The organism is Bacillus sp. CIS52 (assembly GCF_053545315.1).
Window position 1 is genome coordinate 1 of record NZ_JBIUFR010000002.1, and the last position, 112,441, is coordinate 112,441.

117 protein-coding genes, 21 tRNA genes, 1 rRNA gene, 1 pseudogene, 1 riboswitch and 2 other annotated features (1 of these 143 cut by a window edge) are annotated in these 112,441 nt (G+C 46.7%); of the genes and pseudogenes, 99 read left to right on the forward strand and 41 right to left on the reverse strand.

From position 1 onward, the window contains the following. Positions 1-25 precede the first annotated feature (25 nt). The 22 genes from rrf to ACH32G_RS09885 all read left to right on the forward strand — a co-directional run bounded on the left by rrf (position 26) and on the right by ACH32G_RS09885 (position 2,068). Positions 26-141 (forward strand): 5S ribosomal RNA (gene rrf, locus ACH32G_RS09780). Between the two features lie 23 nt (positions 142-164). Next, positions 165-240: transfer RNA gene (locus tag ACH32G_RS09785), tRNA-Val, on the forward strand. A gap of 29 nt (positions 241-269) precedes the next feature. Next, positions 270-345: transfer RNA gene (locus tag ACH32G_RS09790), tRNA-Thr, on the forward strand. A gap of 37 nt (positions 346-382) precedes the next feature. Then, positions 383-458 (forward strand) — tRNA-Lys (locus tag ACH32G_RS09795). 12 nt (positions 459-470) lie between these two features. Then, positions 471-554 (forward strand) — tRNA-Leu (locus tag ACH32G_RS09800). Positions 555-563: 9 nt separating this feature from the next. Continuing rightward, positions 564-638: transfer RNA gene (locus ACH32G_RS09805), tRNA-Gly, on the forward strand. Positions 639-657: 19 nt separating this feature from the next. Next, positions 658-743: transfer RNA gene (locus tag ACH32G_RS09810), tRNA-Leu, on the forward strand. 9 nt (positions 744-752) lie between these two features. Beyond that, a tRNA-Arg gene (locus ACH32G_RS09815) sits at positions 753-829 on the forward strand. Between the two features lie 18 nt (positions 830-847). Then, positions 848-924 (forward strand) — tRNA-Pro (locus tag ACH32G_RS09820). A 4-nt stretch (positions 925-928) separates the two neighbouring features. After that, a tRNA-Ala gene (locus ACH32G_RS09825) sits at positions 929-1,001 on the forward strand. Positions 1,002-1,021: 20 nt separating this feature from the next. Next, a tRNA-Met gene (locus ACH32G_RS09830) sits at positions 1,022-1,098 on the forward strand. Between the two features lie 2 nt (positions 1,099-1,100). Then, positions 1,101-1,177, forward strand: a tRNA-Ile gene (locus tag ACH32G_RS09835). Positions 1,178-1,184: 7 nt separating this feature from the next. Next, a tRNA-Ser gene (locus tag ACH32G_RS09840) sits at positions 1,185-1,277 on the forward strand. A 19-nt stretch (positions 1,278-1,296) separates the two neighbouring features. Next, positions 1,297-1,373: transfer RNA gene (locus ACH32G_RS09845), tRNA-Met, on the forward strand. A 7-nt stretch (positions 1,374-1,380) separates the two neighbouring features. Continuing rightward, positions 1,381-1,457 (forward strand) — tRNA-Asp (locus ACH32G_RS09850). 12 nt (positions 1,458-1,469) lie between these two features. Beyond that, positions 1,470-1,545: transfer RNA gene (locus ACH32G_RS09855), tRNA-Phe, on the forward strand. 21 nt (positions 1,546-1,566) lie between these two features. Continuing rightward, positions 1,567-1,642, forward strand: a tRNA-His gene (locus ACH32G_RS09860). A 7-nt stretch (positions 1,643-1,649) separates the two neighbouring features. Next, positions 1,650-1,723 (forward strand) — tRNA-Gly (locus tag ACH32G_RS09865). A 15-nt stretch (positions 1,724-1,738) separates the two neighbouring features. Continuing rightward, positions 1,739-1,815 (forward strand) — tRNA-Ile (locus tag ACH32G_RS09870). 9 nt (positions 1,816-1,824) lie between these two features. Continuing rightward, positions 1,825-1,899, forward strand: a tRNA-Asn gene (locus ACH32G_RS09875). Positions 1,900-1,902: 3 nt separating this feature from the next. Continuing rightward, a tRNA-Ser gene (locus tag ACH32G_RS09880) sits at positions 1,903-1,993 on the forward strand. Positions 1,994-1,996: 3 nt separating this feature from the next. Continuing rightward, a tRNA-Glu gene (locus ACH32G_RS09885) sits at positions 1,997-2,068 on the forward strand. 35 nt (positions 2,069-2,103) lie between these two features. Here ACH32G_RS09885 and ACH32G_RS09890 read toward each other — a convergent pair. Together ACH32G_RS09890 and ACH32G_RS09895 are read right to left on the reverse strand one after the other, a co-directional pair. Beyond that, a complete protein-coding gene (locus ACH32G_RS09890; RefSeq protein ID WP_448814295.1) occupies positions 2,104-2,574 on the reverse strand; it encodes a TspO/MBR family protein in 471 nt (156 codons plus the stop codon). Between the two features lie 133 nt (positions 2,575-2,707). After that, positions 2,708-3,427 (reverse strand): TraR/DksA C4-type zinc finger protein, encoded by a 720-nt coding sequence (locus ACH32G_RS09895; RefSeq protein WP_016938461.1) that lies wholly within the window; start codon positions 3,425-3,427, stop codon positions 2,708-2,710. Between the two features lie 284 nt (positions 3,428-3,711). Between ACH32G_RS09895 and ACH32G_RS09900 the strand changes: the two genes are divergently transcribed. The 6 genes from ACH32G_RS09900 (at position 3,712) to menC (ending at position 11,212) form a co-directional block, all read left to right on the forward strand. Further along, on the forward strand, positions 3,712-5,127 hold the full coding sequence (locus ACH32G_RS09900; protein WP_448814296.1) for an isochorismate synthase: 1,416 nt from the start codon (positions 3,712-3,714) through the stop codon (positions 5,125-5,127). Continuing rightward, positions 5,124-6,860 (forward strand): 2-succinyl-5-enolpyruvyl-6-hydroxy-3-cyclohexene-1-carboxylic-acid synthase, encoded by a 1,737-nt coding sequence (menD, locus tag ACH32G_RS09905; protein ID WP_415273473.1) that lies wholly within the window; start codon positions 5,124-5,126, stop codon positions 6,858-6,860. Before ACH32G_RS09900 ends, menD begins: the two co-directional genes overlap by 4 nt. After that, on the forward strand, positions 6,848-7,672 hold the full coding sequence (gene menH, locus ACH32G_RS09910) for a 2-succinyl-6-hydroxy-2,4-cyclohexadiene-1-carboxylate synthase (protein ID WP_016938464.1): 825 nt from the start codon (positions 6,848-6,850) through the stop codon (positions 7,670-7,672). Before menD ends, menH begins: the two co-directional genes overlap by 13 nt. 58 nt (positions 7,673-7,730) lie before the next feature. Then, positions 7,731-8,549 (forward strand): 1,4-dihydroxy-2-naphthoyl-CoA synthase, encoded by an 819-nt coding sequence (gene menB / locus ACH32G_RS09915; RefSeq protein WP_016938465.1) that lies wholly within the window; start codon positions 7,731-7,733, stop codon positions 8,547-8,549. An 87-nt stretch (positions 8,550-8,636) separates the two neighbouring features. After that, the gene (locus ACH32G_RS09920; RefSeq protein ID WP_448814297.1) at positions 8,637-10,100 is read left to right on the forward strand and encodes an o-succinylbenzoate--CoA ligase; all 1,464 of its coding nucleotides are present in this window, start codon (positions 8,637-8,639) and stop codon (positions 10,098-10,100) included. Then, positions 10,097-11,212, forward strand: a complete 1,116-nt coding sequence (menC, locus tag ACH32G_RS09925; protein WP_269774592.1) for an o-succinylbenzoate synthase — start codon at positions 10,097-10,099, stop codon at positions 11,210-11,212. The genes ACH32G_RS09920 and menC overlap by 4 nt, the downstream gene beginning before the upstream one ends. A 270-nt stretch (positions 11,213-11,482) precedes the next feature. Here the strand turns inward: menC and ACH32G_RS09930 are convergent, their stop codons facing one another. From ACH32G_RS09930 to ACH32G_RS09940, 3 genes are read right to left on the reverse strand one after another with little or no spacing between them, the layout of a single operon-like run. Further along, positions 11,483-11,644, reverse strand: a complete 162-nt coding sequence (locus ACH32G_RS09930; protein ID WP_415273471.1) for a DUF1540 domain-containing protein — start codon at positions 11,642-11,644, stop codon at positions 11,483-11,485. Between the two features lie 58 nt (positions 11,645-11,702). Continuing rightward, positions 11,703-12,743, reverse strand: coding sequence for a cytochrome d ubiquinol oxidase subunit II (locus ACH32G_RS09935; RefSeq protein WP_016938470.1), 1,041 nt, complete (start codon positions 12,741-12,743; stop codon positions 11,703-11,705). Between the two features lie 21 nt (positions 12,744-12,764). Beyond that, positions 12,765-14,096 carry a cytochrome ubiquinol oxidase subunit I gene (locus ACH32G_RS09940; protein WP_029575342.1) on the reverse strand — a complete coding sequence of 444 codons (1,332 nt, stop codon included), beginning with the start codon at positions 14,094-14,096 and terminating at the stop codon, positions 12,765-12,767. A 195-nt stretch (positions 14,097-14,291) separates the two neighbouring features. Between ACH32G_RS09940 and ACH32G_RS09945 the strand changes: the two genes are divergently transcribed. Together ACH32G_RS09945 and ACH32G_RS09950 are read left to right on the forward strand one after the other, a co-directional pair. Then, on the forward strand, positions 14,292-14,540 hold the full coding sequence (locus ACH32G_RS09945; RefSeq protein WP_448814298.1) for a type B 50S ribosomal protein L31: 249 nt from the start codon (positions 14,292-14,294) through the stop codon (positions 14,538-14,540). A gap of 126 nt (positions 14,541-14,666) precedes the next feature. Next, the gene (locus tag ACH32G_RS09950) at positions 14,667-15,236 is read left to right on the forward strand and encodes a beta-class carbonic anhydrase (RefSeq protein ID WP_016938473.1); all 570 of its coding nucleotides are present in this window, start codon (positions 14,667-14,669) and stop codon (positions 15,234-15,236) included. Here the strand turns inward: ACH32G_RS09950 and yidD are convergent. Continuing rightward, positions 15,233-15,460, reverse strand: coding sequence for a membrane protein insertion efficiency factor YidD (yidD, locus tag ACH32G_RS09955; RefSeq protein WP_016938474.1), 228 nt, complete (start codon positions 15,458-15,460; stop codon positions 15,233-15,235). The genes ACH32G_RS09950 and yidD overlap by 4 nt on opposite strands. 124 nt (positions 15,461-15,584) lie before the next feature. Here yidD and ACH32G_RS09960 point away from each other — a divergent pair, with 124 nt between their 5' ends. After that, on the forward strand, positions 15,585-16,058 hold the full coding sequence (locus ACH32G_RS09960) for an S-ribosylhomocysteine lyase (RefSeq protein WP_003152237.1): 474 nt from the start codon (positions 15,585-15,587) through the stop codon (positions 16,056-16,058). 114 nt (positions 16,059-16,172) lie between these two features. Next, a complete protein-coding gene (locus tag ACH32G_RS09965) occupies positions 16,173-16,616 on the forward strand; it encodes a FixH family protein (protein WP_016938475.1) in 444 nt (147 codons plus the stop codon). On the opposite strand, the gene ytzI is transcribed toward ACH32G_RS09965, so the two are convergent. Further along, a complete protein-coding gene (gene ytzI / locus ACH32G_RS09970) occupies positions 16,613-16,762 on the reverse strand; it encodes a YtzI protein (RefSeq protein ID WP_016938476.1) in 150 nt (49 codons plus the stop codon). The two genes, ACH32G_RS09965 and ytzI, sit on opposite strands and share 4 nt — an antisense overlap. Positions 16,763-16,886: 124 nt before the next feature. On the opposite strand from ytzI, the gene ACH32G_RS09975 reads away from it, so the two are divergent. The 3 genes from ACH32G_RS09975 to ytkD all read left to right on the forward strand — a co-directional run bounded on the left by ACH32G_RS09975 (position 16,887) and on the right by ytkD (position 18,488). Then, entirely contained in the window at positions 16,887-17,324 is a 438-nt protein-coding gene (locus ACH32G_RS09975; protein WP_003152242.1) for a Dps family protein, read from the forward strand. Between the two features lie 147 nt (positions 17,325-17,471). Further along, positions 17,472-17,876 carry a phage holin family protein gene (locus ACH32G_RS09980; protein ID WP_448814299.1) on the forward strand — a complete coding sequence of 135 codons (405 nt, stop codon included), beginning with the start codon at positions 17,472-17,474 and terminating at the stop codon, positions 17,874-17,876. Positions 17,877-18,008: 132 nt separating this feature from the next. Beyond that, positions 18,009-18,488: an RNA deprotection pyrophosphohydrolase gene (ytkD, locus tag ACH32G_RS09985; RefSeq protein WP_016938479.1), complete on the forward strand. Its 480-nt coding sequence runs from the start codon at positions 18,009-18,011 to the stop codon at positions 18,486-18,488. Between the two features lie 34 nt (positions 18,489-18,522). Here ytkD and ACH32G_RS09990 read toward each other — a convergent pair whose 3' ends face one another. From ACH32G_RS09990 to ACH32G_RS10000, 3 genes are read right to left on the reverse strand one after another with little or no spacing between them, the layout of a single operon-like run. Next, complete coding sequence (locus tag ACH32G_RS09990; protein ID WP_448814300.1) at positions 18,523-19,335, reverse strand: ABC transporter permease; 813 nt, start codon at positions 19,333-19,335, stop codon at positions 18,523-18,525. Further along, a complete protein-coding gene (locus ACH32G_RS09995; RefSeq protein ID WP_045926403.1) occupies positions 19,310-20,092 on the reverse strand; it encodes an ABC transporter ATP-binding protein in 783 nt (260 codons plus the stop codon). Before ACH32G_RS09995 ends, ACH32G_RS09990 begins: the two co-directional genes overlap by 26 nt. Before the next feature lie 11 nt (positions 20,093-20,103). Further along, the gene (locus tag ACH32G_RS10000) at positions 20,104-21,108 is read right to left on the reverse strand and encodes an ABC transporter substrate-binding protein (protein ID WP_414831518.1); all 1,005 of its coding nucleotides are present in this window, start codon (positions 21,106-21,108) and stop codon (positions 20,104-20,106) included. Positions 21,109-21,247: 139 nt separating this feature from the next. Between ACH32G_RS10000 and ACH32G_RS10005 the strand changes: the two genes are divergently transcribed. Together ACH32G_RS10005 and ACH32G_RS10010 are read left to right on the forward strand one after the other, a co-directional pair. Next, positions 21,248-22,021, forward strand: coding sequence for an alpha/beta hydrolase family protein (locus tag ACH32G_RS10005; protein WP_448814301.1), 774 nt, complete (start codon positions 21,248-21,250; stop codon positions 22,019-22,021). 57 nt (positions 22,022-22,078) lie between these two features. Then, positions 22,079-22,321, forward strand: coding sequence for a DUF2584 domain-containing protein (locus ACH32G_RS10010; RefSeq protein WP_013353269.1), 243 nt, complete (start codon positions 22,079-22,081; stop codon positions 22,319-22,321). A gap of 42 nt (positions 22,322-22,363) precedes the next feature. Here ACH32G_RS10010 and pckA read toward each other — a convergent pair whose 3' ends face one another. Continuing rightward, complete coding sequence (gene pckA / locus ACH32G_RS10015; RefSeq protein ID WP_016938484.1) at positions 22,364-23,947, reverse strand: phosphoenolpyruvate carboxykinase (ATP); 1,584 nt, start codon at positions 23,945-23,947, stop codon at positions 22,364-22,366. Positions 23,948-24,144: 197 nt separating this feature from the next. Next, positions 24,145-24,283: riboswitch (SAM riboswitch) on the forward strand. Between the two features lie 169 nt (positions 24,284-24,452). On the opposite strand from pckA, the gene metK reads away from it, so the two are divergent. The 3 genes from metK (at position 24,453) to alaP (ending at position 29,301) form a co-directional block, all read left to right on the forward strand. After that, positions 24,453-25,655 (forward strand): methionine adenosyltransferase, encoded by a 1,203-nt coding sequence (gene metK / locus ACH32G_RS10020; protein ID WP_016938485.1) that lies wholly within the window; start codon positions 24,453-24,455, stop codon positions 25,653-25,655. A gap of 143 nt (positions 25,656-25,798) precedes the next feature. Continuing rightward, a complete protein-coding gene (gene asnB, locus ACH32G_RS10025) occupies positions 25,799-27,697 on the forward strand; it encodes an asparagine synthase (glutamine-hydrolyzing) (protein WP_016938486.1) in 1,899 nt (632 codons plus the stop codon). Positions 27,698-27,897: 200 nt separating this feature from the next. Beyond that, entirely contained in the window at positions 27,898-29,301 is a 1,404-nt protein-coding gene (gene alaP, locus ACH32G_RS10030) for an alanine permease AlaP (RefSeq protein ID WP_448814302.1), read from the forward strand. A 175-nt stretch (positions 29,302-29,476) separates the two neighbouring features. Here the strand turns inward: alaP and ACH32G_RS10035 are convergent, their stop codons facing one another. Continuing rightward, on the reverse strand, positions 29,477-29,992 hold the full coding sequence (locus ACH32G_RS10035) for a gamma carbonic anhydrase (protein WP_101605599.1): 516 nt from the start codon (positions 29,990-29,992) through the stop codon (positions 29,477-29,479). 46 nt (positions 29,993-30,038) lie between these two features. Between ACH32G_RS10035 and ACH32G_RS10040 the strand changes: the two genes are divergently transcribed. The 3 genes from ACH32G_RS10040 (at position 30,039) to ACH32G_RS10050 (ending at position 32,824) form a co-directional block, all read left to right on the forward strand. After that, positions 30,039-30,818 carry an alpha/beta hydrolase gene (locus ACH32G_RS10040; protein ID WP_045926407.1) on the forward strand — a complete coding sequence of 260 codons (780 nt, stop codon included), beginning with the start codon at positions 30,039-30,041 and terminating at the stop codon, positions 30,816-30,818. A gap of 20 nt (positions 30,819-30,838) precedes the next feature. Beyond that, complete coding sequence (locus ACH32G_RS10045) at positions 30,839-31,918, forward strand: tetraprenyl-beta-curcumene synthase family protein (protein ID WP_029575344.1); 1,080 nt, start codon at positions 30,839-30,841, stop codon at positions 31,916-31,918. A gap of 99 nt (positions 31,919-32,017) precedes the next feature. Further along, complete coding sequence (locus tag ACH32G_RS10050; RefSeq protein WP_448814303.1) at positions 32,018-32,824, forward strand: glycerophosphodiester phosphodiesterase family protein; 807 nt, start codon at positions 32,018-32,020, stop codon at positions 32,822-32,824. A 19-nt stretch (positions 32,825-32,843) separates the two neighbouring features. Here ACH32G_RS10050 and ACH32G_RS10055 read toward each other — a convergent pair whose 3' ends face one another. The 3 genes from ACH32G_RS10055 to ACH32G_RS10065 form a co-directional block, all read right to left on the reverse strand. After that, positions 32,844-33,038, reverse strand: coding sequence for a hypothetical protein (locus tag ACH32G_RS10055; protein WP_095241463.1), 195 nt, complete (start codon positions 33,036-33,038; stop codon positions 32,844-32,846). 127 nt (positions 33,039-33,165) lie between these two features. Continuing rightward, positions 33,166-33,747, reverse strand: a complete 582-nt coding sequence (locus ACH32G_RS10060) for a tRNA (mnm(5)s(2)U34)-methyltransferase (RefSeq protein WP_326352368.1) — start codon at positions 33,745-33,747, stop codon at positions 33,166-33,168. Continuing rightward, complete coding sequence (locus tag ACH32G_RS10065) at positions 33,744-34,712, reverse strand: TIGR01212 family radical SAM protein (RefSeq protein ID WP_366969059.1); 969 nt, start codon at positions 34,710-34,712, stop codon at positions 33,744-33,746. Before ACH32G_RS10065 ends, ACH32G_RS10060 begins: the two co-directional genes overlap by 4 nt. Positions 34,713-34,948: 236 nt before the next feature. Between ACH32G_RS10065 and ACH32G_RS10070 the strand changes: the two genes are divergently transcribed. The 14 genes and pseudogenes from ACH32G_RS10070 (at position 34,949) to ACH32G_RS10135 (ending at position 48,611) form a co-directional block, all read left to right on the forward strand. Further along, positions 34,949-35,221, forward strand: a complete 273-nt coding sequence (locus tag ACH32G_RS10070) for a YtzC family protein (protein ID WP_016938496.1) — start codon at positions 34,949-34,951, stop codon at positions 35,219-35,221. Between the two features lie 350 nt (positions 35,222-35,571). After that, positions 35,572-35,964, forward strand: coding sequence for a GntR family transcriptional regulator (locus tag ACH32G_RS10075; protein ID WP_016938498.1), 393 nt, complete (start codon positions 35,572-35,574; stop codon positions 35,962-35,964). Next, the gene (locus tag ACH32G_RS10080) at positions 35,957-36,835 is read left to right on the forward strand and encodes an ABC transporter ATP-binding protein (RefSeq protein WP_342006969.1); all 879 of its coding nucleotides are present in this window, start codon (positions 35,957-35,959) and stop codon (positions 36,833-36,835) included. The genes ACH32G_RS10075 and ACH32G_RS10080 overlap by 8 nt, the downstream gene beginning before the upstream one ends. Then, on the forward strand, positions 36,829-37,815 hold the full coding sequence (locus ACH32G_RS10085; RefSeq protein WP_448814304.1) for an ABC transporter permease subunit: 987 nt from the start codon (positions 36,829-36,831) through the stop codon (positions 37,813-37,815). Before ACH32G_RS10080 ends, ACH32G_RS10085 begins: the two co-directional genes overlap by 7 nt. 15 nt (positions 37,816-37,830) lie before the next feature. Continuing rightward, positions 37,831-38,817 (forward strand): ABC transporter permease, encoded by a 987-nt coding sequence (locus ACH32G_RS10090; RefSeq protein ID WP_448814305.1) that lies wholly within the window; start codon positions 37,831-37,833, stop codon positions 38,815-38,817. 36 nt (positions 38,818-38,853) lie between these two features. Next, a complete protein-coding gene (locus ACH32G_RS10095) occupies positions 38,854-39,840 on the forward strand; it encodes an ABC transporter permease (RefSeq protein ID WP_198698050.1) in 987 nt (328 codons plus the stop codon). Positions 39,841-39,855: 15 nt separating this feature from the next. Beyond that, positions 39,856-40,551 carry an ABC transporter ATP-binding protein gene (locus ACH32G_RS10100; RefSeq protein ID WP_198698049.1) on the forward strand — a complete coding sequence of 232 codons (696 nt, stop codon included), beginning with the start codon at positions 39,856-39,858 and terminating at the stop codon, positions 40,549-40,551. Beyond that, positions 40,541-41,854: an ABC transporter permease gene (locus tag ACH32G_RS10105; protein ID WP_045926414.1), complete on the forward strand. Its 1,314-nt coding sequence runs from the start codon at positions 40,541-40,543 to the stop codon at positions 41,852-41,854. The genes ACH32G_RS10100 and ACH32G_RS10105 overlap by 11 nt, the downstream gene beginning before the upstream one ends. A gap of 65 nt (positions 41,855-41,919) precedes the next feature. Continuing rightward, entirely contained in the window at positions 41,920-42,615 is a 696-nt protein-coding gene (locus ACH32G_RS10110; protein ID WP_448814306.1) for a response regulator, read from the forward strand. Next, positions 42,608-43,612 carry a sensor histidine kinase gene (locus ACH32G_RS10115; RefSeq protein WP_047476815.1) on the forward strand — a complete coding sequence of 335 codons (1,005 nt, stop codon included), beginning with the start codon at positions 42,608-42,610 and terminating at the stop codon, positions 43,610-43,612. Before ACH32G_RS10110 ends, ACH32G_RS10115 begins: the two co-directional genes overlap by 8 nt. Positions 43,613-43,713: 101 nt before the next feature. Then, positions 43,714-44,473, forward strand: a pseudogene (locus ACH32G_RS10120) (ABC transporter ATP-binding protein); the annotation flags it as partial. Next, positions 44,466-46,406: an ABC transporter permease gene (locus tag ACH32G_RS10125; protein ID WP_448814307.1), complete on the forward strand. Its 1,941-nt coding sequence runs from the start codon at positions 44,466-44,468 to the stop codon at positions 46,404-46,406. The pseudogene ACH32G_RS10120 and the gene ACH32G_RS10125, both read left to right, overlap by 8 nt. Before the next feature lie 105 nt (positions 46,407-46,511). Next, entirely contained in the window at positions 46,512-47,231 is a 720-nt protein-coding gene (locus ACH32G_RS10130; protein WP_448814308.1) for a YwaF family protein, read from the forward strand. A 195-nt stretch (positions 47,232-47,426) separates the two neighbouring features. After that, on the forward strand, positions 47,427-48,611 hold the full coding sequence (locus ACH32G_RS10135) for an MDR family MFS transporter (RefSeq protein ID WP_448814309.1): 1,185 nt from the start codon (positions 47,427-47,429) through the stop codon (positions 48,609-48,611). Between the two features lie 39 nt (positions 48,612-48,650). On the opposite strand, the gene ACH32G_RS10140 is transcribed toward ACH32G_RS10135, so the two are convergent. Beyond that, a complete protein-coding gene (locus ACH32G_RS10140; RefSeq protein WP_448814310.1) occupies positions 48,651-49,436 on the reverse strand; it encodes a PAS domain-containing protein in 786 nt (261 codons plus the stop codon). A 389-nt stretch (positions 49,437-49,825) separates the two neighbouring features. On the opposite strand from ACH32G_RS10140, the gene ACH32G_RS10145 reads away from it, so the two are divergent. From ACH32G_RS10145 to ACH32G_RS10160, 4 genes are all read left to right on the forward strand, one after another. After that, positions 49,826-50,161, forward strand: coding sequence for a DUF4257 domain-containing protein (locus ACH32G_RS10145; protein WP_015418038.1), 336 nt, complete (start codon positions 49,826-49,828; stop codon positions 50,159-50,161). 102 nt (positions 50,162-50,263) lie between these two features. After that, positions 50,264-50,477: a binding site (T-box leader), on the forward strand. Positions 50,478-50,586: 109 nt separating this feature from the next. After that, positions 50,587-53,001 carry a leucine--tRNA ligase gene (leuS, locus tag ACH32G_RS10150; RefSeq protein ID WP_448814311.1) on the forward strand — a complete coding sequence of 805 codons (2,415 nt, stop codon included), beginning with the start codon at positions 50,587-50,589 and terminating at the stop codon, positions 52,999-53,001. A 115-nt stretch (positions 53,002-53,116) separates the two neighbouring features. Beyond that, positions 53,117-53,428 carry a rhodanese-like domain-containing protein gene (locus ACH32G_RS10155; RefSeq protein WP_016938514.1) on the forward strand — a complete coding sequence of 104 codons (312 nt, stop codon included), beginning with the start codon at positions 53,117-53,119 and terminating at the stop codon, positions 53,426-53,428. A gap of 75 nt (positions 53,429-53,503) precedes the next feature. Continuing rightward, a complete protein-coding gene (locus ACH32G_RS10160; RefSeq protein ID WP_448814312.1) occupies positions 53,504-53,992 on the forward strand; it encodes an N-acetyltransferase family protein in 489 nt (162 codons plus the stop codon). A 36-nt stretch (positions 53,993-54,028) separates the two neighbouring features. On the opposite strand, the gene melA is transcribed toward ACH32G_RS10160, so the two are convergent. Genes melA through ACH32G_RS10185 form a run of 5 tightly spaced genes read right to left on the reverse strand, consistent with a single transcriptional unit; the run spans position 54,029 to position 59,422 of the window. Continuing rightward, complete coding sequence (gene melA, locus ACH32G_RS10165) at positions 54,029-55,327, reverse strand: alpha-galactosidase MelA (RefSeq protein ID WP_448814313.1); 1,299 nt, start codon at positions 55,325-55,327, stop codon at positions 54,029-54,031. 22 nt (positions 55,328-55,349) lie between these two features. Beyond that, positions 55,350-56,171, reverse strand: a complete 822-nt coding sequence (locus tag ACH32G_RS10170) for a carbohydrate ABC transporter permease (protein ID WP_448814314.1) — start codon at positions 56,169-56,171, stop codon at positions 55,350-55,352. Beyond that, positions 56,168-57,082 (reverse strand): carbohydrate ABC transporter permease, encoded by a 915-nt coding sequence (locus tag ACH32G_RS10175; RefSeq protein WP_448814315.1) that lies wholly within the window; start codon positions 57,080-57,082, stop codon positions 56,168-56,170. Before ACH32G_RS10175 ends, ACH32G_RS10170 begins: the two co-directional genes overlap by 4 nt. Continuing rightward, entirely contained in the window at positions 57,075-58,355 is a 1,281-nt protein-coding gene (locus ACH32G_RS10180) for an ABC transporter substrate-binding protein (protein ID WP_448814316.1), read from the reverse strand. The genes ACH32G_RS10175 and ACH32G_RS10180 overlap by 8 nt, the downstream gene beginning before the upstream one ends. Positions 58,356-58,396: 41 nt before the next feature. Continuing rightward, positions 58,397-59,422 carry a LacI family DNA-binding transcriptional regulator gene (locus ACH32G_RS10185; RefSeq protein ID WP_448814317.1) on the reverse strand — a complete coding sequence of 342 codons (1,026 nt, stop codon included), beginning with the start codon at positions 59,420-59,422 and terminating at the stop codon, positions 58,397-58,399. A gap of 202 nt (positions 59,423-59,624) precedes the next feature. On the opposite strand from ACH32G_RS10185, the gene ACH32G_RS10190 reads away from it, so the two are divergent. After that, the gene (locus tag ACH32G_RS10190) at positions 59,625-59,807 is read left to right on the forward strand and encodes a sporulation protein Cse60 (protein WP_013353238.1); all 183 of its coding nucleotides are present in this window, start codon (positions 59,625-59,627) and stop codon (positions 59,805-59,807) included. A 35-nt stretch (positions 59,808-59,842) separates the two neighbouring features. Here ACH32G_RS10190 and opuD read toward each other — a convergent pair whose 3' ends face one another. Together opuD and ACH32G_RS10200 are read right to left on the reverse strand one after the other, a co-directional pair. Continuing rightward, positions 59,843-61,381, reverse strand: a complete 1,539-nt coding sequence (gene opuD, locus ACH32G_RS10195) for a glycine betaine transporter OpuD (protein WP_448814318.1) — start codon at positions 61,379-61,381, stop codon at positions 59,843-59,845. A gap of 167 nt (positions 61,382-61,548) precedes the next feature. After that, a complete protein-coding gene (locus tag ACH32G_RS10200; protein ID WP_016938522.1) occupies positions 61,549-62,814 on the reverse strand; it encodes a BaiN/RdsA family NAD(P)/FAD-dependent oxidoreductase in 1,266 nt (421 codons plus the stop codon). Between the two features lie 205 nt (positions 62,815-63,019). On the opposite strand from ACH32G_RS10200, the gene ACH32G_RS10205 reads away from it, so the two are divergent. Both ACH32G_RS10205 and ACH32G_RS10210 read left to right on the forward strand, forming a co-directional pair. Continuing rightward, positions 63,020-64,657: a putative polysaccharide biosynthesis protein gene (locus tag ACH32G_RS10205; protein ID WP_016938523.1), complete on the forward strand. Its 1,638-nt coding sequence runs from the start codon at positions 63,020-63,022 to the stop codon at positions 64,655-64,657. A 56-nt stretch (positions 64,658-64,713) separates the two neighbouring features. Continuing rightward, positions 64,714-65,433 (forward strand): pseudouridine synthase, encoded by a 720-nt coding sequence (locus tag ACH32G_RS10210; protein WP_049627202.1) that lies wholly within the window; start codon positions 64,714-64,716, stop codon positions 65,431-65,433. Positions 65,434-65,563: 130 nt separating this feature from the next. Here the strand turns inward: ACH32G_RS10210 and ACH32G_RS10215 are convergent, their stop codons facing one another. Continuing rightward, on the reverse strand, positions 65,564-65,785 hold the full coding sequence (locus tag ACH32G_RS10215; RefSeq protein WP_003152337.1) for a DeoR family transcriptional regulator: 222 nt from the start codon (positions 65,783-65,785) through the stop codon (positions 65,564-65,566). Positions 65,786-66,065: 280 nt separating this feature from the next. Between ACH32G_RS10215 and ACH32G_RS10220 the strand changes: the two genes are divergently transcribed. Together ACH32G_RS10220 and ACH32G_RS10225 are read left to right on the forward strand one after the other, a co-directional pair. Further along, entirely contained in the window at positions 66,066-66,770 is a 705-nt protein-coding gene (locus tag ACH32G_RS10220) for an ABC transporter ATP-binding protein (RefSeq protein WP_016938525.1), read from the forward strand. Further along, a complete protein-coding gene (locus ACH32G_RS10225) occupies positions 66,767-67,927 on the forward strand; it encodes an ABC transporter permease (RefSeq protein WP_448814319.1) in 1,161 nt (386 codons plus the stop codon). Before ACH32G_RS10220 ends, ACH32G_RS10225 begins: the two co-directional genes overlap by 4 nt. A 33-nt stretch (positions 67,928-67,960) precedes the next feature. On the opposite strand, the gene ACH32G_RS10230 is transcribed toward ACH32G_RS10225, so the two are convergent. Then, the gene (locus ACH32G_RS10230) at positions 67,961-69,265 is read right to left on the reverse strand and encodes an NCS2 family permease (protein ID WP_045926428.1); all 1,305 of its coding nucleotides are present in this window, start codon (positions 69,263-69,265) and stop codon (positions 67,961-67,963) included. A gap of 95 nt (positions 69,266-69,360) precedes the next feature. Here ACH32G_RS10230 and pepV point away from each other — a divergent pair, with 95 nt between their 5' ends. After that, positions 69,361-70,752, forward strand: coding sequence for a dipeptidase PepV (pepV, locus tag ACH32G_RS10235; protein WP_448814320.1), 1,392 nt, complete (start codon positions 69,361-69,363; stop codon positions 70,750-70,752). Positions 70,753-70,790: 38 nt separating this feature from the next. On the opposite strand, the gene cysK is transcribed toward pepV, so the two are convergent. Then, positions 70,791-71,762: a cysteine synthase A gene (cysK, locus tag ACH32G_RS10240; protein WP_116746223.1), complete on the reverse strand. Its 972-nt coding sequence runs from the start codon at positions 71,760-71,762 to the stop codon at positions 70,791-70,793. 88 nt (positions 71,763-71,850) lie between these two features. Here cysK and thpR point away from each other — a divergent pair, with 88 nt between their 5' ends. The 4 genes from thpR (at position 71,851) to ACH32G_RS10260 (ending at position 75,409) form a co-directional block, all read left to right on the forward strand. Further along, positions 71,851-72,402, forward strand: a complete 552-nt coding sequence (thpR, locus tag ACH32G_RS10245; protein WP_366969068.1) for an RNA 2',3'-cyclic phosphodiesterase — start codon at positions 71,851-71,853, stop codon at positions 72,400-72,402. Between the two features lie 26 nt (positions 72,403-72,428). Then, entirely contained in the window at positions 72,429-73,361 is a 933-nt protein-coding gene (locus ACH32G_RS10250; protein WP_448814321.1) for a hypothetical protein, read from the forward strand. Positions 73,362-73,413: 52 nt separating this feature from the next. Further along, complete coding sequence (locus ACH32G_RS10255; RefSeq protein ID WP_198698030.1) at positions 73,414-74,343, forward strand: YegS/Rv2252/BmrU family lipid kinase; 930 nt, start codon at positions 73,414-73,416, stop codon at positions 74,341-74,343. A 268-nt stretch (positions 74,344-74,611) separates the two neighbouring features. Continuing rightward, complete coding sequence (locus tag ACH32G_RS10260; RefSeq protein WP_060965121.1) at positions 74,612-75,409, forward strand: phosphotransferase family protein; 798 nt, start codon at positions 74,612-74,614, stop codon at positions 75,407-75,409. Here ACH32G_RS10260 and ACH32G_RS10265 read toward each other — a convergent pair whose 3' ends face one another. Continuing rightward, positions 75,410-75,688, reverse strand: coding sequence for a YtzH-like family protein (locus ACH32G_RS10265; protein ID WP_003152357.1), 279 nt, complete (start codon positions 75,686-75,688; stop codon positions 75,410-75,412). It abuts the gene before it with no gap. A 185-nt stretch (positions 75,689-75,873) separates the two neighbouring features. Here ACH32G_RS10265 and trmB point away from each other — a divergent pair, with 185 nt between their 5' ends. From trmB to ACH32G_RS10280, 3 genes are all read left to right on the forward strand, one after another. Next, entirely contained in the window at positions 75,874-76,527 is a 654-nt protein-coding gene (trmB, locus tag ACH32G_RS10270) for a tRNA (guanosine(46)-N7)-methyltransferase TrmB (protein ID WP_016938534.1), read from the forward strand. 58 nt (positions 76,528-76,585) lie between these two features. Next, entirely contained in the window at positions 76,586-77,431 is an 846-nt protein-coding gene (locus ACH32G_RS10275; protein ID WP_448814322.1) for a YtnP family quorum-quenching lactonase, read from the forward strand. A 79-nt stretch (positions 77,432-77,510) separates the two neighbouring features. Then, the gene (locus ACH32G_RS10280; protein WP_047476848.1) at positions 77,511-79,208 is read left to right on the forward strand and encodes an NAD-dependent malic enzyme; all 1,698 of its coding nucleotides are present in this window, start codon (positions 77,511-77,513) and stop codon (positions 79,206-79,208) included. A 55-nt stretch (positions 79,209-79,263) separates the two neighbouring features. On the opposite strand, the gene ACH32G_RS10285 is transcribed toward ACH32G_RS10280, so the two are convergent. After that, on the reverse strand, positions 79,264-79,581 hold the full coding sequence (locus tag ACH32G_RS10285; RefSeq protein WP_049627194.1) for a PepSY domain-containing protein: 318 nt from the start codon (positions 79,579-79,581) through the stop codon (positions 79,264-79,266). Positions 79,582-79,739: 158 nt separating this feature from the next. Here ACH32G_RS10285 and ACH32G_RS10290 point away from each other — a divergent pair, with 158 nt between their 5' ends. Next, on the forward strand, positions 79,740-80,813 hold the full coding sequence (locus tag ACH32G_RS10290) for a M42 family metallopeptidase (RefSeq protein WP_198698028.1): 1,074 nt from the start codon (positions 79,740-79,742) through the stop codon (positions 80,811-80,813). Between the two features lie 32 nt (positions 80,814-80,845). On the opposite strand, the gene ACH32G_RS10295 is transcribed toward ACH32G_RS10290, so the two are convergent. Then, entirely contained in the window at positions 80,846-81,292 is a 447-nt protein-coding gene (locus tag ACH32G_RS10295) for a YtoQ family protein (RefSeq protein WP_016938538.1), read from the reverse strand. 197 nt (positions 81,293-81,489) lie between these two features. Between ACH32G_RS10295 and ACH32G_RS10300 the strand changes: the two genes are divergently transcribed. From ACH32G_RS10300 to motS, 12 genes are all read left to right on the forward strand, one after another. Further along, positions 81,490-81,813 carry a thioredoxin family protein gene (locus ACH32G_RS10300; RefSeq protein WP_003152373.1) on the forward strand — a complete coding sequence of 108 codons (324 nt, stop codon included), beginning with the start codon at positions 81,490-81,492 and terminating at the stop codon, positions 81,811-81,813. 15 nt (positions 81,814-81,828) lie between these two features. Continuing rightward, positions 81,829-82,638: a DUF1444 domain-containing protein gene (locus ACH32G_RS10305; RefSeq protein ID WP_016938539.1), complete on the forward strand. Its 810-nt coding sequence runs from the start codon at positions 81,829-81,831 to the stop codon at positions 82,636-82,638. Positions 82,639-82,652: 14 nt separating this feature from the next. Beyond that, a complete protein-coding gene (gene ytpR, locus ACH32G_RS10310; RefSeq protein ID WP_045926435.1) occupies positions 82,653-83,258 on the forward strand; it encodes a YtpR family tRNA-binding protein in 606 nt (201 codons plus the stop codon). 167 nt (positions 83,259-83,425) lie between these two features. Then, complete coding sequence (locus ACH32G_RS10315; RefSeq protein WP_448814323.1) at positions 83,426-86,014, forward strand: DNA translocase FtsK; 2,589 nt, start codon at positions 83,426-83,428, stop codon at positions 86,012-86,014. Positions 86,015-86,253: 239 nt separating this feature from the next. Further along, a complete protein-coding gene (murC, locus tag ACH32G_RS10320; RefSeq protein WP_016938542.1) occupies positions 86,254-87,552 on the forward strand; it encodes a UDP-N-acetylmuramate--L-alanine ligase in 1,299 nt (432 codons plus the stop codon). Positions 87,553-87,709: 157 nt separating this feature from the next. After that, positions 87,710-88,132, forward strand: coding sequence for a DUF948 domain-containing protein (locus ACH32G_RS10325; protein ID WP_016938543.1), 423 nt, complete (start codon positions 87,710-87,712; stop codon positions 88,130-88,132). A gap of 32 nt (positions 88,133-88,164) precedes the next feature. Beyond that, on the forward strand, positions 88,165-88,578 hold the full coding sequence (locus tag ACH32G_RS10330) for a YtxH domain-containing protein (protein ID WP_003152380.1): 414 nt from the start codon (positions 88,165-88,167) through the stop codon (positions 88,576-88,578). Positions 88,579-88,603: 25 nt separating this feature from the next. Then, entirely contained in the window at positions 88,604-88,930 is a 327-nt protein-coding gene (gene ytxJ / locus ACH32G_RS10335; RefSeq protein ID WP_064777628.1) for a bacillithiol system redox-active protein YtxJ, read from the forward strand. A 236-nt stretch (positions 88,931-89,166) separates the two neighbouring features. After that, positions 89,167-90,243 (forward strand): bifunctional 3-deoxy-7-phosphoheptulonate synthase/chorismate mutase, encoded by a 1,077-nt coding sequence (locus ACH32G_RS10340; protein ID WP_016938546.1) that lies wholly within the window; start codon positions 89,167-89,169, stop codon positions 90,241-90,243. 278 nt (positions 90,244-90,521) lie between these two features. Next, positions 90,522-91,526, forward strand: coding sequence for a catabolite control protein A (ccpA, locus tag ACH32G_RS10345; RefSeq protein ID WP_016938547.1), 1,005 nt, complete (start codon positions 90,522-90,524; stop codon positions 91,524-91,526). Positions 91,527-91,594: 68 nt separating this feature from the next. Next, positions 91,595-92,410, forward strand: a complete 816-nt coding sequence (gene motP / locus ACH32G_RS10350; protein WP_045926811.1) for a flagellar motor protein MotP — start codon at positions 91,595-91,597, stop codon at positions 92,408-92,410. After that, positions 92,400-93,089: a flagellar motor protein MotS gene (motS, locus tag ACH32G_RS10355; RefSeq protein ID WP_415273242.1), complete on the forward strand. Its 690-nt coding sequence runs from the start codon at positions 92,400-92,402 to the stop codon at positions 93,087-93,089. Before motP ends, motS begins: the two co-directional genes overlap by 11 nt. Positions 93,090-93,100: 11 nt before the next feature. Here motS and ACH32G_RS10360 read toward each other — a convergent pair whose 3' ends face one another. From ACH32G_RS10360 to ACH32G_RS10370, 3 genes are read right to left on the reverse strand one after another with little or no spacing between them, the layout of a single operon-like run. Further along, on the reverse strand, positions 93,101-94,267 hold the full coding sequence (locus ACH32G_RS10360) for an acetoin utilization protein AcuC (protein WP_448814324.1): 1,167 nt from the start codon (positions 94,265-94,267) through the stop codon (positions 93,101-93,103). Then, positions 94,264-94,908, reverse strand: a complete 645-nt coding sequence (locus ACH32G_RS10365) for an acetoin utilization AcuB family protein (protein ID WP_049627185.1) — start codon at positions 94,906-94,908, stop codon at positions 94,264-94,266. Before ACH32G_RS10365 ends, ACH32G_RS10360 begins: the two co-directional genes overlap by 4 nt. A 24-nt stretch (positions 94,909-94,932) precedes the next feature. Further along, positions 94,933-95,565: a GNAT family N-acetyltransferase gene (locus tag ACH32G_RS10370; RefSeq protein WP_198698025.1), complete on the reverse strand. Its 633-nt coding sequence runs from the start codon at positions 95,563-95,565 to the stop codon at positions 94,933-94,935. Between the two features lie 158 nt (positions 95,566-95,723). Between ACH32G_RS10370 and acsA the strand changes: the two genes are divergently transcribed. From acsA to sr7p, 3 genes are all read left to right on the forward strand, one after another. Continuing rightward, positions 95,724-97,442, forward strand: a complete 1,719-nt coding sequence (gene acsA, locus ACH32G_RS10375; RefSeq protein ID WP_016938553.1) for an acetate--CoA ligase — start codon at positions 95,724-95,726, stop codon at positions 97,440-97,442. Positions 97,443-97,497: 55 nt separating this feature from the next. Beyond that, positions 97,498-97,730, forward strand: a binding site (T-box leader). Between the two features lie 50 nt (positions 97,731-97,780). Continuing rightward, positions 97,781-99,046 carry a tyrosine--tRNA ligase gene (gene tyrS / locus ACH32G_RS10380; protein WP_366969076.1) on the forward strand — a complete coding sequence of 422 codons (1,266 nt, stop codon included), beginning with the start codon at positions 97,781-97,783 and terminating at the stop codon, positions 99,044-99,046. Between the two features lie 119 nt (positions 99,047-99,165). Further along, entirely contained in the window at positions 99,166-99,291 is a 126-nt protein-coding gene (gene sr7p / locus ACH32G_RS10385) for a small protein SR7P (RefSeq protein WP_264819001.1), read from the forward strand. Positions 99,292-99,332: 41 nt separating this feature from the next. Here the strand turns inward: sr7p and ACH32G_RS10390 are convergent, their stop codons facing one another. The 3 genes from ACH32G_RS10390 to ACH32G_RS10400 form a co-directional block, all read right to left on the reverse strand. Then, positions 99,333-99,656 (reverse strand): AzlD domain-containing protein, encoded by a 324-nt coding sequence (locus ACH32G_RS10390; protein ID WP_448814325.1) that lies wholly within the window; start codon positions 99,654-99,656, stop codon positions 99,333-99,335. Next, positions 99,653-100,384, reverse strand: a complete 732-nt coding sequence (locus tag ACH32G_RS10395) for an AzlC family ABC transporter permease (RefSeq protein ID WP_095241488.1) — start codon at positions 100,382-100,384, stop codon at positions 99,653-99,655. Before ACH32G_RS10395 ends, ACH32G_RS10390 begins: the two co-directional genes overlap by 4 nt. A 71-nt stretch (positions 100,385-100,455) precedes the next feature. Beyond that, entirely contained in the window at positions 100,456-101,262 is an 807-nt protein-coding gene (locus tag ACH32G_RS10400; RefSeq protein WP_448814326.1) for a TrmB family transcriptional regulator, read from the reverse strand. Positions 101,263-101,481: 219 nt separating this feature from the next. Between ACH32G_RS10400 and ACH32G_RS10405 the strand changes: the two genes are divergently transcribed. The 3 genes from ACH32G_RS10405 to ACH32G_RS10415 all read left to right on the forward strand — a co-directional run bounded on the left by ACH32G_RS10405 (position 101,482) and on the right by ACH32G_RS10415 (position 103,884). After that, the gene (locus tag ACH32G_RS10405; protein ID WP_448814327.1) at positions 101,482-102,354 is read left to right on the forward strand and encodes a cation diffusion facilitator family transporter; all 873 of its coding nucleotides are present in this window, start codon (positions 101,482-101,484) and stop codon (positions 102,352-102,354) included. Between the two features lie 159 nt (positions 102,355-102,513). Continuing rightward, positions 102,514-102,960, forward strand: a complete 447-nt coding sequence (locus tag ACH32G_RS10410; RefSeq protein WP_448814328.1) for a CotG/ExsB N-terminal domain-containing protein — start codon at positions 102,514-102,516, stop codon at positions 102,958-102,960. A 168-nt stretch (positions 102,961-103,128) separates the two neighbouring features. Further along, a complete protein-coding gene (locus tag ACH32G_RS10415; protein ID WP_448814329.1) occupies positions 103,129-103,884 on the forward strand; it encodes an SGNH/GDSL hydrolase family protein in 756 nt (251 codons plus the stop codon). Positions 103,885-103,899: 15 nt separating this feature from the next. Here ACH32G_RS10415 and ACH32G_RS10420 read toward each other — a convergent pair whose 3' ends face one another. The 3 genes from ACH32G_RS10420 to ACH32G_RS10430 form a co-directional block, all read right to left on the reverse strand. After that, positions 103,900-104,028: a hypothetical protein gene (locus tag ACH32G_RS10420; RefSeq protein WP_255034232.1), complete on the reverse strand. Its 129-nt coding sequence runs from the start codon at positions 104,026-104,028 to the stop codon at positions 103,900-103,902. Positions 104,029-104,174: 146 nt separating this feature from the next. Beyond that, on the reverse strand, positions 104,175-104,684 hold the full coding sequence (locus ACH32G_RS10425) for a type 1 glutamine amidotransferase domain-containing protein (RefSeq protein ID WP_016938563.1): 510 nt from the start codon (positions 104,682-104,684) through the stop codon (positions 104,175-104,177). A 178-nt stretch (positions 104,685-104,862) separates the two neighbouring features. Next, the gene (locus tag ACH32G_RS10430) at positions 104,863-105,036 is read right to left on the reverse strand and encodes a hypothetical protein (RefSeq protein ID WP_176465401.1); all 174 of its coding nucleotides are present in this window, start codon (positions 105,034-105,036) and stop codon (positions 104,863-104,865) included. Between the two features lie 231 nt (positions 105,037-105,267). On the opposite strand from ACH32G_RS10430, the gene hmpA reads away from it, so the two are divergent. From hmpA to ACH32G_RS10450, 4 genes are all read left to right on the forward strand, one after another. Continuing rightward, positions 105,268-106,458: an NO-inducible flavohemoprotein gene (gene hmpA / locus ACH32G_RS10435; protein ID WP_448814330.1), complete on the forward strand. Its 1,191-nt coding sequence runs from the start codon at positions 105,268-105,270 to the stop codon at positions 106,456-106,458. 246 nt (positions 106,459-106,704) lie between these two features. Continuing rightward, complete coding sequence (locus ACH32G_RS10440) at positions 106,705-106,884, forward strand: hypothetical protein (RefSeq protein ID WP_415305480.1); 180 nt, start codon at positions 106,705-106,707, stop codon at positions 106,882-106,884. A 653-nt stretch (positions 106,885-107,537) separates the two neighbouring features. Continuing rightward, positions 107,538-108,095 carry an SMI1/KNR4 family protein gene (locus ACH32G_RS10445; RefSeq protein WP_016938568.1) on the forward strand — a complete coding sequence of 186 codons (558 nt, stop codon included), beginning with the start codon at positions 107,538-107,540 and terminating at the stop codon, positions 108,093-108,095. A gap of 142 nt (positions 108,096-108,237) precedes the next feature. Continuing rightward, positions 108,238-108,378 carry a hypothetical protein gene (locus ACH32G_RS10450; protein ID WP_231937489.1) on the forward strand — a complete coding sequence of 47 codons (141 nt, stop codon included), beginning with the start codon at positions 108,238-108,240 and terminating at the stop codon, positions 108,376-108,378. A 142-nt stretch (positions 108,379-108,520) separates the two neighbouring features. On the opposite strand, the gene rpsD is transcribed toward ACH32G_RS10450, so the two are convergent. After that, positions 108,521-109,123 (reverse strand): 30S ribosomal protein S4, encoded by a 603-nt coding sequence (rpsD, locus tag ACH32G_RS10455; protein WP_003152406.1) that lies wholly within the window; start codon positions 109,121-109,123, stop codon positions 108,521-108,523. A gap of 290 nt (positions 109,124-109,413) precedes the next feature. On the opposite strand from rpsD, the gene ACH32G_RS10460 reads away from it, so the two are divergent. Continuing rightward, positions 109,414-111,162, forward strand: coding sequence for a sensor domain-containing diguanylate cyclase (locus tag ACH32G_RS10460; protein WP_045926823.1), 1,749 nt, complete (start codon positions 109,414-109,416; stop codon positions 111,160-111,162). Positions 111,163-111,195: 33 nt separating this feature from the next. Here ACH32G_RS10460 and ACH32G_RS10465 read toward each other — a convergent pair whose 3' ends face one another. Then, positions 111,196-111,678 carry a GAF domain-containing protein gene (locus tag ACH32G_RS10465; protein WP_016938571.1) on the reverse strand — a complete coding sequence of 161 codons (483 nt, stop codon included), beginning with the start codon at positions 111,676-111,678 and terminating at the stop codon, positions 111,196-111,198. Positions 111,679-111,804: 126 nt separating this feature from the next. On the opposite strand from ACH32G_RS10465, the gene refZ reads away from it, so the two are divergent. Beyond that, entirely contained in the window at positions 111,805-112,428 is a 624-nt protein-coding gene (gene refZ, locus ACH32G_RS10470) for a forespore capture DNA-binding protein RefZ (protein ID WP_016938572.1), read from the forward strand. Here the strand turns inward: refZ and hisJ are convergent. Then, on the reverse strand, positions 112,418-112,441 hold the final stretch of the coding sequence (gene hisJ / locus ACH32G_RS10475) for a histidinol-phosphatase HisJ (protein ID WP_448814331.1). 789 nt of this gene lie beyond the right edge of the window; 24 of the gene's 813 nt are visible here — the last part of the coding sequence; the start codon falls outside the window, past its right edge — the gene reads right to left on this strand; its stop codon occupies positions 112,418-112,420. The two genes, refZ and hisJ, sit on opposite strands and share 11 nt — an antisense overlap.

The window sequence follows — 112,441 nt, forward strand, 5'->3', positions numbered from 1 at the left end:
AGTTTTGAGAGAACACTCTCAATGGTTTGGTGGCGATAGCGAAGAGGTCACACCCGTTCCCATGCCGAACACGGAAGTTAAGCTCTTCAGCGCCGATGGTAGTCGGGGGTTTCCCCCTGTGAGAGTAGGACGCCGCCAAGCCATTACACGTAAGTGTAATATACGGAGGATTAGCTCAGCTGGGAGAGCATCTGCCTTACAAGCAGAGGGTCGGCGGTTCGAACCCGTCATCCTCCACCATTTCTATCATACATAAGTTGGCGTATTAGGCCGGTGTAGCTCAATTGGTAGAGCAACTGACTTGTAATCAGTAGGTTGGGGGTTCAAGTCCTCTTGCCGGCACCACTTTTATATGTTATACTATATAAGTCTCTTGTAAAAAGAGCCATTAGCTCAGTTGGTAGAGCATCTGACTTTTAATCAGAGGGTCGAAGGTTCGAGTCCTTCATGGCTCACCATGTTTTTTTCTTGCGGATGTGGCGGAATTGGCAGACGCGCTAGAATCAGGCTCTAGTGTCTTTACAGACGTGGGGGTTCAAGTCCCTTCATCCGCATTGCCAAACGCGGAAGTAGTTCAGTGGTAGAACATCACCTTGCCAAGGTGGGGGTCGCGGGTTCGAATCCCGTCTTCCGCTCCAACTAAACTATACCATCCATGCCGGGGTGGTGGAATTGGCAGACACACAGGACTTAAAATCCTGCGGTAGGTGACTACCGTGCCGGTTCAAGTCCGGCCCTCGGCACTTATTGTTGCGCCCGTAGCTCAATTGGATAGAGCGTTTGACTACGGATCAAAAGGTTAGGGGTTCGACTCCTCTCGGGCGCGCCATACATACTTTTGAAAAATCGGGAAGTAGCTCAGCTTGGTAGAGCACATGGTTTGGGACCATGGGGTCGCAGGTTCGAATCCTGTCTTCCCGACCACTTTGGGGCCTTAGCTCAGCTGGGAGAGCGCCTGCTTTGCACGCAGGAGGTCAGCGGTTCGATCCCGCTAGGCTCCACTTGATTTTAATTGTTTTTTGGCGGTGTAGCTCAGCTGGCTAGAGCGTACGGTTCATACCCGTGAGGTCGGGGGTTCGATCCCCTCCGCCGCTACCATTGGACCTTTAGCTCAGTTGGTTAGAGCAGACGGCTCATAACCGTCCGGTCGTAGGTTCGAGTCCTACAAGGTCCACCACTTATACGGAGGAATACCCAAGTCTGGCTGAAGGGATCGGTCTTGAAAACCGACAGGGGTGTCAAAGCCCGCGGGGGTTCGAATCCCTCTTCCTCCGCCATATCTAATTTAATCATCATCGCGGGGTGGAGCAGTTCGGTAGCTCGTCGGGCTCATAACCCGAAGGTCGCAGGTTCAAATCCTGCCCCCGCAACCAAAAAAATGGTCCGGTAGTTCAGTTGGTTAGAATGCCTGCCTGTCACGCAGGAGGTCGCGGGTTCGAGTCCCGTCCGGACCGCCATTTATATAAAAAGGCTCGGTAGCTCAGTTGGTAGAGCAACGGACTGAAAATCCGTGTGTCGGCGGTTCGATTCCGTCCCGAGCCACCATTTTAATTTAATATTGTTTTGGCGGTTGTGGCGAAGTGGTTAACGCACCAGATTGTGGCTCTGGCACTCGTGGGTTCGATTCCCATCAATCGCCCCAAACAAATGCGGGTGTAGTTTAGTGGTAAAGCATCAGCCTTCCAAGCTGATGTCGTGGGTTCGATTCCCATCACCCGCTCCATTTTTATATTGTCGTGGGCCTGTAGCTCAGCTGGTTAGAGCGCACGCCTGATAAGCGTGAGGTCGGTGGTTCGAGTCCACTCAGGCCCACCATGATAATTTTCCACAGTAGCTCAGTGGTAGAGCTATCGGCTGTTAACCGATCGGTCGCAGGTTCGAATCCTGCCTGTGGAGCCATATGGAGAAGTACTCAAGTGGCTGAAGAGGCGCCCCTGCTAAGGGTGTAGGTCGTGTAAGCGGCGCGAGGGTTCAAATCCCTCCTTCTCCGCCATAAGGCCCGTTGGTCAAGCGGTTAAGACACCGCCCTTTCACGGCGGTAACACGGGTTCGAATCCCGTACGGGTCATTAAAAAAACCTTGCATACTATGCAAGGTTTTTTATTATGAGTTCATATTGTAAATGGTAAAAGACAGGTATGTGGCAAAAGCGCTCCATAATAAATAAGGAACCAAAAGCCAGGCTGAAGCTTTGCTGTATTTACCGGCAATCATCAATAAAATGAGTGTTGTAACGGCTACAAGCAGGCAATCGATAGATGCAGCAAGAAAATTTTTCTGTGTGAATTGAAAAAAGCTGAATCCTTGATTCACGATATAATTGATGAGAAGCATCACCCAGAAAGCTTTGGATTCTTTACATGAAAGCTTTACGTATACCAAGGCTGCTGACAGGGAGATAAGTGCAAACAAAACCGCCCATATGATGCCTATCACTGATCCGCTCGGCGTCCAGTCAGGTTTTTGAAGCGCGTCGTACCATTCCCGATCTACGGGAAAGAGAAACCCCGCTAAGGAAAACAAGGCATATGTAATGATAAATACAATGATCGCACCGATATACTTCTTTTTCATCTCTTCCCTCCATTGTTCAATGTCATTCCCGATTTTAGAAAGGTCAAACCTTGTTGAGAGCCATGCACCATTAAGTGTATGAGTTTCCATTGCAAAAATGCAACAAATGTAAAAACCCCGGCTTACCGGGGTTTTAGTCAGCATGAAGATCGCCGAAAGTCGTCATAATTCCTTCTTCATCCAGTTCCTGTTCATATTTTTCGTGGTCTCTGCTTGGATACACGGAAATGTTTTTTCCGGTAATATCTGTGGCGATAAAATTTTCATAATCCTCAACATAGCCGATGTTTTCTTCTGAGTTCATTGTCATATCGTTGTAGCTGAGAGGCGGAACCTCTAAATCTTGAGGTGTTTCTGAGTTTCCGTATTCCTCTACATCCTGATATGAGTCTTCACTATCGTAAGGCGGCCGTATTGATTCATCATCATCAAATTCAAACTGTCCGAACGGTGTTTCCTCTTCAATCGGCCTGTCTTTAGAAACGGCATCCTGAGAGGAATATTCCGCCAAGGTGGTAGCCGTCGGCAGAGCTTCCAGTCTGTCATAAGGGATTTCTTTGCCGCTGACTTCACAAATACCGTATGTGCCGTTTTCAATTTGTTTCAAGGAGTAATCAATGTCGCGAAGGTGCTCCCGTTCATGGTCGAGGAGCGCCAGATCTTTTTCACGCTCGTATAATTCAGTCGCCTGATCGCCGGGATGATTGTCATAGGAAGACAATTCGCCGGATGACTGATACGGGAATTCATCTGTTAATTGAAATTGGTCATTCTCTTTAAAACGACTTAAGATATCATGTTTGGCTTCTTCGAGCTCTTTTTTCAAGTGTGTGATCTGTTCATTTGTAAGCACATCATTCCCTCGTTTCTATGTGATGCTTATGACTGTTAGTATGAACGTTTTTGTGCAGAAAAATGGTGGATAAAAATGGTCGTTTTCCCACAGTAAAGTAAAGGATACAGTGATTGCCGAGAGTGGGGAAAGAAAATTCAAGTTTGTTTCTTTATTCATTTGCGCAAAAAGGTTTATAATAAGAAATGCAGGCATTTTGTCGTGCGCAAATCTGTGTGTTTGACACAAAGTCATCACAGGTGTATTGTATTAAAAGCATTTAACGGATTATGGAGGAATGTCTCATGGTGACAACGGTGCAGCATACGTTCCGAGAGGAAGCAGATCATGCATTACATAAAGCCAAACAAGTCAACCATGCTGTCTTATTGAGCTATTCAAGACGTATTGCGTCTTTAGACCCTCTATCATTTTTCAAAGACGGAGCAAAAAAATATAAAGGCAAACGATTTTTTTGGTCAGAACCCGGTAGTGAATTAACAATAGTCGGTCTTGGCACAGAAGCGCTGTTCCAATCGAATGAAAAAAACGAAAAACGTTATCAAGATGTTTTTGAACAATGGGAGCGCTTTAAAAAGACGGCTTATCATATTCATGAAGAAGAAGAGGCGGCGCATACCGCGGTCGGCCCTGTCTTATTCGGCGGTTTTTCATTTAATCCCGCTGAAGAAAGAGGAGACGAATGGGATGGGTTCGAAGAAGGACTGTTTTTTATTCCCTCACTCATGCTGACAAAGACGGCGGATGGTGATTATTTAACCGTCAATCAATGGGCGGCAGACGGCAATCAGGCAGAAGATGTGCTGAAACGTCTGAAATCTTTTTCTGAAGCTTTTACAGTTTCTTCAATGACATATGAGGAATATCCTGATTTAACAAAAGCGGAAGAACTAGATGTAGAAAACTGGCTTGACGCCATTAAAACAGCAACAAATGATATGAAAGCAAATCAATATGATAAAGTCGTCCTGGCAAGGGAAGTCGTTTTGTCATATGACGGGCCGATTCCGGCGGAGAGCGTTGTCCGCAAGCTTTTGACGGATCAAACGACAAGCTATGTTTTTGCGATTGAGCAGGGAAATAAATGCTTTGTCGGCGCTTCACCGGAACGGCTGATCAAAAAATCCGGCAAAGACGTCATGTCCTCTTGTCTGGCAGGTTCAATTAAGCGCGGAGAAAGTCAGGAAGAAGATGACCGTCTCGGCGAAGAATTGCTGCATGACGAAAAAAACCTGGCGGAGCATGATTTTGTGGTTCAGATGATAAACGATGCTTTTTTATCGAGCTGCAGTGATGTGAAAAAGCCTGCAGGTCCGCAATTATATAAAACAAAAAGTGTGCAGCATCTATATACACCGATCACCGGCCGTCTTAAAACGTCCGCTTCGCTGTTTGATTTAATTGAAAAGCTGCATCCCACACCGGCATTGGGCGGAGCGCCCCAGCAGAAAGCTGTTGATGTTATTGCTGAAATTGAACCGATGACACGCGGGTGGTACGCGGCGCCGATCGGCTGGATGGACGGCAGGGAAAACGGAGAATTTGTCGTGGCCATCCGATCAGGATTGATTGAAGACAAAAGGGCGCGCCTTTTTGCAGGCTGCGGCATTGTTGAAGATTCAGATCCGCAATCAGAATATGAAGAAACACAAATTAAACTAAAGCCGATGATCTCTGCTTTAGGAGGTGAAAGGCTTTGACAAACCCGATTACACATTATATCGGAAGCTTTATTGATGAATTCGCTCTTTCTGGTGTAACCGACGCGGTCGTTTGTCCCGGATCGAGGTCGACTCCGCTGGCGGTTTTGGCAGCGGCCCACCCGGATATTCAAGTCCATATACAAATTGATGAACGATCCGCAGGTTTTTTCGCACTCGGTCTTGCAAAAGCCCGCCAGCGTCCCGTCATGCTGATTTGTACGTCAGGAACGGCAGCGGCTAACTTCTATCCGGCCGTGATTGAGGCTCATTATTCAAGAGTGCCTCTCATTGTCCTGACTGCTGACCGGCCCCATGAATTAAGGGAAGTAGGGGCGCCTCAGGCGATTAACCAGCATTTTCTGTTCGGTAACTTTGTTAAGTTTTTCACAGACTCGGCTCTTCCCGAGGAAAATCCTCAAATGCTGAGTTATATCAGAACTTTGGCCGGCAGAGCCGCAAGTGAAGCGGGGAAACAGCCGATGGGACCGGTGCATGTCAATGTGCCGCTCAGGGAGCCTTTGATGCCTGATTTGTCAGCCCGGCCTTTTGAAAGAATGAGATCAGATCGGCATGTCTCTGTCACAACAGGGATTCAGTCTGCCGATCCGGCCTCACTGCGTCATATTACAGAGCGTCTTGCGAATACCGAAAAGGGGATGATCGTCTGCGGCGAAATTCACGGTGAAGCAGAAAAACAGCAGATCCTCGCGCTTGCCGAGATGCTTCAATTCCCGATTTTGGCTGATCCGCTTTCAAATCTGCGAAACGGAAAGCATGATAAGGCGCTGATCATTGATGCTTATGACTCGTTCTTAAGAGATGAGGAGATAAAAGAAGTGCTGCGTCCGGAAGCTGTGATTCGCTTCGGTCCGATGCCGGTTTCCAAACCGCTCTTTGTATGGCTCAGGGATGATCCTGCCATTGAGCAGTTTATCGTCGATGAAGACGGAGGGTGGAGAGATCCCACTCAGGCCGGCGCGCATATGATTCATTGCCATCCGTCGGTGTTTTTGGAAGCGGTCCGTTCAGTTGAAACGGGAAGACGGCTATCCGAATGGCTGGAGAAATGGCAGTTTGTCAATGAACGGTTCCGCGGCCATTTACAGCATGCGGGCATGGATAATTTGTCATTCGAAGGAAATGTATATCGTCACCTTCAGCACCTTGTTCCTGAAGACAGTTCGATTTTTGTCGGCAACAGCATGCCGATTCGCGATGTGGATACTTTCTTTGAAAAGCAAGATCGTTCCTTCCGCGTCTATGCCAACCGCGGAGCTAACGGAATTGACGGAGTTGTTTCCTCGGCTATGGGCGTATGTGAGGGAACAAAAGCTCCCGTCACGCTTGTGATTGGAGATTTATCGTTTTACCATGATTTAAACGGGCTGTTAGCGGCTAAAAAACTTGGAATTCCGCTTACGGTTATTTTAATAAACAATGATGGCGGCGGGATTTTCTCATTTTTGCCGCAGGCATCTGATAAAACTCATTTTGAAGAACTATTCGGTACGCCGACGGGCCTTGATTTCAAGCATGCCGCAGCACTGTATGGCGGGACGTATACTTGCCCTGAGACATGGGAAGCATTTAAGGATGCATATCAGCCGCAGGCGGACAAGCCCGGACTTCATATTATCGAGCTTAAAACAGATCGGACCTCAAGAGTTCAATTCCATCGCGATCTGCTGCAGGCCGCAGTGCGGGAAGTGAAAAAAGAATGGAGACTGTAACTGTCAAAATGGCTGACGGCGTGTGCTACCGGGTGAATGATACCGGTGACCGCTCGTCTGAAGCAATTGTTTGTCTGCACGGATTTACGGGCAGTAAAGAATCATGGATGTTTCTGCGCGAAATGTTTCCCGGCGAGCGAATGGTGATGATTGACTGCCTGGGTCACGGGGAGACAGACGCGCCTGTGCAAGCGGCAAGGTACAGTACGAGCCGGCAGGTTGCGGACCTTGCCGCCGTTTTTGATCAATTAAAACTTCACAAAGTGAAACTTATTGGTTATTCTATGGGGGGAAGACTTGCGTATTCCTTTGCACAGGCATTTCCGCACCGGGTGTCAGCGCTTGTTTTGGAAAGCTCCACTCCTGGTCTCAGCACGCTTCAGGAACGCAAAAAGCGGATTCAGTCAGACCGGAAGCTTGCGGACTTTATATTGAAGGAAGGCATAACATCGTTTGTCGATTATTGGGAGGGCATTCCGTTGTTTGCCACGCAGCTTTCTCTGCCGGACAGCGTAAAGGCGTCCATCCGTGCCGGCAGGCTGAAAAATAATCCGTCCGGACTTGCAGGCAGCCTGCTCGGAATGGGGACGGGCTCGCAGCCTTCCTGGTGGGATGCTTTAGACCGCATCAAGGCGCCCGTTCTGCTTATATGCGGTGAATGGGACGAAAAGTTTTGCGTGATTAATCAAAAGGTGCATAACCTGCTCCCATCAAGTAAAATAGAGGTTGTCAAACAGGCGGGGCACACGGTACATGTGGAACAGCCGCGAATTTTTGGTAAGATAGTAAGTGAGTTTTTATACGGCTTGTAAAGCATATAGAAAATAGCTTTTCGGCCGGACTCAGGCAAAAATGAAGGAGGTCATATCAATGGCTGCAGAATGGAAAACTGAACGTCAGTACGATGAAATCTTGTACGAGACGTATAACGGTATTGCAAAAATAACAATTAACCGCCCGGAGGTACATAACGCATTTACTCCTAAGACGGTATCAGAAATGATTGACGCATTTGCTTGTGCGCGTGATGACTCTAATATTGGTGTCATCGTTCTTGCGGGAGCGGGAGATAAAGCATTCTGTTCAGGCGGAGACCAAAAAGTCCGCGGTCACGGCGGATATGTCGGAGACGATCAGATCCCGCGTCTGAACGTGCTTGATCTTCAGCGTTTGATCCGCGTGATTCCTAAACCGGTTGTAGCAATGGTTTCAGGTTACGCGATCGGCGGAGGCCATGTGCTTCATATCGTCTGTGATTTAACGATTGCGGCTGATAACGCGATTTTCGGTCAGACCGGACCGAAAGTGGGAAGCTTTGATGCCGGTTACGGTTCAGGCTACCTGGCGCGTATCGTCGGACATAAGAAAGCCCGTGAAATCTGGTATCTGTGCCGTCAATACAATGCGCAGGAAGCGCTCGACATGGGTCTTGTCAATACGGTTGTCCCATTAGAGAAACTTGAAGAGGAAACCATTAAATGGTGTGAGGAAATGCTTGAGAAAAGTCCTACAGCCCTTCGTTTCCTTAAAGCGGCATTTAACGCAGATACAGACGGCCTCGCCGGAATTCAGCAATTTGCGGGAGATGCAACACTTCTTTATTACACGACAGACGAAGCGAAAGAAGGCCGCGATTCCTTTAAAGAAAAACGCAGTCCGGATTTCGGTCAGTTCCCTCGTTTTCCGTGATCAGATGACACTACGAAACAGCTTGAGCCGCTCTGGTCCAAGCTGTTTTCTTTTCAAACACAGTACTTTTACCTCGGAGATGATAACATGCTGACAGAACAGCCAAATTGGCTCATTCAAAGGGCTCAGCTGACACCTGAGAGAATCGCTCTCATATTTGAAAACAAACAGATGACATTCAGAGAATTGTATCATGCTTCTGAACAAATGGCCGCGCGGCTGTCCGAATACTGCAAGCTTAAAAAAGGAGACCGTGTTGCAATTTTGCTTTCTAACCGCCCAGAAATGATTTATGCCGTTCACGCCTGCTTCTTATTAGGAGCGGAAGCGGTGCTGTTAAATACGAAGCTCTCAAAACAAGAACGGCTGTTTCAGCTCGAAGATTCAGAGGCGAAGCTTTTATTGACGGAAGACGGTTTTTGCCGCGAAGATTATGAATCTGCAGTCGCTGTCGCAGATGTGGACGAGCTGCAAGCTGAAAAGGCGGGTGACATGGAGCCGGAAGCTTATGTAACACTTGATGATACGGCGACTCTTATGTATACGTCAGGAACAACGGGAAGGCCGAAGGGGGTGCAGCAGACTTTCGGAAACCATTATTCCAGCGCTGTATCGTCTGCGCTGAATCTGGGGGTCACGGAGCGGGACCGCTGGCTTATTGCGCTGCCGCTGTTTCATATCAGCGGTCTGTCAGCGCTGTTTAAGTCGGTCATTTACGGCATGCCTGTCGTGCTGCACCGAAAATTTTCAGTTACTGATGTGCTTGCCAGCATCCGCTCACACCGGGTCACGATCATATCAGCGGTGCAGACAATGCTTTCAGGTCTGCTTGCGGAAACCGAACAATGTCCGGAATCATTGCGGTGCATTCTGCTTGGCGGAGGGCCGGCCCCCCTGCCGCTCCTTGAAGAATGCCGAAGAAAGCAATTTCCGGTCTTCCAGTCTTACGGCTTGACAGAAACCTGCTCACAGATTGTCACGCTGTCACCTGAATTCAGCATGGAAAAGCTCGGCTCGGCCGGTAAACCGCTGTTTTCATGCGAGATCAGAATTGAAAAAGAAGGAAATCGCTGTACGCCGTTTGAACACGGTGAAATCACGGTAAAAGGCCCGAATGTGATGAAAGGGTACTATCATCGTGATGAAGCGAATCAGGCCGCTTTTCATAATGGCTGGTTTAAAACGGGCGATCTTGGCTATTTAGATGACGAAGGGTTTTTATATGTGCTGGACAGACGGTCGGATCTCATCATTTCAGGCGGAGAGAACATCTATCCGGCTGAAGTGGAAGCGGCGCTGCTTGCCCATCCGGCTGTAGCAGAAGCAGGTGTTTCAGGAGCCGAAGATCCAAAGTGGGGGAAAGTGCCGCATGCCTTTCTCGTGCTGACTTCTTCTGTCAGTGCAGAAGAGCTGGCCGCCTTTTGCCGAGAACGCCTTGCAAAATATAAAGTGCCGGCTGCTTTTTTCGCGGTTGACGAGCTCCCGCGGAACGCGTCCAATAAACTGATGAGACATCGGCTGAATGAGCTTCGTAAAGGAGAATTGTCATGATTAAGATTGAAAAAATCACCCTTTATCATGTAAGTATGAGGCTGAAAAAACCGTTTAAAACAAGTATTGAAACGCTGCAGGACCGCAAATTTTTGATCGTGGAGGCGATCGACGAAACCGGCAGAACGGGCTGGGGGGAGGTATCGGCGTTTTCTTCTCCTTGGTATACAGAAGAAACGATTCAGACATGCGCGCATATGCTGAGAGATTTTTTCATCCCAAATATCGTAGGCCGCGAGTTTTTCCATCCGTCAGAAGTGCCTGACAGTCTCGCGCGTTTCAAAGGAAACCGCATGGCAAAAGCGGGGCTCGAATCAGCCGTGTGGGATCTATATGCCAAGAAAAAGGGGATATCTCTCGCAGAAGCCTTAGGGGGCAAAAGAGATAAAGTGCCCGCCGGGGTCGTAGTGGGTCTTGCTTCGGATGATGTGATGCTTCGGGAAATTGAGCAATACGTAAAAGAAGGTTATCAACGTATAAAAATAAAAATTCAGCCCGGCCGTGACGTTGATTTGGTCAGAGCCATCCGCAGCCGTTTCCCGAACTTACCGCTGATGGCGGATGCCAACTCGGCATATGAACTGAAAGACATCAGCAGGCTGAAAGAATTGGATGAATTCCAATTAATGATGATAGAACAGCCGCTTCAGGCAGATGATATTGTCGATCACCGCCACCTGCAAAAACATTTGAGAACGGCGATATGTCTTGATGAAAGTATATGCTCATTTGATGACGCGAGGCGGGCGATTGAGCTTGGAAGCTGTAAAATCATTAACATAAAACCGGCGCGTGTAGGAGGCCTGACAGAAGCTTTAAAAATACATGATTTATGCAGAGAGCATCACATGCCGGTATGGTGCGGCGGAATGTTCGAGACCGGCATTTCGAGAGCGCAGACAGTCGCGCTTGCTTCGCTGCCGCAATTTACGATACCGGGTGACATTTCCTCATCAGACCGATACTGGGAGGAGGATATCGTTACTCCTGACATCCGTATCGAAGAGGGATTTATCTCTGTTCCGGACGATCCTGGACTGGGTGTCAGCGTGAATCAGGAAGTAATGAGAAAATACGTCACCCAAATGGACGTTTTCACAACGAACAGCTGATAAAACTTTATTTCAGCAAGTTGAGCACACTGTAAGCTGCTGTTATATTGAAACTGTTCAACATCACCCCTTCCCTGTTTGAACCGGCTGAAAAAGCCGGTTTTTTTAGCAGACGAATGTGATAATTTTTTTCAAACAGTCTCAGCTTAACATCGCAAGCGTTGCTTTCTCGATACTGATTGTACCGTCTGCCGCCGCCAATTTGCCGTTTCTGCAATGCTTTTCATCGGCGCCGAAATGAAAAAGAGCTGTATAAAAACAGCTCTTTTTTTATAAATCAAACGGTTTAAAGGTTTTGCAATCGGTTTCTTCACTTTTTTCAGCGGTTTCGCCTGTATGGCTGACAACATAAATCGCGTCGGCCGTGCATTTGTTTCCTTTGCCCCAATAAGAGCAGTTATTGACTTCACACAGTATTTTTTGATGATCCATGCTGACTCCCCCTCCATGATAAAAGGTACGCCATTAGTATGAACCGCTCTGATTTCTGTTATTCCTCTTGGCGGATATAACGTCTGTCTTTCATAAAGAGCTTCCAGAAGAAATAAAACCCGGGAAACAAGATAATGAAAGCGACGATATACGTCATAAACAGCGCCTTGAAGGTTGCCGGCTCCGTAAATCCAGACATGACCGTAATATCGGGATAAATCATATAAGGAAGGTGGGCCCGTCCGTACGCATAGCTTGCCAGGAAATATTGCAGCGCAATGGCGATCATGGCGATTCTCGGTTTGCCGATGTTCTGGCCGAAGCGTTTATTCGGCAGAAACAGGGCCGCGCCCGCAATAATAAATGTAATGACAGACAGGATGAGCCATGTCTTGTCTTTCATCATCCCCGTATACAGCCAGCCGGCTTCAGAGCGTAATGTCACCATAATGAAGATGGCAAAAAGAAGTGACAGCGGCCCTGTTATTAAAGAGCTCCGTCTGTAGATGCGGTACGCATGCTCCTCTTCCGCAACATTTGAAAAGTCAGCCAGAAGCAGCGAAGATAAAAACAAAGTGCTTAAAATGGCAAAGCCGATAAACGCATACGCATTAGGGCTTGTAAAGACATTTGCCAAATTTAAGTGATACACTCCGCCCGTCTTGTCGATAAATCCCCCGTGTGTGACCGGAAGGACCAAAATCAGCACGGCAGGAATAATGAAGCCTGAAATTCCGGAGATATATCTCATGATTTTTCTTTCCTTCGCCGTATTGGAGAAGACGAGAAAGCCGCTGCGGATCGCTAAAAGCAGCAGAATGATACTCCCCGGAATCAATAAAACGGTCCCCAGCACGAAGGTTGCCCCGGGAAAGAAGCTGAAAAGGGCGACAACGATTGCGACGATAAAGACATTGGTCACTTCCCATGTCGGGGACAAATAACGGTTGGCGATGTTTGTCGCCTTTGTTTGTTCTTTATTTAAATAAATCATCGACCAAAAGCCGGCTCCGAAGTCCATCGTTGCCATGACCGCGTAGATAAACACGAAGCCCCATACGATTGATATCGCGATGAGAGCGTCCATGGTAATGTCCATTTCAATTCAGCCCTTTCTTTGTTAAGATTCCGCCGCTTTTACATCCTCCTCAACGGGATGTTTGCGGAAATAATAAAGCAGCACATAAATGACTGCGGCCGCCAAAATGGCGTAAACCACCGTAAACAGGATGAACAGCAAGCCGATTGAACCGGTTGTGGTGACGACATCTGATGTTTTCAGCAGATGATAAATCACCCATGGCTGCCGTCCCGTACAAGCGAATATCCACCCGAATTCAATTCCGATCAGACTGAGCGGTCCTGCGGTTAAAAATAAAATTAAAAGCCAAGTCGGAAAGCTGTCTTTCTTTAAGATTTTTCTCCATACGATGCCGATGATGGAGTATAAAATGAGCAGCATTCCGATGCCGACCATTCCGTTAAACAGTGTATGAATGAATAAAGGCGGCCACTCGTCTTTCGGAAACGCGTTCAACCCTTTAACGACGGTATCAAAGCTGTTTGCAGCCAAAAAGCTTAAAGCCCACGGCACTTCTATCGCCCATTTTACTTTTTCTTCTTTTGGATCGGTAAAACCGCCGATCGCAAGCGGAGCGTGTGATCTTGTTTCGAACAGCCCTTCTGCGCCCGCAAGCTTTTCAGGCTGGTATTCGTAAAGAAGCTGAGCTGATTCGTGTCCGTTTAAAGAAGCAATAATGGAAAAGATTCCGCCGATCGTTAAAGCGAGCAGCAGCGCTTTTCGGTGAAACCGGTATATCTGCTCCTGTTTTCTCGTTCTTAGCATTTTATAAGCTGCTACTGAGGCGACGATAAATGCACCGGTCATGAAAGCCGTCAGAACGACATGGCCCGCGGTGGTGAAAAAGCTTGGATTAAAAAATGCGGCCCACGGTTCGACGTCAGTGATTTTGCCGTTTAAAATTTTAAAGCCGGCCGGCGTTCCTTCAAATGCGTGAACATTTGTGATTAAGACGGCAGATGCCGCAGCGCCGATCAAAACGAAAATAACCGCAATGATGCGCATCGCCGGAGTCAGCCGGTCAGCGGCATAGACATAAATGGACATAAACAGCGCTTCGATAAAGAAAGCATAAATTTCAATTTGAAACGGGAGTGACATCACTCTGCCGATGACCTCCATGAATCCGGGCCACAAAAGAGCAAGCTGTGTACCCGCGATCGTTCCGGTCGGTATCGCCACGCCGAGCAGAACCGCCTGCGCCTTTGTCCACCTTTTCGCCATAATGGCATAATGAGGATCTTTGGTTTTTTGATAAATCAATTCAGCCATTAAAATCATCAGAGGCAAGCCGACACCAAGCGTCGCAAAAATAATATGAAAGCCCATGGTTGTCCCGAACAGGCTTCTGGCTAACACTAAATCATCCACGTCATAAACCGCCTTTCTTATTACCGTTTTATGTAATGTGGTTATATTATTTGCTGAAGCCATTAGATTATTCTTCTGATTCCATATATGGGCAGGGTTTAGAAATCAAGGGATCAGGGCATATATGATTGACAAGCGCCTATTTAAGGTTTAGAATAAAACGTAATTATTACGATTTAAGAAAGGGAGATCAGCATGAAAAAAGATATTCATCCGGATAACCATCAAGTGATTTTTCAAGATGTGAACAGCGGCTACCGATTTTTAAGCCATTCAACGAAAACGTCAGAGGAAACGGCAGAGTGGGAGGACGGAAAAACATATCCGCTGATTAAAGTAGAAATCAGCTCAGATACACATCCGTTTTATACAGGCCGCCAAAAGTTCAACGAAAAAGGCGGGAGAGTCGAACAGTTCAACAAAAAATACAATATGGGAAAGTAAGACAAGCCCGAGGGGGTTTGTCTTATTTATTGGGCCGTCTGTTACTTTGTGATCAGGTGCGGGTAGTGACGAAATGGCCCGCCTTGTGTTATATTGTGAATAAAAAGGCAGAAAGGAAACACCAAGATGAGTCTTCTAAACGATATCATGAATTTTAATGAGCAGTTCACTAAAAACAAAGATTATGAAAAATACCAAACATCTAAATTCCCGGATAAAAAGATGGCGATTCTGTCCTGCATGGACACACGCCTTGTTGAATTGCTTCCCCATGCGATGAACATGCGAAACGGCGATGTGAAAATTATTAAAAGTGCCGGCGCGCTTGTCGCCCACCCGTTCGGAAGCATCATGCGCAGCCTTTTAGTGGCCGTATATGAATTAAACGCTGATGAAGTCTGCGTGATCGGCCATCATGATTGCGGCATGAGCAAAATCAACAGCGAGGATATGCTCGGTAAAATTATTGACCGCGGTATTCCGAAAGAGCGGATTGACATGCTGAAGCACTCAGGCGTTGATCTTGATCAATGGCTGAAAAGCTTCGATTCTGTAGAAGCGAGTGTGACAGACAGCGTAAACGTCATTAAACACCATCCGCTTTTCCCTGACAATGTGCCGGTGCACGGTCTGGTGATTGATCCTGAAACCGGTAAACTTGATCTGGTGATCGATGGCTACCAGCATATGGACTAATGCTTTTGCTTTTTTTCCGGTACGGGATCAACCCCGCCCGGATGAAACGGATGGCACTTTAAGATTCGCTTCAAGGTCAGCCATCCGCCTTTTAATGCGCCGTGAGTCCTGACGGCTTCGATTCCGTACTGAGAACATGTCGGATAGAAGCGGCATGACGGCGGCGTCAGCGGAGAGATGAACTTCTGGTATCCGCGGATTAACGCAATCATTATGGTTTTCATCAAAAAAACCACCTTTCTAATGCCAGTATAGAAAAAAAATTTCAGATTGAAAAGCTTCCGCCGCAATTCTTATCGGAAAACTGTGTTATAATGGATGCATATTCTGAAAAAAGGGAGTGCTATTATGCCTTCAGTAGAAAGCTTTGAGCTTGACCATAATGCGGTTGTGGCTCCGTATGTAAGACATTGCGGGGTGCATAAAGTCGGAACAGACGGCGTCGTGAATAAGTTTGACATCCGCTTCTGTCAGCCGAACAAACAGGCGATGAAGCCGGATACGATTCATACGCTTGAGCACTTGCTTGCGTTTACGATTCGCACACATTCTGAGAAATACGATCACTTCGACATCATAGATATTTCACCGATGGGCTGCCAGACAGGCTATTATCTTGTTGTGAGCGGCGAGCCGACAGCGGAAGAAATTGTCGACCTGCTTGACGCTACGCTGAAAGAAGCCATCGATATTACGGAGATCCCGGCAGCCAACGAAAAACAGTGCGGCCAGGCGAAACTTCATGATTTGGAAGGCGCGAAACGCCTGATGCGTTTCTGGCTGTCACAGGATAAAGAAGATTTGCTCAAAGTGTTCGGATAAAAAACAGGCCTTTTTGCTGTCATGCAAAAAGGCTTTTTTACATATTTCTAAAAAATGTCACACCTTATGTGTAAGCGTTTGCTAAAATAGAAGCAAACATGAAGGAGTGATGGAATGAAACGGGCTGTATTAGCGGGTATGTGCGGTATGGTATTTCTTTTATCTTCTTGCGGAGGCAATGCGGACAAAACCTCCGCGGATGAAGAGCCGAAAGCGCTTGAAGTCAAGCTTACCGGACCGGAAACGGCAGAGCCGCATGAAAAAGCAGAATACAAGGCGGAAGTTTTTTACGGCGGTAAGCGGGTCACGGATGCGGATGAAGTCATGTTTGAAGTATGGAAAGAAGGAAAAAAAGGCAGCGGCAAAACAAGCAAGGCCAAGGAGGAAAAAGGGGCGTATTATCTGCGGACTGAATTCGATAAAGAAGGTGTATATACCGTTCAATCCCACGTAACGGCAAAACAGCAGCACAATATGCCGACTGTAAAAGTGCGTGTCGGGGATGCTGAAGCTGCCGATGATTCCTCCGGCCGTGAGGAAAAGGCGCAACATCATTAAGGTTTGTTTTTATCCGTCAATCCGTTTGATGCGTCCTGCGGCGGATCGATCGTATGCTTTACGTTATAGGCTCTTACCGTCGACCAGATGGATAAAAGCAGCACGGCAAGCACGATAAGAAAGCCGAGACTCAGTAGAAGCAGCATGAAATCCCTCCTTTTTAACAAATGATAACATATTTTCCATATGGAAAACCAAGGGCTAAAAATTTATGTTTTAACACACGATATATAGGGTATATCAATAGTAAACCAAAGGAGGAAGATTGGGATGTCAGAAAAACTATTGGAAGCAGTTAATAAACAAGTTGCAAACTGGACGGTCATGTATGTGAAATTACATAACTATCATTGGTACGTCAAAGGGAAGGACTTTTTCACATTGCATGAGAAATTCGAAGAGCTGTATAACGAAACGGCTACATATATTGATGACCTTGCAGAGCGTCTGCTGGCATTAAACGGCAAGCCGATCGGCACCATGACGGAATCATTGAAGACTGCTTCTATAAAAGAAGCGGAAGGCAATGAGAGCGCAGAACAAATGGTACAGAACATTTATGATGATTTCACTGTCATTGCAGAAGAGCTGAAAAGCGGAATGGATCTCGCAGATGAGGTCGGGGATGAAACGACCGGCGATATGCTGCTGGCCATTCACCAGAATATCGAAAAACATAACTGGATGCTGAAAGCGTATTTAGGATAATTAACAAGGGAAGACCGGGGCTTTAGAGCGTCCGGTCTTTTATTTGGCCGCCGAAGATGTTGTCCATTTTTCTGAAAAATCCAGACCGTTCCGTTCACTTTTCATAGAATAATGTAAGGCCGTTTCTGTGAAAGGATGTTGGATCAAATGGGCAGAGACTTTGGCATCTTTTCGTTTTTTGCAGTGATTGTGTCGGCAGCGGGATTTTTCTTTGGCGGTTTTCAGTATTCGTTTCTGGTTTTGCTATCGGTCATGGCGATCGAATTTATCAGTACAAGCTTAAAAGAGTCTCTTTTGCATCAGCTGAGCCCAAAAAGGCTTTTTGCGCGGCTGGTCAAAAAAATTGTGACCCTGGCATTAGTCTCAGTTTGCCATTTTTTTGATCAGCTGCTTTATACCGAAGGCGCTATCCGTAATTTGGCTATCATGTTTTATATCTTATACGAATCGGTACAGATTGTGATCACGGCAAGCTCGCTGGGCATCCCGGTTCCGCAGGTGCTCGTCGATCTTTTGGATACCCTGAAAAATAAATTCAAGCGCAAACCGTAACATTTGCTTCAAACGAGGCTATACTAGCGGGTATGATGGTTTTCCTCTGAATTTTTGATAAAGGGCTTCCGAACAAACGCAACTGTGGTATGATGTATGGAAGATATGAAGGAACGGATTAGAGGGATAAACATGTACGAGTTTAAAGACTATTATCAGAATACTGTTCAGCTCTCCTTTGAACACCAGCCTTTTTCAGACAGCCCGAAGCACGTATGGGTCATATGCCGATATGGCGATAAATGGCTTTTGACTGAGCATGAAGACCGGGGGTTTGAATTTCCGGGCGGAAAAGTGGAGCCGATGGAATGTGCGGAGGAAGCGGCCCTGCGCGAGGTGAAAGAAGAAACCGGCGCTGCGGTAAGACACCTTCAGTACGTCGGACAGTATAAAGTTCTCGGCAGGGAAAAGATAATCATTAAGAATATATATTTTGCCGATATTGAAAGGCTTGAAAAACAGGCTGATTATTTTGAAACGAAGGGGCCAGTGCTGTTCAGCGAACTGCCGGAGAATCTCCCGAGAAATAAAAAGTTCAGTTTCATCATGAAAGATTCAGTGCTTCCGATCAGCCTGAAAAAGCTGAAAGAGGACGGCGTATTTCAATCATAAAAACGGAGACCCGGCGATACCGCACGGGTCTTTTTTATATTTTTCCTTTCGTCCATTTTCTTTCTAACCATTCGACTCCCTGATACATCAATGTCGCAAAAACAGCGATGATCAGAAGGCTTAAGAACACCAAAGTGAAATTGAAGACTTGGAAGCCGTAAATGATCATGTAGCCCAGTCCCTTTTCGGACACAAGAAATTCGCCGACAATGACCCCGACCCAGGATAAACCGACATTCACTTTAAGCGCAGAAACAATCGCGGGGGAGCACGCCGGCAAGATGACTTCTTTAAATATGATGCGCCTTTTCGCTCCGAAGGTTTTCATGACCTTAATATAATTCTCATCCACTTCCTGAAAAGCCGTAAAGACGACGATCGTCGTGATAATGACACTGATGACTGCACCCATGGCTACGATGCTTGTGAAACTCGGCCCGAGTGCGACGATAAGAATCGGCCCGAGTGCGACCTTCGGCATCGCGTTTAAAATGACGAGGTACGGGTCTAACACACGGGCGAGCCTGTTTGACCACCATAACAGAGCGGCGAGGCATGTGCCGAGAAGTGTGCCGAGCAAAAAGCCCAGAACGGTTTCTCCTAATGTAACGCCGATGTGAGCCGCAAGAGATCCGTCCGCGATCTTTTCCGACAAGAGCCGGCAAACGGCAGAGGGTGAGCTGAAGATTAACGGATCGATCCAGCCTGCCTTGCTCGAAATTTCCCACCCGGCAAAAAATACGATGAAAATGGCGGCCTGATACGCACGGATCCGGCGTTTTTCTTTTTGGTGGTTTTTCTTAAACTCCTGATGAAGCTGTTCAATCGTGCCGCTGCTGTTTTTCAAGGGAGTTCAGCTCCTTCCATATCGTTTGAAACAGCGGCTGAAAGGCCGGGTCCTGACGCGCGTCAAACGGATCTAAGGACGCGAGCTCCTTGGGCACGGTGAAGATTTGATGGATGGTGCCCGGCTGATTCGAAAATAAATAGATCGTATCGCTCATGGCGATGGCTTCACCGATATCGTGGGTGACGAGCACGGCGGTTTTTTGAAAATCTTTTAATGTTTTGAAGACAAGGTTTTCTAAAGAAAGCTTCGTTTGAAAGTCCAACGCGGAAAACGGCTCATCCAGAAGCAGCAGTCCCGGGTCCGGCGCAAGCGTTCTGGCAAGTGCCGCCCGCTGCCGCATTCCGCCTGAAAGCTCTTTCGGATATTTTTTTTCGACGCCGATTAATCCGAGTTTAGGCAGAAGGCTGAGAACTTCAGCCCTTTTTTCTTCTGTTAATGTTTTGGAAATGTGTAAACCGAGCAGGACGTTTTCCTCAATTGATTTCCAAGGAAATAAATAATCCTGCTGAAGCATATAGCCGATTTGGTGTTCTTTATGGTTCGGCACGCTTCCTTCAATCAGCACCCGGCCTTGCGCGGGGGCGATAAGGCCGGCCAGAATGGACAGGAGTGTGGTTTTTCCGCATCCGCTCGGCCCGAGAAAAGAGATGAAATCCCCTTTTTCAATATGAAAATGTATATCTTTCACGGCGGTTGTTCTTTCTTTCAGCGAGAAATAAGTATGTGTCACATGATCCACTTGTAAAAAAGACATTCATGTTCCTCCTATTGTTCTGAGGTGGCTTTTTTGGCGATTGTTGTGTTGACGAGTTTGCTGTACGGAATATGTTTCGGGAGCTCTCCGGCTTCATCCATAATTGATTGGAGCTGTTCCCATTCATCCTCTTGCAGAACAGGGTCTGAAGAGAATGATTTTTGTTTTTTATAGCGTTCTATTGATGCTTCAATAATGGCCGGGTCGGTATCTGCAAATTCCTTTTGAATCGTTTTTGCGATGTCTTTGGCCGGGTGGCTTTCCACCCATTGCTGGGCGCGGTAAATGGCGCGGGTGAATTTTTCCGCCGTTTTTTCATTGTTTTTTAAATAGCTTTCTTTTGCCATAAAAGTTGTGTAAGGCACTTGGCCTGAAGCTTCTCCGAAGGATGCGACGATATGGCCGATGCCTTCTTTTTCAAATTGGGATGCCGTCGGTTCAAACAGCTGCACATAATCACCGGTGCCGGATGCAAATGCGTTGGAAATGTTGGCGAAATCAATGTTTTGAATCAGGTTGATGTCTTTTTTCGGCTGTATGTGATGTTTTTTCAGGACGTACTCACCGGCCATTTGAGGCATGCCGCCTTTTCGCTGGCCGAGAAATGTTTTTCCTTTTAAATCGTCCCACTTGAATGATGTCTCATCCTTCCGCGCCACGAGAAAAGTGCCGTCTGTCTGCGTCAGCTGCGCGAAGTTGATGATAGGATCTTTAGCTCCTTGCGCTTCCACGTAAATAGATGTTTCAGAACCGACCAGCGCGATGTCAGAGCCGTTTGACAAAAGCGATGTCATCGTTTTGTCTCCGCCCCATGTTGTTTGAAGAGACACTTGAAGCCCTTCTTTTTTAAAGAAACCCTTCGCTTCAGCGACATACATAGGCGTATAGAAGACGGAGTGTGTGACTTCCGCCACCTTCACCTTTGTCAGACTTTCTTCCTGTCTGCAGGCCGGAAGAATGAGCAGGAATAGGGCGCATATGACAAAGATACAGCTCGTTTTGAGCCATTTGTTCACGTTGTAACCTCCTTATATTAAGCGTTAAAATAACCCTTTTTGCTTTACATATCGTATGATGGGTATAAAAAATGTGTGAGTGCCCATATTCAGGTTGGGAAAGAATAAAAAAACTGATGATGAAGGAGGCTCATTTGCTTTGCTGGTTGAAAAGAGAAGGTTTCCGTCTCCGAGCCCGCATGTCCGGCTCTTTGCGGTATGCTACGAGTCAGAAGGGCTGAAGGTAAAGGGGCTCCTTGCCGAGCCTGCGGCGCCGGGAACATACGACGGTTTTTTATATTTGCGCGGCGGCATAAAAAATGTCGGCATGGTCCGCCCGGGAAGAATCGTTCAGTTCGCTTCCCAAGGCTTTGTCGTGTTTGCACCTTATTACAGAGGCAATCAGGGCGGCGAGGGAAATGAAGATTTTGCGGGAGAGGACAGAGAGGACGCGTTTTCCGCTTTCCGCCTGCTTCGGGATCACCCGAACGTCAGGGAAGGCCGGGTTCATATTTTCGGGTTTTCCCGGGGCGGCATCATGGGGCTTTTGACTGCGATCGAGATGGGGCATCAGGCGGCTTCGCTCGTCTCTTGGGGCGGTGTGAGTGATATGGTGCTTACTTATGAAGAGCGGAAGGATATGCGGCGGATGATGAAGCGGGTGATCGGCGGCACGCCGAAAAAGGTGCCGGATGAATACAGATGGCGTTCGCCGTTTGAAAAAGCAGACCGTATTCAAGCGCCTGTGCTGCTCATCCATGGCGAGAATGACGAAAATGTTTCGATCGAACATGCCCGGATGATTGAGGACAGGCTGAAAGAGGTGGGAAAACCGGTAGAAACCTGGTATTACAGCGGTTTTACGCATTATTTTCCGCCGCAGGAAAATAGACGCATAGTCCGGCGTCTGGCGGAATGGATGAAGACAAGGTAAGATAACGGATTTATGATATGATAATAAAGAAAAAGAGAATGAAAGGGGATTTTCATTTTGGGAATGCCTGTTGAATTTAATACAATGATTGTGACAAAAGGCAATGAAAAACGGATAGAGGAAAATATTTTTTTATTGGAGAAAGAGGGCTACCGCGTTTATCCTCTTGATATTCCGATGGACGTGCGCAAAACAAAAAACGGCGAGAAATCCGGGACCGGCGAAGTCCAAAAGCTCGAATGGGCGAACGGACGGACGAGCATTACATACAGACTCACTTCGCTTCATTCGACTAACTGAAAAAACAAAAGCCGAGGGCAGCAGCGCCCTTGGCTTTTTTGATTAAACGAGAGGCCCGCCGGCTTTGGCGATCGAGTCTGCATGAGAAAACTTTTTAAAGTTTTCTTTAAACTCATTGGCTAAAAACAGCGCCTTTTCGTTGTATGCTTTTTTATCGCTCCATGTGTTTTCAGGCTGAAGAACCTCATCCGGAACGCCCGGAACGTGAACGGGGCTGTGCAGGCCGAAAATGCTGTCTGCCGTCATATCTGTCTGATCAAGCGTGCCGTCAATTGCGGCTTTTACCATCGCTCTTGTATACGAAAGTTTCATCCGCTCTCCGACTCCGTACCCTCCGCCGGTCCAGCCTGTGTTGACCAGGAAGACTTGAGCGCCGTGCTCGTCGATTTTATGCCCGAGCATTTCGGCATAGACGTGAGCCGGAAGCGGCAGGAAAGGTGAACCGAAACACGTGGAGAAAGTCGTTTGCGGAGATGTCACGCCGCGCTCGGTTCCCGCGAGTTTGCTTGTGTACCCGCTTAAGAAATGATACATTGCCTGTTCCTTCGTCAGTTTGCTGATCGGAGGGAGCACCCCGAACGCGTCCGCCGTTAAAAAGACGATCGCCTGCGGATGGCCGGCAATGCTCGGCTGCACGATATTGCCGATCATCTCAATCGGATACGCGGCTCTTGTGTTTTCCGTGTAGAAGGAATTGTCGTAATCCGCCTCACCCGTTTTTTCATCAAGCACAACATTCTCAAGAACAGAGCCGAAGCGGATCGCACGAAAAATCTGCGGTTCTTTTTCTTCGCTCAGATTGATACATTTAGCATAACATCCGCCTTCAATGTTAAACACGCCGGAGTCTGACCAGCCGTGCTCGTCATCGCCGATCAGTTTCCGGTCCTCATCGGCCGAAAGCGTCGTTTTCCCCGTGCCGGAAAGACCGAAGAACAAGGCGACATCACCTTTTTCACCGACGTTGGCTGAGCAGTGCATCGGCAGAATATCTTGCTGCGGAAGAAGGAAGTTCATAATGGAGAAAATTGATTTTTTCATTTCTCCGGCGTATTCGGTACCGCCGATTAAAATGACGCGCTTTTCGAAAGATACAATGATAAATGTTTCCGAATGCGTGCCGTCCGTCTCCGGATCCGCTTTAAAATGCGGAGCTGAGAGAATGGTAAAGGGCTGTGCTTCCGAATCCCTTTCAGCCGTCTCCGGTCTGATAAACAGCTGGCGCGCGAACAGGTTGTGCCATGCAAATTCATTTACGACTGTAATCGGCAGTCTGTATTTTTCATCTGCGCCTGCGAATCCTTCAAAAACAAACAGTTCATCTCTCTGTTTTAAGTAGCTGACGACTTTGGCGTACAGCTTTTCAAACGCCTCTTCAGAAATGGGCTGGTTCACTGCGCCCCAATCAATTTGATTTTCTGTGCTTTTTTCACGAACGATAAATTTATCTTTAGGTGATCGCCCCGTATATGCACCGGTAGTGGCGCGTACGGCGCCCGTAGATGTCAGTGTGCCTTCATTTCGGGTGATCACTTTTTCGGTAAGTTTTGGCGCCGATAAATTATGATGCACATTTGGACTTGCGAGTAATGCTTGAAGATCTGCAGTTAAATCAACTAATTTCATAAAACCCTTCCTTTGCCGGTTTATTTGTATTTCGCTGAATGTGGAATTAGTATAACACATATATAAAAATAGTCTATACTGTTTATTATTATTTGTTTGTGTTTTTCCATTGCTTCCTGAAATAAAGGCGCGTAATCGCTTTAATTCATATTGACACTTTCCGCCCTTTTACGATAAGATATTTCATTGAGCGGATACTCTTATCCCGAGCTGGCGGAGGGACAGGCCCGATGAAGCCCAGCAACCGGTTTCTCTGTAAAAAAGCAGGTGAATACACTGTGGGAAACCAAGGTGCTAACCTGATGCAAGGTTTAATATTTCCTTGAGCGATAAGAGTGAAAGGCACACAGACCAAACCCTTTCCTCGAGTGGAAAAGGTTTTTTTATTTCATAAAATATGCCAATTAACATTCTCTGATATAGTATGACATTGTATTAAGAGGGAGCGAGTTCCGTATCATATGAGAAGGTCTTTAAAAAGATCTTTTTTCAGGAGGAAAAGTGAATGAGTAAAAACCGTCGACTATTTACATCTGAATCTGTTACTGAGGGTCATCCGGATAAAATCTGTGACCAAATTTCTGACAGCATCTTAGATGAGATTTTAAAAAAAGACCCGAACGCGCGCGTAGCCTGTGAAACATCTGTAACGACAGGCCTTGTGCTGGTAAGCGGAGAGATTACAACTTCAACATACGTTGACATTCCGAAAACAGTCCGTGAAACGATTAAAGAAATCGGCTACACACGGGCAAAATACGGATTTGATGCGGAGACTTGCGCTGTTTTAACATCAATTGATGAACAGTCTGCGGATATCGCGATGGGTGTCGATCAGGCTCTTGAAGCGCGTGAAGGCACAATGAGCGATGCTGAAATCGAAGCTATCGGAGCGGGTGACCAAGGTCTGATGTTCGGTTATGCGTGTAACGAAACGAAAGAGCTTATGCCGCTTCCGATCTCTTTGGCGCATAAATTGGCCCGCCGTTTGAGCGAAGTCCGCAAAGAAGACATTCTTCCGTACCTTCGCCCTGACGGAAAAACGCAAGTTACCGTTGAATATGATGAGAACAACAAGCCGGTCCGCATCGATGCGATCGTCATCTCAACTCAGCACCATCCGGAAATTACGCTTGAGCAGATTCAGCGCAATCTGAAAGAGCATGTCATTAACCCTGTCGTGCCTGAGGAACTGATTGATGACGAAACAAAATACTTCATCAACCCTACGGGACGTTTCGTAATCGGCGGTCCTCAAGGCGATGCGGGACTTACCGGCCGTAAAATCATCGTTGACACATACGGCGGATATGCACGCCACGGCGGCGGTGCATTCTCCGGTAAAGATGCGACGAAAGTAGACCGTTCAGCGGCTTACGCTGCGAGATACGTAGCAAAAAACATCGTGGCTGCAGGACTTGCTGATTCTTGTGAAGTGCAGCTTGCATACGCAATCGGCGTGGCACAGCCTGTATCTATTTCCATCAATACATTTGATACAGGAAAAGCTTCTGAAGAGAAACTGATCGAAGTCGTACGGAATAACTTCGACCTGAGACCTGCCGGCATTATTAAAATGCTTGATTTGCGCCGTCCGATCTATAAACAGACTGCCGCTTACGGCCACTTCGGACGTCACGATGTGGATCTTCCTTGGGAGCGTACTGACAAGGCGGATGCGCTTCGCAAAGAAGCACTAGGAGAATAATTTTATAGCCGCTTATTTAAGCGGCTTTCCCTTTTTGCAGATGCTGCCATGCTTATTTTTTACATAGCGTGAAACCAATGGCGTAACAAAGCGTCTATAAAAAGGGGGTTCAATTAGAAAATTACACTTATGGAGGCTATACTATGTGTGGATTTGTCGGTGTTTTTAATAAGCATCCATTAACTCAAACCGCAGATCAAGAAGAGCTAATCAAACAAATGAACCAAATGATCGTTCACCGCGGTCCTGACAGCGATGGGTATTATCATGATGAGCACGTCGGATTCGGCTTCAGACGGCTCAGTATTATTGACGTAGAAAACGGCGGACAGCCTTTATCATATGAAGATGAGAAATATTGGATCATTTTTAACGGCGAAATCTATAACTACATTGAATTGAGAGAAGAGCTTGAAGCGAAAGGCTACACTTTCAATACAGATTCCGATACAGAGGTGCTCCTTGCGACATACCGTCATTATAAAGAAGAAGCTGCTTCAAAGCTTCGCGGAATGTTTGCGTTTTTAATCTGGAACAAAACTGACCGTGTCATGTACGGCGCGAGAGACCCGTTCGGCATTAAACCGCTGTATTACACAACCATCGGGGACAAAGTGTATTTTGCATCTGAAAGAAAAAGTTTAATGGCCGCTCAAAACGGTATTGATCTCGATAAAGCTTCTTTACAGCAATATATGTCTTTCCAATTCGTCCCTGAACCGAGCACGCTTGACGCTGAAGTGAAAAAAGTCGAGCCGGGCAGCCAGTTTACGATCCGCCCGGAAGGCGAAATCGCGTTTAAAACGTATTTCAAAGCGAACTTTAAGCCTGTTCAGTCCGATGAAGATAAATTGGTGAAAGAAGTCAGAGACGCAATCTTTGACTCTGTCAAAGTCCACATGAGAAGTGACGTTCCTGTCGGTTCGTTTCTATCCGGCGGCATCGACTCTTCTTTTATCGTCTCAGTTGCGAAAGAATTTCACCCGAACCTTAAAACATTTTCTGTCGGCTTTGAACAGCAGGGCTTCAGTGAGGTTGACGTAGCGAAGGAAACAGCTGCCGCGCTCGGGATTGAAAATATCAGCAAAGTCATTTCTCCTGAGGAGTATATGAACGAGCTTCCGAAAATCGTCTGGCACTTTGATGACCCGCTTGCAGATCCGGCGGCGATTCCTTTGTATTTTGTCGCGAAAGAAGCGAAAAAGCATGTAACGGTTGCATTATCCGGGGAAGGCGCGGACGAGCTGTTCGGCGGGTACAATATTTACCGCGAACCGCTGTCGCTTAAACCGTTTGAACGCATTCCGTCCGGTCTGAAAAAAATGCTTCTTCATGTGGCGTCCGTCATGCCGGAAGGAATGAGAGGAAAAAGCCTCTTAGTCCGCGGCTGCACACCGCTTGAGGACCGTTATATCGGGAATGCGAAGATTTTTGAAGAGCCTGTGAAAAAACAGCTGCTCAAACATTACAACCCAGAGCTTTCATACCGTGATGTTACGAAGCCGTACTTTACGGAAAGCCGTTCATACAGCGATATTAATAAAATGCAGTATGTTGACATTCACACTTGGATGCGCGGCGATATCCTGTTAAAGGCTGACAAAATGACGATGGCCAATTCATTGGAGCTGCGCGTGCCGTTCCTTGATAAAGTCGTGTTTGACGTGGCATCTAAAATTCCGGATGAACTGAAAACGAAAAACGGCACGACGAAATACCTTCTGCGTAAAGCTGCTGAAGGAGTTGTGCCTGATCATGTGCTGAACCGCAAAAAACTCGGTTTCCCTGTGCCGATCCGCCACTGGCTGAAAAATGAAATGAACGAATGGGTGCGCAACATCATTCGTGAAAGTGAAACAGACGCTTATATTGAAAAGGATTATGTCCTTCAGCTTCTGGAAGATCATTGCGCAGACAGAGCGGACAACAGCCGCAAAATCTGGACCGTGCTGATCTTCATGATCTGGCACAGCATCAATGTCGAAAAAAGACTGGTGCCGGAAGAACTGAATCATCAGCCGAAAGAAGTCATTTTCGTTTAATCCAAAAGGCTTTCGATGTTATCGAAAGCCTTTTTTCTATTGTTTTATGTAAACCGTTTATTCCGCTATGTTTTCAGTAAAGTATTACGCAATATTCAGAAAAAGGTTATAATAGGACTAATCGGGCAGATTCCGGAAAGTGCTTTCTGGCTATTTCGTCTCGGTTTGTTACTTTTCTGTCAAAATCAGGGGGGAGAGTTATGCAAAACAAAGGAAAAACGCTTCACCGCGGTTTGGAAGAGAGGCATATCTCGCTTATGTCTTTGGGCGCCGCGATAGGGGTCGGACTGTTTCTCGGGTCAGCTTCTGCCATAAAGCTTGCAGGACCGGGGATTTTAGCCGCTTACGCCTGCAGCGGGCTGGTTATGTTTTTTATTATGCGGGCATTAGGGGAAATGGCGATTCAAAAGCCTGTTGCCGGCTCATTCAGCCGCTATGCCAGAGATTATCTCGGACCGCTGGCCGGTTTTTTAACAGGGTGGAATTATTGGTTTTTATGGGTCGTGACCTGTATGGCGGAAATCACCGCGGTCGGCATTTATATGGGCTACTGGTTCCCTGACGTGCCGTCATGGATCTGGGCGCTTTGTGCACTCGTCATTATGACAGCTGTCAACTTTCTGGCGGTCAAAGCGTATGGTGAACTTGAGTTCTGGTTTGCGCTCATTAAAGTCTTGGCGATTCTGTCAATGATTGCGATCGGTCTGGTGATGATCATATTCGGTCTCGGAAACGGAGGCGTCGCGCTTGGAATCAGCAATTTATGGAGCAACGGCGGCTTTTTCCCGAATGGGATTAAAGGGGTGCTGCTGTCGCTGCAAATGGTCATGTTTGCATATCTCGGAATTGAGCTGATCGGTGTCACAGCCGGTGAGGTCAAAAATCCGGAAAAATCATTGGCGCGGGCCATTGATACTGTTTTTTGGCGCATTCTCATTTTTTACGTCGGAGCTTTATTTGTCATTATGTCAATTTATCCGTGGCAGGAAATCGGTTCAGGCGGAAGTCCGTTTGTTTTGACATTTGAAAAAATCGGAATTCCCGCAGCAGCCGGAATCATTAATTTTGTCGTTTTGACGGCGGCTCTTTCTTCCTGCAACAGCGGGATCTTCAGCACGGGGCGTATGCTGTTTAATCTCGCGGAGCAAAATGAAGCCCCGAAAGCCTACGGCACGGTCACAAAAGGCGGCGTGCCGGGAAAAGCGGTATTGGTTTCAGCGGGTGCGTTATGCATCGGCGTTCTGCTGAACTACGTGGTGCCGGCGAAAGTGTTTACGTGGGTGACAAGCATTGCGACGTTCGGAGCAATTTGGACATGGGCGATTATTTTGCTTTCCCAAATGAAATACCGTAAAAGTTTACAGCCGGAAGAACGGAAAAAACTAAAATATAAAATGCCTTTATACCCTTTTTCCTCATACATTTCACTGGCTTTTCTCGCATTTGTCGTTGTACTGATGGCTTTTGATGCAGAAACCAGAGTGGCTGTCATCATCGGCCCTGTCTGGTTCGGCATTTTATTAGCAGCCTATTACGGGAAAGGCTTCCACAAAAGAAAACACATAAACCTGGAAAACGGACAGACATTCGCTGAAAAAGCGTAAAAAAAGAGCCCGCTGAAATGGGCTCTTTTTTCATAGGATCGGGTAAAAGGGGGAAGAATAAAACAAATTCCTGAACATTTTGCTACTGTTTCCTGACAATCAGGGGAACGCAAATGGTTATTACTTAAATAATATTTTGAAAAATGGTACAGTAGTAAAACAAAGCTGATCTTTTTTATTTCTCTTGCAGTGTTTTATAGTATCGGCCTTTTTCAACATATTCCGTTCTAATTCTCTCCATGTCCCGTATGTCTTCTTCTGTCAGCCGGCGGATGACCTTTGCGGGCCGGCCGAACGCAAGACAGCCGGGAGGAATGGTTTTGCCCGGAGGAACGAGACTTCCGGCGCCGATAAACGCGCCTTCTCCGATTTCCGCCCCGTCCAGAATGACGGAGCCCATACCGATTAAAGCATTCTTTCTGATGACTGCGCTGTGCAGTGTAACCTGATGGCCGATCGTGACGTCATCTTCAATAAGAAGCGGGCGGCCGGGACTTTGATGCAGACAGCTCAAGTCTTGTATGCTGACTCTTTTTCCGATCCTTGTCGGCGCAACATCCCCGCGGATGACGGCTGAGAACCAAATGCTTGATTGTTCTCCGATCACGACGTCACCCGTAATGACGGCGTTATCCGCAATAAACGCATCAGGATGTATATCCGGCGTAAATTGTTTATAAGGGTAGATTATCATGTCTCATCCTTCTTTCTTTAAATTTATGTAAGAGGTGAACTGCATGTGGACTTGGAAAGCAGACAGGCCCGTCGGTACCATTGTCATCATCCACGGGGCAAGCGAATATCACGGGCGTTATAAATGGCTCGTTGAAATGTGGAGATCTTCCGGATATAACGTGGTGATGGGCGATTTGCCGGGTCAGGGAACATCCACCCGCGCCAGAGGGCATATTCGCTCTTTCCAAGAATACATTGATGAAGTAGATATATGGATTGATCAAGCGAGAACGCTTGAAGCACCCGTTTTCCTTTTGGGCCACAGCATGGGCGGACTGATTGCGATAGAATGGTTTAAGCAGCAGAGAAATCCCCGCATTACGGCACTCATTTTATCATCACCTTGTCTCGGGCTGCAAATAAAAGTCAATAAAGTGCTTGATTTTGCGTCTAAAGGGCTGAATGTCCTCGCTCCGTCCATCAGAGTGGACTCCGGTTTATCGCCTGATATGGCGACGAGGAATGCGGATATGATTGAAGCGGATCAAAACGATTCTTTATATGTCACGAAAGTATCTGTAAGATGGTACAGAGAGCTTATAAAAACGATTGATGCCGCTATGGCGCCGACTGATGCGTTTTTAAAGGTGCCGCTTTTGCTGATGCAGGGCGGTGATGACAAAATCGTCGATAAAATGAAAGTCCGCAAATGGTTCTCTGGTGTGGCTTCCCATAATAAGTCTTACCGGGAGTGGGAAGGGCTTTATCATGAAATTTTCAATGAACCGGAAAGAGAAGCTGTGTTTAAGGCGGCGAAAGCCTTTACAGATCAGTATATTTGAATTCGCTGGGGGTGCATATGTTGACAGTACCGGAACATCCTTTTAACCTTATGGCAAAAGTGTATCGGGAAATTTTTCCGCTCGTTCATCAGGAATTGAATATGTGGCGGGAAAAATCAGATTCCATTAAAAATACCGAGTTGCGGCAGCAAGCGGCCGCAAGTATCCGTGATAAATCGTTTCATTGTGAAGGCGGCGGCATTTTAGCACTGCTGTCGGGAGAGCAAAAAGAGAAGTGCGTGCAATTTATCATCGCGTATCAGACGATCAGTGATTATCTGGACAATCTGTGCGACCGCAGCACATCGCTTGACCCGGAGGATTTCCGCATGCTTCACCTTTCCATGCGGGACGCGCTGACGGTCGGTGCAGAGGTGCAGCCGTACTATCAGTACAGAGAGGAACAGGATGACGGCGGTTATCTTCATGAGCTGGTCAAAACATGCCAGCGGGTGCTTGGGTCAATAGAACATTACAGCCTTATTAAACCGTATCTGCTTGAGCTGTGCGATTATTATTGCGATCTTCAGGTTCATAAGCATGTCGTAGAACATGAACGCGTTCCGAGGCTTAAAGCCTGGTTTGAGCAGTATCAGTCAAAGCTTCCGGAAATGGAGTGGTTTGAGTTCTCGGCCTGCGCCGGCTCGACGTTAGGCATTTTCTGTCTCGTTGCTTATTCATTCCAGCCTGATTTTAACGAACATACCGCTGAGAAAATCCGCAGCAGTTATTTTCCGTACATACAAGGCTTGCACATTCTGCTCGATTATTTAATTGACCAGGAAGAGGATCTGCTTGAAGGCGATTTGAATTTCTGTACGTATTATCAGTCTCATGAAGAAATGATGCAGAGACTGAAGCATTTTATTGAAAAAGCGGATGAACATCTGCACGGCATTCCGCATGAAAACTTCCACCGGCTGATTAACAGGGGGCTGCTCGGCGTCTATTTATCCGATGACAAAGTCGCCAGCCAAAAAGAAATGGGCCGCCTCGCGCGAAAGCTGATCAGAGCAAGCGGAAAAACGTCATTTTTCTTTTATATCAACGGAAGAGCCTACCGCAAATTTCAGAAGATGGCTTGGACGAAAAGTTCGTAATGGGTGAACTGCGCCTTTCGTGTATATCATGAAGGTGCGGTTTTTTTATTCTTAGAATGAAATATTGTTTGCGCAGGCATAATATGATACTTTAATTTTATGAAAAAATTAAAGTATTTAGTCATCATAGGATTAATTTCCATGACGGGCGGCTGCTCCGTCATACATGCTTCCGCCGGCTATCATCCCGTATTAATAGCTCACAGGGGCTCTTCTGCGATTGAACCGGAACATACTGCTTTATCCTATGCACGTGCCATTAAAGACAAAGCAGACTATATTGAGATAGACTTAAGGGAGACAAAAGACGGCCATCTGATTGCAATTCATGATAAAACAGTCGATCGGACAACTGATGGTAAAGGATTGACAGAGGATCTGTCTTTGGCTGAGATCAAAAAACTGAATGCCGGAAAAGGAGAAAAGATTTTAACGATTGAAGAAATCATAGAGAAATTCGGACAAACTGCCAATTACTATATTGAGACAAGAGAAAGTAACGGCAGCCTGGTGATGGAAAAGAAGCTGATTGACATATTACAAAAATATAAGCTGATTTCCAGTCATAAAGCAGTCATTGAATCCTTTAGCGAGAAGAGCTTAAAGAAAGTTCGGTCTATGAATAAAAGCGTTCCTCTTGTTCGGTTATTAAAAGATAAAGAGGCTGAGAACATAAATGATAAGCAGCTGCAAGCCATCAGAACATATGCTGATACAGTCGGTCTTAATGCTAAATTAATAAATGAAGCCGCCGTCAAACGTATCCACCACAATAAGATGAAAGTTCACGTCTTTTTTGATAAGGAAGATGAGCGGGCTCTGACGCCGATTATGCTGAAACAAAAAGTAGATGGGGTATTTACAAATAATCCTGCGTATACACGTAACGTGCTGCAAAAGCAGTAAATAAAAAGAGACATGCAATTTACGCTGTCTCTTTTTTTAATGTTTTCTTTTTTGCCGCAAGGTGCATTGCAAATTTGCCGATCAGCCCGATGACGAAAAATGCGGCAAACCACCAATAATAGGTTTTTGCGAACTCAAATCCTAAATGTCTTGATAAGATGATGACGAACATGACATAGGGAACACTGGAAAATATGATGCGAAGAATATTCAAACTGCTGCTCCTCCCGGATGTTACATTTAAACATGTACTTTTTTCCATTATTCATGGTAAGGGACTTTCGAAAAAATGTAAACACCATTCACAAAAAGAATCGGCCCGCTTATGACAGGCCGATTCTTTATTTGGCGGCAGATTTCTTTTCAATCGCTATAATAAACGGCGGATCGTTTCGCTGATTGAGAAAGCCGTAGCTCAGCACGCGCGCCTTTTCCTGATCTAGGTTTTCGCAATACTTTAGAAGCGCATTCTTTTCCGTCTTGCCTTCAGGATGCCCGTGGTACACAACGAGAACGATCAGCCCGTTTTCCTTCAGCAGTTCAAGGAGCTGTTCGATGGCAGAAATGGTAGAACGGCCGTTTGTCGTAATGCTTTTATCGCCGCCGGGCAGATAGCCGAGATTAAACACCGCACAAGCCACATGCCCGTGCGCTTCCTTGGGCAGAGCGGCCTTGATTTGATCATGGCTCTTATGGTGAAGCGTGACGCGCGGGCTGAAGGCGGCACCGAGCCGCTCCTTCGTTTTGGCGAGTGCGTCCGCTTGAATATCGAAGGCATGAACATGTCCTGTCTCACCGACAAGGCCTGCCAGAAAATATGTATCATGTCCGTTGCCCATCGTCGCGTCAACCGTGATATCTCCTTCTTGAGCGGCTGACTTCAGCAATTCTTTACTGAAAGGGAGGATATGCATCAAGGTCATAGGGCAGTCTCCTCCCCGATTTTCCTGAAATGCTTTCCTTGATAGCTTCCCCGTGCTTCCAGCTCTTTTTGAATGGCGCCCAGTACTTCCCACTTGTTGACGCTCCACATCGGCCCGACCATTAATTCAATCGGCCCGTCTCCCGTAATGCGGTGAACGATCATTTCCGGGGGAATGATTTCGAGCTGATCACATACAAGCTGGACATATTCTTCCTGAGAAAGGAATTCGAGCTTTCCTTTTTCATACTGCTTCACCATCGGTGTGCCTTTTAATAAATGAAGCAGGTGAATTTTAATGCCTTGAACATCCAAATCGGCAACCGCTTTGGCCGTGTCCATCATCATGTCCCTGTTTTCGAGCGGAAGTCCGTTAATGATATGGGAACAAACGCGGATGCCGTGTTTTCTCAGCTTATTGACGCCCTCAACATAGCAGTCAAAATCATGGGCGCGGTTAATCAGAAGGGCGGTCCGCTCATGTACGGTCTGCAAACCGAGCTCAACCCACAAATATGTCCGCTCATTCAGTTCTGCTAAATATTCCACCACATCATCGGGCAGGCAGTCCGGACGGGTTGCGATAGACATGCCGACAACGCCGTCAAGCTTGAGTACGGATTCAAATTTCTCACGCAGCTCCTCTACCGGAGCATGCGTATTCGTGAACGCTTGAAAATAGGCGATATATTTGCCGTCTTTCCACTTTTCGTGCATGCGGTTTTTGATATCGTGAAATTGCGTGAGTAAGTCATCGGCCCGATTGCCGGCAAAATCGCCGGAGCCCGCAGCGCTGCAGAACGTGCAGCCGCCGTGTGCGACCGTGCCGTCCCGATTCGGACAGTCAAAACCGCCGTCAAGCGCGACTTTAAACACTTTATGTCCGAAATGCTCCCGCAGATGATAATTTAATGTATGGTACCGTTTTTCCGTATTTGAATAAGGAAAAGGGTTATTCTCGTTCAATGTTCAAAAAGCCTCCCTCACATCAGATGCATCCTAAAATTGTAGCATGAATGATGGGGGTTCACAATGTGAAAACAGATGCGGCTTTCTTTTGCTTATTATGACTGCAGACAGAATTCTCATTCCTTTAGCTGACATACGGAAAATTTGGTTCCCTTTCCTGCAACCTTCGGGTGTTATTCATTTTTCGTCCGCTCAAACTAAATTTGATTTCCATTCACTGAGGAGGGGTTTCGTTGGCAACAAGACAATCAGTAGATGAACATCTCCAAAGAAGCGAACAGGCGTATGAATTTGCGAATGAGCAATTTATAACCGCTTCAAAACAAGAGCATTATAATGATAATGAGTACAGTGAAGCGCAAATGATGCTTGAAAACGCGGTGAATGAATTAAACAAGCTGTCATTATCTGCGAATGATCAGCAGAGAGAACAGCTTTACCGAATGAGGCTGCAGCTGCAGACTTTGCAAAACAATATGATTTTGCAGCGTAATTTCGATTACTGACCGCGCTGTCTTAGATGGTGCAAAAAAACCTGCCGGAATCCCGGCGGGTTTTTTTGTATTTCTTTTCAAAAAAGAATTGACAATAAGGCGGAGTGTGTTTATTGTATTACGTGTACTACTTGATGTAATACACCGCAAACACTCAAAAAAATAAAAACGACATATAAATGCTGAGCAAAGGAAAGGAGAGCTTTCATGAAAAACAAAAGATCCGTAAAACAAGATGTGCCCCTTATTATCGCCGCTTCGGTTTTGGCCAGCAGTCTGTTTGTCATTCTTGTCGTCATCGGTTTTCAGTGGCAGAACATTTAAAGAAATCGAGCAGCTCGTAAAAGAAAGAAGGGAAGTAAATGATTCAAATCGACCCGAGAAGCTCAACTCCGATTTATGAGCAAATCATACAGCAATTGAAAGAGCTTTGTTTGAAAGGGATCATGAAGCCGGGGGATAAACTTCCTTCTGTCAGAGAATTGGCAACGATCATTATCGCCAATCCGAATACCGTCAGCAAAGCGTACAAGGAGCTTGAACGCGATGGCGTCATTGAAACGCTGAGAGGAAGAGGAACGTATATATCGGAGAATGCAAAAAAGACATTGGTTGAAGGGAAGATGACGATGATAAAAGAGCAATTGAAACAGCTCATCATCGATGCCCATTACGCGGGAGTTGAGCTGGAGAAGCTGCAGGAATGGATAAAGGAAATCAGCGCTGATGTGAAAGGAGGCACGGATCATGATTGAATTGCGCAATCTCTCAAAAACAATTGACGGTAAAGAAGTGCTCAAAGATATTTCACTCACTATCGGAAAAGGAGAAATTTTCGGGCTGCTTGGCCGAAACGGATCAGGGAAAACAACGCTGCTCCGGCTCATTCAGCAGATTCTCCTGCCGGACCAAGGGACGGTTTTATTTAATCAGGTGGAAATAAAGCGGCACCCAAAAGTAAAACAGAATATCATTTATATGCCTGTTGAAAATCCTTTTTATGACAAATATACATATAAACAGCTTGTTGCGATTGTAAGCAGAATCTATCCGAATTTTGATGTGACTTACGCCAATGAACTGATGAACAGGTACAATATTCCGGAAACGAAGAAATACCGTGAACTATCAACAGGGCTGAAAAAACAGCTCGCGCTCGTCCTTGCCTTTGCGTCACGGCCGGCACTGATTCTTTTGGATGAACCGACGGACGGCATTGACGCCGTAACGCGTCATGACGTGCTTCAGCTTATGGTGGACGAAGTGGCTGAACGGGAAACGAGCATCCTGATTACCTCACATCGTTTAGAAGATATTGAGCGAATGTGCAACCGGATCGGATTTTTGGAAGGCAACCAGCTGACGAATGTGATGGATTTGGATGATATGAAGGAAGAATACATGAAAATCCAAATGGCGTTTGAAGAGGATGTCAACTTGATGATCAGAGAACAAAACATACCGATTCTCGACCATGCCGGTGTATTTTATACAGTGCTGATTCCGAAAAACGATGAGAAGAAAAAGGAATTTCTGCAAAAGTTGCGGCCGAAAGTATGGAACGAACTTCCTGTGAATTTAGAAGAAGTCTTCATCGCGAAGTTTGGGGGGAACCGGAGATGGTAGACAGGGGATTGCTGTACAGAGAATGGATGCAGAATCGAACTGTTCTCGTGATGGTCGGCATTTTTTTAGCGGCAGTTAATCCGTTTGAAGTATTAAATACCTATCTGGTCTACCAAGGCTGTCTGGATACCCACGGAGCATATTGTAAGTTTTATGTGAATTCTTTGGATAGCGGAATGCTGAACTTGAACTGGGCGCCCGGTGTGATCTTGGCGGTTTGCTTATTCGGACTGGAGCGTACGAAAGGAACGATTGATGCACTTTTCAGTCTGCCTTATTCCCGCGCTCAGGTGTTTCACACCAAATTTTGGCTCGGAGCAGCGGTCATTGCCGGATTCCAAATCATCGGCTACGGGCTGGCCGAGCTGCTCATTCTTCTGTTAAAGCCTGAGCGCGTATATTTCTTCCATCATTACAGCGTCGGTGAGATCATTGTGAGTATTTTGGCTTTTGCATTGGTCGCTAGCGCAGGCTGCTTAACGGGCAATACGTTCGCCCAGCTGTTAACGGCGTTTACTGTGTCGATAGCGCCTTACCTGATTATTACGTTGCCGCTGTCAAATGCGGAAGTCATTTTCGGGGTCGGCATGTATGAGCTGATGCCGTCAGAAGATGCTTATCTCGAAGTATACAATCTTTTTCAATATTTGAATCCGATCATGTACATGGATACAGATTGGGTATCTGCCAGCAAGTATATATTACTCATCCCGGCAGTGATGAGCATTGTATTTTATGCCATCGGGTACTTTTGCTATGTCAGACAGCCGGTGGAACGGAACGGCCGTTTTTTCCTCTGGAGACAGCTTGACCGCCCTGTTCAGATTGTGGTCATCATGATCGGCGTTCTCGGTTTTGGTCTCGCGGGGTACTCGACGGGACAGTCAATGACAGGATATGTGGCCGGGATGATTGTCGGGGGAGCGGTCGGATTTTTAGTCAGTTATTTTGTAATTTATAAAAAAGCAAAGCATGTGTAAGAGAGGAGAACCGGAATGATACCGCGGGGATTATTGTACACAGAATGGAAGAAAAATCAGTGGCTGTTTTTGTTGAGCGGTATTTTATTAATAGCGGCAAACCCTTTTATGGTTTATAACAACTACTCAACATATCAAGGGTGTTTGAATAACCAAGTACTTCAAGATTGTGAATTTGCGTTGAGTTATACGAATGGGTCGCTTCTTTCTTTCAGCTGGGTTGTGAGTGTCGTCATTGCTGTCTGCTTATTGGGCTTGGAACGGACAAAGGGAACGATGGACGCCTTGTTAAGCATGCCTTACAGCAGAGGCCAAATCTTTCAGACTAAATTCTGGCTTGGCGCGGCAGTCATTGTTGTTTCTCAGGCGATAGGCTACGGAGCGGCGTCATTGCTCATATCTTTGCTGAAACCGAGCCATACGTACGATTTTGATCATTTTTCAATCGGAATGATTGTCATCAGTTTTATGGCTTACGCCCTGTTAATGGCAGCCGGCGCATTAACGGGACAGATATTCGCCCAGCTGTTAACTGCGTTTACAGTAACAGTTCTGCCCTTTTTACTCATCGGTCTGCCGGCCGCGAATCTGGAGGTTGTTTTCGATATTAGTGTGGGAAATCAATTCTCTTTCATCAGCAGCTATATCGAATCTCGTCTTTTTGTATTTATAACTCCTGTTGGATATGTGTTTAACGACTGGATCAGAGAAAGAGATTTAGTCTTAATAATTCCGGCAGTGATGAGCCTCGTCTTTTATCTGATCGGTTATGTCAGCTTTCTGAAACATCCGAATGAACGGAACGGCAGATTCTTTCTATGGAGAAAATTGGACCGTCCGGTGCAGATTCTGGTGATTGTGTTTGCCGTTATGGGGTTTGGATTATTCGGATATGGAGTCACAAACACGATGTTCGGCTATTTAGCCGGCATGTTCTTCGGCGCTGCGATCGGGTTTTTTATCACTTATTTTACGGTTTACAGGAAAACAAAGCATATGTAAGTTTGTATGAAAATGTGTAGTTTGGGGGAAGGCAAGGTGCCGATTAACGGTTTGCTTTATAAAGAATGGAAGCAGAGGCAGACACTGCTGCTTCTTACAGCGGGGTTCTTATCTATATTAGGCCCTTTGGCAATTATAAATGAGTATTTTCACTATAAGGATTGTTTGGGTGCGCTTCATCAATATTCAGGTTCAGTTTGTACATTCAGCATGAATTACAGCAATCAGAATTTGATTGGGCTGCACTTCATTCCTCCTGTTATGATGGGGCTTTTTCTGACAAGAGCGGGACGGGCTGAAAACATGTTTACATTGAGTCTGCCGTATTCGAGAAGCCGGATATTCCATACTAAGTTTTTGTTGGGAGCAGCCGTGTTAGCCGGCTCGCAGCTTGTTTCTTACGGATTATCTGACATATTGTTTCTTGCGCTTAAACCTGACGCTGTACATCATTTTCACTCATTCAGCGCCGGGATGCTGGTCATCAGCTTGATGATTTATGCATTAGTGACAGCTGCCGGCACGATAACAGGCAATTTAGCAGCACAGCTGATCACAGCGTTCATGGTCTCCGTTTTTCCGATCGTTGTCTTGATCATTTACCTGTTAAACGTTGAGTTCCTTTTTGGCAGCCAGGCTGTGCAGAATATTCATTTTCCTTGGAGCGGATTTCTGATCTATTTCATGCCTGCCGCTTACATCCATACACCATGGATGTATTACACGAAACATGCCTTGCTTATATCTGCGTTAATGGGATTTTGTTTCTATCTTTTCGGCTATGTGAATTTCCTGAAAATGCCGAGTGAGCGAAGCGGACATTTTATCTTGAACAAACATACAGAACGTATAATCCAAGGGCTGGTCATAGCGCTTAGCATGCTGGGAAGTGCGGGTGTATGCGGATATGCTTATAACGGTAACGGTTCATATACCGGTTACATATTCGGCATGCTGATCGGGGCGGTTATCGGGTTTTTCATCAGTTATTACTTCATCTATAAAAAAACGAAACAAATATAAAGGGGAGTGGTTTACGTGATAGAGGTGCAGCATATCGATCATTCATTTAAAATCGGCAGGAAAGGCAGAGAGAGTCAGGTACCGGTGCTGAAGGACGTCTCTTTGACGGTTGAAAAAGGGGAAATCGCCTGTATCGTCGGGCGAAGCGGTTCCGGAAAATCGACGCTTCTGAATTTAATTTCCGGCTACATAGCGCCGACGAAGGGGCGTATCGTCATTAACGGCACTGATGTGACGGGCTTCAGTGAAAAAGAGTGGGCTCAGTTCCGCCTCGGGCAATTCGGCTTTATTTTTCAAAGCTTCCAGCTCATTCCGAGTCTGACAACCTATGAAAATGTTGAAATGCCGCTTGCCCTCAAAGGGATTAAACCGTCTGAACGGAAGCAGAAAGTCGCAGACATGCTGAAACGGGTCGGACTTGAGAATCATGCGAATCATTATCCGAATGAGCTGTCGGGCGGCCAGCAGCAGCGTGTCAGTATCGCAAGAGCGCTGATTTTAAATCCGTCGATCATTTTAGCAGATGAGCCGACGGGAAGCCTTGATTCAGAAACGGAGCTTGAGGTGCTTTCATTAATTCAGCAGCTGAACCGGGAGCGCGGGATTACTTTTGTCATCATCACGCATGACGATGAAGTCGCTTCGATTGCGCATTCAAAATTCCAGCTGCATGACGGCGTATTAAAAGGGGGCGTTACTGTTGAGATTTAAGGATCAGGTTCACTTTATCAGAAGAAATATGAAGAAAAACCGCCTGCGTGTTTTCATGACTGTGCTTGCAACAACGATGGCATGTGCATTTTTGGTTGTGCTGGCCTCCGTCGGATTCGGCATTCAAAAAACGATAACAGACATAACCATGAGCCAGCAGATCGTAACGGAAATAAGAGTGCTCGGCCAAGAGAACGGAAAAGCCGTGAAGAAATCAGACTTGGAAAAATATAAGAATGTCAAGTCTGTCGTTGAAAGAACCGAAGTATATGAACCGAATAAAGCGTCATTGGATAACAGGACAAACGAAGGTTCAACGATCGTGTTAACAAATATGAAAGACGAAGTAAAAGCCAATATGGAGCTTGATCAGGGAAGAGTAGCCAAATCAGAAAATGAAATTGTGGTCGGTTATGATTTCGCGAAAAACCTATTGACGAAAAAAGAAGCTGAGGCTTACAACAAGGACTTAAAGGATCATCAAGACGATGTCTCAGATGTGAAAAAGCCAAAAGGCTACACGAAGGATCTGCTGAATAAAACCATACAGCTGAGCATTTCTAAAACGAACAATGATAGCGGAAAAACGGAAGGAACCAGAACATACGACTTTAAAATTGTCGGGATTACAAAAAAACCGTCCCAAGATTGGATGGAGGACACAAATATTTTTATCAGTGATCAATTCAAAAAGGATTTTTCGAAATTCTTAGATTTTAAAGGCGGAAATGCTGAAAAAAGCATAAAAGTCTACGCTGACAAATTTGACAATGTTGAACAGTTAACGAATGATTTGAGTGATGACGGTTATCAAGTCATGTCCGTCACAACCGAGCTGCAAGGCGTCAACACCTTTTTCCTCGTCTTTAAAATCGGTCTGATCTTTGTCGGCTTTATCGCCGTCGTCATTTCTGCCATCGGTATTTTCAATACGATGACGATGGCGGTTACGGAAAGAACGCAGGAAATCGGGATTATGAAAGCGATCGGCGCAAGCCCGTCCATCATCCGCAGAATGTTTTTGATGGAAAGCGCCTATATCGGGATATTAGGATCTGTCATTGGTATTATCATTTCTTACGGAGTGAGTTTTGCCGTTAATCTGGCTGTGCCGGTTATCTTGAAAGCGGTAGGGGGAAATACCGGAGCTGAAGATCTTCATTATACCTTCTCCTATATCCCGCTCAGCCTCGTGGTGATCGCAGTTGTCATTTGTGCGGGGGTCGCGGTGATTTCGGGTATGAATCCGGCACGGAAAGCGACAAAAACCAACGTTCTGACCGCATTAAGAAGAGAATTGTAAAGAGAAAAAACCGGCTGGACGCAACAGCCGGTTTTTCATCTATCTATCAGAAAAGGGCGGATACCATGTTTCACATTTTGTTAATAGAAGATGATAACACTTTGTTTCACGAGATGAAAGAAAGATTAACAGGCTGGTCATTTGCGGTGCACGGAATAAAGGATTTCAGCCGGGTCATTCAGGAGTTTGCAGAAATCAAGCCCGATTTGGTGATCATTGATGTACAGCTGCCGAAATTTGACGGCTTTCACTGGTGCAGAATGATACGTTCTCAATCAAACGTACCGATTCTGTTTTTGTCCTCGCGCGACCATCCGGCAGATATGGTCATGTCGATGCAGCTCGGAGCGGATGATTTTATACAGAAGCCTTTTCATTTTGATGTGTTAATCGCGAAAATCCAGGCGGTATTCCGCCGCGTGCACCAATACGGCACAGAACCGGCGTTGATGAAAAGATGGTGCGGGGCGGTCATTGACACAGAAACCGGCACAGTCAGCCATAAAAACGGTTCGGTCGAACTGACCAAAAACGAAATGCTGATTTTAAAACTGCTGGCCGAGCAGAAAAATAAAACCGTCAGCCGCGAAGAACTCATCAGAAGCCTATGGAATGATGAACGTTTCGTCAGCGATAACACGCTGACGGTGAATGTCAACCGGCTGCGGAAAAAGCTCGATCATTTAGGCATCGGGAAAATGATTGAAACCAAGGTGGGGCAGGGATACATCGCAAAGGAAGAAGACGGTCTTTATGATTAAATCATTTCTGCTCGAAAGAAAAAGCTGGATCGCGATGTTTCTTTTTCAGCAGGCCGTACTCCTTTTCGCGGCATATATTGATCCCTCCATTCCGTTTTTATCGGCGCTGTATTTTATTTATTTGTCACTTCTCGCCTTTCTCGTTTTTCTCTTGTTCCGCTATCGGAAAGAGACCGCTTTTTATAAAAGCTTAAAAGATTGGGACGCTGATTTAGATATTTCCGGTCTTAAAGCGCCCGACAGTCCGTTTGAGTCGATTATTGAAGAAAGCATTGAAGAACAAACAGAGCTATTAAGAAATAGCTCACTTCATATGCAGGCGGCGTCAGAGCATGAAAAGGACGATCTGATGTCATGGATTCACGAAGTCAAAACACCGCTGACAGCGATGCATCTCATGATCGAGCGCCTTGATGAACAGCCGCTGAAAGCCCCTTTGCATTATGAATGGCTGCGGATTCATCATCTCCTCGATCAGCAGCTTCATCAGAAACGATTGTCCTTTATCGAAAATGATTTATCGTTCCAGCGCATTCAGCTCCGCCCGCTCGTTTTCAAAGAAATTAAAAATCTGCAATCATGGTGTATACAAAAAGGAATCGGGTTTGACATTCAGCTTGAGGCACCGGACGTTCTCAGTGACGGAAAATGGCTTTCCTTCATTATCAGACAGCTGTTAAGCAATGCCGTCAAATACAGTGAAGCGGATGATATAACCGTAAAAAGCTATGAACTAAACGGCCGGGTGCATGTGGATATCAAAGACCGCGGCATCGGCATCAAGCCGAAAGATCTTCCGCGCATTTTTGAAAAGGGGTTTACCTCCACGCGGATGAGCCGTGATCACGCGTCAACGGGAATGGGTCTGTATTTGGCTCAAAAAGCTGCGGCTCCGCTTCACATCCAGATCAGCGTGCGATCAGAGCCGAAACGAGGCACGGTTTTTACCTTGGTATTTCCGAAACAGAACGACGCCGTCAGCATGTTCAGCGTGTGACAAAAGTGTCACACGCTTTTCTCTTTTGTTCGCTTAATCAAACGAAAAAAACGGCTTTTGTTTTTAAAATGAAGATAACCAATGTAAAAGGAGAATCGTAACTGATGATTTTAGAAGCAGGCAATATTCGAAAAAACTACGGAAATAAGCTGAATAAGCAGGAGGTGCTGAAAGGAATTGATCTTCAGATCCAAAAAGGGGAATTTGTCAGCATTATGGGCCCGTCAGGATCAGGGAAAACCACTCTTTTAAATGTGCTATCTTCCATTGATAAAGTGAGCGCGGGCACGATCAGACTGAATGAGACGGAGATCACATCCATGAAAGAAAAACAGCTTGCCGAATTCAGAAAACGGCACCTCGGTTTTATCTTTCAGGATTATAATTTATTGGATACGCTGACCGTGAAAGAAAACATACTCCTGCCGTTATCCATTACGAAAATGCCTAAAAAAGAGGCGGACCGGCGATTTGCCGAGACGGCAGAGGAGCTTGGCATCTATGAGTTGAGAGATAAGTATCCGAGTGAAATTTCCGGCGGACAAAAACAGCGGACGTCTGCCGCGAGAGCTGTTATTCACGAGCCGGGGATTATTTTTGCTGATGAGCCGACGGGAGCGCTTGATTCTAAAGCCGCCTCCGACTTGCTGAATAAACTCAGCCGCCTGAATCAAAAACGCCGCGCTACCATTGTGATGGTGACGCATGATCCGGTTGCCGCCAGCTATTCCGGCCGTGTGGTTTTCATTAAAGACGGCCGTGTGTATACACAGCTGAATAAAGGCGGCCAGGACAGACCGGACTTTTTTCAGGATATTATGAAAACGCAAGGTGTATTGGGCGGGATTCAGGCATGAGCATTTATCATTTGATCTTCCAGAATCTGAAAAAGAATATGAAAAACTATTACCTTTACGTTTTTGCGCTGGTGTTCAGCGCCGCCCTTTATTTCGCGTTTGTCACGATGCAATACGATCCGGCGCTTGATGAAATGAAAAGCTCCATAAAAGGAGCGGCAGCAATCCGGGCCGCCTCCATACTGCTTGTGGCGATCGTGTCGGTATTTCTTTTATACGCCAACACCATTTTTATCAAACGCCGCGGCCGGGAAATCGGCTTATTCCGATTAATCGGCATGACGAAAATGCACATTTTCCGCATACTCAGCACAGAAAACTTCATTTTGTATTTCGGATCGATATGGATCGGTATTTTTGCCGGCTTTTCTCTCTCGAAATTATGTATGATGATGCTGTTTCATACAGTCGGTGTGAAAGCCTCTGTCTCACTGTTTTTTTCAAGCAAGGCGCTCGTTCAGACGTTAATTGTGTTCGGGGCAATTTATGTGCTGATTATGATGATGAATTACCTATTTATTAAACGGCAAAGCATTTTGTCTTTATTTAAAACCGCGTCATCGTCAGAAAGCAGTATAAGACAGCTCTCTTGGGTGCAGATGACAATCGGCGTCATCGGTATCGCGGCCATTATCGCCGGCTATGCCGTGTCCGCAGATTTATTCGGAGGCAGTTTTACAACCATGAATGAACTGTTTTCGGCAATGGTGTTTATTCTCGGCTCGGTCATTATCGGAACCTATCTGTTTTATAAAGGTTCGGTCAGCTTTCTGGCGAACCTCATCCGGAAATCAAAAGGCGGGTATCTGAATGTCAGTGAAGTGCTGTCTTTGTCATCCATCATGTTCCGGATGAAGTCAAACGCCGTGCTGCTGACGATTATTACGACGCTGTCGGCGCTGGCAATCGGTTTGCTGTCTTTAAGCTATATCTCATATTACTCTGCGGAAAAATCGGCTGAGCAAAATACAGCGGCTGACTTTGCGTTTGATAACCAAAAGGAGTCAGACTCATTTACCGCCTTATTGAAGAAGAACGGAATTGAACATCAAGTGAAAACAATCAAGACCTTTCAAGCCGGTGTCAATATGAAGAACATCGTAAACGGCGATATGAAAAGCTTCAAACAGGACCCGTCCAGCTTGGCGCTGCCGATTGTCAGCGAGAAAGACGCAGAAGGAGTGTCACTCTCCGACGAAGAAGCCGTGTTGACCGGATATAATGATATGATGAGAAAATTTCTCGATCTGAAAACGTCAGGTGCCATTGATATTAAAGGCAAAACGGTTAAAATACCGCTGGCGTATAAGGGCTTGAAGGACGACTTCCTCCTGTCATATACATTTACAAGCGGAGGGCTGCCGACCGTTATCGTCACGCAGCACGTATTTGACAGGATCGAGAAAGATATCGACCCGTCCATTCAGGGAAAATCAAATCGGTTTTTCGGCATTACACTCAAACATGAAAAGGACATCCAAAAAGCTGATGACCTGTTTCAGGCGCAGTATTATTCAGACGGCGCCCTTTCACAGTTTGAAACGGCTGACACCCAAAAGAAAAATATGGGGCTGATCATGTTTATTGTCGGATTTTTAGGCTTAACCTTTCTGATCACCTCGGGCTGTATCCTTTATTTTAAACAAATGGGCGAGTGTGAGGATGAGAAGGCTGATTACACGATATTGCGGAAGCTCGGCTTCACAACGGGAGATCTGCTGAAAGGCATCCGCCGGAAGCAGGCGTATCATTTCGGCATTCCGCTCGTTCTCGGGCTGTTCCACAGCTATTTTGCCGTTCAGTCAGGGTGGTTTTTATTCGGAACGGAAGTATGGACGCCGATGATTATCGTCATGGCGCTGTATACGCTGCTATACTCCATTTTCGGCATGCTGTCGGTGCTTTATTATAAAAAGGTCATTCGGTCCGCATTGTAAAACAGGTTGAGGAGCCCCGCTGTGCGGGGCTTTTTTCTGCATGAATAGAAAAAAGCGATTTTTAAAAGAATAGACATACGTCATTTTTTCGCGCGGGGGAGCCTTATGCAGAAGTATTTTCAATTGAAATCTGAAACAGGGGCTTTTCATCTTTTTTCCAAGGAACACATTTTCACGCTGTTGATCATCGGATTGCTGGGGGCGGGCGTGATCGTATTCCGGAAAACGCTCCATCACGGCCAGCCGAATCGCGTTTTCCGATATGTGCTGTTCATTCTTCTAGCCGTGTCGCAGGTCAGCTATCATATATGGCTGCTATGGCATCATGCCTGGTCGCTGAAAACATCTCTGCCGCTGCAGCTGAGCGACCTTTCCGTCTATTTGGCGATGCTGATGGTCATGACAAAAAGCAAAAAGCTGTTCGCCTTTCTCTATTTTGCCGGTTTGGGCAGCGCCATACAAGCGATGGCCACACCTGATTTAGGGGCGTATTCTTTCCCTCATTTTCGGTACATCGTATTTTTCATCTCGCACGGCTGTGTGTTTCTAGCCTGTCTGTTTATGGCCGGTGCCCAAAAGTACAGGCCGTCGGTGCGCGCGCTCTGGGTGTCATTGCTGACCGTAAATCTGTACGGGGCGTGTGTCTTTTTGATTGACCATGTGCTGAATGCAAACTACCTCTATTTAATGAAAAAACCGAAGACCGCTTCGCTTCTGAATGTTCTCGGCCCTTGGCCGTGGTATCTTCTTTCAATGGAAGCTGCGGTGATGCTGAGCTTTTTCATTCTGTATATTCCGTTTTGGCTGCTGAGAAAAAGAGCATGAATCCCGTTTATGTTTGTGAAGCCGATCATTTGTAATTTTTTCAACATTCCGGCATTATTTTTTTCAGATTCTGATGTTGTAAAAAGGCGTCCGCGGCGATAAAATGAATCTGCTATGATAACGTGATCGATACGGAGCTGCAGCTTGCGGTTTCCGTTTTTTCATGGGTTTTTTTATAGAGAAAGGGGGATCGGTATGCCGCGCGCTTTGAAGATATTAATTATCGGAATGTTTATCAATGTGACGGGCGCATCTTTTTTGTGGCCGCTGAATACGATCTATATTCATAATCATTTAGGGAAATCGCTGACTGTCGCGGGGGTTGTTCTGATGCTGAATTCCGGAGCCAGTGTGGCGGGGAATTTATGCGGCGGATTTTTGTTTGATAAAATCGGCGGATTCAAATCCATTATGCTGGGTATTATCATCACCTTGGCAAGTCTTCTCGGACTCGTTCTGTTTCACCAATGGCCCGTTTATATTTGGCTGCTCGTCATTGTCGGGTTCGGTTCCGGCATCGTGTTTCCGGCCAGCTACGCCATGGCGGGAGCGGTCTGGAAAGAGGGCGGACGGAGAGCTTTTAATGCGATTTATGTAGCTCAGAACGCAGGTGTCGCGGTCGGTTCAGCACTCGGCGGAATGGTTGCGGCGTACTCGTTTACGTACGTGTTTTTAGCCAATGCTTTGCTGTATGTGCTGTTTTTCCTTATCGTATTTTTCGGGTTTCGAAATATTAAAACCGGAAATGCGGGCCAGGTCTCTGTACTGGACTACGAGCCTGTCAGCAGCAGAACGAAATTTACGGCGCTTCTTATACTGAGCGGCGGGTATGTTCTCGGGTGGATTGCCTATTCGCAGTGGTCCACAACCGTTGCGTCACATACTCAAAGCATCGGTATGCCGCTTTCATTATACAGTGTGCTCTGGACCGTAAACGGAATACTGATTGTCGCCGGACAGCCGCTTATAGGTGCTGTTCTGAAAAAATGGTCCGGTGCGTTAAAAACGCAGATGGTCATCGGCTTTTGTATTTTTATCGTCTCGTTGGGCGTGCTCCTTGGCGCCAAGCACTTTCCGATGTACCTTACCGCGATGGTGATTTTAACGATCGGAGAAATGCTTGTCTGGCCTGCCGTGCCTACTATTGCCAATCAGCTTGCGCCCAAGGGGAAAGAAGGGTTTTACCAAGGGTTCGTCAACAGTGCGGCGACGGGCGGCAGAATGATCGGGCCGCTCCTTGGAGGCGTGCTGGTTGATCAATACGGCATGAGCGTGCTGCTTTTGTTCCTGATGGCGCTTCTTGTCGTCAGCATCCTAGCGACGGTGCTGTATGACAAACGTCTGAAAACCGTTAATAAACAAAACGTCCAAGTGCGATGACGACATAAAAAATCCCGCTGTTTCGGCGGGATTTTTTATTTATAAGAGCGGAAGCACGTTGACGGCGTCCTTAACATTTAAATACGTCTTTAATGAAGTAAAGCTGGCATCAAGCTGATTCATTTTCATGGCAAGGGAAGGCTTGATACCGGTGATGATCAATTCTGTGCCAATTAAATTAAGCAGATGATGCAATTTGAAAATCCGGTCTGCGGTCTGTTCGTTTACCTCAGCTAAACCTGATAAGTCTATAATTAAGTAATCATCTTTAGATGCGGTTAATATGTCTGTCAAAGTTGTCACAATGGAATCAAATCGTTCTTCTGTTAAATTCCCCACTAACGGCATGGCGGAGATCCTTTTTCGAATCGGAACGATCGGCGTTGACAGCGTCGCAATTTCTCCGAGGGAATCCTCAAGAAGCTTTTCGTACTCTTTCTGCTCTGTGATGTCTTTTTGAAATCCGACAAAATAGAGCTTGTCTTCAACATAAAGAGGATCAATATTGAGTTCATTCCAAAACGGGGTGCCGTCTTTTTTTACATTTTTCAGCCGCACCGTGATCTTTTCTTTATGTTTTAGGCCTTTTCTTATTTTCGCGACTTGTTTTCGGTCGGTTTCTTTTCCTTGCAGAAATCTGCAGTTCTTACCTAATATCTCTTCGGAAGAATAGCCTGTCATATCCATAAATCCCTGATTCGTATAAATGATGGGATTGTCCTCAAGAGAGGGGTCTGTAATCACCACGCCGATGCGTGCGTGATCAAGCGCCTTTTTGATAAGCTCCAGCTGCTCCAGATTTCCGAGTACATTTGAGTCAGCCATATAAAACCCCCTTTTGGCCGTAAAGCTGCGCACTTTTTTCAGCCATTGTTTCTCCCCTTTTTAAATGAATCTACAGTAACCGTAGCATAACACATGTTCTGTTTCAAGCAGCCGCAGTTTGCAATTTGTCATTCGGGCTTGTCCTCATATACACTGAATATATAAAGGGAAGGCACATCATCGCTAAGTAAGTGACTAGGTCATTGTCACTGGGTGAAAAATGAATCTAATGCATCAAGCTTACCGATCATGTGTTCACATATAATGGAAGAAACAAGCTTTTTACTTTCCTGCTCATTCGCCGGTATGTAGATATCGAAAATCATCGTATTCGTAAGGGGGCTGGATGGCCTGAAGTCGCTTTACTAAATAAGGGCTTTAGGAAGGTGATGAAGATGCTGCATCAGGTAATTATTGCTTGTGTAATTGGAGGAATCATGGGGGTTCTCGGTCATGTGAAAAAAAGAGGCAGGCTGGAGAAACCCAGAATGACAAAGCGGTTTATCTATCTCGGTTTTTTGGAAGATGGTTTTATCGGAATGGCTGCTTCCATCTTACTTGTCTTATCCGCTGACCCCGATTCAGGAATTCAACTCGTCATCTTATCCATAATCGCAGGCTACGGCGGAGAAGCTGTTCTCAGGAGCTTTGATTTTGTCAGGGAACAAAACAGTGATTCGGCCGAAGCAAAACCACACCAGCAAAAAAATCCTCCATCAAAATAATATCCCCGCTCATGACCCGTTCTGGGTACATTCCCATTGTATACAAACCTGCTTGCACTTATGAACAGAATTCTATAAAATACAGGTAAGATTACGGTAGCGATAAGAACAGTGAAGAGGAGCAGTAAGAAGCAGATTTTGCAGTCAGAGAGTTGACGGCCGGTGCAAGTCAATCAAGTCTGTTTCCGAACTCGCCTCAGAGTTGCAGCGGCAAAACCGCTGACGCATAACTGCGTTAAAAGTATCAAGTGAGTGCGGCTTAAAACCGCGCTAACGAGGGTGGTACCGCGGGAAACAAAAATCTCTCGTCCCTTTTTGGGATGAGGGAGTTTTTTTTAGTTTTAGAATAATCTGAATATCATCTTCCTTATCCCGTCAATACTTGGACTACATACGCCGTATTCAATCAGAAGGAGGTTTTTGCGTTGAGTTTTCAGCACGAAAAAATAGAAAAGAAATGGCAGAATTACTGGTTGGAGCATAAAACGTTCGCCGTCAGCGAAGAGAGTGACAAGCCGAAGTTTTACGCGCTTGACATGTTCCCGTATCCTTCAGGAGCCGGCCTTCATGTCGGGCATCCAGAAGGCTATACGGCAACCGATATTCTTTCACGCATGAGACGCATGCAAGGGTACAACGTGCTTCATCCGATGGGATGGGACGCGTTCGGGCTTCCCGCCGAGCAATACGCGCTTGACACGGGGAATGATCCGGCTGAGTTTACGAAACACAATATCGATAATTTCCGCCGCCAGATCCAATCGCTCGGTTTTTCATATGATTGGGATCGTGAAATCAATACGACTGATCCTGACTACTACAAGTGGACGCAGTGGATCTTCACCAAGCTGTATGAAAAAGGTCTCGCTTATGTAGACGAAGTGCCGGTCAACTGGTGCCCGGCACTCGGAACGGTGCTTGCGAACGAAGAAGTCATTGACGGCAAAAGCGAGCGGGGCGGCCATCCGGTTGAACGCCGCCCGATGAGACAATGGATGCTGAAAATCACTGCTTATGCGGACAGGCTTCTTGAAGATTTAGAAGAGCTTGACTGGCCTGAAAGCATTAAAGACATGCAGCGCAACTGGATCGGACGCTCAGAAGGCGCAAACGTCCATTTCGCGATCGACGGCACTGACGACACATTCACGGTGTTTACGACAAGACCGGACACGCTGTTCGGCGCGGCTTATGCCGTGCTGGCTCCAGAGCATGAGCTTGTGGAGGCCATCACGACGGCTGAACAAAGAGAAGCGGTAGACGCTTATATTAAAGAAGTTCAGGCGAAAAGTGATCTGGAACGGACGGATCTTGCGAAAACAAAAACGGGCGTCTTCACGGGCGCATATGCGGTAAACCCGGCAAACGGGGAAAAGCTGCCGATCTGGATAGCTGATTATGTCCTCGCTTCTTACGGAACAGGGGCTGTAATGGCCGTGCCGGCGCATGATGAACGCGATTTTGAATTCGCCAAAGTGTTCAGCCTGCCTGTCAAAGAAGTCGTAAAAGGCGGAAACACGGCAGAGGAAGCGTACACGGGAGACGGAGAACATATCAATTCCGGCTTTCTGAACGGACTGAATAAAGCGGAAGCGATTGAAAAAATGATCGCCTGGCTTGAAGAAACGAAAAACGGTGAGAAAAAAGTGACATACCGTCTGCGTGATTGGCTGTTCAGCCGCCAGCGCTATTGGGGCGAGCCGATTCCGGTCATTCATTGGGAAGACGGCACTTCAACAGCCGTTCCGGCAGAAGAGCTGCCGCTGATTCTGCCGAAAACCGATGAGATCAAACCGAGCGGAACAGGTGAATCACCGCTTGCCAACATTAAAGAGTGGGTAGAGGTCACTGATCCTGAAACGGGCAGAAAAGGCAGAAGAGAAACGAACACGATGCCGCAATGGGCGGGAAGCTGCTGGTATTTCCTTCGCTTTATCGACCCGAAAAATCCGGATCAGCTCGCTTCACCTGAGAAACTGGATAAATGGCTGCCTGTCGATATTTACATCGGAGGAGCGGAGCATGCCGTGCTTCACCTTCTGTACGCGCGTTTCTGGCATAAATTCCTCTATGATATCGGTGTCGTACCGACGAAAGAACCGTTCCAAAAGCTGTATAACCAAGGAATGATTCTCGGGGAAAATAATGAAAAAATGAGTAAATCCCGCGGAAATGTCGTTAATCCGGATGAAATTGTGGCGTCTCACGGAGCAGATACGCTCCGCCTGTACGAAATGTTTATGGGGCCTCTTGACGCCTCTATCGCCTGGTCTGAATCAGGTCTTGACGGAGCGCGCCGCTTCCTTGACCGTGTATGGCGTTTGTTTATCGAGGAAAACGGCGAGCTGACGGGCAAAGTGACAGAAGGCGCGGGCGAGACTCTTGAGCGCGTCTATCATGAAACGGTTATGAAAGTGACTGAAAACTACGAAGCTCTTCGCTTTAATACGGGCATCTCTCAGCTGATGGTCTTCATTAATGAAGCCTACAAAGCGAATGAACTTCCGAGAGAATATGTCGAAGGCTTTGTGAAGCTGCTTTCTCCTGTTGCGCCGCATTTGGCGGAAGAACTGTGGGAAAAGCTCGGCCACGAAGGTTCGATTGCATACGAAGCCTGGCCTGCTTATGACGAATCAAAACTGGTGGATGATGAAGTGGAAATCGTCGTCCAGCTGAACGGAAAAGTAAAAGCGAAATTAATGGTTCCGGCTGATGCTGATAAAGCAGCATTAGAACAGCTCGCACAAGCTGACGAAAAAGTAAAAGAGCAGCTTGAAGGAAAAACGATCCGAAAAATCATTGCCGTACCGGGCAAGCTTGTCAATATCGTCGCAAACTGACCGGACGAAGCCCCTCTCCTACAGAGAGGGGATTTTTTATCAGGCCTCTATCATAGAAATCGCACCGCGGGCTTTGGTATACTTACACCATAAAGATGAATGGGAGTGTCACATATTGAAAATAAATGAAATCAGCACAGCCGCACTTGAAGAAAAATTAAAAGCGGGAGAAGAGCTGTATCTGATTGATGTCAGAGAAGATGAAGAAGTCGCCGAAGGAATGATTCCGCAGGCTGTTCATATCCGCATGGGGGACATCCCAGAAAAGATGGATGCGTTTGACAAGGACAAGGAATATGTATTTATCTGCCGTTCCGGAAAAAGAAGCATGAACGTTTGTATGTATTTACATGAGCAGGGCTTCCGTACGGTTAATGTTGAAGGCGGAATGCTGGAATGGGAAGGCGAAACAAAGCCGAAGAAATAACGTTTTGAAGTGAAAGAAGAAAAGGGATGCACGTCTTTTCTTCTTTTTTTATAGAAAAAAACGGGAGGCGATCAGGTGAAACCGGTCATACGCGCTATGAAAGCAAGTGATATCAAACAGGTCCGGCAAATCGCGGAACGAAGCTGGCATCATACGTATGAAGGGATTATCCCCAGACACATTCAGGATCAGTTTCTCGAATCCGCCTATCAGGATGAGATGATGGAACGCCGGTTTCGTCATTCACTGTTCCTTGTGGCAGAAGAAAAAGAGGGAAAACATCTCGGTTTTGCAAATGCCACCTCGGTTCAAAAAGACGGGAAAGCGGAGCTCGCCGCCATTTATATTGATCCGGATTGTCAGGGAAGCGGGATAGGCACGGCACTTCTTAAAGAATGCATCAGACAGTCCGGCGGGATAAAAGAGCTTTATGTCCATGCAGAAAAAGAGAACCGCCCCGCCCTGTCCTTTTATCAGGCTAAAGGATTTCAATGGGTATGTGAATTTGAAGAAGACTTTAAAGGACACACCTTACAGACGGTCAAACTGGTGCTGAACATATAAAGCGTCCGGCCCCCTCAAGGGCCGGATCGCGAATGATCAGTGATAAGCTGGAAGCCAGTCTTTGTGCGTTTCAAATAAGTCATCGCACAAAGATATGATGTCATTCATGGAAAGCTCGGCGCTCGTATGCGGATCAAGCATCGCCGCCTGATAGACGGCTTCCTTTTTTAAAGTGACGGCCGCTTCAATGGTTAAAAGCTGTGTGTTGATGTTCGTTCTGTTGAGCGCCGCGAGCTGTTCCGGAAGTTCGCCTGAATAGCACGGCATAATTTGATTTTTGACGGCGGCGCACGGCACTTCTACGATCGCTTTCGCCGGCAGATTCGGTATCAGCCCCGTATTCAGCACATTGCCGCCGAACATAAACGGATGCCCCGTCTCCATCGCTTCTATAATTCTCGAACCGTATTCTTTCGAGCGTTCATGCGTCAGGTTTTGATTGTTGATGATGCCGTCTCTCATCGTTTCCCAATTTTTGATTTGTTCTGTGCATCTCCTCGGATATTCATCAAGCGGAATTTGGAGTTCGTCTATCAGCTCCGGATATCGGCTTTTTATAAAATACGGGTGATATTCGGCATTATGCTCAGATGATTCCGTGACGTAGCAGCCGAACTTATCCATCAGCTCAAATCGAACCATGTCTTTATGTTTCGTCTTTTGCTTTTCACGGGCACGTCTTTTAATTTCCGGATATAGATCAATTCCGTCTTTTTTGATCTCCAAGAGCCAAGCCATGTGGTTGATGCCGGCAATGCGTTCTTCCGTACCTTCGTGATCCATGCCGAGTGAGTCAAACAGATCTTTCGTACAGACCTGCACGCTGTGGCACAGGCCGACCGTTTGCACATTTGTATGTCTGAGCATCGCGCCGGTCAGAGAAGCCATCGGATTTGTATAGTTTAACAGCCATGCATCCGGACAGACTTCCTCCATGTCTTTTGCGATATCAAATAAAACGGGGATGGTGCGGAGGGAGCGGAAAATGCCGCCTATTCCGACAGTATCGGCGATCGTCTGGCGGAGGCCGTACCGCTTCGGAATGTCAAAGTCGATGACCGTTGCGGGTTTATAGCCGCCGACCTGAATAGCATTTATCACATAGCCGGCGTGTTTAAGCGCCTGTTTTCGGTCATCGTAAGAGATGATAGAAACGCTTGTATTATATCGGTCTCTCATATTTTCAAGCATGAGCTGGGATTCTTTCAGCCGCACAGCATCAATATCGTAAAGCGCGAATTCAAATCCGTTTAAAGCTTCAGTCAGTAAACAGTCTCCCAGCACATTTTTTGCGAAAATCGTGCTTCCGGCTCCGATAAACGTAATTTTCTTCAACAGAAATTCCTCCCTTTTCTTTTCAGCCTTTAACCGCCCCGGAGGACAGCCCTGAAATAAAATATTTTTGAAGGGCCAAAAACAAAACGACCATCGGCAGCATCGCCATAATCGCGGCTGCGGCGACTAAGTGTAGATTGTTCGCATTTTCGCCGAAAAATCCCGCAATAGCCACGGTCAATGTCTGCACCTTCTGATCTTGTAAAAAGAAAATCGCAAATTGGTAATCGTTCCAGATAAACACGCAGGAAATGATGCAGACTGTTGCGGTAATCGGTTTCAACAAGGGAAACACGATCGTATAGAAAGTCCTGATCAATCCCGCGCCGTCCATCCGGGCCGCTTCCTCAAGCTCTTTCGGAATGGAAGAGCGGATAAACCCTGAATATAAGAAAACGGTCAGCGGCATATATGCAGCCGTATTAATGAGAATGGCTGCGGCATGCGTATTGATCAGCCCCGCATCAGCGACCATCTTGTATAAAGGAACCATGGAAGTCAAAGGCGGGATAATCATAATTGAAATCAAAAGGCCGAAGACGATTTTATTCAGCTTCGTATTTCTTCTTGCGAGCGGATATGCGGCAAGCGAACCCATGAAAATTAACAAAGCGGCGGAAACGGCCGTAATGATGATCGTGTTCAGAAAGGATTGCCCAAGAGAGGCCCGCTCCCATGCTTCACGAAAATTCTGAAAAGAAAAAGCGGAAGGCAGCGACCATTTTGAACTGTAGTCTCCTTTTGCTTTTAAGGACGTGGTCAGCAGAATGTAAAAGGGGACAATATGAACGCATGAGATGACGGCAGCCAACAGGGTAAAGATCTGCATTCGGGCTGTTTTCATGACATTTCCGTCTCCTTTCGCTTGAAATACACGAGAGCGGTAAAGCTGATGACGAGAATAATGACGGACATAAACACACCTTGGGCGGCGGCATACCCCGCATCCTGCCGTTTAAAATATAAATCATACATAAACGTCGACATTGATTGAGAAGAATTGCCCGGCCCGCCTGCGGTCAGCGCGAAAATGACATCAAACAGTTTCAGCCCCCCGATGATATTGATGACCATATTGATGGTGACAGCCGGCATCAACAAAGGCAGTGTAATAGTGAAAAACGGCTGAAGACCGCCCGCGCCATCCATTTTTGCCGCTTCGTAATAATCTTTCGGAATGCTTTGCAGCCCTGCTAAATACACAATCATCGCAATGCCTGCGTATTGATAGGTGTTAATCATGACGATAATCCAAGGGTTCGCCGACGGACTTGCCAGGGCATTGACAGAACCGGCTCCCAGCGCGCCAAGCACATCATTCAGCGCGCCCCCGTCATATGAGAAAATAAAATACCAAATGTATCCCATAATCAGCGGACTGATAATGACGGGCAGGTAGACGATCGTTCTTGTGATCGCCTTCATTTTTAAGCTCTGATTCAAAAGCAAAGCATATAAAAGTCCGAGCATATTCTGAAAAAAAGTGCTTCCGAGTCCGTAAAGCAAAGTGTTTTTCACAACGAGCCACGTGTCCGGGTCTGTAAAAAGCCTTTTATATTGAGTGATACCCACCCACTGATACGTCTGCGAAAAACCGTTCCAGTTTGTAAATGTGATAAAAGCGCCTTTGACAAACGGAAAAATCATAAAAATAAAAACCGTGGCAAGAGCAGGGACGTACATCCACCATAGTGACGCGGGTTTTACAGGTTTCTTATTTTGATATCCGGCGGTTTCTCTTGCAAGATCACTCATTCTTTTTCAGCTCCTCGTGATCAGACTGAAGACGGAGCCGCTTATATTCTCTGCCGAGTTTCGCCGAAATTTCACCAGGAGTTAAAATATCAGCCATCAGCTCCTGTCCGGCTGTTCCCATTACATCCCACATTCCGTTCGGCAAATAAAGGCGGTCGAAATAAGGCTGCACCTTAATATGCTGATAGCGCTTATAGTCATTTGCATAGAAAATGTCCGTTTGCACATTCACTAATCCGGCCGGGAGCGAGGTCGCTTCGGCAATTGATTTTGCGTTTTCGGGACGGGCCATAAATGCGATAAACTGTTTCGCTTCTTCAAGCTGCGGGGAATCCTTGGATGCCGCAAGCGTATAACGTTCGCCCCCGATCCATACCGGTGCGTCTCCCTTGTGGATAGCCGGGGTCGGGATGATGCCGACTTTTACCTTTGGATTGATTTGAGCGACGTCTTGGCCGAGGGTGCCGCCCTGCAGCGTAAAGGCGATTTTGTTTTGCGCCATCAGTTCGATGAGCTGGGACCGTTTTGCCGTCACGGCATCTATATTGAGCAGGTTTTCCTTTTGCATCTCTTTCAGTTTGTCAGATAAATAGGTGAAGTGTGTCCAGCGGAAGGTTCCGTTTAACAGCTGTTTTTTGTAACGGTGAGCGGGATCTGTGATGAGAAGCGGTGCGGCGAATTGATCGTAATATTGGGCAAATGAACTTTTTTCATAACCGGCAAACCAGAAGGGGGTGACTGTTCCGCCGCTTTTTTCTTTAATCTGTCTCAGTGCCTTCATCAAATCATCCATCGTTTCCGGCGGTTTAATGCCGTACTTTTCCAACAACGTACGGTTGTAGGCCAGTCCGTCCTTTGCCTGATTCAGAGGGAAGGCGTATATTCTGCCTTTGGCGTCCTTAAGCATGCTGTTTAAATTCGGATCGAGCCGCTTCGTCCAAGACATTCCGCTGAGATCGGCTGTATATTCTCCATAGCGGATTTTGGCCCAGCCGTGCGTGTCGAAAAGATCGGGCATGTCATCGGCCGCCATTCGGACCCTCATCATATTTTCGTAGTCATTGCCTGGGAAATGAACGTTTACGTGAATGTCCGGATGTTCTTTTTGGAATGCATCAGCCAATTTTCTGAATACGGTGCGTTCGCTGTCTGAGGAAATGGTGGAATAGACTGTCAAGGTTTTCTGCTTTTCTCCTGAGCTGCTCTCTTTTGCCGAGCAGCCGGTAAGTACCATACAAGTAAAAGAAAGAAACAAAACCAGTAAGCGTTTCATCTTTTCCTCCTTTAAATATGATATAAACGCTGCGGGAAACGTCACCTCCTTTCTTGTGAACCGCAGCTTTGTCTGACAATCAGTGAAGTGGGAAGCGTCACGGCCAGCGGGACGGTTCTGCCATTTAAACGGTCGAGAAGCAGTTTGACGCCCGTCCGGCCCATCTCTTCCGTGTATACTTTTACCGTTGATAACGGCGTGCTGGCGTATTCTGCTTCATCAATGCCATTGAAGCTGACAATCGCTGTATCACGCGGGACTTGAAGGCCGGCCTCCTGCAAGGCTTTTAAAGCGCCGACGGCCATTGAATCACTTGCGATAAAGAAAGCGTCAGGCAGACTCCCGCTTTTGATGGCTTCCTTCATCAGCCGGAAACCTTCGTGCATGCTGTATTCGCCTACCAGCACATGCTCCGGCTCGGCGCCGGCCATTTGTAAAAAAGCGGTCAGACGCTTATCTTCAATCGTTTGATTGCTGTTTACACCATTTATGACGGTATGCTCCCGTTCACGGCCGCCAATATAGCCAAGCCGCTGATAGCCGAGTGACAGCAGATGTTCTATCGCCTTTTGCGCTGCGGCATAAAAATCCACGCTGACGGAGTCGTAGCGAGAGGGATCGGGTGTGCCGTTGACAAATACGGCGTGCCTGAAAGCGGCGCAGATATTCGTAAGCGCCTCGTCTTGGAGGCTGCCGATTACGATCACACCGTCCAAATCGTGAAATAATTGCTCTTGGAAAGAACCGAGATGGATAGAAGAAGTGATAAAGATTTTTTGTTCAAAACATTCTTCTTCAATGCCTTTTCTGATCGCTGAGAAATAAGGATCCTGCCGTTCTTCCTCCGGTGACAGACAGCTGACAACGCCGATCAGAGGCGCTGAATCGCTGCGTCTGCGGTTCTTTCGTTTTTTTGCCGCCGGCTGATAGCCGAGCTCATCGGCGATCCGCAGGACTTTTTCTCTTGTTTCTTCAGTCACGGCCAAAGAGTCATCTCTGTTCAAAATTCTTGATACTGTCGCACTGGATACAGATGCTTGTAAGGCAATATCTTTGAGGCGGACCATTTTGCATCTCCTTTTTACTAAAAATTTACTAAATAGAAATGAACTGGTTATGATTAAAGTGATATTATCACATTTTAGTAAGCGTTTTCAATAGCGATTTTCGGTTATTTTTAGTAAAGATCAGTAAAAAAGAAAAACTTGTTTATTCTCTATCATAATTCATTTCTACCGGAATAAATTGATAGGGAAAGGAGAGGATGACGTGCTGAAGATAGCTGTGTTTGATGAGGAGCATGAGAAGGATTTGCAGACTGAAGTCAATTCATTTTTAAAGGGGATTTCTGAAGAACAGCTCGTTGATATCAAATATACGGTAGCGGCAGCTTGTGATCCGGAAGGGGAGCAGCTTTATTGTTTTTCCGCTCTCATTTTATATCGGAAATAAAGAAGCCCGGACGAATGGCCGGGCTTCACTGTGCATTATGCTTTTTTGACGCGGGGACTTCTCGGCTTTTGGTATTTCTCCGCTTGTTTGATTCCTTTTCTTTCGCTTGCTAATGATTTGTACAGAGACACGATCATCAGAAGGATTACGACTGAAAACGGAACCGCAGCGAGAATGGCTGTGTTTTGCAGTGCGGCAAGGCCGCCGGAATATAATAAAACCGCTGCTACGGCCGACTGGATAATGCCCCAGGTGACTTTCACCCGGTTTGAAGGGTCCAACGAGCCGTAAGTCGTCTGCATTCCAAGCACAAATGTCGCTGAATCGGCTGATGTAATAAAAAATACAGCGATCAGAACAAGCGTCAACACGGATGTCACCATTGTGAGCGGATAGTGGCTGAGAGCGCCGAACAGCATCGTATCCGTCGACAATCCGGCGACATTGAAGACGCCTTTCTGCTGAAGGTCCATTGCAGATACGCCGAAAATCGCAAACCATAAAAAGGCCAATATACAAGGTGTCACTAACACACCGATTAAAAATTCCCGGATGGTCCGGCCCCTTGATACACGGGCGATAAAAATGCCGACAAACGGAGACCAGGAAATCCACCAGGCCCAATAGAAAATGGTCCAGCTGTTAATCCATTCGCGTTTTTGGGGATCATTCGGTGACAAGCGGAAGCTCATCTGCACGATATTTTGGATGTACTGCCCGATAGAATCGGTAAATGAGTTCATAATCAGCACCGTCGGGCCTACAATGAGCATGAAAAGCATTAATATACCCGCGAGCACCATGTTGGTATTGCTTAAGTATTTAATTCCCTTGCCGATTCCGCTCCACGCAGAAATTAAGAAAAGCACGGTCACGACAACGATCAAGATCAGCTGAATGGAAAATGTCTTCGGAATGCAGAATAAATAATGCAGACCGCCGTTGATCTGAGTCGCGCCGAGCCCCAAGCTTGTCGCCACACCGACAACCGTTGCAAATACGGCGATACAGTCAATCGTCTTGCCGATCGGACCGTTCACTTTATCGCCTAAAATCGGTGTCAGTGTGCTGCTGATCAAACCGGGTGCATCTTTTCTGAATTGAAAATATGCGATACATAAAGCGACGACGGCGTATATGGCCCAAGCGTGCAGCCCCCAATGGAAAAACGTATACCGGAGCGCATCACGAAAAGCTTGGGGCGTTTCTGTTTCACCTGAGGGAGAGCTGATCGCGTAATGGCTGATCGGTTCCGCAGCCCCGTAAAATACCAGGCCGATTCCCATGCCTGCGCTGAATAGCATGGCAAACCATGATAATAAGCCGAATTCCGGTTTTTCCCCGGGTTTTCCGAGTTTTATTTTGCCGATCGGACTCACGATGAGAAAGAGACAGAAACCGACAAATATTGAAACGGCCAGCAGATAATACCAGCCGAAAGAATCCGTAACAAAACGTTGTGCCGTATCTGTCACTTGCTGCAGGCTGTCAGGTGAAATAACTCCCCATAAAACCGCAGCGGCTGTGATAACGATCACAATCCAAAAAACACTGGAGATATTCTTTTTCTTCAAACGTTCTCACCCTCTGACTATTTTTTCAATACGCCATTTGCTTTAGTATGATCGTACGATTGCAGGTCATTCCTTTCTTCCTATTCCCTCAATCAGGTGAAACAAAACGCAGAAAACTCTATCATATTTTTGGTGGGGACGCTCACGTTAATGTGCTTAAAACTATTTTACAGCGAGTGTGAGTAACGTCCTGCATTCAAGCCGGCGAGACGGCCCGTAACAAGGGCTGACGTGATATTATAGCCTCCGGTGTAGCCGTGAATGTCAAGGATTTCCCCGCAAAAATATAAGCCCTCCATTTTTTTAGACGCCATTTGTTTCGGTTCAATCTCTTTGACGGAAACACCGCCGCCCGTGACAAACGCTTTGTCCAAAGAAAGCGTTCCGTCTGCTGACACCGTAAATTGTTTGCAGTCTTTGACAAACGCCCTGAATTGATCCTTCGGCAGCTCCGTAAAGCTGATCTGAGGATCAAGGCCGTTCCGCTCCAGAAGGAAAAGCAGGTACCGTTCCTGCATCCATGGTCTGAGCGCGTTTTTGAGCGCTTTTTTCGGCGCGTCTTTCAGCTCCTTGTGCATCCGCTGAAATAACTCTTCCTCGGTGATGCCGGGAAACAGATCGATGCGGAGCTTGACCTCTGGCTGCTTTTTCAGTTCTTTGACGACAAACTGGCTGCAGCGGAGAATGGCCGGGCCTGACAAGCCGAAATGGGTAAACAGCATGTCCATCACATGTGTGACGACAGGTTTGCCTTTTTTATTCAGGACGCTGACGGCCGTGTTTCTAAGAGACAGCCCCTGAAGGGTTTTTTGCTTAATAAACGGCTCTGACGATGTAACCGGCACTTCTGTCGGAAAGAGTTCAGTCACGGTGTGCCCGGCCGCTTCCGCCCATGCATAGCCGTCTCCGGTGCTGCCGGTATGGGGGACTGATTTTCCGCCGACCGCGATAATGACGGCGCGTGCGTTAATGTGTTCGTCATTGTTTGTCGTAATGCCCGCTGTTCTGCCATTCTCGTACCGCACTTCTTTGATTTTTTCATTTGTGCGGATGGTGACATTCAGTTCTTTTAAACGGTTCAAAAGCGCATCGACAACGCTTTGTGCTTTGTCCGTCACCGGGAACATGCGCCCGTGGTCTTCTTCTTTCAGCTGAATGCCGAGGTTTTCAAAAAAGGCGATAATATCTTCATTATTAAATTCGGAAAATGCGCTGTATAAAAAGCGGCCGTTGCCGGGAATGTGTTTGATAATCTCTTCAACAGGGAGGCGATTGGTCACGTTGCAGCGCCCGCCGCCGGAAATCGCCAGCTTCCGTCCCAGCTTGTTTCCTTTATCAATTAATAGAACATCTGCCCCTTCTTCACCTGCGGCAATGGCAGCCATTAAACCGGACGGGCCGCCGCCGATCACAATCACGTCATAATGTTTCATATTTCATCAACAACTTTCTTTTTCGCGTATAATAGGCGGAAATGTCCGCTTCCTGCTATTATAGCGAAAGAAAGGGAATCCTTAAACGTGTTTTGTTTTTTTAGGGCTTCCCAAAAAGTTTCCCGCTGTAATTATTACCGTCTATTTGCCCAGTTGTGTTAAAATAGAAAAGTTGAATCTTCGTAGAAAATGGTGATGAGGAAACATGTCAAGCAAATTGTTAAGGGGCACGTTCGTGCTGACGCTCGGCACCTATATATCGCGGATTTTAGGGATGATTTATCTGATCCCGTTCGGAGCGATGGTCGGAGCGACGGGCGGAGCTTTGTTTCAATACGGATATAATCAATATACACTGTTTTTAAACATTGCCACGATGGGATTTCCCGCCGCGGTTTCAAAGTTTGTCTCGAAATATAATTCCAAAGGAGACTATGAGACGAGCAGGCGGATGCTGAGAGCGGGAATGTCGGTTATGCTCGTTACCGGGATGATCGCTTTTTCGATACTTTATATTTCGGCGCCGTTTTTTGCGGAAACATCTCTCGGCGGCGCAAGTAACAACGGCCTTACGATTGACCACGTCGTTTATGTCATCCGGATGGTCAGTCTGGCACTTTTGGTTGTGCCGATTATGAGTCTTGTACGCGGTTTTTTCCAAGGCCACCAGATGATGGGGCCGACAGCCGTTTCTCAGGTTGTGGAGCAGCTTGCCCGGATCATCTTCTTATTGGGCGCAACATATTTGATTTTAAGAGTGATTAACGGCGGCCTTGTCATCGCAGTCGGATATGCGACTTTCGCAGCGCTGATCGGATCATTCGGAGGGCTTGTCGTCCTTTATATTTACTGGAATAAGCGAAAAGGCGATCTTCTGGCGATGAAGCCGAACCTCGTCCCGTCAGCGAACTTAAGCTATAAAAAAATGTTTATTGAGCTTTTCAGCTATGCCGCTCCTTACGTTTTTGTCGGACTGGCGATTCCTTTGTATTCTTATATCGATACGAATACGTTTAATAAAGCGATGATTGCGGCGGGCCATAAGGACATCAGCCAGGACATGCTGGCGATTGTCACCCTCTATGTACCGAAGCTTGTCATGATTCCGGTTTCTCTGGCGACCGCTTTCGGTCTGACGCTGATCCCGACGATAACCGAATCATTTACGAGCAGGAATTATAAGCTTTTGAATCAGCAGATTAACCAGACGATGCAGATCATTCTGTTTCTGGTAATCCCCGCCGTTGTCGGAATGTCGGTGTTATCAGGGCCGGCCTATACGTTCTTCTACGGTTCTGAAAGCCTTCGTCCGGATATCGGACAGGATATTTTGTTCTGGTACGCGCCTGTTGCGATTTTGTTTTCTCTGTTTACAGTAAACGCCGCGATCCTGCAAGGGATTAATAAGCAGAAATTTGCGGTCGTGAGCCTTTTTATCGGCGTCATTATAAAAGTGGTGCTGAACGTGCCGCTGATCAAGCTGTTTCAGGGAGACGGCGCCATATTGGCAACGGCGCTCGGTTATATCGCTTCTCTTCTGTACGGTTTTATTATGATTAAGCGCCATGCGGGCTATTCGTATACGGTGCTTATGAAGCGGGTCATTTTAATTGCGGTATTATCCGTTGTAATGGGAGTCGCAGTCAAGCTGACTCAATGGCTGCTCAGTTTCTTCGTAACGTACCAAAGCGGCCAGCTGCATGCGGCGATTGTCGTCTTTGTCTGTGCCGCTGTCGGCGGTGCAGTGTACATGTTTGCCGCGTACCGGATCGGATTTTTGCAGAAAATGTTTGGAAACCGTCTGCCGCGGGTTTTAAGAAGAGGCAGGCATTCCGCCCATTGAGGAATAATGAACAGTCCGCTTATTGCGGGCTTTTCTTTTTAAAGGAGAGGATCAGGATGAGACTTGATAAGCTGCTTTCAAACAGCGGATTCGGCTCAAGAAAAGATGTGAAAAAAATCGTCAAGGCAGGGGCTGTCATGATTGACGGAGAGCCGGCGAAAGATGTGAAAACCCATGTCGATCCGGATAAACAGGACATCACGGTATACGGAGAGCCGGCAGACTACCGGGAATTTATTTATGTCATGATGAATAAGCCGCAAGGAGTGCTGTCCGCTACAGAAGACAGCCGCCAGCAAACGGTGGTTGATCTGCTGACGCCCGAAGAACAGAGATTCGAACCGTTTCCGGCGGGGCGTCTTGATAAGGATACCGAAGGATTTCTGCTTCTGACCAATGACGGGCAGCTCGCTCATCGTCTGCTTTCTCCGAAAAAGCACGTGCCTAAAACATACGAGGTCCGGTTAACCTCACCTCTGTCACCGGAAGACATCATCAATCTGGAAAAAGGCGTCGTCATTGAAGGGGGCTATAAGACGAAGCCGGCAGCCGTTGAAACCATCACTCAAAGCCCTGATGAAACGGTCATTCATTTGACGATTACAGAAGGCAAGTATCATCAGGTGAAGCTGATGGCAAAGGCTGTCGGAAATGAAGTGGCTTATTTAAAACGGCTTTCGATGGGGGCTGTTTCTCTTGATCCGGAGCTTAAGCCGGGAGAATTTCGCGAGCTGACTGAAGAAGAGCTCGCAGCGCTGAAAGATACTGAAGTGTAATCGATATCAGAAAAGCCCAAAACAGATTTGTTTTGGGCTTTTTATATAGAGGAACAAAAAACAACAAGGCAAAGACGCTGCTTTGCCTTGCAGCATGTCAGGCCGAAAAAGGCCTTATGTAATTGTTCGCTTAAGATGTAATTTTTACTTTTTTTCGTGTTGTCTCCCACTTGCCTCGGCTAGGACTATGAACAAGATCATTGTATGCTAACACATTTAAGTCTCGCTGAATGGTTCTAGGTGTAATGCCGAATTCATCAACCAGTTCCTGTGTCGTCACAAGACCTTTTTCCTGGATGAACATGTAAACTGATTTAATCCGAGTCAGCATACGATTTGTTGAAGGTTTCAAAAAACCACTCCCTATCATAAGATCGGATGGACTTGATATACCACAACTTTCGACTCTAAAACTTCGTACGAATAAGCAACAAAGGCAGACATTCTGTTTTTTCTCTTTTAACTGCCTCCATTATACACGATATGGCGGACATGAATCTAGGAATAAGCGCAGATAATTTTTACCAATTGAGCGCCGCTTGGTGCATTACTATGCCCGGCCCGCTTTTATTATTATGGAAACTGAAACTTTTTTTATACGTGTCCGTATGAAAACGGGGGAGGGAGAAAGCTTGGGAGACTTATTGAATGCAAACATCGTCTGCGCCGGTTATGCTGACAGGCCGAAGGTGATCTCAAATGTATCTCTGTCGGTCAGCGCGGGGGAAATTGCCGGGTTAATCGGGGCAAACGGGGCGGGGAAAAGTACGGTGATTAAGGCGATTCTCGGGCTGTGCAGGGATATAGAAGGCGGTATTGAATGGAATGATTCATCCTATGCTTACATACCGGAGCGTCCGAGTTTTTATGAAGAACTGACGCTTTGGGAGCATCTTGAACTCACAGGGTCATTGCGGGGGATAGAAGCCGGAGAGTGCCGTGAGCGGGCCGGGCGGCTGCTTGATGAATTTTCATTGACAGCGGTAAAACATGAATTGCCTTCCGGTTTTTCAAAAGGGATGCAGCAAAAATTGATGCTCATACAGGCGTTTTTGGCGAAGCCGGATATTTACATCATTGATGAGCCGTTTATCGGACTTGATCCGATCTCAACGAAGCTGTTTACCGACATGCTGATTGCTGAGAAGGAAAGGGGCGCGGGTATTCTAATGTGCACCCATGTTCTGGATACCGCCGAAAAAATCTGCGACCGATTTTATTTGCTGGATCAGGGCGCTCTGCTTCTTCAAGGCACGTTAGCGGAGCTGCAAGAAAAAACGGGGAGCCGTTCATTGTTAGATTGCTTTTATTCAGCGGTTCGGAGCAGTCAGCGATGACCGGGCGGGCTTTGTTTTTTCAAAGGATGTTTCATTTTTGGCGGTATCAATGGAAGGTGTTTCAGACGGTCATTGATTGGACGGTCGCGCTGTATATCGTTCTTCCTGCTGCCGCATTGGCCGTTTATCAATATGCTGAATGGCTGAACGGCAGGGGGCTTCTTGATAGAGCTGCCGGTGTATTAGGCTGGGGCTGGCTGTATGTCTTCAGTGTCCTGCTGTTATGCACCGGTTTTATTCATACCTTTTTGCTGGAAGCGGATCATGTGTTTTTGGTGCATGCAAAATATCTGATGAAAAAGCTGAAACGGTACGCGCTTTTGTATTCGATGTTCCTTTCACTTATCAAATGGGGCGTGCTTGCCGTGCTGTTATTTCCCTTATGGCGCCAGTACGGTGACTGCACCTTCTCGGCATATTCAGGCATTTTTTGCTGTCTGTCCGGCTTTCATGCTGCGATATTGGCAGTGCATCGGCAAAGAAAAATCAGACGGCAGACAGTCGGACATCAGGCGGCAGGCTGGCTGAAAGCGGTGGTTCTGTTGACGGGCGCGTGTTTCATGATCCGGTTTGCCGCCGAGTGGTACTGGCTTTGGCCGGCAGGATGTATATTATTCATCTGCTCCGTTCTTTTGACTTGGAAAGAAGCGGAGTCCTTATCAGCTTTTGAGGAAGAAGTGCTTGAGGAGAACAGGCGCAAGCTTTCATTCGCCGCCTCTGTTTTGATGCTCAGCCATGATGTGCAGCTGCCGAATGTGAAAAAGAAAGAGCGGAGCAAGCCGTTTTTATATCCCGGCTCAAAGCACATCTTTACAAAACGGTCGGCGTATACGGCGTGGAAAGAATTGTTTTTTAAAGTGCTGATCCGAAATGGCGGGTATCTCCGGCAGCTTTACCTTTTAACCGCGGCTTTTACGGCTCTTATTCTCGTTCTTCCGCTTTTGCTGAAGCCGGCAGCCCTCATTTTATTTACACTGGTCAGCCGATATGCCGCGTCGCTTCTCTTTGACCGGATTACGGACAAACCGGTTTTAAGCGGTATCAAAAGAGACAGTGATGACTATTTCCGGGCGAGAAACAGCGCATTAACCCTCATTCAAATCATCTGTTCCGGATGGTGCCTTATTGCGGCGGTTTTTTCCGCCCTTTATATGTGAAAAATCCCTTTCCGAAAAAGGAAAGGGATTTTTTTAATGTCCGTTCAAAATAAAAAGCTGAATAAAAAACAGCACCGCAAAGATGATGACTAAAGGATGGATTTCGCGCCATTTTTTCTTAGCGAGCTTCACAAGCGGGTATGAAATGAAGCCTAGCGCGATTCCGGTTGAAATACTGGATGTTAAAGGCATCGCCAAAATGACGAGAAAGGCAGGGAATGCTTCATCAAGCTCATTCCAGCGGATATTCGACACCGCTCCCATCATCAGGCTGCCGACAATAATCAGAGCCGGTGACGTAATGGCGGACACTTCTGATAAGACGCTGACAAGCGGACTGAAAAACATGGAAACGGCAAACATAACGGCAATCGTCAGCGCCGTCAGGCCCGTTCTTCCGCCGGCGGCCACCCCTGCTGAAGATTCAACGAACGCGGTCGTCGGGCTGGTGCCGAAAATGCTTCCGACCGTCGTAGCGGTCGAATCAGCCAAAAGCGCTCTTCTCGCATTCGGCAGCTGATTGTTTTTGATCAATCCTGCCTGTTCGGCGACACCGATCATGGTGCCGGTCGTGTCAAAAATCGTAACGAGAAGAAAAGAAAACACAACGGCGTACAGACCGTGGTGCACGACATCCCCGAGGGCTCCGAACGGATTTGTTATTAAAAGCCCCTCAGGCAGGTGCGGGAAGGACATGAACCCTTTTGTAAAATGAATCTGACCGGTCAAAAAGGCAATGACAGCGGTCAGCGCCATACCGATGAACAGAGCCCCGTTTACATTCAGCACCATCAGCACGATACTGATGATAAGCCCGATAAGCGTTAAAATGACGGCAGGTGAATGAAGATCACCGAGTGCGACTAAATTAGATTTATCAGCCGTGATGATACCGGATTGGCGCAAACCGATAAATGCGATAAATAAGCCGATGCCGGTCGTAATTCCGTATTTTAAATTGCCCGGAATGGCTTCTATTAGTTGTTTTCTTAAAGGCGTTAACGATAAAATGATAAAGATGACTCCCGCGATAAATACGGCGCTGAAAGCCGTCTGATACGAAATGCCGCTGCCTGCGCCGACAACATGAAAGGCGAGATACGCGTTTAAGCCCATGCCGGGGGCAATGGCAATCGGAAAATTCGCAGCGAGAGCCATCCATAAAGTTCCGACAATGGAAGCGATAATCGTGGCGGTGAACACCTGGTCAAACGGAATTCCCGCATTTGAAAGGATCACCGGGTTGACGACAATGATATACACCATTGTAAAGAAGGTGGTCAGTCCCGCGGTAATTTCTCTTTTTATTGTCGTTTGATGCTTGTCGAGATGAAACATAAGTACCTCCAATGACGAACATTTTTTCAAAACATCATCTATATTATTCGTTTTATGAACATTTTGCAAGTCTTTATCAAGAAAGGGGATTTGTGATGAACTGGGAAGTTGAAGTTATTCGAAACAAAGAAGATCTCATCCGAGACACGCAGAAATTTTTACAGATCAACAGCGTAATGGACGAATCAACAGCCGGCCCCGGCCGGCCGTTTGGGGAAGGCGTCAATGCCAGCCTGACTTCACTGCTGGAATTCGGTGAAAAAGAAGGCTTCACCGTCAAAAATCTTGACGGCTATGCGGGCCATATTGAGTGGGGGACGGGTGACGAAATTGTTGGCGTTCTGTGCCACGTCGATGTCGTTCCGCCCGGAGACGGCTGGACAAGCGATCCGTTTTCAGCCGAAATCAGGAACGGCCGGATATATGCCAGAGGCGCCATTGATGATAAAGGGCCGACAATGGCGGCGTTTTACGCGCTGAAAATCGTCAAAGACATGCAGCTGCCTTTATCCAAACGCGTGAGAATCATCATCGGAACAGATGAAGAGAGTGATTGGAGATGCGTGGACCACTATTTCAAACACGAAAAAATGCCTGACATCGGATTTGCCCCTGACGCCGATTTTCCGATCATTAACGCGGAAAAAGGAATGATAGATGCCACACTGCGTATTGCAAAAAGAACTTCTGACAAAGACGCAAAAAACGCGCTTCTGTCATTCCGTTCAGGGCTGCGCTTGAACATGGTGCCGGATGCGGCTGAAGCGGTCATTGAAGGGGCCGGCCTGGATGCCGTGCACGCATATTTCAGCAACTGGCTGGAGCGGTCAAAAACACAAGGTGAAGCGGTTTCGGAAAACGGAAAACTGACGCTTCGGGTGTTCGGAAAATCATGCCACGCGATGGAACCGAATAATGGTGTCAATGCCGGCTTAAAGCTTGCTGAATGCCTTAACGGAACGGAACTGGATGAAGCCGGAAAACACTTTGTCAAAACCGTCAGTGACTATTTTTCAAATGATACACGGGGCAAAAAGCTGAAAATTGATTGCAGGGATGACATCAGCGGAGAGCTTACATTGAATGTCGGCACCTTTACATACAGAAAGGGTGAGGGCGGAGAACTCGGCATCAACATCCGTTATCCCGTCACTTCGGACAGCCAAGTGATTCGTGATGCCTTTATGTCCGCTGCTGAATTTCGGCTTGAAGAATTTAAAGACAGCAAACCGCACCACGTATCTGCCGATCACCCGCTCGTAAAGACGCTTCAAAAGGTTTACGAAGGACAGACGGGAAAGAAAGCGGATTTGATTTCAATCGGCGGAGGAACGTATGCGAGATCCCTTGCGGCGGGCGTGGCGTTCGGACCGCTGTTTCCCGGCCGGCCTGACAGCGCGCATCAAAAGGATGAGTACATCGAAATTGATGACCTTCTCCGGTCAACCGCTTTATACGCCGAAGCCATTTATGAGCTTGCCAAGTGATCACAAAAAGGGACGCCGAAAGCGGCATCCCTTTTTTATCATTCAAATGACCATAAATCCGTTGATAAATAACGTTCTCCCGTATCGGCCGTCATACAGATGACGATCTGTTCGGAAGGGAGGCGTTTTGCGGTTTCAATGGCGGCAAAGCAGGCGGCGCCTGAAGACGGGCCGACGAGTATACCTTCTTCCCGGGCCAGGCGCCGTGTTGTCGTATACGCATCTTCATCAGATATTTTCATGATTTCATCGTAAACGTCCTGATTCAATATGCCGGGAATAAATCCGGGGCTTGTCCCAACCAGCTTATGAGCGCCGGGTTTTCCGCCGGACAGTACCGGCGATCCCGCGGGTTCGGCGACATGAACAATCATATCAGGGAAAAGCTCCTTCAGCGTTTCTCCGGTTCCGGTAATAGTTCCGCCCGTTCCCGCCGTTGCAACAAAAGCACCGAGCGGCCTGTTGAGCTGCTGAACGGCTTGATAGATTTCAATCGCGGTCGTTTTTCGGTGGGCGTCCGGATTTGCGCCGTTATCGAATTGCATCGGGATAAAACTTCCCGGAATCTGTTTGGCGAGTTCTTTCGCTTTTTTGATGCTGCCGGGCATTCTTTCAGCCCCCGGCGTTAATACCACCTCGGCGCCGTACGCTTTAAGCAGGTTGATGCGTTCTTTCGTCATCGTGTCAGGCATGACGAGGATTGCTCTGTAGCCGCGGGCCGCCGCGTTCATCGCCAGACCGATGCCTGTATTGCCGCTTGTCGGTTCGATGATGACAGAGCCGGGTTTTAAATGCCCGCTTTTTTCCGCTTCAATGATCATATTGTAAGCCGCTCTGTCTTTGACACTGCCGCTTGGGTTAAATGATTCTAATTTTAAATAGACTTGAGCTGCATGTTCTGGCTGAAGGCGATTGAGCTTTACGATCGGTGTGCCGCCGATCAGCTCCGCCGTGCTGTTTGCGATTTTCAAGACCGGCTCATTCCTTTCTGTATAAAACGTTCGGTACATAATATCCTATCATAATAAGCGGACAGGGTTCTCCTCTCCGCGTATCCGTTTTATAATAACACCATAACAAAAGAGGGGAGATCCTCATATGAAAGCTTCATTGCCGCATTATTTTATCGGCATTCCGATTCCTGCTGACATTGCTGAACCGATTTGGGAAGCAGCCAGAAAGGAGCCGGCGTTAACATTCAAAAAATGGGTGCATCCGCATGACTATCATATTACACTCATTTTTCTCGGGGCTGCGGATGAAGCCCGGCTTGCGAAACTATTGCCTTTGCTCACATATGCTGCGTCGAAAGCGCAGCCGTTTACCGTACAGTTTCAGCATCTGGATGTTTTCGGCGACCGCAGACAGCCGAGAGTGCTTCACCTAGAACCTGAACGGAATGAACGGCTCTTTGATTTGCGGGAAAAAACAAAACAGGCTGTTTTGAAAGCCGGTTTTCAAGTGGAAAAACGGCCGTATCATCCTCATATGACGATGGCGCGGAAGTGGGCGGGAGACCGGCCGTTTCCGGACGATGTGCCGTTTGAAAGCGGCAGGGTGCAAAGCGCCGTCAGCCGGTTTTCCCTGTTTCAGACCCACCTTGACCGGTCGCCAAAATACGAAGAAATCGCACAGTTTCAATTGACATAAACAAATATTCGGAGTGGGGAAATCACATGGCACAGATCATCAAAATTCACGATTGCATATCAAGATATGAGCTCAATCCATATCATTATATGAACCAGTTTATCCGGCTGAAGAAAGAACGCTGGGAGGCTCTCCTTGAAGCGTTTGACCGGAAAACGGAGGAAAAAGAAACAGAAACGGCTCAAGGCGGTGAAACCGGCCAAACGCCGGCCCGAAAAAAATTTTTCTTAAAAAAGAGAAAAGAAGAAAAAACGGCCGATATAAATGAAAAGAGGCACCAATGGTTTGATGAGCCGGAGGAAGAAGAGGCGCTGTTCGGACATCTTCCGTCTCAAAAGTCTGAGCTCGCGTCTTTTTTCAAAGAACAGCTGTATGACTTTCAATTAAAATGGGCGAGCTCCACGCTTTCTCAAAAGTCTGAGCTTTCGCAGGCGGTCAAGAGGGACAGGATATTAAAAATGCTGGCTCAAAAGCTGCCCGATTCCTATTTTGTCATGTATCATCCGGTTCTTCAAATCCAGCAGGCGTCCGTCGAGCTGAGCATCATCATCATCTCCCCGCTGGAGATTTTCTGCGCTGCTTTTATGGAAGCTGAAGAGGACAGCGTATATATCGGATCAAAACATCGTTTTTGGGAAGAGAGGGGTTCCGGCAGCACGCGCCAAGTATTAAATCCGTCTCTCAGCCTGAACCGCACGGGCTCGGTCGTTTCGCAAATCGTGAAAGAAAAGCAGGCCGACATTCCCGTCAGGAAGCTTTTGCTCAGCAGAACGTCTTATTTTGATTACCCGGAGCCGCCATTCGGGCTGGATATAGCCGATAAACGGACCGCCGCAGAGTGGCTGGAAAAGCAGCGGAAAAATACGGCGCCGATCAAGCACCATCAGCTGAAGGCGGCGAAGGCACTTTTGTCTTACGGCTTAAGCGATTCAAGCCGGAGACAGGAATGGCTTGATTAAAACGGACGTTTGGAGGCTGTCTCTTCTTCTATGAAGCAGGTGAAAACAAACGATGAGTCAATGGTTTTTTATTATTAATCCGGTCTCAGGAGGCGGGAGGGGGCGGCGTGTCTGGAAATCGGTTCAAAAAGAGCTGACCAGACGCGGTGTCAGCCACCGCTCCTTTCTGACCGGACATCCCGGACATGCGGAAGTGCTGGCGAGACAGATTTCAATGATGCAGGATCATAAGCTGAAACGGCTTTTTGTCATCGGCGGTGACGGCACGATGCATGAAGTCATTAACGGACTGAAAGGAATGGATCAGATTGAACTGACCTTTGTGCCCGCCGGTTCGTACAATGACTTTTCCAAAGGCCTCGGTGTTAAGAAGTCGGCGCTTCTCCATGAAATCAAAGGTCTGCACCGCCCGCTCACACGGAAATTTTTCGGGGGAAGCATCAACTTTTTTCATGACAAAGCACAATCTCTTTATTTTATTAACCACCTGTCTGTAGGGTTTGACGCCTCGGTTTCGAAGGCAGCCGCGGAGTTTCCGTTTTCGCGTGTTCTTCGGTTTCTGCGTCTCGGCTTTGTGATTTACCCGCTTGCGCATATACATACGGCCTCGGGATTTCAGCCGTTCCGGTTTGCATGCACGGCAGACGGCCAAAGGCATGAATTCCGCAATGTCTGGTTTGTCATTGCGGCAAATCATCCTTATTACGGAGGCGGTATGAAAGCGGCGCCTTCTGCAAATCCCCGCCAAAACGATTTTGATATTGTCATTGCGGAAAACCTGTCCTTTTTCTCGCTGTATCGTTTTTTATGGGCGATGAGCTTTGGCCGGCATATCAAAATGGACGGAGTGACGGTGATAAAGGGGAAGGAATTCATTTTTGAAACAGATGGGAAAATTCCGTTTCACGCTGACGGCGAACTGGTCGGAACGACGCCGTTTCGGCTGATGCCGGGCGGAGCGCCGTTAAAAATAAAAACATAATAAAAATAAAACCCGTCAAATCTTTCTTGGCAAAGAACGGTTTGCGGCATAAATCTTCAGAATTCACAGGTGTTCTTGCTAGTTTTGCTTGACGAAGTTTGTGCTGTAGCGCTAAAATTTATAAGACGGCTATTGATTAGCATATGAGACTCTCAATAGCTGTCTTTTTTATTCTCAAGAAATTGTTTATGACAGGCTGCTCCGCCGAAAGAGAAAGGCTGGAGGCCTATTCTAAAATATTTTAAGAAATGATGGGTTGAACATTGATATGAACTGGTTGGGACAATTACTAGGTAGCGATTGGGAGATCTTCCCCGCCGGAGGAGCTACAGGAGATGCATATTATGCGAAACATAACGGCCAACAGCTTTTTTTAAAACGTAATAGCTCGCCCTTTTTAGCCGTGTTATCCGCCGAAGGCATTGTTCCGAAGCTGGTTTGGACGAAACGGATGGAAAACGGAGACGTTATTACGGCTCAGCATTGGATGACGGGCAGAGAGCTGAAGCCGAAGGATATGAGCGGACGCCCGGTGGCTGAGCTGCTCCGCAAAATCCACACATCTAAAGCCTTGCTTGACATGCTGAAAAGATTGGGGAAAGAACCGCTCGATCCGGGCGCTCTTTTGTCGCAGCTGAAGCAGGCCGTCTTTGCTGTGCGGCAATTTTCGCCGCTTATTCAGGAAGGCCTTGCTTATTTGGAAGCTCATGTGGATCAGGTGCAATTCGGTGAAAAAGTCGTTTGCCATTGTGATGTGAATCATAATAACTGGCTTTTGTCTGAAGACGACCAGCTGTATTTAATAGATTGGGACGGCGCGATGATAGCTGATCCGGCCATGGATCTCGGCCCTTTATTGTATCATTACGTCGAAGAGCCAGCGTGGGACAGCTGGCTTGGGATGTACGGCATGAAGCTCACGGAAGGGCTTCGGCTGCGGATGGCGTGGTACATGTTATCAGAGACCATCACCTTTATCGCCTGGCACAAATCAAAAGGAAACGACAAAGCGTATCATGATGCCATGGAAGAGCTTCATGCCCTGATGAAGCGGATTGTCAAGTAGTCAGGAGTACGAATCCATCTGCTCCACCCATTGGGACAAATGGTTTTGGTGCTCCTGAATATGCGTGTCGATGGAATCGGCCGTGATGCCTGACTGGCTGTAGCGGTAGACATCCTCGAGCACGTTTTTTATATTTGAATCAAGCCCGGTGTTGGCCATCAGTGATTTGATGACGCGCTCGAGCTGTTCATACTCGGCAACCGTGCCGCAGCAATCCAATTGGTGGTCGGCCAGTATGTCCTTTAATAACCGGACCTGATGTTCGCTTGTTAAGCCCATGATTCATATACACATCCTTTCTGTGTCATACATTGTGCAAAGCGGTGAGGTTTTATGCATCACATGAGTGTTCCGGACCGGGGAGCCTCTTTTTTTATGCAGCCGGAGCCTTTAAAAGGCGCTTGCGGCTCTTTTTGTTTCATGGTATGTTGTTACTCGAAATTATAGATAGAGGTGTCAATCATATGAGAATGCGCCATAAACCTTGGGCGAATGATTTTCTGGCAGAAAACGCTGACATCGCCATCAGTGATCCGGCTCAGTATAAAGGGCGGTGGAACACGGTCTTTGGCAATGACAACCCGATCCATATTGAAGTCGGTACGGGAAAAGGGCAGTTCATTTCAGGAATGGCCAAGCAAAATCCGGATATCAACTATATCGGAATTGAGCTGTTTAAAAGCGTCATCGTCACTGCCGTCCAAAAAGTAAAGGACAGCGGGGCTCACAATGTCCGTTTGTTAAATATAGACGCGGAAACACTGAATGACGTATTTGAACGGGGAGAAATCAAGCGCGTATATTTAAACTTTTCTGACCCTTGGCCGAAAAACCGTCACGAAAAACGCCGTTTAACCTTTAAAGCGTTCTTGAAAAAATACGAAGAAGTCATGGGCGAAACGGGTGAGATTCATTTCAAAACCGATAACCGCGGGTTGTTTGAATACTCTTTGAAAAGTTTTTCCGAATACGGCCTGCTCCTGAAGGAAGTCAGTCTCGATCTGCACAACAGCGATCCAAAAGGCAATATTATGACAGAATACGAAGAAAAATTCTCCGCGCTCGGCCAGCCGATTTACCGGGCTGAAGTTGAATGGAGAACAAAAGACAGACTCTGATGCGGGAGTCTGTTTTTTTATGCCTCCATTTGCTACCATTACATCAGGAGGGATCAAGATGGAGACATTGAATATTGGGAATATTTCATTAACATGGCTGGACGGCGGTGTAACGCATATGGACGGAGGAGCGATGTTCGGCGTTGTCCCGAAGCCTTTATGGTCGAGAAAATACCCTGTAAACGACAAAAACCAGATTGAATTAAGAACAGACCCGATTCTGATCAGAAAAAACGGCCTGAATATTTTGGTTGACGCGGGGATTGGCAGAGGGAAATTCTCCGATAAGCAGAAAAGGAATTACGGTGTAACGCAGGAATCCAATCTGAAAAAATCTCTGAGTGAACTCGGGCTTTCCTGTGAAGACATTCATATTGCGGCAATGACCCATCTTCATTTTGACCATGCATGCGGCCTGACGGAATACCGCGGAGAGGAGCTTGTCTCTGTTTTCCCGAACGCCCGCATTGTCACTTCTGCGACAGAGTGGCAAGAAATGAGAAACCCTAATATCAGATCGGAAAATACATACTGGAGAGAAAATTGGGAGGCTGTACAAGATCAGGTCGAAACCTTTGAGAACGCGTATGAGCTCACAGAAGGCATTACGATGCACCACACCGGCGGCCACAGTGACGGACACAGTGTCATTGTGTTAGAAGACGGAGGGGAAACGGCTGTGCATTTTGCCGACCTGATGCCGACAAACGCCCATAAAAATCCGTTATGGGTGCTGGCATATGATGACTATCCGATGACCTCCATTCCGCAAAAGCAAAAATGGCAGGCGTTCGCGGCAGAGAAAGACGCCTGGCTGATTTTCTATCACGACACGATTTACAGAGCCGTAAAATGGGGCGAAGACGGCGAAGTGGCGGCGTCTGTCAAACGGGAGAAAAAATAAGCGGATCAAATGATTTACCTGTATGAATTTCGGGAATAAAAGCAAACCTAAGACAAATTGCTTTGAAAGGAAGAGACAGGTGAATCAATTTCAAGTGACAACAGATGGAGAAATCAAAACAACTCTGCGCGGATTAGAAGTTCTTTCTACTCCTTTTTTAAATAAAGGGGTGGCCTTTACACAAGAGGAAAGAAAGGAACTCGGACTCGAGGGATTTCTGCCGCCGAAGGTATTGACAATCGAAGAGCAGGTGAAGCGGGCTTACGAACAGTTCAGTTCGCAGCCTGACGAGCTGAGCAAAAATGTGTACTTGACTGCTCTCCATGACCGGAATGAAACATTATTTTACAGGCTGTTAAATGATCATTTAGGCGAAATGCTGCCGATCGTATATACGCCGACAGTCGGCACCGCGATCCAGCGTTACAGCCATGAGTACAGAAAACCCCGCGGTCTGTATTTGTCGATAGATGATCCTGAGGGAATGCGCGCCGCATTTCAGCAGTTCGGAAAAAATGAAAATATTGATTTAATCGTTGCGACAGATGCCGAGGGCATTCTGGGAATCGGTGATTGGGGCGTCGGCGGCATCGCCATTTCCGTCGGAAAACTTGCGGTGTATACGGCAGCGGCCGGAATTGACCCGTCACGAGTGCTTGCGGTCGTATTGGACGCGGGGACGAATCAGGAAAGCCTCTTAAATGATCCGTTTTACGTCGGAAACCAGCATTCAAGAGTGCGCGGCGAGAAATATGACCGCTTTATTGATGAGTATGTCTCGCTTGCCCGGGAAACATTCCCGAATGCGCTGCTTCATTGGGAGGATTTCGGCACGGCTAACGCCCGCGGCATATTGAAACGGTATAAAGATAAAGTCTGTACGTTTAACGATGACATTCAAGGAACGGGCGCGGTGTCGCTTGCAGCTGTTTTAGCCTGCGCGAAAGCATCAAAAGTGCCTTTAAAAGAACATAAAGTCGTCGTCTTCGGCGCGGGAACGGCCGGTATCGGAATTGCTGAGCAGCTGCGTGAAGCAATGGTGCATGCCGGATTAAGCGAAGAAGAATCATACAGCCGCTTTTGGTGTATCGACAGAAACGGACTGTTAACGGATGACATGAAAGACTTGCGTGATTTTCAGGTTCCGTACGCCCGGCCTGCCGATGAAGTGAAAGAGTACAGCCGCAGCGGTGAAGGCGGATCAATTGATCTGGCGGAGACGGTCCGTCAGGCCAAGCCGACGATTCTGATCGGCACATCTACTGTATCAGGCGCATTTACGGAAGAAATCGTCAAAGAAATGGCCTCACATGTCAAACGGCCCGCTATTTTGCCGATGTCAAATCCGACCACATTATCAGAAGCAAAACCGGAAGACTTAATTAAATGGACGGAAGGCCGCGCGCTTGTCACGACGGGCAGTCCGTTCCCGCCTGTTGAGTATAACGGCGTGACGTACCATATCGGCCAGGCGAACAACGCGCTCGTATTCCCGGGACTCGGACTCGGCACGATTGTGACAAAGGCAAGACTCATTACAGACAATATGTTTGTCGCCTGCGCGAATGCCATCGCCGGTATGGTGGATGTCGGCAAGCCTGGGGCGCCGATGCTCCCGAAAGTGGAAGATCTTAGGACGGTATCGGCAACTGTAGCGGTAGCCGTAGCGAAAGCGGCCATCCAGGACGGTGTAGCGGAAACGGAGCCCGAGGATCTGATCCAAACGGTGCAAGACGAGATGTGGCACCCTGTATACAAACGGATTCGGCCGATGTAACCGAATAAAGCCCAAAACGCTGATGGTTTTGGGCTTTATTTTTTGCTTGTCCGAATTATGAGGCGACAGAATCAATGACATCGACAATCTGGCCTGTTTTTGCATTGACCATGACTTCATATTGCTCCAGCTCGCCGAAAGCCGAACGTGTCACACCGGTTTTGTATACCTGGATGGTTTCTCCGTTTACCTGGTAAGGCTCAGGCTCTGTGTAAATCCACGATCCGTCTATCGGTCCGCGCTGTTTAAAAGCCGCTTTCACGATACGGAGCGCTTTTTCTGAAGAGATATAAGGTTTCATCGCATACTTTTTCACTGCGATGGCAGCGAATAATCCGACTCCTGCACCTAAGAGAAAATGACGTAATTTCAATATGAAGCACCTCCAATTATGTCGTAGTTTTTATTATACAGAAGATGCCAGACGGTGTTAAGTAAAGCGGCGGTTTTGCAGCCCATTCAATCTGACCGCTTGGAAAACAGTTGTTTTTCTAATAAAATAAAAGCATTACATAGAAATGAGGGGAAAATATGAATGAGGAAACGAAAACGCTTTTCCGGACGCTGACGCAGCTTCCCGGCGCACCGGGAAATGAACATCAGGTCCGCTCCTTTATGAAACGGGAACTTGCGAAATATGCGGATGACATCGTGCAGGACAGACTCGGAAGTGTTTTCGGCGTAAGGCGCGGTGCTGAAGATGCGCCCACTATTATGGTAGCAGGCCATATGGATGAAGTCGGATTTATGGTAACGCAGATTACGGATAACGGCATGCTGAGATTTCAGACGCTCGGCGGCTGGTGGAGTCAAGTGCTTCTGGCCCAGCGCGTCGAGGTTCAGACGGATAACGGACCTGTCATCGGCGTCATCTCAAGCATCCCGCCCCACATTTTAACGGATGCCCAGCGCGCAAAGCCGATGGAGATCAAAAATATGATGATTGATATCGGTGCAGATGACAGAGAGGACGCGGTCAGAATGGGGATCAGACCGGGTCAGCAGGTCGTGCCGGTATGCCCGTTCACTCCGATGGCCAACGAGAAGAAAATATTGTCCAAAGCGTGGGATAACCGCTACGGATGCGGATTAAGCATTGAATTATTAAAAGAGCTGCACGGAAAAGAGCTGCCGAACAACCTGTACGCCGGGGCCACCGTTCAGGAGGAAGTCGGCCTGAGAGGGGCGCAGACAGCGGCCAACATGATTCAGCCTGATCTCTTCTTCGCGCTTGATGCAAGCCCGGCAAATGATATGAGCGGCGATAAGGAGCTGTTCGGCCGTCTCGGTGAGGGAGTGCTGCTCCGCATACTCGACAGAACGACGGTCATGCACCGCGGGATGAGAGAGTTCGTCCTTGATATGGCGGAAACGCACAATATCCCTTATCAATATTTCGCTTCCGGCGGAGGAACGGATGCCGGGCGGGTTCACATATCAAACAGCGGGGTTCCGTCAGCCGTCATCGGCATTTGTTCAAGATACATTCATACAAATGCCGCCATCATCCATGTCGATGATTATGCCGCGGCGAAAGAAATGCTCATTAAGCTGGTCATGGCGAGTGACAAGCAGACGGTTGAAACGATCAGAGAAAATGTGTGAAAAAATAAGCAGGCCCGCATAAGGCGGCCTGCTTATTCTGTTTCAAATAAATAAGAGAGTGCTTTCATCGCTTGATTGACGGTTTCCACCGTAATATTCGCTTTGCCGGAAAGCTCTTTCAGCGGATGGTGCAGCTCTTTCGGACGGATCAGAATGAGCGGCTTGCCTTTTGCGATGGCATAAGAAGCATCCATTGCGGTATTCCACTGTTTATATTTCTCGCCAAACAGGGCGATCACAAAATCGGCTTTTTCCATCAGCACCTCTGTACGGAAATTGTTGATATCAGAGGCTCTGGCGTCCTTTAAAACAGAATCAGGCTGCTCGCCCATAATCTCTTCTCCGATATTGTCTGAGCGCTCATGGTTTTCCATCGGTCCGACAAACGTAATCGGCAGGTGCAGCGCTTTTGCTTTGTTCTTGATCTCGTTCCGCCAATCGCTGTGGATTTCACCGGCTAAATATACGACAAACTGCATCTTTTGCTCCTCCTTATTCCATATTCAGATTTTCGTACGGCTATAAGCCAAATGGTAAACGAAACTTGCTTGATAATGCAAATGAAATATGATAATGATATTGCATATAGTTGGTCTTGCTGTAAACAGTCTGGTATGATCCAATTGGACAAACATCAGCATACAAAAAAACTCAAAATCCAGATGGAGGAATGACAATGAAAAAGATTGAAAGCACGGAAGAATTGCAAAAAGCGGTACAGGACGATTGGGCGGTATTTATGTTTTCTGCAGATTGGTGCCCGGACTGCCGCTTTGTGGAGCCGTTTCTCCCTGAGCTGGAAGCGGATTTTCCTGAATTCACTTATTACTACGTAGACCGCGATCAATTTATCGATACATGTGCGGAATGGGAAATCTACGGCATTCCGAGTTTTGTGGTATTTAACGGAGGAAAAGAAGTAAACCGCTTCGTCAGCAAAGACCGCAAAACGAAAGAAGAAATCGAGCAATTTTTAACCGATTCCCTTGCTAAAGCATAAAGGAGGCCACGGGCTTTGAAGATGACGTCGAGGAAGCTGTCGGATCTATTAAAACAGCGCCTGCAGCACGAGAACCGATCCTTCTTTTTTGACAGAGAAAAAGACACCCTCCGTGTTGAGGATCAAACGACCAAAAAAGGCATCACATTAGAACTTCCGCCGATCATCGCCAAGTGGGAGACGAAAAAAGAAGAAGCGATCGACGAGATCGTCTACTATGTGTCTGAAGCGATGGAGGCGATGGGAGGAAGCGGACAGGAGATGTCCGGAAAGGAAGCCGGAATTTATCCGGTGATCCGCTCCACGTCATTTCCTGATCAAACGGGCGACGGCATTCCGCTCGTGTATGATGACCATACCGCCGAAACCAGAATCTACTACGCGCTTGATCTCGGCAAGACGTACCGCTTAATTGACAGCCGGATGCTTGAGAAAGAAAACTGGACAAAAGAACGGATCAGGGAAACGGCATCATTCAATCTCCGCTCGCTCCCTTCGGTCGTGAAGCAGGATACGGTTGCGGGCAATTATTTTTATTTTTTCAGAGCGAATGACGGCTATGACGCCAGCCGGATTCTCAATGATTCGATTCTTCATGAATACAAACAGGCCGCTGAAGGCGAATTAGCGATTTCTGTCCCGCATCAGGATGTATTAATACTTGCTGACATTCGAAATGAATCGGGTTATGATATTTTAGGGCAAATGTCCATGAGCTTCTTTGCAAGCGGCACGGTGCCGATTACGGCCCTTTCATTTCTCTATAATGAAGGCAGACTGGAACCTGTGTTTATCATGGCGAAAAGCCGGCCGAAAAAGGATTAGAAAGGATTTTTCTTATGAACGCTTTTTACAATAAAGAAGGTGTGGGAGATACGCTTCTGATCTCTCTTAAAGATGCAGCACGTGAAGAAATCGGCTATGAAAGAGAAGGCGATGTCGTCAGAATCTTTAACAAAGAAACAAAAGAAACGACGGGCTTTAATATTTTTAACGTATCTTCTTATTTACAGATTGAGGACAACGGCCCTGTCGCTTTGTCTGAGACATTCGTTCAGGACGTGAATGAAATACTGAACAGAAACGGCGTTTCAGAAACGCTGACAGTTGATCTTTCTCCGAAATTTGTTGTCGGTCTTGTTGAATCGAAAGAAAAACATCCGAATGCGGATAAACTGAATATCTGCCAAGTGAATGTGGGAGAGGAAACCCTTCAAATCGTTTGCGGCGCGCCGAACGTAGACAAAGGACAAAAAGTCGTCGTTGCTAAAGTCGGCGCGGTGATGCCGAGCGGACTTGTCATTAAAGACGCTGAATTAAGAGGCGTTCCGTCAAGCGGCATGATCTGCTCCGCGAAAGAACTCGCTTTGCCGGATGCACCGTCGGAAAAAGGCATTCTCGTTCTTGAAGACAGCCGTGAGGCCGGCGAAGCATTTCAATTCTAACTCCCATAAATAAGCGCACAGAATCGAATGATGTGAGAGAAAGCCGTTAAGCAGGCCTGCTTAACGGCTTTCTTCAGTTGGGAGCTTAATCTTTTCTGAGCGGCCCGGCAGTGGTATACTAAATATCGTCCCAGACTACTAATAAGGGAGTTAGAGAGTGATTAAACATGAGTTGGCTGAATAAATTTTTTGACTTATTTTTAGGTGAAAAAGAAGAAGAGCATGAACATGAACCGAACACACATGCCCAAATCCCGAAACAGCAGATACCGGATCAGCCAGAAGGCAAATTAACGCGCATGGAAGATCCTAAAATATATTACGAATATCCGAAAGGGAATTTCCGCTTTCCAGTCGTTCCGGATGGCTATAAGCGAACGGAACAAAGACAGCAGGAAAGGCATGAACGCCGCCGCCAGCCGTCCCGGGGATATGCCGCCGCGACGGAGCATACGGAGCGGGAGCGGAAACAGCATACATATGAAGAGCCGGAGCCGGTGAAAAAGCCCTTTAAACCGTCATCAATTCCTTCACCGGTCTACGGTTTTCAATCTCAGCACAGCATTAAAAAAGCGCCTAATCCGCAAAAGCAGCGTGAAGAGAGCGTGACATTGCTGTCAGAGGAGCAATTTGTTCCGCCAAAGTCCGGTCAGGAAACGGAAAAAGAGCCCGCATTCACAGCATCCGGCATAACAAAACAGACGGACACCCGGCCGGAACCGTCTGTGAAACAAGAAACGGAAGAATTCCAGGCCGCCAAAAAAGAGCAGCCGCACACTGAGGCTGAGAATGCAAAAGAGCAAGTGTACAGTGCATCAGAACCGCGCCAGGCTAAGGACCTGCAGCAGCCGGAAAGCACGGAACCTGAAGGCTATACAGATCAACAAGAGCTGGAACAAACCGAGCCGCAGCCTTTAAATGAGACTGAGTATGAAGCGTCCCGGCCGTCTGAACACACGGAAGAACAAGCGCCGCAGCAGGAGGAGTATCAGCAGCCTGAGACGGAAGCCGATCAAGCTTTTGAAACCGCTGGGGAACCGGTATATACATACTCAGAACCGGGGAATGAAGAGGAAGTTCAGCCGCAGTCTGAATCGCCTGAGGCTGACGCGGAACAAAAAGCAGATGAACAGCCTGAGTTCAACGAAGCCCCTCAGCATTCTGAACCGGAGCCTGAATCTGCAGTCATCGATCCGGCCGAAGCCCCGTCCCCGCCTGCCGAAGAAAAAACGAAGAATTACGAACAGCCCGTGAAAACGGCGGAGCGGCCGAAAGAACGCAGTGTTCCGTTTAACGTCATGATGCTCAAAAGCGATAAACACAAGCAGGCGAAGACGCCAGAGGGCGGAGCGGGCTATGTTTTTCCGAATCTGTCGCTTCTGGACGTACCGCCGGCGCAGAGACATGACGACCAATCATGGATTGAAGAACAGCGCGAGCTTTTAAACGTTACACTGAAAAACTTTAATGTACGCGCCCAAGTCGTTCATGTCACACAAGGCCCGTCCGTCACAAGATTTGAAGTGCATCCTGAGCCGGGAGTGAAAGTAAACAAAATTACAAACTTAGCAGATGATATAAAGCTGAGTTTATCTGCCAAAGATATTCGGATTGAGGCGCCGATCCCCGGCAAAAACACGATCGGCATTGAAGTTCCGAACCGCGTAAGCAAGGTCGTTGATTTACGGCAGATGATCAGAAGCGCCGCTTTCAGGACGAATCCGTCTCCGCTTACAGCCGCGCTCGGTGTCGATATTTCCGGCAACCCGGTCGTCATTGATTTGAAAAAAATGCCGCACGGCTTGATTGCGGGTGCGACAGGATCGGGAAAAAGCGTCTGCATCAATACCATTTTGGTCAGTCTGCTTTATAAAGCAGATCCGAGCGATGTCAAAATGCTTTTGATTGATCCGAAAATGGTCGAGCTTGCGCCTTATAACCAAATTCCGCATTTAGTCAGCCCCGTCATCACGGACGCCAAAGCCGCAACCGCGGCGTTAAAATGGGTTGTGGAAGAGATGGAACGGCGGTATGAACTGTTTGCTCATTCAGGTGTGAGAGATATCGGCCGCTTTAATGAATTAACGGCTGATCATAATACAGGCGAAAAGCTCCCGTACCTCGTAGTGGTTATTGATGAGCTTGCCGATTTAATGATGGTCGCGCCGAACGATGTGGAAGAAAGCATTGCCAGAATCGCGCAGAAAGCGAGAGCCTGCGGCATTCATCTCCTCGTCGCGACACAGCGTCCGTCTGTCGATGTCATTACCGGCATGATCAAGGCGAACATCCCGACGAGGATCGCATTCTCCGTCTCAAGTCAGGTCGATTCCAGAACGATTATCGACATGGCGGGGGCGGAAAAGCTGCTCGGAAAAGGCGACATGCTTTACTGGGAAAACGGTACCGGAAAACCGGTGCGTCTGCAGGGCAACTTTGTGTCAGACAGCGAGATCGACCGCGTCGTCTCTCATGTCAGAAAGCAGCTCCCGCCTTCTTATTTGTTTGAACAGGAAGAACTGATCAGGCAGGGAACTGCCCTCAAGGAAGAGGACGAGCTGTTTCCTGAGGCGTGCCAATTTGTCGTGGAGCAAAACAGCGCCAGCACCTCCAGCCTTCAAAGAAGGTTCAGGATCGGCTATAACCGTGCGGCGAGGCTGATTGACATGATGGAAGCTGAAGGCATGATCTCAGAAGCAAAGGGCAGCAAACCCCGCGAAGTGCTGATTACGGCTGCTGACATTACTCAAGAATAAGAATATCGTTCATTTTTCTCACAAACATGGTATGATAATGGATGGACCATCAAACAGCATCACTGTCACGCGCTGAAATATCATGCGGCAGGTTTAATCAAAAAGAAAGTTACAGATACTGACGATAACGTAAAAATAAATGGAAGCGCCGCTGTGCGGGCTTTTCGCCCGCGGCGGTCGCAAAATGAAATGAGCGTCATATACTGGGGAACAGATAGACGTTTGTTGGAGGTACGATTATGACTGTTTATCATTTTGTTGGAATAAAAGGGACAGGTATGAGCCCGCTTGCTCAAATCCTGCATGATACAGGGTATCAGGTGCAGGGATCGGATATCGAGAAGCAGATTTTTACTCAGGCTGCCCTTGAAAAAAGAAATATCCCGATCTATCCGTTCAGCCCCGATAACATCAAACCGGGCTTAACGGTAATCGCCGGAAACGCATTCCCTGATTCTCATCCGGAAATCGCAAAGGCGCTCGCTGAAGGAATTCCTGTTATCAGATATCATAAATTTTTAGCTGAATATATGAAAAAATACACAAGTGTCGCGGTTACGGGCGCACACGGCAAGACGTCCACTACGGGTCTCTTGGCACACGTGATGCAGCAGGCGAAGCCGACTTCGTTTCTTATCGGAGACGGGACGGGCAGAGGAAATGAAAGCAGCGAATACTTTGTATTTGAAGCCTGCGAGTACCGCCGTCATTTCTTAAGCTATCAGCCTGATTATGCGATCATGACGAATATTGATTTTGACCACCCTGATTATTTCGCCAACATTGACGATGTGTTTGATGCTTTCCAAAACATGGCGCTTCAAGTCAACAAAGGCATCATTGCCTGCGGTGATGACGAGTATCTGCCGAAAATTCACGCCAATGTGCCTGTCGTTTATTACGGCACGGGAGAAGAAAACGATTTTCAAGCGAGAAACATCGTAAAAAATACGGAAGGCACGACATTTGACGTATTTGTCCGCAATACGTTTTACGATACGTTCTACATCCCGGCATACGGCCATCACAATGTCCTCAATTCATTAGCGGTCATTGCGCTCTGCCACTATGAAGAGATAGACGTGAACATGATTAAGCGCGGACTTGAATCATTCGGCGGCGTCAAACGCAGATTCAATGAAAAAGTGATCGGCAGCCAGGTGCTGATAGACGACTACGCCCACCATCCGACTGAAATTAAAGTCACCATTGAAGCGGCGCGCCAAAAATATCCGGAACGTGAAATCATCGCGGTATTCCAGCCGCATACGTTTACACGGACGCAATCATTCCTTGATGAATTTGCAGAAAGCTTGAGCGCGGCCGATCGTGTGTATCTGTGCGACATTTTCGGCTCTGCCCGCGAGAACGTCGGCAAACTCACCATCACGGATCTGCAGGAAAAAATCGATAACGCAGAACTCATTGAAGAGAATGACACATCCGTGTTAAAAGCGCATAAAGACGCAGTGCTGATCTTTATGGGCGCCGGAGACATTCAAAAATATATGAGGGCCTATGAAAACGTCATAGCGTAACAAAAAAAGCAGTGGGGCTCTCACTGCTTTTTTGCGCGTGCTGCAAAGGGATTTACCGATAAACGGAGAAATAGTATACATACAGCCCCTTTCATATATGTTTATCATTTTAATAATTGGGTATATACCATTATATCCTGCAATAAGGAGGTATTAGATGATTATCATTCTTTACTTAAGTGTCGCACTCATTGCCGTAGCATTTCTCATCCTCGTCATTTATCTGTCAAAAACATTAAAGTCCGTGCAGATGACCTTAACAAACGTAGCGTCGACTTTAGACGGCCTTGAAGGGCAGATGAAGGGCATTACCGCAGAGACAACTGAGCTGTTACATAAGACAAACCGTCTCGCGGAAGACATTCAGGAAAAATCAGAGAAATTAAATACGGTTGTCCATGCTGTGCAGGAAGTGGGAACTTCCGTCCAGCAGTTTAATACATCCATAAAGCAGGCAGCCGGTTCCGTTTCAGCCTCTGTCAGAGAGAACCAGGATAAGATCAGTCAGGTTGTCACCTGGAGCCAGGCCGCTATGGAAATATGGGACAAGTGGAAGCAAAAGAAAAAAACATCGCTTTAATCATAAGAAAAATCCACTAAGGAGGAATCATAATGAGCAAAGATGGAATCAATAGTAAGGATTTTTTAATCGGAACGCTGATCGGGGGAATTATCGGCGCGACAACGGCATTGTTTCTGGCGCCTAAATCAGGCAAGGAACTGCGCGACGATCTCGGCAGCCAGGCTTCCGCATTGAAGGATAAGACGGACAGAATGACGGCCGACGCGAAAGAAAAAGGCTCTCAATATGTCAGCATCGCCAAGGATAAAACATCTAACATCACCCAGCTGGTAGCTGATCAGTCAGGCCAGATTATGAATAAAGTGAAGGATTTAAAAGACCGTTCTAAGAGCACACTAACCGAGAAAGCCGAAGAGACGAGAAGCGAAATGCAGGACACGGCCCAAAGCATCAAAGCCGAAGCGGAAGACGCCGGGGAAAAAGCCGGTCAGGCAAATCGCTGATCTTCAATAAGGAGAGATAACAGACATGACAAAGCAGCTGATATCGTCAGAAGAAGAGTTCAAAAATGCCGCTGAGAAAGAAAGCACGTTCGTGTTTTTGAAACACAGCACAACCTGCCCGATCAGCCAAGCGGCGTTTCAGGAGTTTGACGCCTTTGCATCGGAGCATTCAGAAGTGCCTTCTTATTACCTGCAGGTGCAGGACAGCCGGCCGCTTTCAAACTATATCGCCGAGACATACGGCGTGAAACATGAAAGCCCGCAAGTATTCGTCATTACAAACGGCGAAGTGAAATGGCACGCGTCTCATTCCAAAATCACAAAAAACGCAATAGAGCAGCACCTTTCATAATTTGCTGACCGCCGGATGATACCGGCGGTTTTTTTTTGAAAAAAACTATTGATCATTTCAGCCATATCATGTAGGATATCAATATACGTTACTTCAACGCATAAAAGCTTAAAAGCGTTTTGGTAATAAAGTGAAATGTGAAAAAATTTATTGTTTCATATTCCTATTTTCGCATAACTATAGTAAGATGCATGTTAACCATTAAAATAAAACATAGCATAGAAGGGATGAAAAAGATGAGCAACAAGGAATTAGAGAGCCTAAGACAGCAGGCAGACGCACTAAACTTACAAATCCTTAAATTAATCAATGAACGCGGAGCCGTTGTAAAAGAAATCGGTAAAGCCAAAGAAGCACAGGGTGTCAACCGATTTGACCCCGTCAGAGAGCGTACAATGCTTAACCGCATTATTGAAAGCAATGACGGCCCGTTTGAAAACTCAACAATCCAGCATATTTTCAAAGAAATTTTCAAAGCCGGCCTTGAGCTTCAAGAAGAGGATCACAGCAAAGCGTTGCTCGTCTCCCGGAAGAAAAAAGCAGAAGATACGATCGTTGACATTAAAGGCGAAAAAGTCGGTGACGGCGATCAGAGATTCATCGTCGGTCCTTGTGCCGTAGAAAGCTATGAGCAGGTTGCGGAAGTAGCGGCCGCTGCGAAAAAACAAGGCATTAAAATCCTGCGCGGAGGTGCGTTCAAACCCCGCACAAGCCCGTATGATTTCCAAGGTCTCGGCGTAGAAGGCCTGCAGATCCTCAAACGCGTCGCTGATGAATATGACCTCGCGGTGATCAGTGAAATCGTTACGCCTGCCCACATTGAGCAAGCGATTGATTACATTGACGTCATTCAGATCGGCGCACGTAACATGCAAAACTTTGAATTGCTGAAAGCCGCCGGTTCGGTTAAAAAGCCGGTATTGTTAAAACGCGGTCTTGCCGCAACGATTTCAGAATTCATCAATGCAGCTGAATACATCATGTCACAAGGAAACGACCAAATCATTCTTTGTGAGCGCGGAATCAGAACGTACGAAACAGCAACGAGAAACACGCTTGACATTTCTGCCGTGCCGATTTTGAAACAGGAAACTCACTTGCCGGTGTTTGTTGACGTCACACATTCAACAGGCCGCCGCGATCTCCTGCTTCCGACAGCAAAAGCGGCGCTTGCGATCGGCGCTGACGGCGTGATGGCCGAAGTTCACCCTGATCCTTCCGTTGCCCTTTCAGACTCTGCACAGCAGATGGATATACCTGAATTCGAGAAATGGCTGAACGAATTAAAGCCGATGGTGAAAGTAAAAGCATAATAAAGTGTTCCGTTCTTTAAGGGCCGCCTCGTGCGGCCCTTTTTCGTTTCTTCATTTTATTTAATTATAAAATGGAAGTGAACGTTTTCATCACTGGGAAAAACGTGTATAATTTCATGAGAAGTATTTAAATTTGATGAATAATGAAAAATAATGTACACTACTGACTTACGCTTACAACCATAAACGACAGAATGCGAAAACGCACGACATTTCTTTACATAAAGTGTTTATGCTATAGATAAGGATAAGTGTATCCAGTAAAAGGAGTGGTTTCAGTGAGCAACATTACGATATACGATGTGGCCAGAGAAGCAAATGTCAGCATGGCGACTGTTTCCCGCGTCGTAAACGGCAATCCGAATGTAAAACCGACGACCAGAAAAAAAGTATTGGAAGCCATTGACCGGCTCGGCTACCGCCCGAACGCGGTGGCAAGAGGACTGGCAAGCAAAAAAACGACAACGGTCGGCGTCATCATCCCTGATATCTCAAGCATTTTCTACTCGGAACTTGCCCGGGGAATTGAAGATATCGCGACGATGTACAAATATAATATTATTTTAAGCAACTCGGACCAAAACCTCGAGAAGGAACTGCACCTGTTAAACACGATGCTTGGCAAACAAGTGGACGGTATCGTATTTATGGGCGGCAACATTACGGACGAGCATGTCGAAGAATTTAAGCGCTCTCCTGTGCCGATCGTATTGGCGGCATCAGTGGAAGAACAGGCAGAGACGCCTTCTGTCGCCATTGATTATGAACAGGCGATTTATGATGCCGTTAAGCTTTTCATTGAGAAAGGGCATCGCGATATCGCATTTGTCTCCGGACCGATGGCAGAGCCGATCAACCGCTCGAAAAAACTGCAAGGGTACAGACGGGCGCTTGAAGAAGCGGGCATCCCGTTTAATGAGCAGTTCGTAGCGGAAGGCGATTACACCTATGATTCCGGAATGGAGGCGCTTCAAAGCTTAATGGGCCTTGAGCGGAAGCCGACGGCAATCCTTTCTGCAACGGATGAAATGGCGCTCGGCATTATTCATGCGGCTCAGGATCAAGGCCTGTCGATTCCTGACGATCTTGATATTATCGGTTTTGACAATACGAGATTGAGCCTGATGGTCCGCCCTCAGCTTTCCACAGTCGTGCAGCCTACTTACGATATCGGCGCCGTGGCGATGAGGCTTTTGACAAAACTGATGAACAAAGAGCCGGTTGAAGAGCATATCGTCGAGCTGCCTCACCGCATCGAATTAAGACAATCAACAAAGTCATAAAAAAACGGAAAAGCAAGCTTCACTCTGAGGAGTGGAATCTTGCTTTTTTACTTGAGTAAGGAGAAGATATGAAACGTTTTGATTATCTGACACCCGTTGGATTTATGTTAGGATGTATTATTGTCGCAATCGGAATTCTCTCAGGAACGGGACTTGCGGGAATCAGTTCATTTTTAGATCTGACTTCTTTTTTAATCGTCACAGGCGGCCTTGCCGCGGCGGTCTTTATCAGCTTTCCGCCTCGGGATTTAAAGAAAACCCCTTCTGTTTTAAAACAGGTATTTTCCCGTCAGGATGACAATGTGAAGGACCTTGTCAGAGTATTCGTCAGCCTTGCGGAGCAGGCGCGAAGACAGGGGCTGCTGTCTCTGGAGGACCGGGCGCGCGAGATCAAGGATCCGTTTTTGAAAAAAGGGCTTTTGCTTGCGATTGACGGCTGGGATGAAGAAACGATCCGGCTGGTGATGGATTCTGAGATCGCCGCGATGGAAGAACGACACAGAAAAGGAAGGCGCGTTTTTGAAAAAGCTGGTGATTTCGCGCCCGCCTGGGGAATGATTGGGACGCTTGTCGGACTCGTGCTCATGCTTAAAAATTTAAATGACCCGCATACCCTCGGGCCGAACATGGCTGTTGCGCTATTGACGACGCTGTACGGCGCGCTGCTTGCCAATCTCGTGTTTATCCCTATCGCGGCAAAGCTTGAAGAAAAAACGGAAAGTGAAATTTTCATCAAACAGGTTATGATCGAAGGGGTTGTCGGCATCCAATCGGGAAAAAATCCCCGCAACCTCGAAAGTCAGCTTGTCGTTTTCAGCTCAAGAGAAGACTGGCGTAAAGGGCAGCCTGCGAACAAGAAAAAGGGCGCTGTCCATGAAGCTTAGAAAAGAGCGTTTTGAAAGAAGAAACAAACCGGAAAATTCCGGCGGTTCACCAAGATGGATGGTGACGTTCGCTGACTTGATCACGCTCATTCTCGTGTTCTTTATATTGCTTTTTTCGATGTCGCAAATAGACGCGGAAAAATTTCAATCAGCCGTTTCATCGATTCATACAAACGGCAGCGGGGGTGTTTCGGCGTCATCAGACAAAGCAAACGAAAATAAAGAACAGGATTTGCTGCTGCAGAACGTGAAAACATACATAAAATCGCACCATTTGAGTTCCAAATTAACGGCAAAGCGCGATGAGCGCGGAGTGGTTCTTGTGCTGCAGGAGGCCGTTCTATTTCAGACAGGAAAAGCGGATGTGCTGAAAAACGCCGAACCAGTCCTGCATCAGATCGCAGTGCTTTTGAAAACAATTCCGAATAACATTCAGGTGGAAGGCCATACGGACAGCCGCCGGATTTCCACCTATCAATTCCCGTCGAACTGGGAGCTGTCGTCTGCAAGAGCGGCGAGTGTGATCCGGTATTTTACCGCGAAAGAAGACTTTTCCGCCAAACGGTTTAGTTCAGTCGGATACGCGGATACGAAACCTGTGAAGGACAACAAAAGCCCCGGTCATATGAATGAAAACCGCCGTGTGGAAATTGTCATAAAAAAAACGACCTCCTCGTAAGGGTCGTTTTTTTATTTTGTTTTATACCGCTGTTCAGACCGGATGGCAAAAAGCGCTTTTTCCACGGTTTGGGCGTTTTTTTCTGATATTTCTTCTTTTCGGGGAATCGGAGGATATAATTGTTCAGGGTCACTCCAAAACGCGGGCAGGGTATAGGGCGAGTGTTTCTGCCATTTATGAATCCACTCCTGCGGTATGCGCTCCCCGGGATCAATCCCTTTCATCTCAAGCCATATACGGCTCCATGCTCTAGGAACCACTCGCCAAATATCGTATCCGCCTCCGCCGACCGCGATCCATCTGCCGCTGCAATGTTGATGGGCTAATGAGTGAGCGAGCCGGGGGATTTCCTGATAAATGGAGATGGTAGTGGACAGGTGTGTCAATGGGTCGTAATAATGGGCGTCCGCTCCGTTCTGGGTCAGGATTACATCCGGCTTAAAAAAAGCCGCGATTTCTGAAGCGGCCGTTTTGTAAGCGTGAAGAAAGGAATCGTCCTCTGTGAAAGCGTCCAGCGGAATGTTAAAAGAATAGCCGTAGCCTTGCCCGCTTCCTTTTTCCAGCACTTGTCCCGTCCCGGGAAATAAATAACGCCCGGTTTCGTGAAATGAAACTGTGCAGACATCTGGCCTGTCGTAAAACGTAAATTGAACGCCGTCGCCGTGATGAGCGTCGGTATCAATGTATAACACTTTTGCCCCGTAGTTTTTCTGAATGTATTGGATGGCCACGGCGCTGTCATTATAAATACAAAAGCCCGATGCCCTGCCGCGGAAGCCGTGGTGAAGGCCCCCGCCTAAATTGCAGGCATGCCTCGCCTGTCCCGTCATGACATAATCTGCCGCTGTTAAAGTGCCGCCCACCAGAAGCGACGCGGCTTCATGCATGCCGGAAAAAACGGGGGTGTCTTCCGTTCCGAGCCCGTAGCTTTCTCCTTCCGCGGCAGGGAGCCGGCCTGCCCCCGCTAGTTCAACCGCCTGTATGTAATCCTCTGTATGAACGAGTGCCAGCTCTTCTTTAGAGGCCATGCGCGGAGCTGCGATATCTCCCTCTTCAAACGCGTCCGCCGCCTGAAGCAGCTCGTATGTCAAAAGCACGCGCTGCTGATTGAACGGGTGATCCTGGTGAAATTGATACGTCTGATAAGAAGGCGAGTAAACAAAAACGCTGTCTCTCATGACTGATCCCTCAATTGTTTCGGCCACAGGACATTGTACCCGGCTTCATGAACGCTGCGGATAAAAGGGAGCGGATTCATCGTCTTCACCCGGAAGACGAGTATATTTGCCCCGGCGGAATCATGAGGATAGACGAGCACGCTCAAGATTTGCAGCTGAAGATCGCGGCACATGCAGCTGAGATCAGCAAGACTTTTGGTCATATCCGTCACCAAAATTTCCACCTGTGATCCCGGCTGGGCTGCGCCTGTCAGGCTGACAAAGGTCCGGAGTACATCGGTTTTGGTTAAAATGCCCGTCAGCTTATGATTTACCGTAATCGGCAGACATCCGATGCCATGCTCATAGAAAGAAGCCGATATTTCCTCTACGAAATCAAGCGGATGGGCGCAGATGACATTCCGTTTCATAATGGTTTCCACTTTGTTTGTCAGAAACGCGACGCGGTCTTCTTGTTTAAAGCTGCCCGGGCCCGCCTGTTTAATGTCTCTGTCTGTGACGATGCCGGCAACGTGCAGTTCTTCGTCGATGACAGGGAGATGGCGGATATGATATGCCTTCATTTTATGTACGGCTGTTTCTATGGAGTCGTTTTTTGTGACGGTGATGACGTCCCGTTTCATGATTTGTTCTGCAATCATCTTTTTATCCCCTTTGTATGTCAGTCAATACATAAATCGCTGATAAAAACGAAGTCTGTCGAACTGTTCAATTGACTCCTGACTGACGTGCCTGCCGATGCGGGCCATCAGACAATTGGCCGGATGAGAGCTGATTTCCGGTTCATCCGTTGCAAACCAGACAAGACCTCCGGCATTCATCATCTTTTCCATGATCTTTCTGTACTCCCACACGTCTTTTTTCATCCCTTTTAAATCCCAATGCCAGTAATATTCTGTCGTCATGATGATGTACCGTTCCATCTGTTCATCCATCATGCTGACAGTCAGCAAAGTTTTTCCGACAGAACAGCCTCTGTAGCCGGGAGCGACCTCGATCGCCCCGAGTTCAAGGAGATCTTCCATATTTCCGTCAGACCACCGTTCAAGCGGATCAGGATATAAATACGTCACATAGCCGATAATCGTCTCTCCGTCCCTGGCGATGATGATCCGCCCTTCGGGAAGCCCGGCTATTTCGATTAATGCTTTGTGCTGTTCATGAGGAAGGCGAAAGGCTGTCAGGCCTTCATGAAACTCATACTGTGCTAAGTTCTCTGGAGGAACGGGCCCTTCTACCAAAAGAGGACCGGCTGCTGTCTGAATAGATGAAGAATGGTACGTTTTATGATGTTTCACTGATTCACCGCCTGTCGGTTCTTAATAAAAACACATCTCCTTTAAGCATAACAAAATATAAAGCGTTTTCAATAGTACGGTAATTTATATTTTAAAAATTGAGAAAACTGTGAACATCTACTATAATTAGTCTATAGATAAGCAAAGGGGGATGTTGCATGAATTTGAAAACGTTGCCAGCGGAAAAGGGGAATTATCATCTGCAAAATTATGAGGAAACATACCGCAGCTTCGATTGGAAAGAAGTCGAGACGGAGTTTTCCTGGCATCAGACCGGAAAGCTGAATGCCGCGTACGAAGCGATTGACCGTCATGCCGAATCATTTCGCAAAAACAAAGTAGCGCTGTATTACAAGGACGCAAACCGGGAAGAAAAATACACGTTTAAAGAAATGATGGAGGAATCGAATCGGGCGGGAAATGTGCTGAGACGGTATGGAAACGTTGAAAAAGGGGACCGCGTTTTCATTTTCATGCCGCGTTCGCCGGAGCTTTATTTTATCATGCTCGGCGCAATTAAAATCGGTGCGATTGCCGGCCCTTTATTTGAAGCATTTATGGAAGGCGCCGTGAAAGACCGCCTGTTGAACAGCCAGGCCAAGGTTGTCGTGACAACACCTGAACTGGCTGAACGGATTCCGGCGGACAGCCTGCCCGACCTGGAGCATATCTTCATTGTCGGCGGCAGCAAAGAAGCCGGAGATAAAATCATTCATTATGATAAAGCGGCTGAAGGAGAAAGCACGAGACTTGATATTGAATGGATGGACAGAAGAGACGGCTACCTGCTTCACTATACATCAGGGTCAACAGGAACACCTAAAGGCGTGCTTCACGTTCATGAAGCCATGATTCAGCAATACCAGACCGGCAAGTGGGTGCTTGATCTTAAAGAGGACGATATATATTGGTGCACGGCGGACCCGGGCTGGGTGACCGGGACGGTGTACGGGATTTTTGCGCCGTGGCTGAACGGAGCGGCGAATGTGATCGTCGGCGGCAGATTCAGTCCGGAAAATTGGTACGGCACGATTGAAAAGCTCGGTGTGAGCGTCTGGTACAGCGCTCCGACGGCTTTCAGAATGCTTATGGGCGCCGGAGATGAAATGGCGTCCAAATTTGATCTTACTTCACTTCGTCACGTCCTGAGTGTCGGAGAACCTTTAAACCCGGAGGTCATTAAGTGGGGACATAAAGTATTCGGCAAGCGCATCCACGATACGTGGTGGATGACGGAAACAGGCGGGCAGCTTATCTGCAATTATCCGTGCATGGAGATCAAGCCGGGTTCAATGGGGAAACCCATTCCGGGAGTGGAAGCGGCGATCGTTGACAATCAAGGGAATGAGCTTCCGCCGTACCGAATGGGGAACCTCGCCATTAAAAAGGGCTGGCCGTCCATGATGGATTCCATTTGGAATAACAAAGAAAAATATGAATCTTATTTCATGCCGGGCGGCTGGTATGTTTCCGGAGATTCAGCTTATATGGATGAAGACGGTTATTTTTGGTTCCAAGGCAGAGTCGATGACGTCATTATGACATCCGGCGAGCGCGTCGGCCCGTTTGAAGTCGAAAGCAAACTTGTTGAACATCCGGCGATTGCCGAAGCCGGTGTCATCGGAAAGCCGGATCCTGTCCGGGGAGAAATTATTAAAGCATTTATCGCGCTCAGAGAAGGGCATGAGCCATCCGATCAGCTGAAGGAGGATATTCGTCTTTTTGTAAAACAAGGGCTGGCCGCCCATGCCGCACCTCGGGAAATTGAATTCAAAGATAAACTTCCGAAAACACGGAGCGGAAAAATCATGAGACGTGTGCTGAAGGCGTGGGAGCTGAACCTGCCGGCAGGCGACCTGTCCACAATGGAAGATTAAAGAGACGGCGTTGACATCACATCTTATTTATGTTAAAAATGAGTAAGCTTCATACGAAAAGGTTTTGATTGAGACAAGTAGGATATCTGATTGTTCCAGAGAGCTGATGGCCGGTGAAAATCAGCACATAAGATATGCCGAATACACTCATGAACCGCTTTTGCGAACAAAGCCCTTCCAAGGCTTTCAGTAGTGGAAGAACGGACACGGTCCGTTATCAAAAAGAGTGATAAAAGCTTTTTTATGCTTTTATTAGTAGGGTGGTACCGCGATTATATCGTCCCTTCGTTTTAAACGAAGGGGCGTTTTTTATTTCCATAAAAAAAGGAGCAGACAAAATGACTAACTTATTAGAAGATTTATCCTTCCGCGGCTTAATCCAGCAAATGACGGATGAAGAAGGACTGAATAAACAGCTGAACGAAGAAAAAATCCGTTTATACTCAGGTTTCGACCCGACGGCGGACAGCCTGCACATCGGACACCTTCTGCCGATATTGACACTGCGCCGTTTCCAGCTTGCAGGCCACCATCCGATTGCGCTTGTAGGCGGAGCGACGGGGCTGATCGGCGATCCGAGCGGTAAAAAAGCGGAGCGCACGTTAAATACTCAGGATATCGTTGTCGAATGGTCGCAAAAAATTAAAAATCAGCTTTCTCAATTTTTAGATTTCGATGCAGGAGAAAACCCAGCCGTCATAGCGAACAACTTTGACTGGATCGGAAAAATGAGCATCATTGATTTTCTCCGCGACGTCGGAAAGAACTTCGGAATCAACTACATGCTTGCGAAAGATACTGTAAGCTCAAGAATTGAAACCGGAATTTCTTACACGGAATTCAGCTACATGATCCTGCAATCCTACGATTTTCTGAATCTGTACAGAGAAAAGAACTGCAAACTCCAAATCGGAGGCAGTGACCAGTGGGGCAACATCACGGCAGGTCTTGAACTGATCAGAAAATCGGAAGAAGAAGGGGCGAAAGCGTTCGGCCTTACCATTCCGCTCGTCACAAAAGCTGACGGCACGAAATTCGGCAAAACAGAAGGCGGCGCGATTTGGCTTGATAAAGAAAAGACATCGCCGTATGAATTCTACCAATTCTGGATCAATACAGATGACCGTGACGTCGTCAAATATTTAAAATACTTTACTTTCTTATCAAAAGAGGAAATTGAAGCTTATGCTGAAAAAGCGGAGACGGCTCCAGAGAAAAGGGAAGCGCAGAAACGCCTTGCTGAAGAAGTGACTGTACTTGTACACGGCCGTGAAGCGTTTGAGCAGGCCGTTCATATTTCTCAGGCGCTGTTCAGCGGCAATATTAAAGAGCTTTCCGCTCAAGACGTCAAGGTAGGTTTTAAAGACGTGCCTTCACTTGAAAAAGACCGCTCTGAAGAACTGTCTTTAGTAGACGTGCTTGTGGAATCTAAGTTGTCGCCTTCAAAACGGCAGGCCCGCGAAGACATTCAAAACGGGGCTGTTTACATTAACGGAGAGCGCCAGACGGATATCGGTCATCTGCTGACGGCGGAAGACCGCATCGAAGATCAATTTACCGTACTGCGCCGCGGAAAGAAAAAATACTTCCTGATCACATACTGAAAATAAAGAGCAGTCCGGCCGCTCAATGCGGCAGGCTGCTTTTTTATGTTTTGCGAATACTGCACCGGGAAATGAGTACAGTACGTAGTATAAGCAAAACAGGGAAGGGGCGCTGCGCCATGAATTTCATGTTTACCATTGCGAAAGAAAGATTGCAGCGGGATCATTGGGAACAGCAGCAAAGCATGAACGCCGAAGTCAAAGCCGAAGAACCTGAGGCGGAAGAAGAAAATCCGACCTCATAAAACAAAAGCCTCCATTCCCAAGGGATGGAGGCTTTTGTTTGTCACCATATCAGTCTGACGGCGGCCATCAGTACAACACCTGTAATAACCGTGATGGATAAGCTTTTCGTCCGCATTGCGCAAAGCAATGTCGGGATGAGGACGATCATTGCTTTCCAATTAAAGGTCAAAGTGCTGTTTGTTTTTATGATCATGCTTTCCGTTACCAAGGCGGTCAAAATACAAAGCGGAATAAAGGAGAGCCACTTTAAAGCCAATTCCGGCATCTGAATGTTCCGGACAAATATAAAAGGAACAATGCGCGGCACAAGCGTAACAATCATGCAGCCGAGTATAATCCAGATCATTTGCGTGCTGATGCTCATTTGTCCGTCACCACCCCGATTGTTGCCACAATTACGGTTGAGACGATGACCGCGATGTGTGACGGGACGAAATACGATAACAAGATCATAAAAATGATCATATAGAGAATAAGGGAGAGGCTGTGTTTCAGCTTTTCCGACGCGGACGACTGCAATTGCAGCACCAAAAGCGCCGCAAACATAGCGGGCAAAGCAAAGTCCAGACCGAAGCCGTAAGGATCAGATATCCATTGTCCGAGAAGCCCGCCCATCACACAAGAAATAACCCAGCACGCATAGGCGGTTATATTGAGGCCGTTCATCCACTTATCGTACAGCCTGCCGTTCTGAACCGCCTTGTTCACCGCTACCCCGAAAGATTCGTCAGTAAGCAAAGCACCGAAGCCGATATTCTTCACCAAAGAGTATTTTGTAAAATAAGGCGCGATGGTCAGGCTCAGGAGCAGGTGCCGCAGATTGACGATGAACGTCGTTAAAATAATGACGGAAATCGGACTCCCGGAAACAAGAAGTGAGCAAATAATAAATTGGGCGGCGCCGGCATAGACCAATAAGGATAACAAACAAATTTCAAGAATACTGAGGTGTGAGGCAACGCCAACAATGCCAAAAGCAAAACCGACACTCATATAGCCCAGCAGTGTAGGCACACAATCCCGCACCCCCTGTAAAAACGTATCGTTCATTTCCCGGGAAACGGCTGTTTTTTGCACTTCTGTCTGAATCATTTTTATACTCCTTCCTTAGAGATTATAATGATAACGACTAATGAAAAAATCAAAGAAAATACGGCTCACATTTAAATGAAACGATTTCCGGTGACGACATGAAATAACGCATGGTTTTGTTTCATCAGACCTTCAACTTTTTCAGCTCCGACTTCTTTCACAAGCTCCGCAAACATCAGGTCATGCCTCATATATTCCATGGCCACGAGAACGAGAGCGGGATCTTCTGTTTTAATGGCCCAGGCATTCGTCTGCGGGGAAAAATTGGCGATTAAGACTTCTTTATTATCCCGTGCTGCTATCGTTAATCTTCCGCCCATGCGTTTTTCCGCCACTTCAGGAGACATATTATGATGTGTCGTATTTCCGAGCTTCACTTCCGGAGGGCCGAACACAATCGAAAAGACGGGTAATTTTTCGGCGGCGCGTTTGTTAACGGCCTCTTGAATAAAGGGAATCTGCTGTTCCCAGACAGACAGCCATAACTCTTCCTCGGCTTTTTCAATCATATCCTTCAATTCATTGATGACATGATCATTTGTGCTGATGCGGCGGATAACATTCATCTCCTGCTCGCTTTCAAGCGCCAATAATTTCTCTTCAAGATAGCCGAAGGAGCTCTCGAAGTCATGCCGCAGCCGGTCGATTAATTCCTTTCCGGCAAGCGGGGCATATGTAACCGGATCAGACGGCACAATATGGACAGCGCCTTTATCAACTAATTTTCCCAATACTTCATAGATCATTGAGCGGGGGACGCCTGACCTTTTACTGATTTCATATCCGGTAACAGGCGAGTGTTTCAACAAGCCGATATATGCTTTGCATTCGTATTGAGAAAATCCGAATTTCTGCAGTTCTTTCAGAACATCCTCCATAAACATCCTCCATAGTGGTTATTCATGAAACTACTATAATGTAAGCGGTTGTATGTTGTCAATGGGACTTGAGTGCTGAAAGAACAATTCGCCCGTGTTGTCGCTTTCCAACTTATTTTGGGGAGAGTTACTTGTATGGCTCTTGTGAAAAACGTTGCCGTAGACCCACACGGATGCCGTTTGATACGATAAATCCAAGAAGTCAAAAAGAGGAGGATCATGGTGGAAAACACCTCTAAAATCGCTTTTTTATCAGTGATAAGCAATTCTCTGGTCGTCATGCTCAAAATAGCGGTAGGCATGGTAACCGGGTCTGTCGCAATACTTTCCGAAGCCATTCATTCTTTTTTAGATCTGATCGCCGCCTTCATCGCGTTTATTTCCGTCAGGATTTCAAAAAAGCCGGCTGATACAGGGCATCCGTACGGCCATGGAAAGGTCGAGAATCTGTCCGGAACGATCGAAACAATGCTGATTTTTGCGGCGGGGATTTGGATGATTTATGAATGCATTCAAAAACTGGTAAACCCGGAGCCTGTTCATCTGCCGGTATTAGGAATCGTTGTGATGCTTGCGGGAGCTCTTATTAATTTGATCGTCTCGAAATTAGTAAAAAGAGAAGCTGTAAAGGTTAATTCCGTGGCAATGAAATCAAATGCCCTGCACTTACTGACTGACGTGTACACATCATTAGGCGTAGCGGCAAGCCTTTTGGTCGTTACATTAACGAAGTGGTACATACTTGATCCGATTATAGGTATGGTGCTGGCGGTGTATATCATATATGAAGCGTTTAAATTAATGAAAGAAGCATTTCCACCGCTGATTGACACCCGTTTGTCAGAGGAGGAAGAAAAAACAATTTTAGAGATTATCGAAACATTCCATCACGAATTTATTGAAATTCACGATTTTCGCACAAGGCGGTCCGGCCCGCAGGAGTATATTGATTTTCACATGGTCGTGGCGTCTCACGTGACGATTAAAGACGTGCACGACTTGTGTGACCGCATTGAAAGGGATATTACGGATGAATTTAAACAAGCACAGGTGATGATTCATCCCGAGCCGGAGAGTGAAAGGAAAAAATAAATCAGTTCTTGTATTTTGCGTTTTAACAGAGAGGCCCGTTTGCACGGGTCTTTTTGTTATGTAAATGACTATTTCTATCACGGATTGAGAGAGAAGCTTATACAAGAGAGACTTTCATTTCATACGTTATGGTGTAAAGAAAAAGGGAGGTGAATACGATTGAACGCTATTTCTGTTAAAGAAATTGAACATGGAGTCGCCGTTGCTCATAGAGAAGGGTTAGGGGAGTATTTGCACCAAGAACCGGTTTCCAGAAAAAGCAAGCGCCGTTCACGCAGCCAAAAACGGACACACCGGACACACCGTTCACGCAGCCAAAAACGGACGCACCGGACACACCGTTCGCGCAGCAGAAAACGGACGCACCGGACACACCGTTCGCGCAGCAAAAAACGGACACACCGGACACATCGTTCACGCAGCAAAAAACGGACACACCGGACACACCGTTCACGCAGCAAAAAACGGACACACCGGACACACCGTTCACGCAGCAAAAAACGGACGCACCGGACACATCGTTCACGCAGCAAAAAACGGACACATCGCACAAGACGGTCCCATCAGAAACGACGCTCTTCCCGCAAACGCTGTTTTAAATGCTGACTGTAGAAACGATGATATATGATCTGCTATAATGGGAATAAAGGGACTGGATAAAAACTCCAGTATCACCTGCGGACACTGAACTGACAACATGACGCTGTTTGTTCGTGTCCGTTTTTGATTTTTGAACAACATGCCGAAGGATAAAACAGGAAGGGATGACGCCGAATGAAGCTGAATGAGGAAATGTATCAAGACTCTGAAGGAGAAACAATCTATTCGCAGGATATCAGCAGCAAGCTTTTGCATATTACGGACAGCGGGCATATCAGCGTTGACTTCATCAGCATAAGCAGGCTGCAGAAGGCTTCGAAAATCGCGATCTTAGGTGACAGCGTCGCCCGGGGGCTGCGTGCGAAATACAGCTTTGGTGACATTCTGAAAGACCGGACAAACGCCGAAATCACCAATCTGTCTGTCAGCGGCGTCAATATGAGTAACAACGGAAACGATAACATTTATCAGCAATCGCTGAAAACGTCGGGACAAGATGTCATTATCGTGCAGGGAACAGATGATGATTGGTGCGGCCACATCCCCATCGGCACAGATGAAAAAGATATCACTTCATTTTACGGAGGTTTCTGCCAAGTCATTCAGCAGCTCCGCAGCAGAAATAAAGGCGCGAGCATCATTGCAGTGACCCCGACGAAACAAGCGAAAATGTCAAACGGAAAAATCGTCCGACGTGATACTGATAAAAATAAACTGGGTTTGAAGCTGGCTGACTATGTGAAAGCCCAGAAAGAAGCCTGCACCCTGCTTTCTGTACCGTATGCCGACCTATTTGATACGGATCTCATCGACCCGTATAATCCCGCTTTCCGTAAAATGTGCATGTCAGAAGGCCTTCATCCGAACGAGACAGGGCATCAAATTATCTTTCAGGAAATCTGCCGAAATTTTTATTATTATTACGGATGAAACAGCACTGAAAGGTTATTTTCGGCTTTTCTCTTCTAAAAGCTCAATCATTCTTTGAGTTGCACGCCGTTGCGCTCTTAAAAGCGAGACGATATTTCCGGTAAAACCGATTAAAATGATAAGCAGAAAAATGATTATCCACATAAGCGAACCTCCCGTCGAGTGTTGAAAAACCCACTCTTTATTTTACTTATTATGGATGAGGGAGAGAATAGGTCTAACTATTGGTGTTTCTTTATAAATCCATAAAAAAATGCACAGACTGAACTGGTCTGTGCATTTTTATTCGCTTATTTCAGCAGATTCAATGATTCGCGATTAAAGGCTTCCAAATCGTCAGGTGTTCTGCTTGTTACAATGTTATGGCTGACAACGACTTCTTCATCTTTATAATTTGCGCCGGCATTGATTAAGTCTTTGCGGATGCTGCGGTATCCCGTGATATCTTTTCCTTTCAGAAGGTCGGTATCAATCAGCAGCTGCGGGCCGTGGCAGATCGCAAAAACGGGTTTCTGATTTTCCACGAATGCTTTAGTAAATTCACCCGGGCGGTCATCTCCGCGAAGCAGATCCGGTGAAAAGCCTCCAGGAATTAATAACGCATCGAATTCAACGGCGTCTGCGTCTGAGATCGCTTGATCAATCTTTACTTTTTCACCGTGCTTGCCGGTCACTTCTTTTCCTGCTTCCAAATCTATGGTCACCACACTGTGGCCTGCTTTTTTAAATGCTTCTGCCGGGCTTGTATATTCAATATCCTCGAATTGGTCTGTTATCAGAACTGCGATTTTTTTGCTCATCATCATGCCTCCTGTGTAGTTTGTATATGACAAGGATATCAGGCAAATCGCTCTCTCTCAACGTATTTGCTTGAAGATAAGCATAAAAAAGACCCCTCTGAAAAAGAGGAGCCAAAAGGTACGGAGGTCTGCTGAAACTTGCGTGTTTAACCTGAGATAAGGCAAGAAATCGAACCAATTACTTTTTGTGTCTTTTTTTATGCTTTTTACATCCGCATTTCCCGGGATCGCCCGGATCAATAACCTCATGAATTGTTTCTTCCTGATATACGTAAACCACTTCTTTGTCAGTATACGTGTCAGTCACAATATACTTAGGGTCACAGTAATATACTTTCGATTTTTTACCCATTCATCTCACCTCCCGTACTTTATTAAATGCTGACAACGGACAAGTACACCACGGCAAGTCCACATTTTGAAGTTTGCAATAAGGGGCGGATAGTATCTGTATGGTTTTTCCTGAATTCGCTTCAAATTGGGATGGTTAACGCTTTTTAATCAGGGAAATTTATAAAAAAGAATTCAACATAATTCTTTTCTCAGTTCAACGAGATGCTGACATCTTTGGAGGGATTTCTGAATGCTCGATGAAAAAACAATTGAAATCGTTAAAAGCACAGTGCCGGTCTTAAAAGAGCATGGTGAAGAAATCACAGGACGATTTTATGACCTGCTGTTTCAGCATCACCCTGAGCTGCTGAATGTCTTTAATCAGACGAATCAAAAGAAAAAAACCCAGCGTACAGCTTTGTCGAATGCTGTGATCGCGGCCGCCGCCAATATTGACCGCTTGGAAAACATCGTTCCCGTCGTTAAACAAATCAGCCAAAAACACCGGAGTATCGGAGTTAAGCCCGAGCATTACCCAATCGTTGGCAAGTACTTGTTAATCGCGATAAAGGATGTGTTAAAAGACGGGGCTTCTCCTGAGGTCATTCAGGCATGGGAAAAAGCATACGGCGTCATTGCAGACGCATTTATCGGTATTGAGAAGGAGATGTATGAACAAGCGGAAACACAAAAAGGCGGCTGGAAAGACGATAAGGCGTTTAAAATTGATAAAAAAGTAAAAGAAAGCAAAGAGATCATGTCTTTTTATTTAAAACCGGAAGACGGACAAGTTCTCCCCGAATTCAAAGCGGGACAATATATCAGTGTAAAAGTATACATTCCGGATACGGGTTATACACATATCCGCCAGTACAGCCTATCCGATGTGTCCGGTAAGGATTATTACCGGATTTCCGTGAAAAAAGAAGGGGTTGTTTCCTCTTATCTGCATGACCAATTACATGAAAAAGATTCAATTGAGATCAGCGCTCCGGCCGGTGACTTCGTATTAGACCCTGCTTCCAAAAAGAATCTTGTTCTCATCAGTGCCGGTGTCGGAATTACCCCGATGATCAGCATGTTAAAGACGGTTGCCAAAGCCCAGCCGCAGCGAAACGTTCTCTTTATCCATGCGGCAAGGAGCGGCGAGTATCATGCGCTGCGGCATGAAGCGGAAGAAGCCGCGGAACATTCATCCGTTGACACCGTCTTTATTTACAGCGAGCCGTCCGAACAAGACCGTTCAGAAAACATTCGCTTTCGGGAAGGCCGGATTGACAAACAGCTGTTAGAAGAAGTGATGACAGAAAAAGAGGCTGATTTTTATCTGTGCGGATCACCATCATTCATTAAGGCAATGAAAAAGCTGATTTCCGAATTCAATGCACCGCCGGAATCGATTCACTATGAATTATTCGAACCGCAGCTGAGTATGGTGTGATGAAAGAAGGGAATACGATGATTTTAATGTATGAAGCACCCGGATCGGGTGCTTTTTTTATTCTGTGAATCATCGGGAACTTCTTAAGTTCGGTTTAGAAATTTAAAATGATTTTATAGTCACCATTACTGGCTTTATTTCAAGTGCAGTTTATTGTGATAGTGTGTTAACATGATTTTTATATTTTTGATAATATATGGGTGGTTAAAAATAACACCTTGAATGAGGCAGATGGGGGAAAACAAAATGACTACTGAGAAAATTATTATTTTTGACATTATGATGTACATCGTTTTCGGTGTGGTTAGTGTTTACTTAATGTCGCAAACTAATTTTGGACCTGGTGTGTTGATCTGTATTATTGTAGTTTATCTTGCTGTTATCGGGTACAAAGTCAAACAGTTAGTCAGTCGGGATGATTCTTAGGTTGCGTTAAGGGGATTACGAAAAGTGAAAAGGAAAATTGGTCAGGGTTTAACAATTAAATAGCAAGCATAGTTGGCGAAAAGCCGATAGTTATCGAAGCAAGAAACGATTTATATGAAAGTAGCACTTATAGCGGAAAATATAGAAAGGTTTTTCTCCATAACAGAGAATTTTTAGGGAAGGATATTAAAGTAGGTAAATCATATTCAAAGTCGTATTATCCTAAAAAGACAAAGTTTTTTATGTCCCAACATACTTCGGTAGCCGGTTGGAAAGGTTCACTTCCTGATACTTCCACTGGAACGTCGGCTCCTGCTCTTGCGAATAAAATAGCAATGCTGTATCCGGAGATAATAAATACTCACAGCAAAAAAACAATGCCTTTACCGGCTAAAGCAAATTTCCCGGTTGTACCTGTCGATAAAAGAACTAAATGGGATAGCAGAACGGATCGAGGTAACTATATAAAGAAGTATATCGACACATACGGTGATCCAAAGTGGAATTGGAGTTCATTCGATATTCTCCATGTGCTTCCGCTAAAGTAAGGGGGAAAGAATAACTTTAATAATTTGTATCCTCTCCCTCGTGATATGCACCAAAACCTATTAAATCCTTGGTGGGATAAATATTAATAAGTAAGAGGTGGCTCAATGGCAGTTTTTGTTGAAAAAACGCTCCAAGGTCTAAAAGAATTAATTGATGAAAAAGGCCGCTTGAAAATTTTAGGGAATGAAGGAACGCTTTTAGAAACAGAATGTACTTTCTCTAAAGGCGCAACAGATCTGGAGATTGAGAGTTTTGAGAAGAAAATAAAAGTCTCACTTCCTGAAGATTATAAAACCTTTTTAAAATTGCATAATGGGGCCAGAATATTTGAATCGTTGATTTACGGTGAGAATGTAGGTGGGGGTTTGCATATTCTTAATTTAGAAGAGATTGAAAAGTATATGCAAAATGATTTTTTAAAGCCTCAGTTTATTCCCGTCGCACATCTGTTAGACGGATGTTATTTGTTAATTGACAAAACCAAAATGTCCATAGATCCAAACTATTTATGGTTCCGCGGATTTATTGAGTATGAACCAATGCAACTTAATTTTGAGATATTCTTAGATAGGTATATTTTATCTCAGGGATCAAGTTTTTGGGAATGGAATATCTATACTGCTGAGAATTATTACAGAACTCACCAGAGTGATGAGCTTTAAATCATCCGTATACGGCCGATTTCAGCCCATCAAAATAACCAGCAGGAACAATAATGCCTTATAAAGAAGCATTGAATTTCCTAAACATGCTATTTTAGCCGAGGAGAAAATGAGGCACCTGGAGGGATTATAATTGAAAAAAATGATTCTTTGTGCAGCCCTAATCTTTGTTACGTTAAGTGGTTTAGCTGCAGTTAAGATTAATCAAGAATCATCAGATGTTAAAATAACAGAGCGCCCGGTCGGTACTTTAAAATTAGCAGAGCGGCCAGTTGGCACATAAAAAAGCCCCGGACAGGGGCTTTTTTTAATAAAGAGAGGGGGCATCTGTCCACCATTCTGACAGCCCAAAAGAAAAACCCTAGAAATGTTGATATAACAACGTTTCTAGGGTTTAATCCAATGCTCTTTAAAGAGCATTTCAATTAACGAGAGTAGAACTCAACGATAAGCGCTTCGTTAATTTCCGGAGCAAGCTCAGAGCGCTCTGGAAGACGAGTGAATGTACCTTCAAGCTTTTCAGCGTCGAAAGTAAGGTACTCAGGAACGAAGTTGTTTACTTCTACAGATTCTTTGATGATAGAAAGGTTTCTTGATTTTTCGCGAACACCGATTGTTTGACCAGGTTTTACTTGGTAAGACGGAATGTCAACGCGGCTTCCGTCAACAAGGATGTGACCGTGGTTAACTAATTGGCGTGCCTGACGGCGAGTGCGCGCAAGACCAAGCTTGTACACAACGTTATCAAGACGTGCATCTAAAAGAATCATGAAGTTTTCGCCGTGTTTACCAGTCATTTTTGCAGCTTTGTCAAACAATGTACGGAATTGACGTTCGTTTACACCGTACATGTGACGAAGTTTTTGCTTTTCTTGCAATTGCAAACCGTATTCTGATAGTTTTTTACGCTGTCCCGGACCGTGGGGACCTGGTGCGTAAGGGCGTTTTTCTAATTCTTTACCTGTACCGCTAAGAGAGATTCCTAAGCGGCGGGACAGTTTCCATGATGGACCTGTATAGCGAGCCATAATGTGACTCCTCCTTTGGTTTTATTTTGTGGAAAATAAAAACCGTCTGTTCGATCCGACCGTGCACATTTTGTTTTCATGTATCCTCGCTCCAGCAGCAGAGAGTTACACGATACACCTTACAGCTAAGGAACAAAATGCAAACACAGAAGCTGAACAAAAAGGCTGCAATATTTCACACAAAGAACATTATATGATTTTTCTCCGCCGCCGTCAACCATTTCTCCATGAAGACTGCCGGTTTATGATATAATGTACAAAAATGAGTAGTACATGTTTAGGTGATAAAAATGAAAAAACAAACAATCGATGAAGTGACGGCCTTTCATCAGAAAATGCTTTCTTTTTTCTTAACGAAATCTGAATCCGTCTCATTATCCGACTCGCTGTTATGGCTGGCCTCAGCTCTAGAATCCTGCTTTACATCTCTTTCATTGACCCTTTCACCGGCTGAATCAGCACGTTTCACCATAAAAACAGAAGAGGAACCGAATTATGCTCCGCTGAAAGAGAGTGACGGCCGTTTTATGATCAGGAATCAGACGTCCGGCAGATCCTTTTATCTGCGCACGGAAGGCGGGCTGCCGATCCCGGAATCATTGCCTGAGCTCGTTACTCAATTTATCAATCAATCTGTGAGACAGAGCGGGCTGTTTGACAAAACAAAGCATCAGCGGAAAATCCACAGAATGACAGAAATGTTCCATTCGCTTTTAGATCAGGATGAAGTATTGGAAAAGCTGCAGGCGAGTTTGAGGAAGGCTTTCCAGTCTTTCCGTTTTTCACTGTTCATCTCGCAGGACCAGGATACGGACAGACAGCTCCCCGCAAAAGAATTGCATATGGACGGAGAAGACGCCGATCAGTTTGCCCTGCAGGTGTTTTTATCAGGCAGAATGCTCAGGAAAGGCAGGTCATCTGCTTACCTGCCGATCAAAGGCCAGCAGGGGACTTACGGGGTTCTGAAGACGGAGGGAATGCAGGACGCCGCGCTTTCGTGCAGCACGCTGAGTGAAATGCTGCTGCTTACAGGCGCAGCGGGAAAAGCATTTGAAAATGCGCAGCTGTATGAGCAATCGAAAAAAAGCATTGCGAATCTGGAGCTCATTAATGAAACATCGCGCCAGCTGAATCAGCGTCTCAGGCTCACTGATACGATGCGGGAGCTCGCCGCCATCATGACCCAATCGTTTTACGCCGAAGAAGTGGCTTTTTTTCATATTGATCATTTTGAGACGCAAAATCTGCTTCCCGGACATACCGCCTTTTTTAAGACAGAACGCGCCAACCCATATATCAGCATTGTGAAAGAAAAGCTGTTCGAGGGAGAAAAGGGTGTGTTTATCGGCAGCGGAAAGACCGTATTCGGCGAAAATGGCTACGGTTCGCTGATGGCGGTGCCGATGATCGAAAATGACACCGTCTTCGGATTCGCGATTTTATTGAAAAAGGATTTGTATGCTTTTACGTTTGAAATGTATAAGCTTTTTCAAGCGCTCATTCACCATGCGACATTGGCTGTAACGAACTCCATGCTGCGCGACAGGCTTGAGCATCTTGTTCAGACAGACCAGCTGACGGAGCTGTATTCAAGAACCTATTTGGATGAGAAAATTCAATACAGCATGAAAATCCATAAACGGGGTGTATTTATCCTCGTTGATATCGATAATTTCAAACACATTAATGATACATACGGACATCAAACGGGAGATTCGATCCTCATTCAGGTGGCCTCCGTTATGAAAAACCATATCCGGGAGCACGATGTTGCCGCGAGATGGGGAGGCGAAGAGCTGGCTGTCTATCTGCCGAACATCAACGTGTCATCCGGAGAGCGCATTGCCAAAAGGCTCGTCCGCGCCATCCGGGAAAACACCGAGCCGCGCGTAACGATTTCCTGCGGCGTTTCCTGCTGGTCAAAGACTGGCCCTAAGCCGTTGAAAATGCTCGTTCAGCAAGCGGACGAGGCGCTTTATATCGCCAAACGGAGCGGTAAAAACCGGCTGATCATCCATCAAAACAGCACGGCGACGTAAAAAAGGAGCCGGCCTGCGGGCCGAACTCCTTTTTTATCCTAATCGTTTTTCAAGCGTTTCAACAAACTTTGCTAAATAGGTTTCGTCCGTTTCATCAAAACGGTTTTTCACGGGGCTGTCAATGTCCAGCACACCGATCACTTCTCCGTTTACGCGGATCGGGAGGACGATTTCTGACTGGGAAGCCGCGTCACAGGCAATGTGTCCCGGGAACGCATTCACATCGGCAATCCGCTGCACGGCGCCGTTGGAGTAGGCAGTGCCGCATACGCCTTTGCCGAACGGAATGCGCACACAGGCAGGAAGTCCTTGAAATGGTCCGAGTACAAGCTCGCCCTCTTTAGCGAAGTAAAACCCCGCCCAATTGACCTCATGTAATGAATGGTATAAAAGCGCTGACGCATTCGCGTAATTTGCGATCGCATCCGTTTCATCTTCTGTCATGGCTTCGAGCTGTTTAAGCAGAAGCTGATAACTTTTTTCTTTATCTCCGGACTGTTTTTCGACATGAAACATGGAAAACCCTCACTTTTTCTATAATATCAAACAAAGTTCCGGCCGTTCTGCCGGCATTTGTCGAGAAGTTCTTACAGGAACGGCGCCTTTCTGCTTGAATTGTAAACACATAAAGGGGTGAGCCGTATGAAAGTAAGCACCAAAGACAAAATTATTAACGCCGCTGTCCTGCTGTTTAACCAAAAAGGCTATTCCGGCACGTCCGTCCGTGAAATCGCAAAGTCAGCTGATGTAAATGTTGCGCACATCTCCTACTATTTTAAAGGGAAAGGCGGATTAATGGAACATTTAGTTTCCGAGTTTTACGAAGGCTATACTGAAGCGCTGGAAAAAGCCGCCGGCAGTGTGAACGGTGAAGACGCGCAGGAACGCATCCTGCGGGTGATTTTCGATATTTTATCCTATCAGCACGATCATCGTCAATTAACACGTTTTGTGTATCGGGAAGTGACGATTGATTCCGTGCTTATCAGGGAAATTATGTCTACTTACTTAATGAAAGAAAAATATATTTTCCAGCTGGTGATTGAAGAAGGGCAGTCACGCCACAAACGGCTGACGCTGCCCGTGCCGCATTTTATTCTGCAATTGAAATCCCTCTTGATGATGCCGTATCTCCAGCCTCAATATATTACGGAGGTGCTCTATATGCAGCCTCATGAGCCGTACTTTTATAAAAGGTATTTTGAAGAGGTGAAGATTTGGATCGAAAGCGTGTTCCGCCGTCCCGATGCGGCGCTTATGAAGTGACGATGCTTTTGTA

Bases quoted from the DNA above. Each gene is read 5' to 3' on its own strand.
- ACH32G_RS09890 (WP_448814295.1), bottom strand. From the start codon at position 2,574: ATGAAAAAGAAGTATATCGGTGCGATCATTGTATTTATCATTACATAT.
- ACH32G_RS09900 (WP_448814296.1), top strand. From the start codon at position 3,712: ATGGTGACAACGGTGCAGCATACGTTCCGAGAGGAAGCAGATCATGCA.
- menH (WP_016938464.1), top strand. From the start codon at position 6,848: ATGGAGACTGTAACTGTCAAAATGGCTGACGGCGTGTGCTACCGGGTG.
- menB (WP_016938465.1), top strand. From the start codon at position 7,731: ATGGCTGCAGAATGGAAAACTGAACGTCAGTACGATGAAATCTTGTAC.
- ACH32G_RS09920 (WP_448814297.1), top strand. From the start codon at position 8,637: ATGCTGACAGAACAGCCAAATTGGCTCATTCAAAGGGCTCAGCTGACA.
- menC (WP_269774592.1), top strand. From the start codon at position 10,097: ATGATTAAGATTGAAAAAATCACCCTTTATCATGTAAGTATGAGGCTG.
- ACH32G_RS09930 (WP_415273471.1), bottom strand. From the start codon at position 11,644: ATGGATCATCAAAAAATACTGTGTGAAGTCAATAACTGCTCTTATTGG.
- ACH32G_RS09935 (WP_016938470.1), bottom strand. From the start codon at position 12,743: ATGGACATTACCATGGACGCTCTCATCGCGATATCAATCGTATGGGGC.
- ACH32G_RS09945 (WP_448814298.1), top strand. From the start codon at position 14,292: ATGAAAAAAGATATTCATCCGGATAACCATCAAGTGATTTTTCAAGAT.
- ACH32G_RS09950 (WP_016938473.1), top strand. From the start codon at position 14,667: ATGAGTCTTCTAAACGATATCATGAATTTTAATGAGCAGTTCACTAAA.
- yidD (WP_016938474.1), bottom strand. From the start codon at position 15,460: ATGAAAACCATAATGATTGCGTTAATCCGCGGATACCAGAAGTTCATC.
- ACH32G_RS09960 (WP_003152237.1), top strand. From the start codon at position 15,585: ATGCCTTCAGTAGAAAGCTTTGAGCTTGACCATAATGCGGTTGTGGCT.
- ACH32G_RS09965 (WP_016938475.1), top strand. From the start codon at position 16,173: ATGAAACGGGCTGTATTAGCGGGTATGTGCGGTATGGTATTTCTTTTA.
- ytzI (WP_016938476.1), bottom strand. From the start codon at position 16,762: ATGCTGCTTCTACTGAGTCTCGGCTTTCTTATCGTGCTTGCCGTGCTG.
- ACH32G_RS09975 (WP_003152242.1), top strand. From the start codon at position 16,887: ATGTCAGAAAAACTATTGGAAGCAGTTAATAAACAAGTTGCAAACTGG.
- ACH32G_RS09980 (WP_448814299.1), top strand. From the start codon at position 17,472: ATGGGCAGAGACTTTGGCATCTTTTCGTTTTTTGCAGTGATTGTGTCG.
- ytkD (WP_016938479.1), top strand. From the start codon at position 18,009: ATGTACGAGTTTAAAGACTATTATCAGAATACTGTTCAGCTCTCCTTT.
- ACH32G_RS09995 (WP_045926403.1), bottom strand. From the start codon at position 20,092: ATGTCTTTTTTACAAGTGGATCATGTGACACATACTTATTTCTCGCTG.
- pckA (WP_016938484.1), bottom strand. From the start codon at position 23,947: ATGAAATTAGTTGATTTAACTGCAGATCTTCAAGCATTACTCGCAAGT.
- metK (WP_016938485.1), top strand. From the start codon at position 24,453: ATGAGTAAAAACCGTCGACTATTTACATCTGAATCTGTTACTGAGGGT.
- asnB (WP_016938486.1), top strand. From the start codon at position 25,799: ATGTGTGGATTTGTCGGTGTTTTTAATAAGCATCCATTAACTCAAACC.
- alaP (WP_448814302.1), top strand. From the start codon at position 27,898: ATGCAAAACAAAGGAAAAACGCTTCACCGCGGTTTGGAAGAGAGGCAT.
- ACH32G_RS10040 (WP_045926407.1), top strand. From the start codon at position 30,039: ATGTGGACTTGGAAAGCAGACAGGCCCGTCGGTACCATTGTCATCATC.
- ACH32G_RS10050 (WP_448814303.1), top strand. From the start codon at position 32,018: ATGAAAAAATTAAAGTATTTAGTCATCATAGGATTAATTTCCATGACG.
- ACH32G_RS10060 (WP_326352368.1), bottom strand. From the start codon at position 33,747: ATGACCTTGATGCATATCCTCCCTTTCAGTAAAGAATTGCTGAAGTCA.
- ACH32G_RS10075 (WP_016938498.1), top strand. From the start codon at position 35,572: ATGATTCAAATCGACCCGAGAAGCTCAACTCCGATTTATGAGCAAATC.
- ACH32G_RS10080 (WP_342006969.1), top strand. From the start codon at position 35,957: ATGATTGAATTGCGCAATCTCTCAAAAACAATTGACGGTAAAGAAGTG.
- ACH32G_RS10085 (WP_448814304.1), top strand. From the start codon at position 36,829: ATGGTAGACAGGGGATTGCTGTACAGAGAATGGATGCAGAATCGAACT.
- ACH32G_RS10090 (WP_448814305.1), top strand. From the start codon at position 37,831: ATGATACCGCGGGGATTATTGTACACAGAATGGAAGAAAAATCAGTGG.
- ACH32G_RS10110 (WP_448814306.1), top strand. From the start codon at position 41,920: ATGTTTCACATTTTGTTAATAGAAGATGATAACACTTTGTTTCACGAG.
- ACH32G_RS10115 (WP_047476815.1), top strand. From the start codon at position 42,608: ATGATTAAATCATTTCTGCTCGAAAGAAAAAGCTGGATCGCGATGTTT.
- ACH32G_RS10125 (WP_448814307.1), top strand. From the start codon at position 44,466: ATGAGCATTTATCATTTGATCTTCCAGAATCTGAAAAAGAATATGAAA.
- ACH32G_RS10130 (WP_448814308.1), top strand. From the start codon at position 46,512: ATGCAGAAGTATTTTCAATTGAAATCTGAAACAGGGGCTTTTCATCTT.
- ACH32G_RS10135 (WP_448814309.1), top strand. From the start codon at position 47,427: ATGCCGCGCGCTTTGAAGATATTAATTATCGGAATGTTTATCAATGTG.
- ACH32G_RS10140 (WP_448814310.1), bottom strand. From the start codon at position 49,436: ATGGCTGACTCAAATGTACTCGGAAATCTGGAGCAGCTGGAGCTTATC.
- ACH32G_RS10145 (WP_015418038.1), top strand. From the start codon at position 49,826: ATGAAGATGCTGCATCAGGTAATTATTGCTTGTGTAATTGGAGGAATC.
- ACH32G_RS10170 (WP_448814314.1), bottom strand. From the start codon at position 56,171: ATGAAAACAGCCCGAATGCAGATCTTTACCCTGTTGGCTGCCGTCATC.
- ACH32G_RS10175 (WP_448814315.1), bottom strand. From the start codon at position 57,082: ATGAGTGATCTTGCAAGAGAAACCGCCGGATATCAAAATAAGAAACCT.
- ACH32G_RS10180 (WP_448814316.1), bottom strand. From the start codon at position 58,355: ATGAAACGCTTACTGGTTTTGTTTCTTTCTTTTACTTGTATGGTACTT.
- ACH32G_RS10185 (WP_448814317.1), bottom strand. From the start codon at position 59,422: ATGGTCCGCCTCAAAGATATTGCCTTACAAGCATCTGTATCCAGTGCG.
- ACH32G_RS10200 (WP_016938522.1), bottom strand. From the start codon at position 62,814: ATGAAACATTATGACGTGATTGTGATCGGCGGCGGCCCGTCCGGTTTA.
- ACH32G_RS10205 (WP_016938523.1), top strand. From the start codon at position 63,020: ATGTCAAGCAAATTGTTAAGGGGCACGTTCGTGCTGACGCTCGGCACC.
- ACH32G_RS10210 (WP_049627202.1), top strand. From the start codon at position 64,714: ATGAGACTTGATAAGCTGCTTTCAAACAGCGGATTCGGCTCAAGAAAA.
- ACH32G_RS10225 (WP_448814319.1), top strand. From the start codon at position 66,767: ATGACCGGGCGGGCTTTGTTTTTTCAAAGGATGTTTCATTTTTGGCGG.
- ACH32G_RS10230 (WP_045926428.1), bottom strand. From the start codon at position 69,265: ATGTTTCATCTCGACAAGCATCAAACGACAATAAAAAGAGAAATTACC.
- pepV (WP_448814320.1), top strand. From the start codon at position 69,361: ATGAACTGGGAAGTTGAAGTTATTCGAAACAAAGAAGATCTCATCCGA.
- cysK (WP_116746223.1), bottom strand. From the start codon at position 71,762: ATGTACCGAACGTTTTATACAGAAAGGAATGAGCCGGTCTTGAAAATC.
- thpR (WP_366969068.1), top strand. From the start codon at position 71,851: ATGAAAGCTTCATTGCCGCATTATTTTATCGGCATTCCGATTCCTGCT.
- ACH32G_RS10250 (WP_448814321.1), top strand. From the start codon at position 72,429: ATGGCACAGATCATCAAAATTCACGATTGCATATCAAGATATGAGCTC.
- ACH32G_RS10255 (WP_198698030.1), top strand. From the start codon at position 73,414: ATGAGTCAATGGTTTTTTATTATTAATCCGGTCTCAGGAGGCGGGAGG.
- ACH32G_RS10260 (WP_060965121.1), top strand. From the start codon at position 74,612: ATGAACTGGTTGGGACAATTACTAGGTAGCGATTGGGAGATCTTCCCC.
- ACH32G_RS10265 (WP_003152357.1), bottom strand. From the start codon at position 75,688: ATGGGCTTAACAAGCGAACATCAGGTCCGGTTATTAAAGGACATACTG.
- trmB (WP_016938534.1), top strand. From the start codon at position 75,874: ATGAGAATGCGCCATAAACCTTGGGCGAATGATTTTCTGGCAGAAAAC.
- ACH32G_RS10275 (WP_448814322.1), top strand. From the start codon at position 76,586: ATGGAGACATTGAATATTGGGAATATTTCATTAACATGGCTGGACGGC.
- ACH32G_RS10290 (WP_198698028.1), top strand. From the start codon at position 79,740: ATGAATGAGGAAACGAAAACGCTTTTCCGGACGCTGACGCAGCTTCCC.
- ACH32G_RS10295 (WP_016938538.1), bottom strand. From the start codon at position 81,292: ATGCAGTTTGTCGTATATTTAGCCGGTGAAATCCACAGCGATTGGCGG.
- ACH32G_RS10300 (WP_003152373.1), top strand. From the start codon at position 81,490: ATGAAAAAGATTGAAAGCACGGAAGAATTGCAAAAAGCGGTACAGGAC.
- ytpR (WP_045926435.1), top strand. From the start codon at position 82,653: ATGAACGCTTTTTACAATAAAGAAGGTGTGGGAGATACGCTTCTGATC.
- ACH32G_RS10315 (WP_448814323.1), top strand. From the start codon at position 83,426: ATGAGTTGGCTGAATAAATTTTTTGACTTATTTTTAGGTGAAAAAGAA.
- murC (WP_016938542.1), top strand. From the start codon at position 86,254: ATGACTGTTTATCATTTTGTTGGAATAAAAGGGACAGGTATGAGCCCG.
- ACH32G_RS10325 (WP_016938543.1), top strand. From the start codon at position 87,710: ATGATTATCATTCTTTACTTAAGTGTCGCACTCATTGCCGTAGCATTT.
- ACH32G_RS10330 (WP_003152380.1), top strand. From the start codon at position 88,165: ATGAGCAAAGATGGAATCAATAGTAAGGATTTTTTAATCGGAACGCTG.
- ytxJ (WP_064777628.1), top strand. From the start codon at position 88,604: ATGACAAAGCAGCTGATATCGTCAGAAGAAGAGTTCAAAAATGCCGCT.
- ACH32G_RS10340 (WP_016938546.1), top strand. From the start codon at position 89,167: ATGAGCAACAAGGAATTAGAGAGCCTAAGACAGCAGGCAGACGCACTA.
- motP (WP_045926811.1), top strand. From the start codon at position 91,595: ATGAAACGTTTTGATTATCTGACACCCGTTGGATTTATGTTAGGATGT.
- motS (WP_415273242.1), top strand. From the start codon at position 92,400: ATGAAGCTTAGAAAAGAGCGTTTTGAAAGAAGAAACAAACCGGAAAAT.
- ACH32G_RS10360 (WP_448814324.1), bottom strand. From the start codon at position 94,267: ATGAGAGACAGCGTTTTTGTTTACTCGCCTTCTTATCAGACGTATCAA.
- ACH32G_RS10365 (WP_049627185.1), bottom strand. From the start codon at position 94,908: ATGATTGCAGAACAAATCATGAAACGGGACGTCATCACCGTCACAAAA.
- acsA (WP_016938553.1), top strand. From the start codon at position 95,724: ATGAATTTGAAAACGTTGCCAGCGGAAAAGGGGAATTATCATCTGCAA.
- tyrS (WP_366969076.1), top strand. From the start codon at position 97,781: ATGACTAACTTATTAGAAGATTTATCCTTCCGCGGCTTAATCCAGCAA.
- sr7p (WP_264819001.1), top strand. From the start codon at position 99,166: ATGAATTTCATGTTTACCATTGCGAAAGAAAGATTGCAGCGGGATCAT.
- ACH32G_RS10390 (WP_448814325.1), bottom strand. From the start codon at position 99,656: ATGAGCATCAGCACGCAAATGATCTGGATTATACTCGGCTGCATGATT.
- ACH32G_RS10395 (WP_095241488.1), bottom strand. From the start codon at position 100,384: ATGATTCAGACAGAAGTGCAAAAAACAGCCGTTTCCCGGGAAATGAAC.
- ACH32G_RS10400 (WP_448814326.1), bottom strand. From the start codon at position 101,262: ATGGAGGATGTTCTGAAAGAACTGCAGAAATTCGGATTTTCTCAATAC.
- ACH32G_RS10405 (WP_448814327.1), top strand. From the start codon at position 101,482: ATGGTGGAAAACACCTCTAAAATCGCTTTTTTATCAGTGATAAGCAAT.
- ACH32G_RS10415 (WP_448814329.1), top strand. From the start codon at position 103,129: ATGAAGCTGAATGAGGAAATGTATCAAGACTCTGAAGGAGAAACAATC.
- ACH32G_RS10420 (WP_255034232.1), bottom strand. From the start codon at position 104,028: ATGTGGATAATCATTTTTCTGCTTATCATTTTAATCGGTTTTACCGGA.
- ACH32G_RS10425 (WP_016938563.1), bottom strand. From the start codon at position 104,684: ATGAGCAAAAAAATCGCAGTTCTGATAACAGACCAATTCGAGGATATT.
- ACH32G_RS10430 (WP_176465401.1), bottom strand. From the start codon at position 105,036: ATGGGTAAAAAATCGAAAGTATATTACTGTGACCCTAAGTATATTGTG.
- hmpA (WP_448814330.1), top strand. From the start codon at position 105,268: ATGCTCGATGAAAAAACAATTGAAATCGTTAAAAGCACAGTGCCGGTC.
- ACH32G_RS10440 (WP_415305480.1), top strand. From the start codon at position 106,705: ATGACTACTGAGAAAATTATTATTTTTGACATTATGATGTACATCGTT.
- ACH32G_RS10445 (WP_016938568.1), top strand. From the start codon at position 107,538: ATGGCAGTTTTTGTTGAAAAAACGCTCCAAGGTCTAAAAGAATTAATT.
- ACH32G_RS10450 (WP_231937489.1), top strand. From the start codon at position 108,238: ATGATTCTTTGTGCAGCCCTAATCTTTGTTACGTTAAGTGGTTTAGCT.
- rpsD (WP_003152406.1), bottom strand. From the start codon at position 109,123: ATGGCTCGCTATACAGGTCCATCATGGAAACTGTCCCGCCGCTTAGGA.
- ACH32G_RS10460 (WP_045926823.1), top strand. From the start codon at position 109,414: ATGAAAAAACAAACAATCGATGAAGTGACGGCCTTTCATCAGAAAATG.
- ACH32G_RS10465 (WP_016938571.1), bottom strand. From the start codon at position 111,678: ATGTTTCATGTCGAAAAACAGTCCGGAGATAAAGAAAAAAGTTATCAG.
- refZ (WP_016938572.1), top strand. From the start codon at position 111,805: ATGAAAGTAAGCACCAAAGACAAAATTATTAACGCCGCTGTCCTGCTG.